This window comes from Citrobacter sp. Cpo090 (genome assembly GCF_030332665.1).
Classification (GTDB): domain Bacteria; phylum Pseudomonadota; class Gammaproteobacteria; order Enterobacterales; family Enterobacteriaceae; genus Citrobacter; species Citrobacter portucalensis.
This window is the reverse complement of record NZ_JAOWHK010000028.1, coordinates 1-115,343: the sequence shown is the minus strand read 5'-3', so window position 1 is coordinate 115,343 and position 115,343 is coordinate 1. Positions and strand designations below refer to the sequence as shown.

At 53.1% G+C, this 115,343-nt stretch carries 95 protein-coding genes; 37 read left to right on the top strand and 58 right to left on the bottom strand.

What is annotated here, in order from left to right; translation table 11 throughout:
• Positions 1-84: 84 nt before the first annotated feature.
• The 3 genes from ppk1 to OGY83_RS12125 all read left to right on the top strand — a co-directional run bounded on the left by ppk1 (position 85) and on the right by OGY83_RS12125 (position 9,418).
• Positions 85-2,151, top strand: coding sequence for a polyphosphate kinase 1 (ppk1, locus tag OGY83_RS12135; RefSeq protein WP_003835119.1), 2,067 nt, complete (start codon positions 85-87; stop codon positions 2,149-2,151).
• Between the two features lie 4 nt (positions 2,152-2,155).
• On the top strand, positions 2,156-3,697 hold the full coding sequence (gene ppx / locus OGY83_RS12130; RefSeq protein ID WP_079939179.1) for an exopolyphosphatase: 1,542 nt from the start codon (positions 2,156-2,158) through the stop codon (positions 3,695-3,697).
• 303 nt (positions 3,698-4,000) lie between these two features.
• Positions 4,001-9,418: an autotransporter outer membrane beta-barrel domain-containing protein gene (locus tag OGY83_RS12125; protein WP_286635957.1), complete on the top strand. Its 5,418-nt coding sequence runs from the start codon at positions 4,001-4,003 to the stop codon at positions 9,416-9,418.
• Positions 9,419-9,464: 46 nt separating this feature from the next.
• Here the strand turns inward: OGY83_RS12125 and OGY83_RS12120 are convergent, their stop codons facing one another.
• Positions 9,465-11,684 carry a bifunctional diguanylate cyclase/phosphodiesterase gene (locus OGY83_RS12120; RefSeq protein WP_286635956.1) on the bottom strand — a complete coding sequence of 740 codons (2,220 nt, stop codon included), beginning with the start codon at positions 11,682-11,684 and terminating at the stop codon, positions 9,465-9,467.
• Positions 11,685-12,035: 351 nt separating this feature from the next.
• Here OGY83_RS12120 and OGY83_RS12115 point away from each other — a divergent pair, with 351 nt between their 5' ends.
• On the top strand, positions 12,036-12,239 hold the full coding sequence (locus OGY83_RS12115) for a YfgG family protein (protein WP_286635955.1): 204 nt from the start codon (positions 12,036-12,038) through the stop codon (positions 12,237-12,239).
• A gap of 367 nt (positions 12,240-12,606) precedes the next feature.
• The gene (gene mscS, locus OGY83_RS12110) at positions 12,607-13,485 is read left to right on the top strand and encodes a small-conductance mechanosensitive channel MscS (RefSeq protein WP_286635954.1); all 879 of its coding nucleotides are present in this window, start codon (positions 12,607-12,609) and stop codon (positions 13,483-13,485) included.
• 122 nt (positions 13,486-13,607) lie between these two features.
• Here the strand turns inward: mscS and guaA are convergent, their stop codons facing one another.
• Together guaA and guaB are read right to left on the bottom strand one after the other, a co-directional pair.
• Positions 13,608-15,185 (bottom strand): glutamine-hydrolyzing GMP synthase, encoded by a 1,578-nt coding sequence (gene guaA / locus OGY83_RS12105; RefSeq protein WP_123267800.1) that lies wholly within the window; start codon positions 15,183-15,185, stop codon positions 13,608-13,610.
• Positions 15,186-15,248: 63 nt separating this feature from the next.
• A complete protein-coding gene (gene guaB, locus OGY83_RS12100; RefSeq protein WP_003037756.1) occupies positions 15,249-16,715 on the bottom strand; it encodes an IMP dehydrogenase in 1,467 nt (488 codons plus the stop codon).
• 160 nt (positions 16,716-16,875) lie between these two features.
• On the opposite strand from guaB, the gene xseA reads away from it, so the two are divergent.
• The gene (gene xseA, locus OGY83_RS12095) at positions 16,876-18,249 is read left to right on the top strand and encodes an exodeoxyribonuclease VII large subunit (RefSeq protein WP_286635953.1); all 1,374 of its coding nucleotides are present in this window, start codon (positions 16,876-16,878) and stop codon (positions 18,247-18,249) included.
• Here the strand turns inward: xseA and OGY83_RS12090 are convergent.
• The 13 genes from OGY83_RS12090 to OGY83_RS12030 form a co-directional block, all read right to left on the bottom strand.
• Positions 18,246-18,461, bottom strand: a complete 216-nt coding sequence (locus OGY83_RS12090) for a zinc ribbon domain-containing protein (protein ID WP_286635952.1) — start codon at positions 18,459-18,461, stop codon at positions 18,246-18,248. The two genes, xseA and OGY83_RS12090, sit on opposite strands and share 4 nt — an antisense overlap.
• Positions 18,462-18,513: 52 nt before the next feature.
• Positions 18,514-19,596 carry a Gfo/Idh/MocA family oxidoreductase gene (locus OGY83_RS12085; RefSeq protein WP_286635951.1) on the bottom strand — a complete coding sequence of 361 codons (1,083 nt, stop codon included), beginning with the start codon at positions 19,594-19,596 and terminating at the stop codon, positions 18,514-18,516.
• 63 nt (positions 19,597-19,659) lie between these two features.
• Positions 19,660-21,201 carry a peptide MFS transporter gene (locus tag OGY83_RS12080; RefSeq protein WP_267441987.1) on the bottom strand — a complete coding sequence of 514 codons (1,542 nt, stop codon included), beginning with the start codon at positions 21,199-21,201 and terminating at the stop codon, positions 19,660-19,662.
• Positions 21,202-21,501: 300 nt separating this feature from the next.
• The gene (der, locus tag OGY83_RS12075) at positions 21,502-22,974 is read right to left on the bottom strand and encodes a ribosome biogenesis GTPase Der (RefSeq protein ID WP_079939511.1); all 1,473 of its coding nucleotides are present in this window, start codon (positions 22,972-22,974) and stop codon (positions 21,502-21,504) included.
• Positions 22,975-23,091: 117 nt separating this feature from the next.
• Entirely contained in the window at positions 23,092-24,270 is a 1,179-nt protein-coding gene (gene bamB, locus OGY83_RS12070) for an outer membrane protein assembly factor BamB (protein ID WP_286635950.1), read from the bottom strand.
• A 10-nt stretch (positions 24,271-24,280) separates the two neighbouring features.
• Positions 24,281-24,901, bottom strand: a complete 621-nt coding sequence (locus tag OGY83_RS12065) for a YfgM family protein (protein ID WP_079939510.1) — start codon at positions 24,899-24,901, stop codon at positions 24,281-24,283.
• A gap of 13 nt (positions 24,902-24,914) precedes the next feature.
• Entirely contained in the window at positions 24,915-26,189 is a 1,275-nt protein-coding gene (gene hisS / locus OGY83_RS12060; RefSeq protein ID WP_286635949.1) for a histidine--tRNA ligase, read from the bottom strand.
• Between the two features lie 110 nt (positions 26,190-26,299).
• The gene (gene ispG / locus OGY83_RS12055) at positions 26,300-27,418 is read right to left on the bottom strand and encodes a flavodoxin-dependent (E)-4-hydroxy-3-methylbut-2-enyl-diphosphate synthase (protein WP_286635948.1); all 1,119 of its coding nucleotides are present in this window, start codon (positions 27,416-27,418) and stop codon (positions 26,300-26,302) included.
• Positions 27,419-27,444: 26 nt separating this feature from the next.
• Positions 27,445-28,443 carry a cytoskeleton protein RodZ gene (gene rodZ, locus OGY83_RS12050; RefSeq protein WP_123267717.1) on the bottom strand — a complete coding sequence of 333 codons (999 nt, stop codon included), beginning with the start codon at positions 28,441-28,443 and terminating at the stop codon, positions 27,445-27,447.
• Between the two features lie 283 nt (positions 28,444-28,726).
• Positions 28,727-29,893, bottom strand: a complete 1,167-nt coding sequence (gene rlmN / locus OGY83_RS12045) for a dual-specificity RNA methyltransferase RlmN (protein ID WP_003037713.1) — start codon at positions 29,891-29,893, stop codon at positions 28,727-28,729.
• A gap of 290 nt (positions 29,894-30,183) precedes the next feature.
• Positions 30,184-30,615, bottom strand: coding sequence for a nucleoside-diphosphate kinase (gene ndk, locus OGY83_RS12040; RefSeq protein ID WP_003037710.1), 432 nt, complete (start codon positions 30,613-30,615; stop codon positions 30,184-30,186).
• Positions 30,616-30,763: 148 nt separating this feature from the next.
• On the bottom strand, positions 30,764-33,076 hold the full coding sequence (gene pbpC / locus OGY83_RS12035) for a peptidoglycan glycosyltransferase PbpC (protein ID WP_286635947.1): 2,313 nt from the start codon (positions 33,074-33,076) through the stop codon (positions 30,764-30,766).
• Positions 33,077-38,011: an alpha-2-macroglobulin family protein gene (locus tag OGY83_RS12030; protein ID WP_286635946.1), complete on the bottom strand. Its 4,935-nt coding sequence runs from the start codon at positions 38,009-38,011 to the stop codon at positions 33,077-33,079. It abuts the gene before it with no gap.
• A 206-nt stretch (positions 38,012-38,217) separates the two neighbouring features.
• Between OGY83_RS12030 and sseA the strand changes: the two genes are divergently transcribed.
• Positions 38,218-39,063 (top strand): 3-mercaptopyruvate sulfurtransferase, encoded by an 846-nt coding sequence (sseA, locus tag OGY83_RS12025; protein WP_079939505.1) that lies wholly within the window; start codon positions 38,218-38,220, stop codon positions 39,061-39,063.
• 43 nt (positions 39,064-39,106) lie between these two features.
• Here the strand turns inward: sseA and sseB are convergent, their stop codons facing one another.
• The 11 genes from sseB to trmJ all read right to left on the bottom strand — a co-directional run bounded on the left by sseB (position 39,107) and on the right by trmJ (position 47,883).
• Entirely contained in the window at positions 39,107-39,883 is a 777-nt protein-coding gene (gene sseB / locus OGY83_RS12020; RefSeq protein ID WP_286635945.1) for an enhanced serine sensitivity protein SseB, read from the bottom strand.
• 70 nt (positions 39,884-39,953) lie between these two features.
• A complete protein-coding gene (pepB, locus tag OGY83_RS12015; RefSeq protein WP_005120412.1) occupies positions 39,954-41,237 on the bottom strand; it encodes an aminopeptidase PepB in 1,284 nt (427 codons plus the stop codon).
• A 61-nt stretch (positions 41,238-41,298) separates the two neighbouring features.
• Positions 41,299-41,499, bottom strand: coding sequence for a Fe-S cluster assembly protein IscX (gene iscX / locus OGY83_RS12010; RefSeq protein ID WP_003037694.1), 201 nt, complete (start codon positions 41,497-41,499; stop codon positions 41,299-41,301).
• Between the two features lie 11 nt (positions 41,500-41,510).
• Positions 41,511-41,846, bottom strand: coding sequence for an ISC system 2Fe-2S type ferredoxin (fdx, locus tag OGY83_RS12005; protein ID WP_003037690.1), 336 nt, complete (start codon positions 41,844-41,846; stop codon positions 41,511-41,513).
• A 1-nt stretch (position 41,847) separates the two neighbouring features.
• Positions 41,848-43,698, bottom strand: coding sequence for a Fe-S protein assembly chaperone HscA (gene hscA / locus OGY83_RS12000; RefSeq protein ID WP_286635944.1), 1,851 nt, complete (start codon positions 43,696-43,698; stop codon positions 41,848-41,850).
• A 15-nt stretch (positions 43,699-43,713) separates the two neighbouring features.
• The gene (gene hscB / locus OGY83_RS11995) at positions 43,714-44,229 is read right to left on the bottom strand and encodes a co-chaperone HscB (RefSeq protein WP_286635943.1); all 516 of its coding nucleotides are present in this window, start codon (positions 44,227-44,229) and stop codon (positions 43,714-43,716) included.
• A 108-nt stretch (positions 44,230-44,337) separates the two neighbouring features.
• On the bottom strand, positions 44,338-44,661 hold the full coding sequence (gene iscA, locus OGY83_RS11990; protein WP_003835203.1) for an iron-sulfur cluster assembly protein IscA: 324 nt from the start codon (positions 44,659-44,661) through the stop codon (positions 44,338-44,340).
• 20 nt (positions 44,662-44,681) lie between these two features.
• Positions 44,682-45,068 (bottom strand): Fe-S cluster assembly scaffold IscU, encoded by a 387-nt coding sequence (gene iscU, locus OGY83_RS11985; protein ID WP_002913991.1) that lies wholly within the window; start codon positions 45,066-45,068, stop codon positions 44,682-44,684.
• A 25-nt stretch (positions 45,069-45,093) separates the two neighbouring features.
• Positions 45,094-46,308 (bottom strand): cysteine desulfurase, encoded by a 1,215-nt coding sequence (gene iscS / locus OGY83_RS11980; RefSeq protein WP_003835233.1) that lies wholly within the window; start codon positions 46,306-46,308, stop codon positions 45,094-45,096.
• A gap of 112 nt (positions 46,309-46,420) precedes the next feature.
• Positions 46,421-46,912, bottom strand: coding sequence for a Fe-S cluster assembly transcriptional regulator IscR (iscR, locus tag OGY83_RS11975; RefSeq protein WP_003037674.1), 492 nt, complete (start codon positions 46,910-46,912; stop codon positions 46,421-46,423).
• Between the two features lie 239 nt (positions 46,913-47,151).
• On the bottom strand, positions 47,152-47,883 hold the full coding sequence (trmJ, locus tag OGY83_RS11970; RefSeq protein WP_079939502.1) for a tRNA (cytosine(32)/uridine(32)-2'-O)-methyltransferase TrmJ: 732 nt from the start codon (positions 47,881-47,883) through the stop codon (positions 47,152-47,154).
• Positions 47,884-48,001: 118 nt separating this feature from the next.
• On the opposite strand from trmJ, the gene suhB reads away from it, so the two are divergent.
• Positions 48,002-48,805: an inositol-1-monophosphatase gene (gene suhB, locus OGY83_RS11965; protein ID WP_003037670.1), complete on the top strand. Its 804-nt coding sequence runs from the start codon at positions 48,002-48,004 to the stop codon at positions 48,803-48,805.
• Between the two features lie 72 nt (positions 48,806-48,877).
• On the opposite strand, the gene OGY83_RS11960 is transcribed toward suhB, so the two are convergent.
• Both OGY83_RS11960 and OGY83_RS11955 read right to left on the bottom strand, forming a co-directional pair.
• The gene (locus tag OGY83_RS11960) at positions 48,878-49,858 is read right to left on the bottom strand and encodes a nickel/cobalt transporter (protein WP_286635942.1); all 981 of its coding nucleotides are present in this window, start codon (positions 49,856-49,858) and stop codon (positions 48,878-48,880) included.
• Positions 49,849-50,487, bottom strand: coding sequence for a DUF1007 family protein (locus tag OGY83_RS11955; RefSeq protein ID WP_194212442.1), 639 nt, complete (start codon positions 50,485-50,487; stop codon positions 49,849-49,851). The genes OGY83_RS11960 and OGY83_RS11955 overlap by 10 nt, the downstream gene beginning before the upstream one ends.
• 420 nt (positions 50,488-50,907) lie before the next feature.
• Between OGY83_RS11955 and OGY83_RS11950 the strand changes: the two genes are divergently transcribed.
• The 7 genes from OGY83_RS11950 to csiE all read left to right on the top strand — a co-directional run bounded on the left by OGY83_RS11950 (position 50,908) and on the right by csiE (position 59,929).
• The gene (locus OGY83_RS11950; RefSeq protein WP_003037665.1) at positions 50,908-51,891 is read left to right on the top strand and encodes an autoinducer 2 ABC transporter substrate-binding protein; all 984 of its coding nucleotides are present in this window, start codon (positions 50,908-50,910) and stop codon (positions 51,889-51,891) included.
• 103 nt (positions 51,892-51,994) lie between these two features.
• Positions 51,995-53,503, top strand: coding sequence for a sugar ABC transporter ATP-binding protein (locus OGY83_RS11945; RefSeq protein ID WP_286635941.1), 1,509 nt, complete (start codon positions 51,995-51,997; stop codon positions 53,501-53,503).
• Positions 53,496-54,485, top strand: a complete 990-nt coding sequence (locus OGY83_RS11940) for an ABC transporter permease (protein ID WP_079939498.1) — start codon at positions 53,496-53,498, stop codon at positions 54,483-54,485. Before OGY83_RS11945 ends, OGY83_RS11940 begins: the two co-directional genes overlap by 8 nt.
• A 1-nt stretch (position 54,486) precedes the next feature.
• Entirely contained in the window at positions 54,487-55,440 is a 954-nt protein-coding gene (locus tag OGY83_RS11935; RefSeq protein ID WP_003037658.1) for an ABC transporter permease, read from the top strand.
• Between the two features lie 17 nt (positions 55,441-55,457).
• Entirely contained in the window at positions 55,458-57,095 is a 1,638-nt protein-coding gene (locus tag OGY83_RS11930; RefSeq protein ID WP_079939497.1) for an FGGY-family carbohydrate kinase, read from the top strand.
• Positions 57,092-57,691 carry a KpsF/GutQ family sugar-phosphate isomerase gene (locus OGY83_RS11925; protein WP_191234883.1) on the top strand — a complete coding sequence of 200 codons (600 nt, stop codon included), beginning with the start codon at positions 57,092-57,094 and terminating at the stop codon, positions 57,689-57,691. Before OGY83_RS11930 ends, OGY83_RS11925 begins: the two co-directional genes overlap by 4 nt.
• A gap of 960 nt (positions 57,692-58,651) precedes the next feature.
• The gene (gene csiE, locus OGY83_RS11920) at positions 58,652-59,929 is read left to right on the top strand and encodes a stationary phase inducible protein CsiE (RefSeq protein ID WP_286635940.1); all 1,278 of its coding nucleotides are present in this window, start codon (positions 58,652-58,654) and stop codon (positions 59,927-59,929) included.
• Here the strand turns inward: csiE and OGY83_RS11915 are convergent.
• Positions 59,924-61,072, bottom strand: a complete 1,149-nt coding sequence (locus tag OGY83_RS11915; protein WP_079939493.1) for a 3-phenylpropionate MFS transporter — start codon at positions 61,070-61,072, stop codon at positions 59,924-59,926. The two genes, csiE and OGY83_RS11915, sit on opposite strands and share 6 nt — an antisense overlap.
• A 492-nt stretch (positions 61,073-61,564) precedes the next feature.
• Here OGY83_RS11915 and OGY83_RS11910 point away from each other — a divergent pair, with 492 nt between their 5' ends.
• The 4 genes from OGY83_RS11910 to OGY83_RS11895 all read left to right on the top strand — a co-directional run bounded on the left by OGY83_RS11910 (position 61,565) and on the right by OGY83_RS11895 (position 66,520).
• Entirely contained in the window at positions 61,565-62,137 is a 573-nt protein-coding gene (locus OGY83_RS11910; RefSeq protein WP_079939492.1) for a fimbrial protein, read from the top strand.
• A gap of 75 nt (positions 62,138-62,212) precedes the next feature.
• On the top strand, positions 62,213-62,905 hold the full coding sequence (locus tag OGY83_RS11905) for a fimbrial biogenesis chaperone (RefSeq protein WP_286635939.1): 693 nt from the start codon (positions 62,213-62,215) through the stop codon (positions 62,903-62,905).
• A 46-nt stretch (positions 62,906-62,951) separates the two neighbouring features.
• On the top strand, positions 62,952-65,447 hold the full coding sequence (locus tag OGY83_RS11900) for a fimbria/pilus outer membrane usher protein (protein WP_079939490.1): 2,496 nt from the start codon (positions 62,952-62,954) through the stop codon (positions 65,445-65,447).
• On the top strand, positions 65,438-66,520 hold the full coding sequence (locus OGY83_RS11895; RefSeq protein ID WP_079939489.1) for a fimbrial protein: 1,083 nt from the start codon (positions 65,438-65,440) through the stop codon (positions 66,518-66,520). The genes OGY83_RS11900 and OGY83_RS11895 overlap by 10 nt, the downstream gene beginning before the upstream one ends.
• 4 nt (positions 66,521-66,524) lie before the next feature.
• On the opposite strand, the gene hcaR is transcribed toward OGY83_RS11895, so the two are convergent.
• Positions 66,525-67,406, bottom strand: coding sequence for a DNA-binding transcriptional regulator HcaR (gene hcaR / locus OGY83_RS11890; protein WP_079939488.1), 882 nt, complete (start codon positions 67,404-67,406; stop codon positions 66,525-66,527).
• A gap of 135 nt (positions 67,407-67,541) precedes the next feature.
• Between hcaR and hcaE the strand changes: the two genes are divergently transcribed.
• From hcaE to hcaD, 5 genes are read left to right on the top strand one after another with little or no spacing between them, the layout of a single operon-like run.
• Positions 67,542-68,903 (top strand): 3-phenylpropionate/cinnamic acid dioxygenase subunit alpha, encoded by a 1,362-nt coding sequence (gene hcaE, locus OGY83_RS11885; RefSeq protein ID WP_032944240.1) that lies wholly within the window; start codon positions 67,542-67,544, stop codon positions 68,901-68,903.
• Positions 68,900-69,418, top strand: coding sequence for a 3-phenylpropionate/cinnamic acid dioxygenase subunit beta (gene hcaF, locus OGY83_RS11880; protein ID WP_286635938.1), 519 nt, complete (start codon positions 68,900-68,902; stop codon positions 69,416-69,418). Before hcaE ends, hcaF begins: the two co-directional genes overlap by 4 nt.
• Positions 69,418-69,738, top strand: a complete 321-nt coding sequence (gene hcaC / locus OGY83_RS11875) for a 3-phenylpropionate/cinnamic acid dioxygenase ferredoxin subunit (protein WP_003037633.1) — start codon at positions 69,418-69,420, stop codon at positions 69,736-69,738. Before hcaF ends, hcaC begins: the two co-directional genes overlap by 1 nt.
• Complete coding sequence (hcaB, locus tag OGY83_RS11870; RefSeq protein ID WP_286635937.1) at positions 69,735-70,547, top strand: 3-phenylpropionate-dihydrodiol/cinnamic acid-dihydrodiol dehydrogenase; 813 nt, start codon at positions 69,735-69,737, stop codon at positions 70,545-70,547. The genes hcaC and hcaB overlap by 4 nt, the downstream gene beginning before the upstream one ends.
• Before the next feature lie 9 nt (positions 70,548-70,556).
• Positions 70,557-71,759 carry a phenylpropionate dioxygenase ferredoxin reductase subunit gene (hcaD, locus tag OGY83_RS11865; RefSeq protein ID WP_286635936.1) on the top strand — a complete coding sequence of 401 codons (1,203 nt, stop codon included), beginning with the start codon at positions 70,557-70,559 and terminating at the stop codon, positions 71,757-71,759.
• A 92-nt stretch (positions 71,760-71,851) separates the two neighbouring features.
• Here the strand turns inward: hcaD and glyA are convergent, their stop codons facing one another.
• Positions 71,852-73,105, bottom strand: a complete 1,254-nt coding sequence (glyA, locus tag OGY83_RS11860) for a serine hydroxymethyltransferase (RefSeq protein WP_003835277.1) — start codon at positions 73,103-73,105, stop codon at positions 71,852-71,854.
• Positions 73,106-73,431: 326 nt separating this feature from the next.
• Here glyA and hmpA point away from each other — a divergent pair, with 326 nt between their 5' ends.
• Entirely contained in the window at positions 73,432-74,622 is a 1,191-nt protein-coding gene (gene hmpA, locus OGY83_RS11855) for an NO-inducible flavohemoprotein (protein ID WP_003037624.1), read from the top strand.
• 101 nt (positions 74,623-74,723) lie between these two features.
• On the opposite strand, the gene glnB is transcribed toward hmpA, so the two are convergent.
• The 5 genes from glnB to purL all read right to left on the bottom strand — a co-directional run bounded on the left by glnB (position 74,724) and on the right by purL (position 83,140).
• Complete coding sequence (gene glnB, locus OGY83_RS11850; protein ID WP_002914032.1) at positions 74,724-75,062, bottom strand: nitrogen regulatory protein P-II; 339 nt, start codon at positions 75,060-75,062, stop codon at positions 74,724-74,726.
• A gap of 60 nt (positions 75,063-75,122) precedes the next feature.
• Positions 75,123-76,457 carry a two-component system response regulator GlrR gene (gene glrR, locus OGY83_RS11845; RefSeq protein ID WP_304502732.1) on the bottom strand — a complete coding sequence of 445 codons (1,335 nt, stop codon included), beginning with the start codon at positions 76,455-76,457 and terminating at the stop codon, positions 75,123-75,125.
• Entirely contained in the window at positions 76,457-77,200 is a 744-nt protein-coding gene (qseG, locus tag OGY83_RS11840) for a two-component system QseEF-associated lipoprotein QseG (RefSeq protein WP_079939482.1), read from the bottom strand. Before qseG ends, glrR begins: the two co-directional genes overlap by 1 nt.
• A 22-nt stretch (positions 77,201-77,222) precedes the next feature.
• Positions 77,223-78,653, bottom strand: a complete 1,431-nt coding sequence (qseE, locus tag OGY83_RS11835) for a two component system sensor histidine kinase QseE/GlrK (protein WP_139762642.1) — start codon at positions 78,651-78,653, stop codon at positions 77,223-77,225.
• Between the two features lie 599 nt (positions 78,654-79,252).
• A complete protein-coding gene (gene purL, locus OGY83_RS11830; protein WP_286635935.1) occupies positions 79,253-83,140 on the bottom strand; it encodes a phosphoribosylformylglycinamidine synthase in 3,888 nt (1,295 codons plus the stop codon).
• A 257-nt stretch (positions 83,141-83,397) separates the two neighbouring features.
• On the opposite strand from purL, the gene mltF reads away from it, so the two are divergent.
• Positions 83,398-84,948, top strand: coding sequence for a membrane-bound lytic murein transglycosylase MltF (mltF, locus tag OGY83_RS11825; protein ID WP_286635934.1), 1,551 nt, complete (start codon positions 83,398-83,400; stop codon positions 84,946-84,948).
• A 41-nt stretch (positions 84,949-84,989) separates the two neighbouring features.
• Here the strand turns inward: mltF and tadA are convergent, their stop codons facing one another.
• Genes tadA through murQ form a run of 4 tightly spaced genes read right to left on the bottom strand, consistent with a single transcriptional unit; the run spans position 84,990 to position 88,461 of the window.
• Complete coding sequence (gene tadA, locus OGY83_RS11820; RefSeq protein WP_071845284.1) at positions 84,990-85,526, bottom strand: tRNA adenosine(34) deaminase TadA; 537 nt, start codon at positions 85,524-85,526, stop codon at positions 84,990-84,992.
• A gap of 28 nt (positions 85,527-85,554) precedes the next feature.
• Complete coding sequence (gene yfhb / locus OGY83_RS11815) at positions 85,555-86,190, bottom strand: phosphatidylglycerophosphatase C (protein ID WP_191214117.1); 636 nt, start codon at positions 86,188-86,190, stop codon at positions 85,555-85,557.
• 3 nt (positions 86,191-86,193) lie between these two features.
• Positions 86,194-87,558, bottom strand: coding sequence for a PTS transporter subunit EIIC (locus OGY83_RS11810; protein WP_079939477.1), 1,365 nt, complete (start codon positions 87,556-87,558; stop codon positions 86,194-86,196).
• A gap of 9 nt (positions 87,559-87,567) precedes the next feature.
• Complete coding sequence (gene murQ / locus OGY83_RS11805) at positions 87,568-88,461, bottom strand: N-acetylmuramic acid 6-phosphate etherase (RefSeq protein ID WP_191228317.1); 894 nt, start codon at positions 88,459-88,461, stop codon at positions 87,568-87,570.
• A 117-nt stretch (positions 88,462-88,578) separates the two neighbouring features.
• On the opposite strand from murQ, the gene OGY83_RS11800 reads away from it, so the two are divergent.
• Together OGY83_RS11800 and OGY83_RS11795 are read left to right on the top strand one after the other, a co-directional pair.
• Complete coding sequence (locus OGY83_RS11800) at positions 88,579-89,427, top strand: MurR/RpiR family transcriptional regulator (protein ID WP_032944256.1); 849 nt, start codon at positions 88,579-88,581, stop codon at positions 89,425-89,427.
• A gap of 55 nt (positions 89,428-89,482) precedes the next feature.
• On the top strand, positions 89,483-89,743 hold the full coding sequence (locus OGY83_RS11795; protein ID WP_286635932.1) for a YfhL family 4Fe-4S dicluster ferredoxin: 261 nt from the start codon (positions 89,483-89,485) through the stop codon (positions 89,741-89,743).
• A 106-nt stretch (positions 89,744-89,849) separates the two neighbouring features.
• On the opposite strand, the gene acpS is transcribed toward OGY83_RS11795, so the two are convergent.
• From acpS to rseD, 12 genes are all read right to left on the bottom strand, one after another.
• The gene (acpS, locus tag OGY83_RS11790; protein WP_003037588.1) at positions 89,850-90,230 is read right to left on the bottom strand and encodes a holo-ACP synthase; all 381 of its coding nucleotides are present in this window, start codon (positions 90,228-90,230) and stop codon (positions 89,850-89,852) included.
• Positions 90,230-90,961, bottom strand: a complete 732-nt coding sequence (gene pdxJ, locus OGY83_RS11785) for a pyridoxine 5'-phosphate synthase (protein WP_079939474.1) — start codon at positions 90,959-90,961, stop codon at positions 90,230-90,232. The genes acpS and pdxJ overlap by 1 nt, the downstream gene beginning before the upstream one ends.
• Before the next feature lie 15 nt (positions 90,962-90,976).
• Entirely contained in the window at positions 90,977-91,687 is a 711-nt protein-coding gene (recO, locus tag OGY83_RS11780) for a DNA repair protein RecO (protein ID WP_079939473.1), read from the bottom strand.
• Positions 91,688-91,714: 27 nt separating this feature from the next.
• A complete protein-coding gene (gene era / locus OGY83_RS11775) occupies positions 91,715-92,620 on the bottom strand; it encodes a GTPase Era (protein ID WP_003037581.1) in 906 nt (301 codons plus the stop codon).
• Positions 92,617-93,297 carry a ribonuclease III gene (gene rnc, locus OGY83_RS11770; protein WP_003037579.1) on the bottom strand — a complete coding sequence of 227 codons (681 nt, stop codon included), beginning with the start codon at positions 93,295-93,297 and terminating at the stop codon, positions 92,617-92,619. The genes era and rnc overlap by 4 nt, the downstream gene beginning before the upstream one ends.
• 269 nt (positions 93,298-93,566) lie before the next feature.
• Positions 93,567-94,541 (bottom strand): signal peptidase I, encoded by a 975-nt coding sequence (gene lepB / locus OGY83_RS11765; protein ID WP_079939471.1) that lies wholly within the window; start codon positions 94,539-94,541, stop codon positions 93,567-93,569.
• Between the two features lie 15 nt (positions 94,542-94,556).
• Positions 94,557-96,356, bottom strand: coding sequence for a translation elongation factor 4 (gene lepA / locus OGY83_RS11760; RefSeq protein ID WP_003037577.1), 1,800 nt, complete (start codon positions 96,354-96,356; stop codon positions 94,557-94,559).
• A 270-nt stretch (positions 96,357-96,626) separates the two neighbouring features.
• The gene (gene rseC, locus OGY83_RS11755; protein WP_003037576.1) at positions 96,627-97,091 is read right to left on the bottom strand and encodes a SoxR-reducing system protein RseC; all 465 of its coding nucleotides are present in this window, start codon (positions 97,089-97,091) and stop codon (positions 96,627-96,629) included.
• Positions 97,088-98,044: a sigma-E factor regulatory protein RseB gene (gene rseB / locus OGY83_RS11750; protein WP_003037575.1), complete on the bottom strand. Its 957-nt coding sequence runs from the start codon at positions 98,042-98,044 to the stop codon at positions 97,088-97,090. The genes rseC and rseB overlap by 4 nt, the downstream gene beginning before the upstream one ends.
• The gene (rseA, locus tag OGY83_RS11745; protein WP_008785497.1) at positions 98,044-98,694 is read right to left on the bottom strand and encodes an anti-sigma-E factor RseA; all 651 of its coding nucleotides are present in this window, start codon (positions 98,692-98,694) and stop codon (positions 98,044-98,046) included. Before rseA ends, rseB begins: the two co-directional genes overlap by 1 nt.
• Positions 98,695-98,725: 31 nt before the next feature.
• Complete coding sequence (rpoE, locus tag OGY83_RS11740) at positions 98,726-99,301, bottom strand: RNA polymerase sigma factor RpoE (RefSeq protein ID WP_003037573.1); 576 nt, start codon at positions 99,299-99,301, stop codon at positions 98,726-98,728.
• Complete coding sequence (gene rseD / locus OGY83_RS11735) at positions 99,298-99,420, bottom strand: rpoE leader peptide RseD (RefSeq protein WP_223306697.1); 123 nt, start codon at positions 99,418-99,420, stop codon at positions 99,298-99,300. Before rseD ends, rpoE begins: the two co-directional genes overlap by 4 nt.
• Positions 99,421-99,725: 305 nt before the next feature.
• On the opposite strand from rseD, the gene nadB reads away from it, so the two are divergent.
• A complete protein-coding gene (nadB, locus tag OGY83_RS11730) occupies positions 99,726-101,348 on the top strand; it encodes an L-aspartate oxidase (RefSeq protein ID WP_286635931.1) in 1,623 nt (540 codons plus the stop codon).
• Here nadB and trmN read toward each other — a convergent pair.
• Positions 101,333-102,070, bottom strand: a complete 738-nt coding sequence (gene trmN, locus OGY83_RS11725; RefSeq protein WP_048215761.1) for a tRNA(1)(Val) (adenine(37)-N(6))-methyltransferase TrmN — start codon at positions 102,068-102,070, stop codon at positions 101,333-101,335. The genes nadB and trmN overlap by 16 nt on opposite strands.
• Positions 102,071-102,200: 130 nt before the next feature.
• Here trmN and srmB point away from each other — a divergent pair, with 130 nt between their 5' ends.
• Complete coding sequence (gene srmB / locus OGY83_RS11720) at positions 102,201-103,529, top strand: ATP-dependent RNA helicase SrmB (RefSeq protein ID WP_079939469.1); 1,329 nt, start codon at positions 102,201-102,203, stop codon at positions 103,527-103,529.
• Between the two features lie 17 nt (positions 103,530-103,546).
• Here the strand turns inward: srmB and OGY83_RS11715 are convergent, their stop codons facing one another.
• Positions 103,547-104,443: a LysR family transcriptional regulator gene (locus OGY83_RS11715; RefSeq protein WP_286635987.1), complete on the bottom strand. Its 897-nt coding sequence runs from the start codon at positions 104,441-104,443 to the stop codon at positions 103,547-103,549.
• A gap of 102 nt (positions 104,444-104,545) precedes the next feature.
• Between OGY83_RS11715 and eamB the strand changes: the two genes are divergently transcribed.
• Positions 104,546-105,133: a cysteine/O-acetylserine transporter gene (eamB, locus tag OGY83_RS11710; RefSeq protein ID WP_123267746.1), complete on the top strand. Its 588-nt coding sequence runs from the start codon at positions 104,546-104,548 to the stop codon at positions 105,131-105,133.
• A 79-nt stretch (positions 105,134-105,212) separates the two neighbouring features.
• Here eamB and grcA read toward each other — a convergent pair whose 3' ends face one another.
• Positions 105,213-105,596: an autonomous glycyl radical cofactor GrcA gene (grcA, locus tag OGY83_RS11705; protein ID WP_003037563.1), complete on the bottom strand. Its 384-nt coding sequence runs from the start codon at positions 105,594-105,596 to the stop codon at positions 105,213-105,215.
• Between the two features lie 317 nt (positions 105,597-105,913).
• Between grcA and ung the strand changes: the two genes are divergently transcribed.
• Positions 105,914-106,603, top strand: a complete 690-nt coding sequence (gene ung / locus OGY83_RS11700) for a uracil-DNA glycosylase (RefSeq protein ID WP_079939466.1) — start codon at positions 105,914-105,916, stop codon at positions 106,601-106,603.
• A gap of 33 nt (positions 106,604-106,636) precedes the next feature.
• On the opposite strand, the gene OGY83_RS11695 is transcribed toward ung, so the two are convergent.
• Entirely contained in the window at positions 106,637-107,716 is a 1,080-nt protein-coding gene (locus tag OGY83_RS11695) for a tRNA/rRNA methyltransferase (RefSeq protein WP_048234691.1), read from the bottom strand.
• A gap of 207 nt (positions 107,717-107,923) precedes the next feature.
• On the opposite strand from OGY83_RS11695, the gene trxC reads away from it, so the two are divergent.
• The 5 genes from trxC to OGY83_RS11665 all read left to right on the top strand — a co-directional run bounded on the left by trxC (position 107,924) and on the right by OGY83_RS11665 (position 113,646).
• Positions 107,924-108,343: a thioredoxin TrxC gene (gene trxC / locus OGY83_RS11690; RefSeq protein ID WP_003037559.1), complete on the top strand. Its 420-nt coding sequence runs from the start codon at positions 107,924-107,926 to the stop codon at positions 108,341-108,343.
• A gap of 69 nt (positions 108,344-108,412) precedes the next feature.
• Positions 108,413-109,111 (top strand): tRNA-uridine aminocarboxypropyltransferase, encoded by a 699-nt coding sequence (tapT, locus tag OGY83_RS11685; protein WP_191214112.1) that lies wholly within the window; start codon positions 108,413-108,415, stop codon positions 109,109-109,111.
• A gap of 36 nt (positions 109,112-109,147) precedes the next feature.
• Positions 109,148-111,808: a bifunctional acetate--CoA ligase family protein/GNAT family N-acetyltransferase gene (locus OGY83_RS11680; protein WP_079939464.1), complete on the top strand. Its 2,661-nt coding sequence runs from the start codon at positions 109,148-109,150 to the stop codon at positions 111,806-111,808.
• A 114-nt stretch (positions 111,809-111,922) separates the two neighbouring features.
• Positions 111,923-113,278 carry a CDP-diacylglycerol--serine O-phosphatidyltransferase gene (gene pssA, locus OGY83_RS11670; protein ID WP_123267748.1) on the top strand — a complete coding sequence of 452 codons (1,356 nt, stop codon included), beginning with the start codon at positions 111,923-111,925 and terminating at the stop codon, positions 113,276-113,278.
• A gap of 32 nt (positions 113,279-113,310) precedes the next feature.
• Complete coding sequence (locus OGY83_RS11665; protein ID WP_370615625.1) at positions 113,311-113,646, top strand: YfiM family lipoprotein; 336 nt, start codon at positions 113,311-113,313, stop codon at positions 113,644-113,646.
• Here the strand turns inward: OGY83_RS11665 and OGY83_RS11660 are convergent.
• Positions 113,643-114,941, bottom strand: coding sequence for an MFS transporter (locus OGY83_RS11660; RefSeq protein WP_079939462.1), 1,299 nt, complete (start codon positions 114,939-114,941; stop codon positions 113,643-113,645). The two genes, OGY83_RS11665 and OGY83_RS11660, sit on opposite strands and share 4 nt — an antisense overlap.
• Between the last annotated feature and the right edge of the window lie 402 nt (positions 114,942-115,343).

The window sequence follows — 115,343 nt, the reverse complement described above, 5'->3', positions numbered from 1 at the left end:
TTCTGGCACAGTTGGACATCTGAGAGCAATGCTCGCCATAATAAATCGGTAGTGTCCCGTGAATGAAACGGAGTAAAAGTGGTAATGGGTCAGGAAAAGCTATACATCGAGAAAGAACTCAGCTGGTTAGCGTTCAACGAACGTGTACTCCAGGAAGCTGCTGATAAGTCAAACCCGTTGATCGAACGGATGCGTTTCTTAGGCATCTATTCCAATAACCTCGACGAGTTTTATAAGGTTCGTTTTGCCGAACTGAAGCGCCGAATCATTATTAGCGAAGAACAGGGTTCAAACTCTCACTCCCGCCATTTGTTAGGCAAAATCCAGGCCCGCGTATTAAAAGCCGATCAGGAATTTGACGGCCTGTACAACGAGTTGCTGTTGGAAATGGCGCGTAATCAGATTTTCTTAATCAACGAACGCCAGTTGTCGGTCAATCAGCAGAGCTGGTTGCGTCATTACTTCAAGCAATATCTTCGCCAGCACATCACGCCGATCCTGATTAACCGCGAGACGGATTTAGTCCAGTTTTTGAAAGATGACTACACCTATCTGGCGGTAGAAATTATCCGTGGTGATACGATCCGCTACGCGCTGCTGGAAATCCCTTCCGACAAGGTTCCCCGTTTTGTGAATCTACCGCCGGAAACCCCGCGCCGTCGCAAACCGATGATCCTGCTGGACAACATCTTACGTTACTGCCTTGACGACATTTTCAAAGGGTTCTTTGACTACGACGCACTGAACGCCTATTCGATGAAAATGACCCGTGACGCCGAATACGATTTGGTGCACGAGATGGAATCGAGCCTGATGGAGCTGATGTCATCCAGCCTGAAACAGCGTCTGACCGCAGAACCTGTACGTTTTGTCTATCAGCGTGACATGCCCAATGCACTGGTCGAAGTACTGCGTGAAAAACTGACGATTTCTCGCTACGACTCGATTGTTCCCGGCGGGCGTTACCATAACTTCAAAGACTTTATTAACTTCCCCAACGTTGGCAAAGCTAACCTGGTGAACAAACCGCTGCCGCGTCTGCGTCATATCTGGTTCGACAACGAGAAGTTTCGTAACGGCTTTGACGCCGTTCGTGAACGCGACGTGCTGCTGTATTACCCCTATCACACCTTTGAACACGTTCTTGAACTGTTGCGTCAGGCCTCTTTCGATCCGAGCGTGCTGGCAATAAAGATCAACATCTACCGTGTGGCAAAAGATTCACGCATCATAGATTCAATGATCCATGCCGCGCACAACGGTAAGAAAGTCACCGTGGTGGTAGAACTGCAGGCCCGCTTCGATGAAGAAGCCAACATCCATTGGGCCAAGCGTCTGACCGAAGCAGGCGTTCACGTTATCTTCTCCGCGCCTGGCCTGAAAATTCACGCCAAACTGTTCCTTATCTCGCGCAAAGAAGGTGATGAAGTCGTGCGCTATGCGCATATCGGGACGGGGAACTTCAACGAAAAAACGGCGCGCCTGTATACCGACTACTCGTTGCTGACCGCCGATTCGCGCATTACCAACGAAGTGCGTCGGGTGTTTAACTTCATCGAGAACCCGTATCGCCCGGTGACGTTCGATTATCTGCTGGTTTCCCCGCAGAACTCGCGACGTCTGCTGTACGCGATGATCGACAAAGAAATCGCCAACGCGCAGCAAGGGCAGCCTTCTGGTATCACGTTAAAACTGAATAACCTGGTCGATAAAGGTCTGGTTGACCGCCTCTATGCGGCCTCAAGCTCAGGCGTACCAGTCAATTTGTTGATTCGCGGAATGTGCTCACTCATCCCGAATCTGGAAGGTATTAGCGACAACATTCGCGTTATCAGCATCGTTGACCGCTATCTTGAACATGACCGGGTTTACATCTTCGAGAACGGGGGCGATAAGCAGGTGTATCTCTCCTCCGCTGACTGGATGACACGAAACATCGACTATCGTATCGAAGTTGCCACACCGCTTCTTGACCCACGCCTTAAGCAACGCGTGCTGGATATTATCGATATCCTGTTCAGCGACACGGTGAAAGCCCGCTTTATTGATAAAGAACTGAGTAATCGCTACGTACCGCGCGGAAACCGCCGTAAGGTTCAGTCACAATTGGCGATTTACGACTACATCAAATCACTCGAGCAACCTGACTAAAGATATGCCAATACACGACAAGACTCCACGGCCGCAGGAATTTGCTGCGGTCGACCTTGGTTCAAACAGTTTCCATATGGTCATTGCCCGCGTGGTTGATGGCGCAATGCAAATTATTGGGCGACTGAAACAACGCGTACATCTGGCGGATGGCCTCGGCGAAGATAACAAGCTGAGCGAAGAAGCAATGGAGCGCGGGCTAAGCTGTTTATCACTGTTCGCCGAACGTCTGCAGGGCTTTCCTCCATCAAGCGTATGCATCGTGGGAACCCATACTTTACGTCAGGCACTGAATGCGACTGATTTTCTCAAGCGAGCGGAAAAAGTCATCCCCTACCCGATTGAGATTATTTCCGGCAACGAAGAAGCCCGACTGATCTTTATGGGCGTGGAACACACTCAGCCGGAAAAAGGTCGCAAGCTGGTTATCGATATTGGCGGCGGCTCAACCGAATTAGTGATCGGCGAGGATTTCGAGCCTAAACTGGTCGAAAGTCGCCGTATGGGCTGCGTCAGTTTTGCTCAGATGTATTTCCCGGGCGGCGCGATCAGCCGGGAAAACTTCCAGCGTGCCCGCATGGCAGCAGCGCAAAAACTCGAAACCCTAACCTGGCAGTTTCGCATTCAGGGCTGGAACGTTGCGCTTGGCGCGTCGGGCACCATTAAAGCGGCACACGAAGTGCTGCTGGAGATGGGTGAAAAAGACGGTTTTATCACCCCCGAACGTCTGAACAAGCTGACATCTGAGGTGCTGAAACACGCGTCATTCGACGCGCTCAGCTTACCGGGGCTGTCAGAAGAACGAAAAGCGGTGTTTGTACCCGGACTCGCGATTCTGTGCGGCGTTTTTGACGCGTTGGCTATCCGCGAACTTCGCCTTTCTGATGGTGCACTACGTGAAGGCGTACTGTACGAGATGGAAGGACGTTTTCGCCACCAGGACGTTCGCAGCCGTACCGCCAGCAGTCTGGCGAATCAGTACAATATCGACAGCGAGCAGGCCCGGCGCGTGCTGGAAACAACGATGCAAATGTACGACCAGTGGCATACGCAGCAGCCAAAGCTGGCGAATCCCCAACTGGAAGCGTTACTGCGCTGGGCGGCGATGCTGCATGAGGTTGGGCTGAACATCAACCACAGCGGTTTACATCGCCACTCTGCATATATTCTGCAAAACAGCGATTTGCCGGGCTTCAATCAGGAACAACAGCTGATGATGGCAACCCTGGTTCGCTATCATCGTAAAGCGGTGAAACTGGACGACTTGCCCCGCTTTACGCTGTTCAAGAAAAAGCAGTTTCTGCCGTTAATTCAGCTGTTGCGCCTGGGTGTGCTGCTGAATAATCAGCGTCAGGCGACCACCACGCCGCCGACGCTGACCCTGATTACCGACGACAACCACTGGACTTTACGCTTCCCGCATGACTGGTTTAGCCAGAATGCGCTGGTACTGCTCGATCTGGAAAAAGAGCAGCAATACTGGGAAGCCGTAACCGGCTGGCGACTCAAAATTGAAGAAGAGAGCTCACCCGATATCGCCGCATAAGATCTCAGTAGGTGTCAGTTCGTCTGACGAACTGACACCTGTACTGAATCATTCCTGAACACCACCACGTATAAATACTCATTAAATTAAGTCTATCTTAAAATGCCTTGTAAAATAAATAATATAATGAATATTATATTGTTCTTTTGTTTTATATAAAATTCATACTGATTATTTACTTTATTATTTTCAAGCACGTCAATAATCGTTATTAACATTCATTCCAACAATAATCCCATAACAAATAAATCGCAAATATCCATACAACAAATCAATGGAACTCATCAAAAAGGAAATTTAAAATTGAATAAAACGTATAGCATTGTCTGGAGCACCGTACGCAACATGTACGTTGTAGCTTCAGAATTAGCGCGCAGTGGATGCAGAATTAAAACATCATCCATCATTAACACAGTGAATGATTTAAATAGTAAAGCAACACACAATGCTGCACTGTCTGGAATAAAAGCAATACCGACTCAGATAGCTTGCGCCGTCATCGCTGCCTTGATTTTTGCCAGCCCGGCCGCGCAGGCAGGTACCGACACCTATAATTCATTAACCAACTATACCCTTGGTTATATTGATGAACTCTCTCATGATATGACCACGGATGGTTCACCAGACTCTCTTATTTACTCTGATCCATTAAAAGGCTCTGCACTATACGTCGCAGGTGATCATTCGAACAAAACATCTGTAACAGGAGACCACCTGACCATTGAAACAACAGGGGGATTAGACGGAAATAGTCTTGGTAACGCTATCTTTGTAGAAAATAATGCAACCCTTCAGCTAACCAATTCAAGCATTTTATCAACTGGCATCTATAGCTCAGCAATTACTGCTCAAAATGATGGACATATATCACTAACAGACAGCACAGTGAGCATTGACGGGAGCAATTACGGTACGATCATCGCGGATAAAAATTCCGATATTTCACTAACCAACACGACGGTGAACGCAACTGGAGATAACGATGTCGTTGCGCAAAATACTAGCTCACTCACGGTAAATAGTGAGAGTACGATAACACTTGCAGAAGGTCAGGTACGCATCGTTAATATCGGCACGTTAAATATGTCCGATAGCACGGTAAGTTCCACAGGCATAGACAGTACCGTTCGGGGTTACAGAGAATCCACCCTGAAGCTGCAAAACTCAGCTATTACACATACCAATACCAAAGGGGCGGCAATTGAAGCTAGCAATGCCACAACGCTCGATATTACGGGCGATAAGGCTTCAATGGTGGTTAACTCTGCTGGTATCGGCGTTTATGGTATTGGCTCCGCCGTTAATATTGATGGCGCAACCATTAATGCAGAGAACGACGGTATTAAAATGACGAGCGTAGGCCAAAGCCCATTTTATGCCGATTTAACCTCTCTGAGCGTAAAAAATGCCACAGTGACGTCAGACACTGCGGCATTACATGTCGACAGCAATACCAAAATCACATCCCCCATCACGCTGACAGACGTCACGCTGACGGGTCCAACCGCCATCATGCTGGACAGCAAAACCACCGTTGAAGCCACAGACTCTACGCTTAACGGCGATGTTACGGCGGGAATGACATCTTCAACGCTGTCACTTAAAAATTCGACGCTAAATGGCAAAACAGATGCTGCTTTCGCCACACTATCGCTCGACGAAAACAGTCAGTGGAATCTGAACAACAAATCCTATCTGGGTACCCTAACCAGTAATGGAAAGATTGACCTGATCCAGAAGGAAGGTTCCACAGGGTCGATTTTGAACGTTGACAGTACCCTGACGTTGCAAGACCAGAGCCAACTGGCTATCACCATGGGTAACGCTTCCACAACACCGGTGATTAAAACCAGTAAGACGACGCTGGCAGGCGATCTGACGGTCAATGCAACGGCGACATTTGCTCCTGTAGATTCCGACAAAAACTTTAGCTCATTTGTTCTCATCGACTCCAGCAGCGCAATTAACGGCGATTTTGACAGTCTGACACTCAATGTTGGTACCCCTAGCCTTCCGGACTACCTCACGCTGAACGCCGGTATTGATGCGAAAGACAACACCAATTACGTTTTGAGTGAAGGATTAAGCTGGAATGCAGGCGCAAATTCTGCAAGTGAAGCTCATGGTACTTTCACTATTGCAGGCGATGACAGATTTGAAGTTGTGAGCGAACTGAGTGGCGTCAATGCCACAACCAACTGGGACGGTGAAACACTGACCAAAGAAGGTGACGGTACACTGATACTGAGTAATACCAACAACAATTATGGCGCGACTCAAATCAATGCCGGAACACTGGCCTCAAAAAATGCGGCAACGCTTGGTCGCGGTGATGTAACGATTAGCCAGGGTGCAACTTTACAGCTTAGCGCCGGTACGCTGGATAACACGCTTGTAGGTGAAGGCGTACTGAAAAAAGACGGTTCTGACAGCCTGACACTCACCGCTGATAACAGCGATTACAGTGGTGACATCGTTATCGCTGACGGTACGCTCATCGCTAATGAAACCAAATCGCTGGGAACAAGTAGCATTACCGATAACGGCGTACTTCAATTAGATTCAGGAACACTTAACAATCAGATCACGGGCACAGGCTCTCTGCTCAAAGACGGCAGTGGTTCGCTGGTAATGTCCAGTGACAACAGCTATAGCGGCGGCACGGTAATTAAAGATGGTGAAGTCACCGCAACCCATGTTAACGCACTCGGTAGTGGTGATGTTGATAACAGCGGTACGTTGTTACTAAATGCCGATGGTAAATTTGATATGGGAGGCGCACAGTTCGTCACTCATTCTGACGCCACAACAACGCTGGCTGCCGGTAGTACGCTAAATGTAAAAACATTCACACAGGAAACAGACAGCACTCTGAACATCGAGCTGGATGATTCAAGCAGTGAAGCTATTATCACCGCAGATGACGTTGCATTAGGGGGTTCACTCAATATCTCTGGTATCGGCAACATCAAAGACCCGTTAACCAATGATCCTTATACCTTTACGCTGATAGACGCGAATAATGATATCCAGGGTGATTTTGATGAACTCACCATTGCGGGTATGGAGCAAAAATCGGTCGATTTCCTCACCGTTGACGGCAAAATCAACGAGAACGATCAAAGCCAATATCTGCTGGCAACCTCCTTATCCTGGTATGCAGACCGCGATAATGCTGCAACTGATGCTCACGGAACCTTCACGCTAAGCGATCCTGACGGTAGCTTCACTCTCGGCACCGATCTTACTGATGTCAATGACACACTCAACGCATCAAGCACCACTGGCTGGGATGGTAAAACACTCACCAAAGAAGGCGGCGGTGAACTGATTCTTTCCGGTAATAACAGCTACAGCGGCGGCACTTTTATCAACGAAGGAACCCTTACCGCAACCAGTGAAAATGCGCTTGGCACGGGTCTGGTGGATAACAACTCCATTTTAGTTCTGGATACAGACGGTACGATAAACGCAACGGGGGGTATTACAACCCGAACCGATAGCACAACGGTACTGACCGCCGGAACGTCACTGAATCTTGGCCAGGGTAGTTTGATACAGGAAAGCGGTAGTACGCTCGATGTAGAACTTAACAGCAATTCAATCCAACCTTTAATTACGGGAAGCAATGCCGAGCTGGATGGTACGCTGCATGTGAATGATGTCACTCTGCAAGACCATGCCTCAGATAAAGACCTTAAGAGCTTTACTCTGATGGATATGGATAACGACATTAGTGGAAACTTTGCCCACCTGTCGATGAACATTATCGATAAACCCGACTACCTGACGGTAAGCGGAATGGTAAATCCTGACGACGCCTCACAGTACCTGCTTGCTGAAGATTTGAGTTGGAATGCAGGCGCAACCTCCGCGACAGCAGCGCATGGCAACTTTACCCTGGACTCCGGTAAAACCTTCGAAGTCACCAGCAGCCTGGCAGACCGGACCGGCAACAGCGACTGGGATGGTCAGTCATTAACCAAAATGGGCGCAGGAGAGCTAATCCTTAGCGGTAATAACACTTATAGTGGCACAACCGACATCCAGGAAGGAACTCTTTGGTTAGCGGGAACAGGCACTATTGGTGCTGTAGGCAGCCAACAAACCGTGAATATTGCCGCTGGAGCAACCTTCGGTGGCAGCAATGAAGCCGTAGTAAATGGCAATGTCGATAACAAAGGGACGCTTAATTTTGGTGATAGCGAAGAAACGAACGCCACGTTTTTCATTAATGGCGATCTCACCAACTCCGGCACCCTTGTTAGCGGAAGCAGCACCTACTTACCGGGCAATACATTGCACGTTGAGGGTAATTACATCGGTAACGAGGGTAGCCTCTATCTGAACACTGAATTGGGTGACGACAGTTCCGCCACCGATAAATTAGTTGTCACTGGCGATACATCCGGAAACACCACGCTGTATATACATGGTATTGGCAACCAAGGCGCACAAACCACCACCGGTATTGAAGTTGTCGATATTGGAGGCGAGTCCAATGGTGTCTTTAAGCAAGGCAACCAGGTTCAAGCTGGCCTGTATGAGTACCGATTATATAAAAATGAAAGTAATGGCGACTGGTATCTCAGTTCCCAAACTATTGCGCCCGTTGACCCGGATGATGGTAGCGATGTGACGCCTGTCGATCCGGATGATGGTAGCGACGTGACGCCTGTCGATCCGGATGATGGTAGCGACGTGACGCCTGTCGATCCGGATGATGGTAGCGACGTGACGCCGATCAATCCTGACAACGGCGGCAACACTACGCCACAATATCGCGCCGATATCGGTGCTTACCTGGGCAACCAGTGGATGGCACGCAGCCTACAAATGCAAACGCTGTATGACCGCGAAGGCAGTCAGTACCGTAGCGCGGATGGCAGCGTTTGGGCACATTTCAAAGCGGGTCAATCCGACTCACAGGCAGTAAGCGGCAATCTTGATTTAGACAGCAACTACTCCGAGTTCCAGTTAGGTGGGGATATTCTGGCATGGGATAATGGTCAACAAAGTCTGACCATTGGGGTGATGGCCAGCTATATCAACGCAGATACTGACAGTACAGGTAATCGCGGCGCAGATGGCAGCCAGTTCACCGCCAGCGGTAATGTTGATGGTTATAATCTCGGTGTGTATGCAACCTGGTTTGCCGATGCGCAAACCCACCGCGGTCTGTATATGGACAGTTGGTATCAGTACGGTATTTATAACAACAGCGTAGAAAACGGTGATGTCGGCTCCGAAGAGTATGATTCAACCGCCAATGCCATCTCACTGGAAACGGGTTACCGCTACGATATTTCCCTGAACAATGGTAATACCGTCAGTCTGACGCCACAGGCGCAAATTATCTGGCAGAACTATGATGCCGATAGCGTAACCGATAACAATGGCACCCGTATAGACGGTCAGAGCAGTGATAGCTGGACGACAAGAATGGGTCTTCGGGTTGACGGCAAGCTATATAAAGATAAATCGACTGTGATCCAGCCGTTTATGGAAGCAAACTGGCTACACACCAATGACGAAACCTCGGTGTCGTTTGACGGTACAGACGTGCAGCAAGATCTTCCGGCTAATAGAGCAGAGCTAAAAGTCGGTATTCAGGCAGATATAAACAAACAATGGAATGTTCGTGCTCAGATTAGCGGGCAGAAAGGCAGCAATGATTTCGGCGACATCAATGGTAGTCTGAATCTACGCTATAACTGGTAACATAAACCAACTGCCGGGTAGCGTCCTCCCTACCCGGCATTCTTCATCATGACCAAATTATTTCAGATAGCGGCTTTGGCTCGCCAATCAAATAGCCCTGTAAATAATCAATCCCCAGCGAAATCACCGCACTGCGTATTTCTTCGCTTTCGACGTACTCCGCAACCACCAGCATTCTTTTCATTCGCGCCAGATGGCAAATTGAGGCCACAATTTGGTAGTCGAGGCTGTTCGAAACGATATTGCGAATAAAGCTGCCATCAATTTTCAGGATATCGGCATTCACATTCTTCAGCCGCGCATAGCTGGCATATCCGGTACCAAAATCGTCAATCGCAATCTGACAGCCCAATGATTGCAGCTGCAACAACGTTGTCTGTGCCTGTTCCGCATTGGTCAAGGCATTGCTTTCCGTTACTTCAAAGATAAGTTGCCATGCTTCAACCTTGTACTTATTCAGTAACTGGTTGATGTCATTAGGAAGTCTGGCACGACATACCGATGTGGGTGACAAATTAATAGCAAACCGGTGAGCGGGAATTTTTTCCCGATTCTGTGCCATAAATTTCAGCGTATTTTCAATCACCCACAGATCGATACGGGATGCCAAACCAAACTCATGAGCTACCGGCAAGAAGCTATCAGGGGCGATAGTTTCACCGTCATCCCCCTCAAGCCGCAGCAGAATTTCGTGATAAACGTCGCCACGCACGCCAAAAATCGGCTGCGCCATCAGAAAAAAGCGATTGTTCTCCAGCGCCTGCTGAATACGGTTCATCATCGCAACCTTATCTTTCAGGTCGCGTTGCAGGTGCATCACACCACGCCGCTGCAGATTCTCTGGCGAATTGGTTGCCAGCGATAACTCAGCAATAGTACTTAACTCCCCCAGCAACAAATAGATGTGGTTAACAGGAGAACGGACATAGCAAAAGCTGATCCCAACCTGCGGTTGCAAAGGCATACCGTCCCAGATAAAACGAAACTGCTTAATATGCCTGTCCAGAGCTTCGATACGTTCCTGGTGCTGCTCAGTGTTAAGACGCAGGATTAAATCATTACCTGACAATTGATAGACATGCTCATCCTGTTCAAGCAACGGCGTTATCCACTGAGCCAGTTTTTGCTTGTACTGGATACGCAGCATAATGCCGTAATTTTTCACCAGCAACTCCATGCCCGGAACACCCAAAAAACAGAGCACTGACCATGGTGCTTTTTTCAAATCCCGGTTCAAAGCGCGCAAATTCGGAATATGCACCATGGGGTCAAAGAAGGCCAGACGATGGTTGCGCCGGGTAACAAACCGTTGACGTGTTGCCAGTACGGCAATGAAATTCACGATGAAGGAGAAAACCAGGTAACTCGACGAAGTAATGGCAAGCTGGGTATCGTAACCTGAATACCAGGGCATATAGCGCTGATAATAATGAATTGAGGTAATTAGTACGACAGACCATATCAGCGAAATAAATCTATAACCGTAACGCATTGCTCCCCAAAGCATGACTGGCAGCAACAGTGACAAGGTATAATTCGTACTGAATATTGAGCTTTGTTCATTTAGCGGCATACACAGCATTGCCATAAGCACGGTCAATATAATCAACCAGATCGCAAACTCTGTTTTAGTTACTTTGGTATCAAATTGCTGCTTTAATTGAGAAAAAAAACCTCTCACATGCAAGGGGTTGCGAATCGTTCGAATAATAAAATAGCACAGCGGTACACCTACAAGATTTCCAGCGAGTATGGCCTGATAGTTGATTAATGTGCCTGTGTTGAAGGGCATAACGCCCACCATGCCGGACTTGCTTTCATAAACACCCACAAATGCAGCAAACTGGAAGAGTATCAGAAACAGCGTAGCCGGACAGAACACCTGCCAGAACATACGTTGAAACATCAGGTGAGAATCCCCGTGGGAAACATTGTTTCGTCGGGGTGAAAATACTTTATATCCCCCCCAGCTAAGCACGATTGTAACTATAAAGTGCGAAATTATAGAGAGTGTTTCAAATAGCCCAACCTGCGGATATTTGTACCAGACAATGGAAATGATAATTCCTGGCAATGCTGCCCAGCCAAAAAAAAGCATCAGGCTAATCATCAGCGCTAACGGCAGGTAGAAAAGAATTACGGTCCCCGTACTAATATGGGCATAGGTGGTGGCAGTGCTCAATATAGGCAACAATAAAGAAGGCAAAATGAGAGGTAACGCCCACCATCTGTCTCTAATACCAATATAGTTTTTATTGAGTTTCATAGATGCTCAGTAGAATCCCACACATCCTGTAGGGGGGTATTCAGACAGGCATCCCACCTGACTTCAAAACGATAAAGTAAAATACATCACAATGATTCATCGATTTTAGTTGGCAGCAAAGGATGGTGCTTGATACATATCAAAAAAAACGCCCCTCATTCATCAATTATTACGCTTTTCATTATTTTTTATCGTTAATACATTATTCATGCAAATATTAATATTAATTTCCATAACATAAGGAGATAAAACAACTGAAGCAATTTTACATAAGGAAGAATTGACCATTCCCTCTCAGTGTGCCTTAATGTGAGTATCGCCCTCAGTTGGGTACACTACAAGGAACCTTTTGTGAGCCAGGTTACCAGCCTACGCAAACGACACCGATTTAACAGTCGCATGATCCGGATCGTACTGCTTATCAGCTTTATCTTCTTCTTCGGACGCTTCGTCTACTCCGCCATTGGTGCGTGGCATCACCACCAGGACAAAAAAGAATCTCAGCAGATCACTCAGCCGCAACAGACATCTCCAGCACAAACCGACGTACATTGATCGCTCGCGCCTGTGATATCCCCAGCATTAAGATTCCTTACCGGATGGCTAATCGCCTGACATTTAACCATCCGGTAAGGGATTTGAGTGACGAAACTTTACACACCTCTCCCACCACTCTCGCTGAATTATCGGATAATCGACCGTATTTTTCGCACAAATACACAATCTTTTCATTCCACTTCACCGCACCATTCGCGCTGATTTTTACGTTTCGGTTTAACGAACATAAAAAAGACAAACAGTGCTCAAATAAACGCTAATTAATATCATCAGCAAATATCACAGACGAAAATATTTATATTTCGCATGAAAATTAAAGAGTTATTTGAATTGTTACCATTTTTAAATACTACAGGGTAATACTATGAGTGGTTTTTTATTATTCCCGAAAATAAGAAGCGGCCTTGAGTGGATCGCCGGGCACAGCGATGCTGTCATTCAATTCGGCTGGAATATCGTTGCCGCCGTAATCTTATTGTTTGTCGGTAAATTTATCGCTCGTCTGCTCTCTCGTGGGCTGGAAAAGTTACTGCTTAAACGTAAAGTCGATAGAACCATCATTCAGTTCTTCACCGCGCTGGTACGTTACATCACCCTCGCCTTTTCCGTCGTTGCCGCATTAGGTCGCATCGGTATTGAAACATCCTCCATTATTGCTGTCATCGGTGCCGCCGGACTCGCTATTGGCCTCGCGCTACAAGGCTCGCTTTCCAACTTTGCCGCTGGTGTATTACTGGTTTCCCTGCGGCCTTTTCGCGCAGGGGAAGTGGTACAGATTGGTGCAGTTACCGGAACAGTAGAAAAGGTGCACATATTCTCCACCACCTTACTCACCGCGGATAGTAAAGAAGTTGTGATTCCAAACGGTAAGATCATCGCTGACAACATCATTAACTATTCCCGTCACCCTTTCCGCCGTATCGATCTGGTGATTGGCGTGGGCTACCAGAGCCGAATAGCAGACGTTAAGCGCGTGATTAACCATATTATCGAGCAGGACAGCCGCATAGATAAGCAACGTGGGGTAACCGTTCGTCTGGGCGAACTGGGCGCTTCAGCGCTGAATTTTTACGTCCGCGTGTGGGTGCCTAACGTTGAATACTGGAACACCTATTACGATCTGCTGGAAAATATCAAAGAGGCGCTGGACGCCAACCATATCGACCTACCCTATCCGCAGATGGATATTCGCGTTGAGAATGTCACATCTCCGCAGCAGCCTCAACTTCAACTGGTCGATTAGCGTACTTTCCTGCAGAGCATGCACCTGAAGTATTTACTGAAATGCGTGCAATAAAAAGCCCTCTGTAAATAGAGGGCTTTTTTTCATATTACCGGTTCAGAAACCGCTAACAGAAAGGGATATTATTCCCACTCAATCGTCGCTGGCGGCTTACCGCTGATGTCATACACCACGCGGGAAATACCGTTCACTTCGTTGATGATGCGGTTAGATACGCGGCCTAAGAAGTCATACGGCAGGTGCGCCCAGTGCGCAGTCATAAAGTCGATGGTTTCTACTGCACGCAGGGAAACAACCCAGTCGTACTTACGGCCATCGCCCATAACGCCAACGGAACGTACCGGCAGGAACACGGTGAACGCCTGGCTTACCTTGTTGTACAGGTCAGCTTTGTGCAGTTCTTCAATGAAGATAGCATCCGCGCGACGCAGCAGGTCGCAGTACTCTTTCTTCACTTCGCCAAGCACACGTACGCCCAGACCCGGTCCCGGGAACGGGTGACGGTACAGCATGTCGTACGGCAGGCCCAGCTCCAGACCAATCTTACGCACTTCGTCTTTGAACAGCTCACGCAGCGGCTCAACCAGACCCATCTTCATCTCTTTCGGCAAACCGCCCACGTTGTGGTGAGATTTGATAACGTGCGCTTTACCGGTGGCAGAAGCCGCGGATTCGATCACGTCAGGGTAAATGGTGCCCTGCGCCAGCCACTTAACGTCTTCCAGCTTCAGCGCTTCTTCATCAAATACTTCCACGAATACGCGGCCGATGATTTTACGTTTAGCTTCTGGATCGTTCTCGCCTTTCAGCGCGTCCAGGAAACGCTTTTCGCCTTCCACGTGAATGATGTTCAGGCCAAAGTGGTCGCCGAACATATCCATAACCTGCTGAGCTTCGTTGAGACGCAGCAGACCATTGTCAACGAACACACAGGTCAGGTTTTTGCCGATAGCACGGTGCAGCAACATCGCGGTGACGGAGGAGTCAACGCCGCCGGACAGACCGAGGATAACTTTATCATTGCCAACCTGCTCGCGAATGCGGGCAACGGCGTCATCGATAATTTTTGCCGGCGTCCACAGCGCTTCACACTGGCAGATGTCGCGCACAAAGCGCTCCAGCATGCGCATGCCCTGACGGGTGTGGGTAACTTCCGGGTGGAACTGCACGCCGTAGAAGCGTTTTTCTTCGTGCGCCATGATAGCGAACGGGCAGCTGTCGGTGCTGGCAACGGTCACGAAACCTTCCGGAATCGCAGTCACTTTGTCGCCGTGGCTCATCCACACGTCCAGCAGCGGTTTGCCGTCTGCGGTCAGAGAGTCTTCAATACCGCGGACAAGCGCGCTGTCGGTCTGAACTTCAACCTGCGCATAGCCGAATTCACGTTCGTTAGAACCTTCAACATGACCACCGAGCTGCATTGCCATGGTCTGCATGCCGTAGCACACGCCGAACACCGGTACGCCCGCATTGAAAACGTATTCCGGCGCACGCGGGCTGTTTTCTTCAGTGGTACTTTCCGGACCACCGGAAAGAATGATACCGCTTGGGTTGAATTCGCGAATTTGTGCTTCCGTAACATCCCATGCCCACAGTTCACAGTAGACGCCCAGTTCACGTACGCGACGTGCAACCAGCTGAGTGTACTGCGAGCCGAAATCGAGGATGAGAATGCGATGTTTATGAATATTGTCTGTCATTGACGCTAATTCCGAGGCAAGTGAAACAAATTCGCCCGGCATATAGCCGGGCGCGGAAACTTATCAGGAGCCCATGCGGTAGTTAGGGGACTCTTTGGTGATGGTCACATCGTGAACGTGACTTTCCTGAATACCCGCACCGCTGATGCGTACAAACTCTGCTTTCGTTCGCAGCGCGTCGATAGTACCACAGCCGGTCAGACCCATACAGGAGCGCAGGCCGCCCATCTGCTGGTGAATGATCTCTTTCAGGCGACCTTTATAGGCAACGCGACCTTCAATACCTTCCGGGACCAGTTTGTCAGCGGCGTTATCGCTCTGGAAGTAACGGTCAGAAGACCCTTTGGACATCGCGCCCAGAGAACCCATACCGCGGTAAGATTTGTAAGAACGGCCCTGGTACAGTTCGATTTCGCCCGGGGATTCTTCAGTACCCGCCAGCATGGAGCCAACCATCACTGCGGCAGCACCAGCAGCAATCGCTTTGGCGATGTCGCCGGAGAAACGAATACCGCCATCGGCGATAACCGGGATACCGGTGCCTTCCAGCGCTTCAACGGCATCAGAAACGGCGGTGATCTGCGGAACACCGACACCGGTAACGATACGGGTAGTACAGATGGAGCCAGGGCCGATACCCACTTTAACAGCGCTGCAGCCGGCTTCAGCCAGCGCGCGAGCACCTGCGCCCGTAGCAACGTTACCGCCGATGATCTGCAGGTCAGGATATTTAGCACGCGTTTCACGAATACGCTGCAGAACGCCTTCAGAGTGGCCGTGAGAGGAGTCAATCAGCAGGACGTCTACGCCAGCGGCAACCAGCGCGTCAACACGCTCTTCGTTACCTGCGCCAGCACCGACAGCTGCACCAACGCGCAGACGACCATGCTCGTCTTTACAGGCGTTAGGTTTACGTTCTGCTTTCTGGAAATCTTTAACGGTGATCATACCGAGCAGATGGAAGCTGTCATCAACAACCAGCGCTTTCTCAACGCGTTTTTCGTGCATTTTGGCAAAAACAACATCACGCGCTTCGCCTTCACGAACGGTCACCAGACGCTCTTTCGGGGTCATGTAGACGCTAACCGGCTGATTCAGGTCAGTCACAAAACGCACGTCACGACCAGTGATGATGCCGACCAGTTCATTATCTTCTGTCACCACCGGGTAGCCTGCAAAGCCGTTACGCTCGGTCAGTTCTTTCACTTCGCGCAGAGTAGTGGTTGGCAGTACGGTCTGTGGGTCAGTTACCACACCAGATTCGTGTTTCTTCACGCGGCGAACTTCTTCAGCCTGGCGCTCGATAGACATGTTTTTGTGGATAAAACCGATGCCGCCTTCCTGGGCCAGGGCAATCGCCAGGCGCGCTTCCGTCACGGTGTCCATTGCTGCGGAGAGCATAGGAATGTTCAGGCGAATGGTTTTCGTCAACTGCGTGCTGAGGTCAGCTGTATTCGGCAGAACGGTAGAATGAGCGGGAACGAGGAGGACGTCGTCAAACGTCAGGGCTTCTTTTGCGATACGTAGCATGGGCAATATCTCACCTGGGAGGTTATTAAATATTGCCGCGGCATTATACAGAGCGTAACCGATTGCATCCACACTTTTTTGCAAAAAAAACTTGCGCTCCTCTGTGAGCATGTTACTTTCGACTGAATAACTTGCTGATTTAGAATTTGATCCCGCTCACATGTTATCCTCTCAAACCACCTCAATTTTTACCGTAAGCCGCCTAAATCAGACGGTTCGTTTGCTGCTTGAGCAGGAAATGGGACAAGTTTGGATCAGCGGTGAAATCTCGAATTTCACTCAGCCGTCCTCTGGTCACTGGTATTTTACGCTCAAAGATGACACCGCCCAGGTACGCTGCGCGATGTTTCGCAATAGCAATCGTCGGGTAACGTTCCGCCCACAGCACGGTCAGCAGGTTCTGGTACGCGCCAACATTACGTTGTACGAACCGCGCGGCGACTACCAGATTATTGTTGAGAGCATGCAGCCAGCTGGCGAAGGCTTGTTGCAGCAAAAATATGAGCAACTCAAAACCAAACTGCAGGCTGAAGGGTTATTCGATCAGCAATACAAGCAACCGCTACCTTCACCAGCCCACTGCGTTGGGGTCATTACCTCGAAAACCGGGGCTGCGCTGCACGATATTCTCAACGTTCTGAAGCGTCGTGACCCATCCCTGCCCGTTATTATCTACCCGACCGCGGTCCAGGGCGACGATGCGCCAGGACAGATCGTTCGCGCCATTGAGCTGGCGAATGCGCGGGGCGAGTGCGATGTGCTTATCGTCGGGCGCGGCGGTGGTTCTCTGGAAGATTTGTGGAGTTTTAACGACGAACGCGTAGCGCGGGCAATCTTTGCCAGCCGCATTCCGGTAGTAAGCGCCGTCGGCCACGAAACAGATGTCACGATTGCCGATTTTATTGCAGATTTACGGGCGCCTACGCCATCAGCTGCAGCGGAAATTGTCAGCCGCAATCAACTGGAACTACTGCGTCAAATTCAGCATGGCCAGCAACGTCTGGAAATGGCGATGGACTACTGCATCGCCAACCGTACTCGTCGATTTACCCAACTTCATCACCGTTTGCAACAGCAACATCCGCAACTGCGTCTGGCCCGTCAGCAGACCGTGCTGGAACGACTGCGCCAGCGGATGAATTTCGCACTTGAGAATAAGATTAAGCAGGCCAATCAGCGCCAACAGCGCGTAAGCCAACGCCTGAGCCAGCAAAACCCACAGCCACGCATTTATCGGGCGCAAACCCGTATTCAGCAACTGGAGTACCGTCTGGCAGAGAATATCCGCGCGCGTTTAGGCGCACAGCGAGAACGCTTCGGTAATGTGGTGACGCATCTTGAAGCGGTGAGTCCTCTCTCTACACTCGCTCGTGGTTATAGCGTCACTACCGCGACGGACGGCAAAGTGCTGAAGCAGACCAAACAGGTAAAAACCGGGGATGTGCTCACTACCCGCCTGTCAGACGGTTGGGTAGAGAGCGAAGTGAAAAGCGTAACGGCGGCAAAGAAAACGCGTAAAAAAAAGCCGGATTAAACCGGCACAAATTCCACACGTTTCTTCGAAATCAGACCATGACCATTCTGACAGAAGTAATCCACCGCTCCGCAGGCTTTTAACACCTGGAGCGGCTGATGGCACTCCGGACAGCGCGCTTCTAACGGAATATCTTTTTTACAGTTTTCACAGTGTGCCACACCGTTTTGTAGTTCCAGTTCTGCGTGACAATCCGGGCAGGTCATCGACATGGTGACTCCTTTAAATAGCGTTCAATTCTGCGCTAATTTTACCATGATACGCCTAGTGTGAACCACGCAACTGTTGCTGTAGGATCAGTAATCGTTCGACCTCCTCCAGCCTGCGCTGCGTCGTGCGACTCACCTCCTGCGGGCTGCGCTCAAACAGACTTTGCGCCCCCAGAATATGTTCCGCCAGACAATGGGCATAAATCGTACCTGGCAGACACCAGCGTTGCACAACATCACCGTCAATCAATTCGAGCACATCCCCGGCACCCCGCCGGTCGTAATTGATGATGCGCCCATCACGCAGATAAAGGCGCAGACCTTTTTGTCCACCAGCCGGCCCCGCGTATTTATTCAGCCAGATATCCAGCGGTACACCGCTAATCAGTCCTTGCAGATGCGCCTCTCCTTCAGCCGTGTTCAGGTCCCCCTGGATGATGTTATGTCCCAGACGGTCTTTAGCGCTCTTCACCTGCAAGGTCATGCTGTCATTACCGCCCAGGTAACGCACCGTTTCACGCAGCATAGCCAGTACATGTGTGCCAATATCCAGAATCACACCATCCGGGTGGCGAAGCTCACGCGTGTCCGGCTCACCGGTGGCAAAGTTGAGCGCGATAGGCTCTCCTGAAGCGTTATATCCGCTCGGTTCCTGCAAAAAACCGTCAATTTTAACAACGTCTGAAAAGTGAGAAACCAGTGCCTGCTGCGGGTTATCGCCCTGCCACTGCTCACCGAGTTTTCCCAATGCCAGCTGCATTGCGCCATTGCGCGCCATCCAGTGGTCTAGTGCCAGCACGCGGTCGGCAGCGTCGGGTTGTTCCAGCAACGTTTTCAGTTTTTCAATTTGGGAAAGCGTGGCGACAATCGGTTTTTCGACCACGATACGTGCGATGGGAGCGGCCAGCGCCTGCTCAAGCACATCGAGATGATGCAGTGATGCGGTGGTGATAAATAGGGTATCAAGCGGTGTTGCAAGAAGTTCAGCGAGCGATGCACAGCATGTCACATCAGCAGGCTGTTTTACGGTTTGCACGTCAAATCCCACACAGCACAGGGAATCACCGTAAAGGTTACGTAATGCAGGCATGTATGCCGTTTCAACAACTGCGCCAAGCCCAACAAACCCTAACAGCATGTTCTCACCTCGTAAATTGAATGGCCGGGACATCACGTCTGCCCCGGCACAATCGAGGTGTTATCAGGCGCTGGTTACCGGTTTAGTTTGCGTATTCTCCAGCATGCGACGAATCGGCACAATGAGGACGATCAGTACCGCGGCGCAGATCAGCAACGCAATCGAGCAGCGAGCGAAGAGATCCGGCAGCATATCCAGTTGGTCGGCCTTCACATGACCACCAATCAGACCTGCGGCCAGGTTACCCAGCGCACTGGCGCAGAACCACAGGCCCATCATCTGCCCGCGCATTCTTTCCGGGGCCAGCAGCGTCATGGTCGCCAGACCGATCGGGCTCAGGCACAGTTCACCAAGCGTCAGCATCAGGATGCTGCCCACCAGCCAGAATGGAGAAACGCCAGCACCGCCGTTACTGAGAACGTTTTGCGCAGCCAGCATCATCAGACCAAAGCCTGCAGCGGCACAGAGAATACCGATAACGAACTTGGTGATGCTGCTCGGGCGAATGTTCATGCTCGCCAGCTTCGGCCACGCCCAGCTGAATACCGGTGCCAGCAAAATGATAAACAGCGCGTTTATCGACTGGAACCACACTGCCGGGATTTCAAAATCACCGATCATACGGTTAGTGTAGTCGTTAGCGAACAGGTTGAACGAGGTTGGTTTCTGCTCAAACGCGGACCAGAAGAACGCGGCGGAAACCAGCAGGATAAAGCAGACCAGCAGTCTGGCGCGCTCTTTGCGGTTCAGACCGGCAAAGACAAACAGGTAGATAAAATAGAGCGCGACGGAAGCGGCAATCACGTACACCAGCATACTGGCAACCGCGACCGGATTAATCACAATCACGCCCTGCGCAATCAGCGTAACGATAACGGCTACGCCGACAGCCAGCGCCAGCAGCCACGCGCCCACACCGTTACGTTTCACTACCGGGCTGTTCCAGGTAGAGTCCAGACCTACTTCGCTGTCATAACGTTTCATCGATGGAACGGCAAACACGCGGAAGATGATCAACGCTACCAGCATCCCGATACCACCGATGCCAAAGCCCCAGTGCCAACCGTGAGATTTAATCAGCCAGCCGGAGATCAACGGCGCGATAAACGACCCCATATTGATACCCATGTAGAACAGCGAGAAACCGCCGTCGCGACGCGCATCGCCCTTTTTATACAGCGTGCCAACCATCACTGAGATACAGGTCTTAAACAGACCGGACCCAAGCACGATAAACATCAGGCCGATAAAGAACAGGTTGTTCCCCATAATGGCCGAGAGCGCAATCGACAGGTGACCGAGCGCAATCAAAATGGAACCGTACCACACCGCTTTCTGTTGGCCGAGCCAGTTATCTGCCAGCCAACCACCCGGCAGTGCGGCAAGGTACATCGTACCGGCAAAGATCCCCACAATGGCCGAGGCGTTTTCACGCGCCAGTCCCATGCCGCCGTCATAAACAGTAGCAGCCATAAACAGGATCAGTAACGGGCGAATGCCGTAAAACGAAAAACGCTCCCACATCTCTGTGAAGAACAGCGAGCCGAGCGGATAAGGATGACCGAAGAAAGTTCGGCTTTCTTTTTGATTAACAGAGGATTGCATAATTCTCCCGAAAGTTATGTCGTCGTGCGTGTAAACACCGCGATGTACGCCAGCCAGTTACGTATCTGACCGATTTTTTACATGCGGCGAAAAGTTATTTAACCATTTGATAACCTAAGGCTAGTTTTGTCTAGTACCAGCCCCTGGACTTTAAGATGAAAACTCGACAAATGTCTACTTTCTTAGATTTAAACTTGGCAAAAAACGAATAGTGATTGACATCGCACGGGCTGAGGTTGGCGTTGGAATAACGAAAAAAAACCCGCGACAAGCGCGGGTTTTCATCTGCATCAGCAACGATTACTTGCTTTTTTTGATGTGCTTAATCAAACGCTTACGTTTACGCATCTGAGTCGGAGTCAGCGTATTGCGTTTGTTTGCAAACGGGTTTTCCCCTTCTTTGAACTGAATACGGATCGGCGTCCCCATTACGTTCAGAGATTTGCGGAAATAGTTCATCAGATAGCGCTTGTATGAATCCGGCAGGTCTTTGACCTGGTTGCCGTGAATCACCACGATTGGCGGGTTATAACCACCGGCATGGGCATATTTCAGCTTCACACGACGACCACGCACCAGCGGTGGCTGATGATCTTCTACTGCCATGGTCATGATGCGCGTCAGCATTGCGGTACTCACGCGACGTGTGGAGCTATCGTATGCTTCACGGACCGATTCAAACAGATTGCCCACGCCGCTACCGTGCAGCGCCGAGATAAAGTGTACGCGCGCAAAATCAATAAAGCCCAGACGGAAGTCCAGCGTCTCTTTGACCTGCTCTTTTACTTCCTGCGTCAGGCCATCCCACTTGTTCACAACGATAACAAGTGAGCGCCCACTATTGAGGATAAAGCCCAGCAGCGACAGGTCCTGATCGGAAATCCCTTCACGCGCATCAATCACCAGCATCACCACGTTGGCATCTTCAATTGCCTGCAGCGTTTTGATTACTGAGAATTTTTCTACCGCTTCGGTAATTTTGCCGCGCTTACGCACGCCCGCGGTATCGATGAGCACATATTCGCGCTCATCGCGCTGCATCGGAATATAAATACTGTCACGCGTGGTTCCCGGCATGTCGTAAACCACTACGCGGTCTTCGCCGAGAATACGGTTAGTAAGTGTGGACTTACCTACGTTCGGACGACCAACAATCGCCAGTTTGATCGGCAGGTCCTGCGGGTTGAAATCGTCCTCAGGCTCTTCTTCGCCGTTTTCTTTGGCTTCCAGCTGCGCCCAGTATTCTGCGTCTTCATCCACTTCTTCCTGAGGAGCAACGTCATCCATCCACGGCAGCAGAACATGCTCCAGCAGGCTGAGGACGCCACGACCATGGGACGCCGCGATCGGATAAATTTCACCCAGACCCAGCGAGTAGAAATCAACAACCGCCTGATCAGGATCGAGTCCGTCAGTTTTGTTAGCGACCAGGAACGTCGGTTTCTGGCGCGAACGCAGATGTTTCGCAATAGCTTCATCCGCAGGCATCAGGCCTGCACGCGCGTCCACCATGAACAGCACAACGTCTGCTTCTTCGATAGCCAGCAGCGACTGTTCTGCCATACGGGTTTCAACACCGTCTTCGGTGCCATCAATACCGCCGGTATCAATACAGATAAACTCACGGCCTTCAATTTCCGCACGACCGTACTTACGGTCACGAGTCAGACCCGGGAAATCCGCAACCAGCGCATCTCGGGTGCGAGTTAGACGGTTAAATAACGTGGATTTGCCAACGTTAGGGCGCCCGACAAGCGCGACCACAGGTACCATGTTTAAAGCCTCATTTAAAAAATCATCAGACAACGGGCACATTTTTGCCCCGTTGTTAAAAACAGTAAAACGGCCCCTGCACCAGGAGCCGTTTTTCAAAGCGAGCGGCCGCGACGATTAACGCGTAATAGAGTACAGCGTACCGTCTTTCGCCTGGATCAGCAGTTTACCATCAGCAGAGACCGGCTCGGTCAGGAAACCGGAGCTGTCGACTTTCTGCTGGGCAACAAAACGACCATCGTCAACGTTAATCCAGTGCAGGTAGCCTTCACTATCACCGACGACCAGATTGCCATTATACAATACCGGGGACGTCAGCAGACGGTGCAGCAGATCGCTTTGCGTCCACAGCGTCACGCCGCCATCGGTGGTCAGCGCCAGCACACGGTCGTTCTGGTCAACCAGGTAGATACGGTTACCATCGACGATGAAATCATTCACCGAGCCTAGTTCGCGTTTCCACATAATCTGACCGCTGCGCAGATCCAGCGCCGTCAGGTTACCATTATAAGCCAGCGCGTAAACAACGCCATTGACGATAACCGGCGTGGTATCAACGTCGCTCAGACGATCGATTTCCGTTGGGCCTGTCGCCTGAGAGATACGCTGCTGCCAAATCATCTGGCCTTGCTGCATCAGCACGGCGCTCACGCGACCGTTATCACCGCCGACAATAGCTGCGCCAAAGGCGGTTGCCGGAGCGGATTCACCACGCAGAGACAGAGAAGGCATGTCGAGGTTAACGGTCCATTTGATGACGCCGTCAGCTTCGTTTAATGCCTGCAACTGACCGTTGCTGGTGTGGATCAATACTACGCCATCGCTCACAACAGGACGAGACAGCGCTTCACCGGCGACTTTCGTCTGCCATGCGGTGGTACCATCGCTGGTATTCAACGCATAAACCTGTGCTTTTTCGCTGCCAATGTAAACATGTCCGCCGGACACGGTTACACCGCCAGAAAGCTGTGCAGATGCACGGGAGAACCAGCCGTCTTTCTCACCCAGATTAACAGACCAGACTTCTTTGCCGTCGTCCGCATTCAACGCCTTAACGACACCGGCGCGATCGGCTGCATAGACAACGTTATCCGCCAGCGCAGGATGAAGATTGGAATAGAAATCACCAATACCGTTACCTACGGAGGTGCTCCAGTCCGTAGACGGAGTAAACTGGTTCTCAACCACCGGTAATGGGGACATCTTAACGACATCTTCTTCGCCACTAAACAGTGAACAGCCGCTCAATAGGGTAACGGAAAGCAGCCCTGGCAGAAGTAATTTACGCAATTGCATCGGGTCCCTCTCAGATGGACAAATTATTGATTTTCATCTGCATCATTTCGCTCAGAGCAGGAGAGGCATCGCTTTTCACACCCGCTTCCCATGCGCTACGCGCACCTTGTTTGTCGCCTTTGCTCAGCAACGCTTCACCACGCAGATCGGCAACAATGGCCGTCCACCCTTCACCTTTAATGGTGTCGAGTGTTTTCAGCGCGGTATCAGCCTGTTTAAGCTGAACCTGAACACGCGCCAGACGCAGGTTAATCACCGCTTTGAGATTTTCATCGCTGGTTGCAGCCAGGCCCTGTTGCAGCTGAGTTGCGGCTTTCTCAAGTTCATTTTGGTCAACAAACTGCTGCGCAAGTTCCAGTGAAGCCAGCGCGCCATAGGTATTTTTATTCTCTGCAGCAAATTTCTCTGCAGCAGGAATGCTGTCCGGTTTACCCGCGCTAACCGCAGACACCGTATTTTGATACGCCAGAGAAGCAGAGCGTGCGGACTCCGTCTGATGGCTGGTCCAGTAACGCCAACCAACCAGCGCGCCAACCCCTAAAATGATCCCAACAGCCAGCGCTTTGCCGTTTTCAGCAAAGAAGCGTTTTACCGCATCAACCTGGTCGTGTTCGTTCTCGTAAATTTCCACGCTGTCCTTCTCCTTAGCCCAGTAGAGTGTGCAAATGCGCGGCAACGCTATCCTGCGCTACTGCCGTTTGCTCACCAGAGCGCAAATCCTTCACTACAACAGTACCGTCAGCCACTTCGGACTCGCCCAGTACCAGTGCAACGCGGGCGCCCCACTTATCGGCGCGGGCAAATTGTTTCTTAAAGTTGCCGCCGCCGTGGTTTGTCATCAGTTTCACCCCAGGAACGTCATCGCGCAGACGTTCTGCAAGCGTCATTGCCGCCGACTGCGTGTCCGCCCCTGAAGCAACCAGGTATATATCGACAACAGGATCTGCGTTAAATTCCGGATTAACTGCCTGAACTAACAAAACAAGTCGTTCCAGACCCATGGCAAAGCCCACGGCAGGCGTTGCACGACCGCCAAGTTGCTCTACCAGACCGTCGTAACGACCACCGGCACACACGGTACCCTGAGAGCCCAGGCTGCTGGTGACCCACTCAAATACGGTGCGGTTGTAGTAATCAAGACCACGAACCAGACGCTGATTGACGGTATAGGCTATGCCTGCGGACTCCAGCAGTTTGCACAAGCCCGCGAAGTGCTCGCGAGAGTCGTCATCAAGATAGTCGCCCAGCGCAGGCGCGTCGTTGAGCAGCGCCTGTACTTCCGGGTTTTTGGAGTCGAGAACGCGCAGCGGGTTGGTGTACATACGACGCTTGCAGTCTTCGTCCAGTTTCTCTTTGTGCAGTTCCAGGTAGGCGACCAGCGCATCACGGTAGTTAGCGCGGGCTTCAAGTGAACCGATTGAGTTCAGCTCAAGGCTGACATGCTGAGAAATACCCAGCGCGCGCCACCAGCGAGCGGTCAGCATAATCAGTTCCGCATCGATATCCGGGCCTTGCAGGCCAAACACTTCGACACCCAGCTGATGGAATTGACGATAGCGTCCTTTCTGCGGACGTTCGTGGCGGAACATCGGCCCGATATACCACAGACGCTGTTCCTGATTGTACAGGAGACCATGTTCGATGCCGGCGCGTACGCAGCCCGCAGTCCCTTCAGGACGCAACGTCAGGCTGTCGCCATTACGGTCCTCAAAGGTATACATCTCTTTTTCAACCACGTCGGTGACTTCACCGATCGCGCGTTTGAATAACGGGGTCTGCTCTACAATCGGCAAGCGGATTTCACTGTAACCGTAGCTACCGAGCACGTTTTTGAGAGTGCCTTCAATGCGCTGCCAGATGGCGGTTTCGCCAGGCAGATAATCGTTCATGCCGCGAATGGCTTGAATGTTTTTTGCCACGTTTATTCTCTTTATGAATATAAAAATGAACCCTCAGCGCTAACCCGAACAATGCGGGCGCCATGCGGGTTCAATCATACACGGGAAGCACGCCGCTTCCCATCACGTTGTTATTTTTCAAGCTGCTGCACGTCGATACGACGCGCTTCGTCCAGAATACTCGCTTTAGCGCGGATGCGGGCTTCAAGCTGCGTAATCATGTCGTCGTTATCGAGTCTGTCCTTACGCACGCCGTCTTCATACAGGCCGCTTTTCTTGTTACCGCCCGTCACGCCCAGCGTAGAAACCAGCGCTTCACCAGGACCGTTTACCACGCAGCCGATGATCGAAACGTCCATTGGCGTAATGATATCTTCCAGGCGTTGCTCCAGCGCGTTAACCGTACCAATAACGTCAAACTCCTGACGCGAACAGGTTGGGCAAGCGATGAAGTTGATCCCGCGCGCGCGAATGCGCAGCGATTTCAGGATATCGAAACCAACTTTGATCTCTTCCACCGGATCGGCCGCCAGAGAAACACGCAGCGTATCGCCGATCCCTTCAGATAACAGCAGGCCAAGGCCGATCGCCGACTTCACCGAACCACTACGCAGGCCACCGGCTTCGGTGATCCCCAGATGCAGCGGTTGATCGATCTGTTTCGCCAGCAGGCGATAGGATTCTACGGCGAGGAACACATCAGACGCTTTAACACTGACTTTGAATTGATCGAAGTTCAGACGTTCGAGGTGATCCACGTGGCGCATAGCGGATTCCAGCAGCGCCTGCGGCGTCGGTTCACCGTATTTTTCCTGCAGATCTTTTTCCAGCGATCCGGCGTTGACGCCGATTCGGATAGGAATATTTTTATCACGAGCGCAATCCACCACCATGCGAATACGCTCTTCACTGCCAATATTACCTGGGTTAATACGCAGGCAATCAACACCGTATTCCGCCACCTTCAGCGCGATACGATAGTCGAAGTGAATATCGGCAACCAGCGGGACGTTAACCTGCTGTTTGATAAGCTTGAACGCTTCTGCGGCATCCATTGTCGGTACAGAGACACGAACAATGTCTGCGCCTACGCGTTCCAGCGCTTTAATCTGATTAACCGTCGCTTCCACATCCGTGGTGCGTGTATTGGTCATAGACTGTACGGCGATGGGCGCACCATCGCCGATCGGCACGTTCCCAACGTAAATGCGTGTCGATTTTCTACGTTGAATTGGAGCCTGGTTATGCATTAAAAAATCTCCCGCATTGCCGTCTGTTACTGAGCCGGTGATTGTTCGGCATTAACGGTCAGACGCGCAACCTGGTTAGTTCTGATAAAACGACTCAGATCGACAGGTTTACCCTGGAACTGAATCTGCACTGCCGCCGGGGCGCCAATTTTCAGTTTGTACGGCGCTTGACCGGTCAGATTTAGATTGCCGTCTTTACGCTGCATCCCGCTGAACAGTTTTTTACCGGTTGCATCGGTTACTTCCAGCCAGCAATCGGCGGTAAAGTTCATCACCAGCGCGTTAGGATCGGCTGCAGGTGTAGTCACACCAGCCTGATCGGTCGGCAGAGGAGCCGCAGTAGCTGGCGCTGTTGGCGCTGTAGCTGCGGTATCGACGTTAGCCTGAGAAGGGGCAACAACGGCGTTCTGCTGCGCATCAGCGGCGGGTGCCGGGGTCGCCGCAACGTCTGACGTTGGCGCCGCGTCCGCTACCGCACTATCGTCAGGAGCCGGAGGGGTATCCTGCCCCGCTGCGGCGCTGGTATCTAACGGTACGTTCTGCGCACCCTCTTTACCGGCATTCAGCTCAGCAGAGGATTGATCGGCCATGGTGGTGATCTCTTCCTGCTGTGCTTTATGGTTCTGCCACCACCAGGCGCCTGTCAGTCCGACAACGACAAACAGCACAAGCCAGGTAAAGGTCATTAACCAGCCGTCACGTTTCTTACGACGCTTACCAAGCGAGAAGCTCTGCATCGGTGCGACTTTAGCTGGTCGAATCGGAGCCTGTTTTTCCAGCCCTGGCAACAGTTCTTCTTCAGGAATATGCACCAGACGCGCATAAGAACGGATATACCCGCGCAGGAATGTTGAAGCAAGATCGGCTGGCGCCTTGTCTTCTTCAATATCGCGTACCGTGGAAACCTTCAGGCAAAGTCGCTCCGCGACTGCCTGCTGGCTGAATCCGAGTTGTTCACGGGCATTGCGCAGACGAACGCCGGTGGATAGTGTTTCATTTTTGTCGTGCGTGGCTTCAGTATTCATTCGCTACAGCTGCGTAAATTTGGGTTCTGATGCCGGCGAGCCACAATGCTCACCCACACCGCGAAACATCTGGTCAGTTAACCTTCGTCAGACAGTATAAAACGGTCAGACTATCAATGACAAAACGGCGTAAACCTGAGGGCTAAACACTTGTTACGCCGTTACATACTGCCTTAAAGTCGACAAAAACGCACCGTTATTATTGACCTGACGACGACAACAAAAAACCTCATATGGCTTACGTTGCACTACGGTACAGGAATTATACCGTAGTGCGCCAACATCAAACGGTCTTAATGTCGATAGCGTCGCCCTGCATACGCTTACGCAGAGTACGCTTGGTACGGTCAATAACGTCGCCCGCCAGCTGACCACAGGCTGCATCGATGTCATCGCCACGTGTTTTACGCACAATGGTGGTGAAACCATAGCTCATCAACACTTTGGAGAAACGATCGATACGGCTGTTAGAACTACGGCCATACGGCGCGCCCGGGAACGGATTCCACGGGATCAGGTTGATCTTACACGGCGTATCTTTCAGCAGTTCTGCCAGCTGATGCGCGTGTTCAGTGCCATCATTGATGTGATCTAACATCACATACTCAATGGTTACACGACCCTGGTTAGCGTTGGATTTCTCCAGATAACGACGAACCGCGCCAAGGAATGTTTCGATATTGTACTTCTTGTTGATCGGTACAATTTCGTCACGAATTTCATCGTTCGGTGCATGCAGAGAAATCGCCAGCGCGACGTCAATCATATCACCCAGTTTATCCAGCGCAGGAACAACGCCTGAGGTGGAGAGCGTGACGCGACGCTTGGACAGCCCAAAACCGAAGTCATCGAGCATGATTTCCATCGCCGGAACCACGTTGGTCAGGTTGAGCAGCGGCTCGCCCATCCCCATCATCACCACGTTGGTAATAGGACGCACGCCCGTAGCCTTAACCGCACCGACGATCTTCGCCGCGCGCCAGACCTGACCAATGATCTCCGATACCCGCAGGTTACGGTTAAAGCCCTGTTGCGCCGTAGAGCAGAATTTACACTCTAATGCACAACCGACCTGTGAAGAAACACACAGGGTTGCACGATCGTCTTCCGGGATATACACGGTTTCGACACGCTGATCGCCAACCGCGATGGCCCATTTGATCGTACCGTCAGAAGAACGCTGCTCTTCCACCACTTCCGGGGCGCGAATTTCAGCCACTTCTTTCAGCTTGTTACGCAGCACCTTATTGATGTCAGTCATGTCATCAAAGTTGTCGCTGCAATAGTGGTACATCCACTTCATGACCTGATCGGCACGAAACGGTTTTTCGCCCATCTCTTTGAAGAATTCGCGCATTTGCTGACGGTTCAGATCCAGCAGGTTAATTTTTCCATTTTTATTTGGAACCGCAGGAATGACGACTTCAGAGGTGTTAACTAATTCAGACATAATTTTTTCCGGCCTCGTTGTTACACGTTGTGGCCCGTGGAGGGTTAAAAAGAAACGCCCCGGCAAGCGATCTGCTCTTCCGGGGCGTTGCATTGTACAAAGTCTGGCGCAGGGATGCCACGTTTGCACGAAGCATTAGCGAAAATAATATGTAAATCGCTAATTCATCTCCAAAGGATTTCGCGTCGCAGGAAGGCGGCAAGTTCGAGCATCCCCGGAAGCATAGAAAACTATGTGACCGGGGTAAACGAACGCTGCCAACGCATCTGCGACGTGAAAGACGCAGGAGATTAGCGAGTGCGCGGGCAAACCTCACCTTCACCAAAGAAATAGGCGATTTCGCGCGCCGCTGACTCAACGGAGTCGGAACCGTGAGTACCGTTCTCGGTGAAGCTGTCAGCATAGTCTGCACGCAGAGTACCAGCCAGCGCATTCGCCGGATTGGTTGCGCCCAACAGATCGCGATGACGCTGTACGGCATTTTCGCTTTCCAGAACAGAAACAACGATCGGACCGGAGGTCATGAATTCAACCAGACCGTCAAAGAACGGTTTGCCATCGTGCTCAGCATAGAAGCCACGCGCCTGCTCAACGGTCAGGTGCAGCATTTTAGTGCCGACAATTTTGAACCCTGCTGCTTCAAAGCGCGCAAAGATGCTCCCAATAACGTTTTTTGCCACCGCGTTTGGTTTAATGATGGAAAAAGTACGTTCAATAGCCATGATAACCTCTGTAATGTGTTCTGTTGTTGTCTATATAGATGTACGACCTGGCGCGGATTATAAAGAGCATCCCGGCAATTGACTATTGATGAAGGTAACATTTCTTTAAAATAAGATGAATTTTAGCAACAAACAGCCACCAACTGGTCTACTGCATCGAAAATCTCACCGTCGCGACCTGACCAGCGTCATCCATCACCAGCAGTTGATATTCCCCTTGAGTCGCCAGCCGTAGCGTAAGACGACGTCCGCGTTCATCCAGCCTTTCACCGTTAAGAAACCACCAGCGTTCATCGCTCCCACCGCTGGTTTGCACCGGCAATGAGGCTTGAGCAGAACCGGGTAAACGCTTCACAATCGCGCCATCACGAATGCCTGTCAACTGCAACGGCTGCGAAGCGTCTTGTCCCAGCGGCGGACACGTGGCAGAAACTGGCGGTAATCTCGCCCCACGGCGTTCTGATTCCGGTAGCCATGGCTCCAACGGCAACGGCCAGACGATTAACGTTTGTTGGTGCGCCTGCGGGCAATCCGCCGCCACACGTTTGCCTTCATCATCCAGCCAGACAGGAAAACGAATGCCATTAACGCCTTCCTGCTCGGGCAATAATAACGTTGGCGGCTGACTGCCATCCAGTAACCAGGTTGCCAGACGGCGACGGCAGTTGCTGTCTCCGGGGGCAAGGGATTGCCCGCCCGGCCAGCACACCACACCGCGACTTACGGATTCAGGGCGTGGATCTTCCGGCTGATTTGTCCCGCGAGAGAGCAAAAGATTGTTGACCTGATTGACTAGCGGCACGGCGCTGGCAAATCCAAACTGACCCACCACCGGCGTTCCGTCTGGTCTGCCAGTCCAGATACCGATCACATAACGGGCGTTAACACCAATCGCCCAGGCATCGCGATAGCCATAGCTGGTGCCCGTTTTCCACGCCAGAGGGACCACTCTGCTCAGCGCGTTATCCGGCAGCGGTTGCGCTTCGTCGGCCATAATGCGGCGAATAATCCACGCCGCGCCCGCCGACATCAACGGACGTTCAAGCAGTGGGTCACCCGGCTGCAGACGCAGTTTTCCCGCTTTTCCCTGGCGGGCAAAGGCGCTGTACGCTGCGGCCATATCTTCCAGCCTTGCCCCCGCGCCACCTAAAATCAGCGACAGATTCGGCGCAGCCCCTGCGGGCAGATACAGCGGTAAGCCGACGTTACGTAACGATGCGGCAAAACGCTTCGGGCCATAGGCTTCGAGTACCTGCACGGCGGGTAAATTCAACGACCTTACCAGCGCTTCGCTCATGCTCACCGGGCCATGAAAACCGCTGTCAAAATTTCCCGGTCGATAGTCCCCGGTTCGCCGCGGGACATCCTGCAACAACGAAGCGGGATGAATGAGTCCGTCATCCAGCGCCAGGCCATAAACAAACGGCTTCAGCACCGAGCCGGGCGAACGGATCGCATTCACCATATCCACATGACCAAAGCGAGAGTCGTCATTCATATCTACCGATCCCACCCAACCACGCACGCTCATATCGGTGTGATCGACCACAATCATTGCCAGCGAACTGCGAGCAGGTAAGCGCCCTTTCCAGTTTTGCGCCAGCTCTTCCAGTTGGCGCTGCAATCCGGCATCAAGGGTAGTTACGATTTTATCGCTCCGGCTTTTCCCCAGCATCATGCGCGAGAATAATGGCGCTAACTGCGGCATTTGCCGGGGTGCCAGCCAGATCGGCTCTTCACGCGACTCCTGTACCTGTCTGGCAGGCCAAATACCCTGAGTCGCCATACGTTCGAGCACTTTATTACGCGCCGCTTCAGCACGGTCCGGCCAGCGATCCGGACGCAGGCGACTCGGTGCCTGTGGCAACACAGCCAGCAATGCGGCATCGGAGTAACTCAATTGCGCGGGTGATTTACCAAGATAGGCCCAGCTTGCCGCCCCCACGCCCTGCAGCGTACCGCCAAACGGCGCACGGTTGAGATACAGTGTCAGGATGTCACGTTTGGAGAGATGCCATTCCAGCTGCAATGCGCGCCAGAGCTGGCGAAACTTGCCGCCGAAGGTTCGCGGATGGGGATCGAGTAATCGTGCGACCTGCATGGTGAGCGTACTGCCGCCCGAAACCACACGCCCAGAGGAGAGGTCCTGCCATGCTGCGCGCAGTACTGAAAACGGATTGACGCCGGGATGCTTCCAGAACCAGCGGTCTTCGTAGTTAATTAGCGCCTCAAGGTAGCGGGGCGACACTTCATCAATCGTTACCGGATACCGCCAGATACCATCCGCATCGGCAAAGCGCCAGAGTGGCGTACCATCATGGGCCACCACGACCCGTGCCGGATCGACTTCGTGCAACGGCAGCGGCCAGATTTTATCTGCCGCCCATACTGCCGCCACAATCAATAGCGCAACGGCTGCCAGCCAGAGCCAGCAGCCACGTTTACCCAACCCACGCATCATTTACGGTCTGACAATCAAAAGTCCCTCTGTCGCACCGGTCGCGCGCCACTGCGGAACATACATTGATTCCACCTGTGGGACGGGAACCTGGTAGGTTCCCGGCGTTACCGCTCGCGCCAGATACACCAGCGTAACCGGTTGTCCTTCGTTGACCGCCACCGCGGCGACAAAGCGATCGTCACGGAACTCAACGTGCTGTATATCTGCCTGCTGCATCTGATTAAGCAGATTCGCCACTTCGCTGCCGCTATCCTGCAGGCTGGCGCTACCGTTGGCCAGATTCTGGTTTTCCAGCTCCAGTCCTGCTGGCAGTAAGTCAACCACCAGCGCATCCGGCACGTTCTGGCTGGCTTTCACCTCCAGCCAGACCAGCACCAGCTCGCCGCTACGCAAAGAATCCAGCGATTTGCTGTTCCCGTCGAGCCCCAGAATTTGACGCTCAATATTCAGAACGTTGCTGGCAGGCGTCGGTGAGGTTTGCGGATAACCGCTCACATCCAGACGCAACCACAGCGGTAGATTACCGGTATTGGTGACGCTCAGCGTAGACAGTGTGTCGGCATCCAAATTGCGGGTTAGCGATTTATCCCCTGCCAATGGTTGCTCCGAGAGTGACGTTTGCGCCTGCCACGTACCAGGCAAATCCTGTAACGTACGCGCGGCAAGGAACAACGCATTATTTTCCTGAGTCGAGAGCCAGCGCTGTCCAAAGGCCTGTTCTGACAACGTGTTCAGCAGCGTATTCTGCACGTCAGGTTTGAGCTTGTTCTCTTCGAGCAAAGCCAGCATCAACGCGTTATCCCGTAACGCACTGCCGTAATCCGCCATCCACTGTTGCGTATCGCGGCGCGGCGTATTCAGCGCCAGCGTCAACGCCTGTTCACTGCGGTTGGCATCACCCATATTTTTCAGCGCGATCCCCAGTTGTAACAGCGGTAAACCAGAAGCCGCCTGAGCACGGCGATCCCAGATCTCACGCAATGCGCCAAGCGGGGCTTTTTGCTGACGCGCCAGTACCAACGCGGCGTAGGCTTGCACGGCAAACCGGCTTGCTGATGCGTCGTCGGTATAGCGAATCGACAACATTCCTGGATCCTGCAAATAGCGCAGCAGCCGCTCGTTGCCCCGGTTAATCGCCTCTGTCGGGACGCTGTAGCCCTGTTCATTCGCCCGAACGAGGAAATCCATGACATACGCGGTCAGCCAGTACTCTTCCGACCCGTTTTTATCCCACAGCGCGAAACCGCCGTTATCACGCTGCATCTGCACTAAACGAGAAATCCCAATATCGACTGCCGCACGGCGTTTTTCATCGCTGTCGCCCACAATACCTAACGCCTTCAATTGCGCAGCGTTGGTGTATAAGGATGGGAACAACCCGCTCGCCGTTTGCTCCAGGCAGCCGTAAGGGTAAGCCTTCAGTTCGCGGATATAACGCGCCAGATTTAGCGGCGGCTTACCGCTGAACAGCAATTGCCCCTGCATCGTTGCAGGGGAGAAATTGGTCAGTTCTTCGCCCGGAAGCTGCCAGGTTTCGCCTGGCTGCAGTGCGACACCGTTATTAACGGTTTGCGCCGGGAACGCCGGACGCACGCCAATCTTCCACTGTTTATGCTGAACAGGCAGCGTTTCACCCGGTAAAGTCAGACCGCTAATTTCTGCCTGAATTTCGCCATCACCAAAGCCCTCCCGCGCACGCACCGGAATAAACAGCGTAGTTCGTACGCCTGGCGCCAGATTTACCGGTGCGGGATCTTGCCCCATCAGCTCCAGTAAACCGCTGGCCACGAGCTTAATATTCAGCGTTTGCGGTTTGTCAGTCAGATTGGTCACATCCAGCGTCAGGCGCGAGGTATCGCCCCCCGCCAGGAAGCGCGGCATGTTCAGTTCAGCAATCACCGGTGCCGCAACAATCACTTTGCTTTCGCTGCTGCCAAAGTCATCCGCAGTCCAGGCCTGCGCCATTACCCGCAGTTCACCATTGAAATCACCAATTGGTAACGTCACCGTACCTTCGCCCTGCTCGTTGAGCGTGACCGGCAACGCCTGTTGCGCCACGATATTGACGTGATTGACCGGTGGCTTACCGCCGCGTTTTAATTCATCGCCATCACCACCAAAGCGCAGCGCTGCCAGACGCCCCTGCCCTTCGATTACCTGGCCGTAAATATCATAAATATCCGCGCCATAGCGTTTTTGCCCGAAAAACGCCTGCCACGGGTCCGGCGTGGCGTAATCGGTAATGTTCAACACCCCGCTATCAACGGCAGAGACCAGCACGTTAACCTGTTTTGGTACGTCGCCATTTTTGACGCTGGCTTTAATCTTGACGGTCAACGGCTGGTTTGGACGTATTTTCGCCGGGTTTTCCAGCGCCAACGCCAGACGACGGTTTTCATCGCCTAACGGCAAATGCAGTAAGCCGACCGCCCGTTTTGGCGTTGCCGAACGGGACTTGTCGCCAGGGCGAATCACCAGCGCGCTGAGATACAAATCGTGGCGATTCCAGCTTTTATCGATCGGGATAGAGATATCGAGACCATCCGCCGGTACGTCTATTTCTTGCCACCACAGCGGGCCTTCGCTGGATTCCACCATCGCATAACCTTTGCCAGCAGCAGGAGCGGCAACGTGCAGGTTCATGGTATCGCCAGGACGATAGCTGGGTTTATCCAGTTTCAGCGTCACGCGATCGGGACGCGCGGCCCCGCTGCCGTCGCTGTTATCCTGCCAGCTATAACCGGCCCAGAAGCGTACGCTGCTCACTGCATCATTCGGGGCTTTTACTTCCAGACGATAAGCGCCCCACTCAACCGGGAAGCTAACTTTACCGGTCTCATCGGCCTTAAGATCCAGGGTCTGCTCACCCTCAACCAGATCCTTTTGATCGAACTGTGATTGCCAGCCCTCGCCTTCAGACCAGTTCCAGTAATAATCTCGTCGCTCGCGGATCAAACGTACCTGCAAACCGGACACCGCTTTTTTCTCGCCTTGCGCATCGGCATACACAATGTCGAAAACGGCGTTGCTGTTTTCATCAACGATAGGCTGATTCACGGTGGTATCAGTACGGTAGTCATAGACAGCTTTTGCCGCAAACTGCGGACGAATACCCGGCAGCGTGTCCGCAGGCCAGATGGCTTGTTCAGCCCGACGCGTTACCGGACGGCCACCAGACTCCAGCAGGCTGGCTTGCAGGATCACCTGTAACGGAGAATGCGTCTCCTGCCATTGGCTGTTGGTGGTCACTTCGCCGCGACCGTGTTCATCCAGCGTAAGCTGAACTTCATCGAGGCTGCGGGACAGATTTTCTTCGGCAATATTACCAAACTGGAACCCCGGCAATGCCTGCACCGCTTCGCGCAGCGGGCGCAGGAAAAGCTGCCCTTGCAGAGCATTGCCGTTAGCGGGTGCGCCGTACAGGTAGTAGCCCACTACCGAGAACTTCACTTCATCAGCCGGAGCTACCGGAATCTTATTGGCGGAGAGATTGAGCGCCATCCGCTCAGGCATAAAATCTTCGACGTGGAAATCCCACATCCGCGACTGGTTGTCGCCCGTATTAGCACGAATATGCCACATACCGGTTGGTGCGTTGGTGTCCAGCGGCCAACTAAAGCGGTACAGACCGTTCTCTGGCTGGCTAACCACCGAGCGTAACACTTGTCCGTCGGGCTTCACGACCTCCAGCTTCACCGGCTGGTCGGGCAACGTTTTTCCATCGCTGTCACGCAGTAACCCGTTGAGGATCACCGTTTCGCCAGGGCGGTAGAGGTCACGGGGACCAAACATAAAGAACTGTTTGCTGTATCCCGGTGCGCCAGCAATATCAAATTCAGCCAGATCCAACGCCGGGAGCTTCAGATCCAGCAGCGTGGTTTGCCCGTCTTTGCGGGCCAGCAATAAGGCCGCGTCTTTATCAGTCTCCAGTTTGACATGACCCTGCGCATCGCTGGTAGCCTGCGCCAGCGTCTGTCCTTTTTCGTTGAGTAACGTAACCTCAATACCCTGCTGCGCGGCGCCGTTTTCCAGACTCTGCGTAAAGACATCCAGTTGATTGTGGTAACGGTGAGCAGACACACCAATATCGCTGAGCGTGAACAGCGTAGCGGCATTACTGTAGTTGTATTGTCCAGCCTGATTCATCACCGCGATGTAAACACCTGCTTGCTGCAACGGTTTGATATCGCTCAGCGGCAGCAGCAGCTTCTCACGGGTGTTACGCGCAGGATTGAGGTCAAAGCGTCCGGTATACACCAGTTCCGCCATTTTCAGCAGATTGTCAGATTCCCAGTTCGTCAATGAATTGCGGTATTCCCACTGGCTGACAAATGCGCCGAGCGATTCAGGCTTCACGCGAAAGAAGTTCACATCCACGCTGTTAACGTTGAGGGCCATTACCGGCAGGCCTTCAATTACTTTTCCCGGCAGCAGCGAGCCACGACTGGCAAACCCTACGCTTGGCTGGACGTCGCGAGTGGTAATGTTTTTTTCATAATCAATAGCGAACGTTGCTTTATTCAGCGCCAGCAAATCACGCTCAATGGTCACCACCAGTTCCCGGTTAGGTTCGAGATGGCGTAAGCGTAGCTCTTTCAGATTTGGCGCCAGCTCCCAGGCACCGTCCACTTTGCCGCTTTTTTTGTCAACAACGTGTACGACACGGGAAAAATCTTGTTCTGGATCGAGGGGAATGGAGAAGGTCAACACGAGCGTTGCCGCACCGTCGAGCTGGACCTCTGAGGCATCCAGCAGCGTCAGCGACTTGCCCTGACTTTGCTGCATCAGCTTTTGTAATTGCGCTTTATCTTTTGCTGGCGCAGTCTGCGGCGCAGGCGCATCAGGTTTCGCAGCCGTCGGTGATTTTTCGTTATTATTATCGCACCCGACCAGTGCCAGCATTAGCATGCAGGCCGCTACGCGTAAATGTTTCATTTTTCATCCCTGGCCGTAGTGGCCCGTTAGCTACGTAGAACAACTATTATGCGTCAGATTTCCAGCTGTGGAAGTCAGTAACTGAACAACGTTGTCCTAATTTTCATGATTAATGTGGATTCGCCTGACAAATCAGCCTCTTTTACTTGTCGCTTTGCACTAAACGTCCGACAATTTGCCAAAACCTGGTAAAAATGGAGATGCCTATGACCACCGCCTTCTTTGTCGCTGCCGACTGGCTTGCCGAACATATTGACGACCCGGAAATACAAATTCTTGATGCCCGGATGGCACCTCCAGGACAGGAAGATCGCGATGTTGGCGAGGAGTATCGCGCGGGCCATATTCCTGGAGCAGTCTTTTTTGATATTGAAGCGCTTTCCGATCATACCTCACCGCTACCGCATATGATGCCGCGCCCGGAAGCCTTTGCCGTTGCGATGCGCGAGCTGGGTGTTGATCAGGATAAGCATCTGGTTATCTACGATGACGGTAATCTGTTTTCCGCGCCACGCGCATGGTGGATGCTGCGGACATTTGGCGTCGAAAATGTCTCCATTCTGGCGGGCGGTCTGGCAGGCTGGAAGCGCGATGAGCTAATGCTCAAGGAAGGCGATGAGGATTTACCTGAAGGTGAATTTAATGTGGCCTTTACGCCTGACGCAGTTGTGCGCGTTACCGATGTACTGCTGGCCAGTCATGAAAAAACGGCGCAGATCGTCGATGCCCGTCCGGCTGCGCGTTTTAATGGCGAAGTTGACGAACCGCGTCCAGGTCTGAAACGTGGCCATGTGCCGGGTGCGCTTAACGTACCGTGGACAGAACTGGTTCGTGACGGCGAACTGAAAACCACCGATGAACTGGATGCTATTTTCTTCAGCCACGGCGTGAGCTTTGACCGCCCTATTATCGCCAGCTGCGGCTCCGGCGTAACGGCTGCCGTTGTGGTGCTGGCACTTGCCACCCTGGGCGTTTCTGACGTCGCATTGTATGACGGCGCATGGAGCGAATGGGGAGCGCGCAACGATTTACCGGTAGAACCGAAATTATAAAGCAGGAAATGCCGGATAGCGCTTCGCTTATCCGGCCTACCATTTAGATAATCCGGTTCTGTTTAAAGTCTCGCAGGAAACCGCCCCAGCGGCGTTCGTAGAACGGTGCGATGTGCTCAGTGATAAAGTGGCTCACGCCCTTCTCACCTTTCCTCACTTGGCAGATATCAATGGGTTCATCACCCGGCAGCGTATCGGTCGCGACGCTGCCCGCAGCGTGGATGATCTCTTCAATATCCCCTTCCGCTTCAATACCAATCAGCAGATTCGGCTGGGCTTCCGCACTTTCTTTGATTGAGCAGATAAACGCGCGTTTTACCGGCTTAATGGTTTTAAACAGCGTAGTCAGCGAGTCAATCATCTGCGCCGGAGGTTCAGCGACTTCAGAGAGGATCAGCGATTCACCGCCTTCCAGTACTTCCTGGGTACTGAGCGGATTCCCCTCTTCCCCCATCAGCAGGCTGATTTCACGCGGCATAAATTCTTTGCCGGTCGGCAGTTTCGCGTTGAGAAACAGCGTTTCGCCGAGCGTCATTTCAAACAACGTACGCACCGGCATAACGACGAACGCTTGCTCATCTTCCACCGCCTGCTGCAGGGCTTCCAGAGAGGTGAAGAACGGGATCACGGTCGTGCCGTCTTCTTTTTCCCAGTGCTGCAGATCGAGAGCGCTGTCTTCAACCACCGCCTCGCCTTCTGCGGCAGTACCCGGCACCCAGACCGTGGATTCCAGTAAAGTACGGAAAAATGCCGGACGATGCGCAGGCTCTGTCGCCGCCTGTTCCAGCAATGTTTCTAATTCGTTTTTTGTTTCGGACATAAGTATCACAAATTGGATGAATACATGTAGGCCGGATAAGCGTAGCGCCATCCGGCAATACAGTAATAAATTATGCGGTCAGCAGATTCGCAATCGTGCGCACACCCAGACCGGTTGCGCCCGCAGACCACTGCTCAACCGGCGCTTTGCGATAGGTTGCGGAGCAGTCGATGTGCAGCCAGCCCTGCTGGTAGTTTTCCACGAAATGGGACAGGAATCCCGCCGCGGTGCTTGCGCCAGCCGGGTAAGCCGCGCTGCCGGTGTTATTCAGCTCGGCAAAGTTCGACGGCAGCTGGCTACGGTGGAACTCTGCCAGCGGCAAACGCCAGAACGGTTCGTTTTCCTGCGCTGCACTTGCCAGCAGGCGAGCAGCCAGTTGATCATCAAAGCTAAACAGTGCGTGGTAATCGTTGCCCAGCGCGGTTTTCGCCGCGCCGGTCAGCGTGGCAGCATCAATAATCAGCTCCGGTTTCTGCGCGCTGGCGTCGATCAGACCATCGGCCAGCACCAGGCGCCCTTCGGCATCGGTATTCATCACTTCAACTTTTTTACCGTTGCGATAGTGAATGATGTCGCCGAGCTTAAAGGCGTTGCCGCTGATCAGGTTATCCGCGCAGCACAGATACAGCTTCACGCGCTTGTTCAGACCACGGGTGATGGCAAATGCCAGCGCGCCGGTGACCGTTGCCGCACCGCCCATGTCAGACTTCATTGAGTCCATGAATGCGCTTTGTTTGATGCTGTAACCACCGGAGTCAAAGGTGATACCTTTGCCAACCAGGCAGGCATAAACCGGGGCTTCTTTGTCGCCTGTTGGGTTGTAGTCCAGCGCCAGCAGCACCGGTGGACGTTCAGAGCCGCGACCTACGGTATGCAGTCCCATGTAGTTCTGCTCGCGCAGATCTTCGCCTTTGGTGATACGGTAAGAGACGTTATCGCACGCGACGGAGCACAGCAGATCAACAGCACGCTGCGCCAGCTGTTCCGGGCCCAGCTCTTCTGCCGGGGCGTTAATGGTATCGCGCACCCAGTCGATAATTTTCAGACGGTTATCCAGCTCTTTGCGCTGCGCTTCGTCCAGAGCGGCCCACTCAACTTTGCGGGTGCCTTTTGGTCCCTTGTAGCCTTGCCAGAACGCCCAGCTACGTTCGGTATCCCAGCCTTCACCGTCCAGTTGAACGTGTTTAATGCCCAGGCCGTCGATTTTACGCGCGGCACGCTGGATAAGGCCGAGGTCATCTTTTCCGTTCAGGTGCAGGGTAATGCCGTCATTATTAATGCTGTATGTCGCCTTTTCACCCCAGCGGGCATCGGCGGGTTGCGTGGAAAGCGTTATTTTCATGGCTTCTGTCATTTTATTTATCCTTATTTTCGCGCATACAGGAAAACGGGCCACCCGAGGGCAGCCCGTTGACTTATTCGGCTTCGTCCAGCCAGACCAGCAAAATGGCCTCAAGGATTTTTTCGTTCGATGCCTGAGGATCATCATCGAACTCTTCCAGGTCACAGATCCACTGGTGCAGATCGGTGAAACGAACGGTCTTGGGATCGAGATCGGGGAACGCGTCATACAGCGCCTCGCCGATTTCGCGGCTATCGGTCCACTTCAGTCCCATACTACCCTCTGTTAATGCTCACGCGCATGATTGATTGTGTAACGTGGGATTTCGACCACTAAATCGTCCTCGGTTACCCGTGCCTGACAGCTTAAACGGCTCTCCGGCTCCAGTCCCCAGGCTTTATCCAGCATGTCGTCTTCTTCTTCTGTGCTTTCCGGCAAAGAATCAAAACCTTCACGCACGATGCAGTGGCAGGTAGTGCAGGCACAGGATTTTTCACAGGCGTGTTCAATCTCGATCCCGTTACGCAGGGCAACGTCGAGAATAGTTTCGCCGGTCTCAGCTTCCAGAACTGCGCCATCGGGACAGAGATCCTGATGAGGCAAAATAACAATCTTTGGCATATTAAACCTCGTCCACGGAATGGCCTTTCAGCGCGCTACGGACGGATTTGTCCATGCGGCGAGCAGCGAATTCCTGGGTTTGTTTGTCTACGTTTTTAATGGCTTGTTCTATCGCGTCAACATCGTCACCCTGTGCAACCTCGCTCAAGTGCGCGGCGGCGGTGTCGATAGCCTGACGTTCTGCGGCGCTTAACAGCGCGGCATCAGCGTTCAACGCACCGGATAAACTCTCCAGTACGCGTGCCGCTTCGACTTTCTGTTCTGCCAGCATACGGGCTTTAACGTCCTGCTCGGCAAAACTCATCGAATCCTGAATCATGGAGGCGATTTCACTGTCGGTCAGACCGTAGGACGGTTTAACCTGGATTGAGGACTCAACGCCGGTGGATTTCTCCATGGCGGTGACGCTCAGCAGCCCATCGGCATCCACCTGGAAGGTCACGCGGATATGCGCGCCGCCTGCTGGCAATGCCGGGATGCCGCGCAGCGCAAAACGCGCCAGGGAACGGCAGTCCTGCACCAGTTCACGCTCGCCTTGCATCACGTGAATGGACATCGCGGTTTGGCCATCTTTAAAGGTGGTAAAGTCCTGCGCGCGCGCCACCGGGATAGTGGTGTTACGCGGGATCACTTTCTCCACCAGACCGCCCATGGTTTCCAGTCCCAGGGACAGCGGTATAACGTCCAGCAGCAGCATTTCGCTGTCCGGCTTATTCCCGACCAGAATATCCGCCTGAATTGCCGCACCGATAGCGACCACTTTGTCCGGATCGATAGAGGTCAGCGGCGTACGGCCAAAAAATTCACCGACGCGTTCACGTACCAATGGCACGCGCGTTGAACCACCCACCATCACCACTTCCAGCACATCTTGCGGCTCCACGCCCGCATCTTTCAGCGCGCGGCGGCAGGCCAGCAGCGTACGCTTGACCAGTGTGGAAATGAGTTCATTAAAGGTTTCACGGGTGATTTCACCCTGCCATCCCACCACGTTAACCGTTACAGAATCAGCGTCGCTAAGCGCGATTTTCGCTGCAATCGCGGCATCCAGCAGTTCGCGCTGTACGCGGTTATCGCTACGATCGGCCACGCCTGCCTGCTCACGAATGTAATCGGCCAGCAGATGGTCAAAATCGTCGCCGCCGAGCGCGGAATCACCGCCGGTCGCCAGCACTTCGAACACGCCGCGACTCAGGCGCAGAATAGAAATATCAAACGTACCGCCGCCAAGGTCGTAGACCGCAATTACGCCTTCCTGACCGGAGTCCAGGCCATACGCGATCGCCGCTGCGGTCGGTTCGTTCAGCAGACGCAATACGTGCAGGCCCGCCAGACGCGCGGCGTCTTTGGTTCCCTGACGCTGTGCGTCGTCAAAGTAAGCCGGAACGGTGATTACTACGCCGTCCAGTTCGCCGGACAGCGATTCGGTTGCCCGCGCGGCCAGCGCTTTCAGAATATCAGCGGAGACACGCACCGGATTCAGCAAACCGGCTGCGGTTTCAATCATTGGCAGGCCGTTTTCGCTCGCCTGGAACGTATATGGCAGATGCGGGTAACGCGCCTGGATATCCGCCAGAGAGCGGCCCATCATGCGTTTTACCGAGCTGACGGTGTTTGCCGTATCCAGCGCGGCATTGGCGCGGGCATCGTAACCGACAGAGTAGCCCTGCTGCTGATAGTGAACCACTGACGGCAACAGGTGGCGACCTTCATGGTCTGCCAGCGTTTCGGCCTGGCCGCTGCGTACAGTCGCAACCAGGGAGTTGGTGGTGCCTAAATCGATACCTACCGCCAGACGACGCTGGTGCGGCGCGGCGCTCAGACCAGGCTCACTAATTTGTAATAAGGCCATTTTCGCTTCCGGAAATTAAAAATCGAGCAGTTTTTCTTCGAGTTGTTCTGCACTGCTTCGCAGTTTATCGAGAAAACGCAGCTTACGCACGGTATCTGCCGCTGCGTCCCACGTCTCGCTATCCAGCTGTTCCACCATCAGTTGATGGCGAACGTTATACATTTCGCTGACGCGTTGCATAAACGCATCTAAACGTTGACTGTCTTTTGCCTGTTCAATCTCGTCCAGCTCTTCACGCAGCTCAAGTTGCTCCATCAGGAACGCGGTATCGCGCACCGTGTGCTGCTCGTTGCGGATATCAAAGCCGTGTAAAGACAATAAGTATTCGGCGCGCATCAAAGGATGACGCAGCGTTTGCCAGGCCTGGTTGATAGTGGCGGACTGCGAAACCGCAGCAAGTTGTTCCGCCTGGGAACCGCTGGCGAATTTATCAGGATGATACTGACGTTGTAGATCCTGAAAACGTAGGCTCAGCGCCTGATTATCGAGCTGATAACGGGCCGGTAAGCCAAAGAGGGTGAAGTAGTCCATAACATTCTCAGGGCATCGATTCTCTGTTGTTCGATGAGGCAAAACCAGAGAGTCAGGTAAAACAAACCCCACGCGCAGGCGACCACGGTGGGGTTATCAGTAAGCGCGTTACACGTGGAAGCTTTCGCCGCATCCACATTCGTCTTTCACGTTCGGGTTAGTGAACTTAAACCCTTCGTTCAGACCTTCTTTGACGAAGTCTAACTGCGTACCGTCGAGGAATTGCAGGCTCTTACCGTCGATCACGACTTTTACGCCTTTGTCTTCAAACACGGTATCTTCAGCCGCCGGCTCGTCAACAAATTCCAGTACATAGGCCATACCTGAGCAGCCGGAGGTTCTCACGCCCAGACGCAGACCAAACCCTTTACCGCGGTTTGCCAGGAAGGTATTTACACGCGCTGCTGCACTGTCGCTTAAGGTAATCGACATAATAAAACCTCAACTCTTAATTATTTTGCTTCACGTTTGCTTTTGTAATCCGCAATCGCGGCTTTAATCGCGTCTTCAGCCAGAATAGAGCAGTGAATTTTCACCGGTGGCAGTTCAAGCTCATCAGCGATATCGGTGTTTTTAATCGCCTGTGCTTCGTCCAGAGATTTCCCTTTTACCCATTCGGTAACCAGAGAGCTGGAAGCAATAGCGGAACCGCAGCCGTAAGTCTTGAAACGCGCGTCTTCAATGATACCCTCATTGTTGACTTTGATCTGCAACTTCATCACGTCGCCACAGGCCGGTGCACCCACCATGCCACTGCCCACGTTCTCGTCGCTGTTGTCAAAAGAGCCCACGTTACGTGGATTCTCGTAATGATCGATTACTTTTTCGCTGTAAGCCATGCTGAATTCTCCTTATCGGTACCGATTAGTGATGTGACCATTCAATGCTGTTCAGATCCACGCCCTGTTTGAACATTTCCCACAGCGGAGAAAGGTCACGCAGGCGGCCGATGGAGTTGCGAACCAGATTAATGGCGTAGTCAATCTCTTCTTCGGTAGTGAAACGACCTAAAGAGAAACGAATTGAGCTGTGTGCCAGCTCGTCGGTCATCCCCAGCGCGCGCAGCACGTAGGATGGCTCCAGGCTTGCAGAAGTACATGCAGAACCGGAGGATACCGCCAGGTCTTTCAGCGCCATAATCAGCGACTCGCCTTCAACAAAGTTGAAGCTGACGTTGAGAATGTTCGGTGCGCCCTGCTCGAGGTCACCGTTGAGGTACACCTCTTCCATATCTTTCACGCCGTTCCACAGACGGTTACGCAGACTGCGCAGGCGCGCCATCTCGGTTTCCATCTCTTCTTTAGCGATACGGTAAGCTTCACCCATGCCGACGATCTGGTGCACAGGCAGCGTACCGGAACGCATACCGCGCTCGTGACCGCCGCCGTGCATCTGCGCTTCAATACGAATACGCGGTTTACGACGAACGTACAGCGCGCCGATACCTTTAGGGCCATAGATTTTGTGGCCGGAGAAGGACATCAGGTCAACTTTCAGTTGGCTCAGATCGATAGGCAGTTTACCCACGCTCTGGGTCGCATCAACGTGATAGATGATGCCGCGCGCACGGCACATTTCGCCGATAGTCGCGATATCCTGCACCACGCCGATTTCGTTGTTCACGTGCATGATGGACACGAGGATGGTGTCGTCACGCATTGCCGCTTCAAGTTCTTTCAGGTCGATAATGCCGTTACGCTGCGGGGCGAGGTAGGTGACTTCGAACCCTTCGCGCTCCAGCTGACGACAGGTGTCCAGCACGGCTTTGTGTTCGGTTTTGCTGGTGATGATGTGCTTGCCTTTTTTCTGATAAAAGTTGGCTGCACCTTTAATCGCCAGGTTATCGGATTCAGTCGCACCGGAAGTAAATACGATTTCACGCGGGTCAGCGCCCACGAGGTCGGCAATCTGGTTACGGGCGATATCTACCGCCTCTTCAGCCTGCCAGCCGAAACGGTGTGAACGAGACGCTGGGTTACCAAAGTTTCCGTCCAGGGTCAGACACTGCATCATTTTCTCGGCAACACGCGGGTCCACCGGCGTGGTTGCGGAGTAGTCGAGATAGATCGGTAATTTCATTGCTCTATAAACTCCGTACATCGCTTCAATGCAAGGAATCAGGCAACCGGCTGGATGTACGACCGAGTTAACGGGGTGTGTAGCACCCCGGCCTGATTCTAAAATACTTTTATTATGCGCGTAACTTAACGTCGATCGCGTCTTGAGCACGATTAGTGCGTGGAGCGTCATGGGTATGCTGGCGACCAGACACATCCAGGACTTCCTGATTATTCACCAGTTCGCCCAACGTAATGTTGTTGAGGAAACCGGTCAGACGATCGCTCAGATCGCGCCACAGTGCGTGGGTCAGGCATTTATCGCCGCCCTGACAACCGCCTTTGCCCTGGCAACGGGTCGCATCTACAGACTCGTCAACAGCGCTAATCACTTCACCTACTGCGATGCTGCCGGCATCTTTACCCAGCAGATACCCGCCGCCTGGTCCACGTACGCTGGAAACCAGACCGTTTTTACGCAAACGGGAAAACAGCTGCTCCAGATATGACAGGGAAATTCCCTGACGTTCAGAAATATCAGCCAACGGTACCGGGCCCGTTTCGGAGTTGAGCGCAACGTCCAACATTGCGGTCACGGCATAACGCCCTTTTGATGTCAGTCTCATGTCTTACTTAGCCTCAAACTCGCCCCTGCCCGGGGTTTTTTATTGTAAAATGGGGGTATTGCATAGCAGGGGCAAGTCTGACATTCCCGACTAAATCAGTCAACTATTTACTTGACTAATTTAGTCAGGTATTTAACCTTCAGTGCCATTTTCACTTGCCGGATGCGCTTCGCTTATCCGGCCTACGAATCGTGCGGCCTGTAGGCCGGATAAGCGAAACGCATCCGGCATTAGTACAGTTACTTGCTTTTATTCTGCTGCTCGATTGAAGCTAAAATCCCGCGCAGGATGTTCAGCTCCTGGCTCTCTGGACGCGCGCGCGTGAACAAACGGCGCAGCTTATTCATCACCTGTCCCGGGTGCCCTTCACGGATAAACCCGGTCGACAGCAGCGTTTGCTCCAGATGACCGTAAAAACGTTCTAAATCATCGACCAGCGGATACTCAGCTTCTTCGTATTCTGCTGCCTTGTCGCTTTCCTGCGTTGCCAGCCAGGCCATGCGCACTTCATAAGAGATAACCTGCACCGCCATTGCCAGGTTGAGCGAACTGTATTCCGGGTTCGCGGCAATGGCGACGTGATAATGGCACTTCTGCAGCTCTTCGTTGGTCAGGCCAACGCGTTCGCGGCCAAACACCAGCGCCACCGGCGAGTTCGTCGCCTCAGAAACGCTTTTTAAACCGCATTCACGCGGATCCAGCATCGGCCACGGCAGCGTACGGGAACGCGCGCTGGTGCCTACCACCAGGCTACAGCCCGCCAGCGCTTCATCGAGCGTATCGACGATCTGCGCGCTACCGATCACATCACTGGCACCCGCTGCCAGGGCGATGGCCTGGGAGTCCGGTTTAACCAATGGATTTACCAGCCACAGATTAGTTAAACCCATGGTTTTCATTGCGCGGGCTACAGAGCCCATGTTGCCAGTGTGAGAGGTTTCCACCAGCACGATTCGAATATTTTGCAGCATTGTATTTCTTCGGCTAAAGATTATTCGGGCATATTACCATAAAACGAAGACATATTCCGAACTCGCTGCTATACTCTGCGCCGTTTTCCCGTTCTTTAACATCCAGTGAGAGAGACCGATGCATCCGATGCTGACCATCGCCGTGCGCGCAGCGCGCAAGGCGGGTAATGTAATTGCCAAACACTACGAAACACCAGACTCTGTAGAAACCAGCCAGAAAGGCAGCAATGATTTCGTGACTAACGTCGATAAAGCCGCCGAAGCGATTATTATCGAAACAATTCGCAAATCTTACCCACAGCACACCATCATCACCGAAGAAAGCGGTGAACACGCTGGTGAAGATCAGGATGTTCAATGGGTTATCGATCCACTGGATGGCACCACCAACTTCGTAAAACGTCTGCCGCACTTCGCGGTTTCCATCGCAGTACGCATTAAAGGCCGTACTGAAGTCGCCGTTGTTTACGATCCAATGCGTAACGAACTGTTCACCGCAACTCGCGGTCAGGGCGCACAGCTGAACGGCTACCGTCTGCGTGGCAGCACCGCCCGCGATCTGGACGGCACCATCATCGCCACCGGTTTCCCGTTCAAAGCCAAACAGCACGCCGCTTCTTACATGAAGATTCTTGGCAAGATGTTCACCGAGTGTGCTGACTTCCGCCGTACCGGTTCTGCTGCGCTGGATCTGGCATACGTTGCCGCTGCGCGCGTTGACGGTTACTTCGAAATCGGTCTGAAACCATGGGATTTCGCAGCGGGCGAGTTGATTGCTCGTGAAGCTGGCGCACTGGTTTGCGACTTCACCGGCGGCCATAACTACCTGGCGACCGGCAACATCGTTGCAGGTAACCCGCGCGTAGTGAAAGCCATGCTGGCGAACATGCGTGACGAACTGAGCGACGCGCTGAAGCGTTAATCTGCTGTGGTGCCGGATGCGACGCTTTCGCGTCTTATCCGGCCTACAAGTCATACCATACCGCCCACTAACCTAAAACGGCCTTATCCCTCGTCCTACCGGCACCGCGCTCATCCACATCACTACCGCAGCAGCAATCAGCACCGCACCACCGGCTAATGCCAGCGTCGTCCAGCCAATCTGTCGCCACAGCACCGGCGCTTTATGCCCGCTAAGTTTCACCGCCAGCGAGCGGAAACTGTGCACCAGCAGAGCCAGTGACGTAATCGTCAAAGAGGTTCCTGCCGCCATCGCCAGCGCTGACGCCATACCCCAGCTAAAAACGCCAATCACTTTGCTAAACAGTAAGACCATGATTGCCCCCGAGCACGGACGCATCCCCATAGACAAAACGATCATCAGCCGGGCGCGCCAGTCATCCCCGCTTTGCAACTGTTCAGGATCGGGCAAATGCTGATGCCCACAGTCGCAACCCTCGTGATGCACATGGTGCGGCGTGAAGGCGGTGAATTTGGGGCGACGCAACAGCTGGCGCAATTTCTTCAGCGCACGGACGCACAATAAAACGCCCAACACACCAACCAGCGCATAACTCCCTTTCTCCAGCCAGAAGCTACTCATATGTAACTGTCGTGCAGGCAACTGCAAAACGGTGAGCACCACAACCACCAGCCCGATGGCGACCAGCCCCTGCAATAAAGATGAGGCCAGCGTCAGACCAATACTCGACTTCAGCTTCGAGGGATGCGTTGCCAGCCAGGTAGTAATGACGATTTTTCCATGTCCCGGCCCCAGCGCATGAAGAACGCCGTAGAGAAAACTAAACAACAACAGCGATCCCCCGGCCTGGGTCGGACTGGCGGCAACCGCTTTCAGCAATCCACTCATCTGTTGATTAACATCGCGCTGCCAGACGACACTTTTCATCATCACCTGTGGCCAGGCCTGCCATAACCACAGTATGCCGCCTGCCGCCAGCAGCAAAAAGACCGCCAGCGGCCATAGCGTCAGCCAGCGACGTCTGGCTGCGCGTTGTTGATAAACTACTGACATTGCAGCGTCACCGTCTGTGCAAATTGTTTACCCAACTCCATATCCTCCGGCGGGGCGTCTTCTTTATCCAGCGACTGCGCAAAGCTCAGAGTTTGTTCATTCGGCGTCGGCGTATGTACTGAAATACGGCATTTCTGGCTTATGGCCTGCCCCAGCCTGGCGTCGCTGTCTTTGTCATAGCTCATATCAACGTAGTAGGTCGGGTCGAAGGTTGAAAGGGTATATTTTTGACCACTCAGCGGCTGAGCTTCGGCCAGAGGTAGAATGAACGTCAGCACCGCCTGATGTTCCTCACGCTCCATGCCATATTCCGTCGGTCTGTTTTTAAACTTTACCTTTTGCCCGTCGTGCCACACTTCGGTGAAATAGTGCTGCCCGAGAACGTTGGCCATCACTTCCGCCGCCAGTTTCTTCCAGATCTCATCACCAGGTTTGGCATTCCCCGCATCGTAAAGCAGATCCGCCGAGGTAATTTCATCCATCGTCCAGCGCATTTTCAGCGCGACGAACTGGTCATTCTCGCTCACTATCTCAGTTTTCAGATGGATAAAGCTGTGGGGATGCGCGCCTGCGCCAAAGGACAGGACAGCGAGAAACAACGTGATAATGATACGTTTAACGCCTTGCATGAGTTCTCCACGATGAAAATCCACACCGCCACAAATAATGATGCCGGGTTTGGCGAAAGAGTGCTGAGGATACCATTGAACGAAAAAATATTGAGCACCCTTTTCCGGTATCGATTCAGTTCTCAATTTCGATAATTTCTTCTTCGGGAAATTCCACCCAAACACCTTTTCAGCGTCACAACTTAAGTCAAATGATAATAAAATGTTAATTCATAGTTTCATTTTAATATTTAATTAACACTTAACTTGAACGCTTGAATGTAAAACCATGCAAATTTAACCAATTATTAACTATTTTATTTCCATGAATTCACAATAATGGACATGGATCACATTCATAAAACTTATGATTCATTCCCTCTTCCATTCATTGTTAACTTCACGCCGTGACATATCCTGCCCCCTACGAAAGGTACAACTATGAAATTCAAACTCGCATTACTCAGTGCAACCCTGGTTTCTGCATGCATGTTGTCCGGCACGTCTTTTGCGGCGGAAAAATATGAAATTGCTGTGGTTGCCAAAGTCACCGGGATCCCATGGTTTAACCGGATGGAAACCGGCGTAAATGAAGCAGCAAAAAAACTGGATGTGAATGCTTACCAGACCGGGCCTTCAACGCCGGACCCGGCGCAGCAGGTGAAAGTGATTGAGGATCTGATCGCCAAAAACGTTAATGCGATCATCGTGGTGCCGAATGATGCCAAGGTCCTTGAGCCGGTACTGAAAAAAGCGCGCGATAAAGGCATCGTGGTGCTGACGCACGAATCCCCGGATGAGCAAATTGGCCAGTGGGATATCGAAACCATCGACAGTGAAAAATACGCCCAGGCCAACGTCGATGAGTTAGCGAAAAATATGGGCGGCAAAGGCGGGTATGCCATCTATGTTGGTTCGCTGACGGTCCCACTGCATAACGCGTGGGCGGATTATGCAATTAAGTACCAGAAAGAAAAATATCCGGAAATGTTCGAAGTCACTTCACGCCTGCCGGTCGCGGAAAGCATCGATAAATCCTACGCCACAACGCTGGATCTGATGAAAACCTACCCGCAGATGAAGGGCATTATCGGCTTCGGCTCACTGGGTCCAATCGGTGCAGGTCAGGCTGTGCAGAAAAAACGCGCCAAAGATAAGATCGCCGTCGTCGGGATCGCCATGCCAGCTCAAGCTGCGCCTTATCTGATGCGCGGTGATATCAAAAAAGCGCTGCTGTGGGATCCAAAAGATGCGGGCTACGCGCTGGTAACAGTTGCCGATCAGCTGTTGCAGGGCAAAGAAGTGAACGCCGATCTGAGTATCGATGGTTTAGGGAAAGCCGATATCGACACGGAGAAGAAAGTGATCCGCTTTAACAAGATCCTCGAAGTCACCAAAGACAACGCACAATCACTTGGTTTCTAAGGCTTTAGCCAACACCAGGGAACCTTAACGCCGACCGTCTGGTCGGCGCTATCAACCAAACTAACACTCAGCGTCCCCCCGGACGCGCGCAGGGGTATTGTCCATGGCAGACACCACCGCATTTATCACTCTTGAGAATATCAGCAAACAATTCCCGGGCGTGCTGGCGCTGGATAACGTGAATCTGACGCTAAGAAAAGGCGAAGTTCACTGTCTGGCGGGTCAAAACGGCTGTGGTAAAAGTACCATTATTAAAGTGATCTCCGGGGTTTATCACCCGGAAAAAGGCGCGCAAATTTTACTCGACGGAAAACTGTTCCATCACCTGACGCCGCAGCTCTCTTCCCATTATGGCATTCAGGTTATTTATCAGGACCTGTCGTTGTTCCCCAATTTTAGCGTCGCAGAAAATATCGCGGTCAACCGCTATCTGCCCGGTGGCGATATCTGGGTGCGTCGTGGCGCCATGAAACAGCAGGCGCTGGCAGCCATGAAACGTATCGGGGTAAATATCGATCCCGATAAAAAAGTTGAAAAACTCTCAATTGCTGATCGACAGCTGGTCGCCATTTGCCGGGCGATAGCCGCCGACGCGCGTCTGGTGATTATGGACGAGCCCACCGCCTCGCTAACCCGCCAGGAGGTTAATGGCCTGCTGCGGGTAGTTAATGAACTGAAAGCGGCCGGAATTTGCGTCGTGTTTGTCAGCCATCGTCTGGATGAGGTAATGGAAGTGGCGGACCGCATCAGCGTAATGCGCGACGGCAAACTGGTGGGCACATACCCTGCCAGCGAACTCGACAGCCACGAGCTGGCCTTCCTGATGACTGGGCAACGCTTCCACTACAGCCCACTGCCGGAAAGGCCCGCTATTGAGCAAGAGCCTCTGCTTGAGCTGCGCAACCTCAGCCGCAGAGGTAAATACCAGAACATTAATCTGTCGCTGCACGGCGGCGAGATTGTCTCCATTGTCGGACTGCTGGGGGCCGGACGCACTGAGCTTTGTCTGAGCCTGTTTGGCATGACGCACCCGGAAAGCGGCGAGATTCGCATTAACGGCCAGCCGGTTACTCTGCGCAATAACCATGACGCCATCAAACACGGGATCGGCTATGTCTCAGAAGATCGCCTGACGCAGGGGCTGATCATGGAACAGTCGATCTACGACAACACCATCGTCACGGTGTTTGATCAACTGCACACCGGTAGCGGCCTGCTCGATCATCGTAAAGCGCAAAAGCTGGTCGCCGATTTAATCTGCGAACTAAATATCAAAGTGTCCGATCCGCACCTGCCGGTCAAAACCCTTTCCGGTGGTAATGCCCAGCGTATCGCCATTGCCAAATGGGTGGCGACCAATCCCCGCATCCTGATCCTCGACTCGCCTACCGTCGGCGTGGATATCGCCAACAAAGAGGGCATTTACCAGATAGCCCGCGATTTGGCGGAACAGGGTATGGCGGTGCTGATGATTTGCGATGAAATCCCGGAAGCGTATTACAACAGCCACCGCGTGCTGGTAATGCGTCGCGGCAGGCTGGTGGCGGAATTTAATCCTCATCAATGCCGTGAAGAGGAGATTGCTGAAGTGGTCGAGGTAATCAATGAGTAAGATGCATCTCTCCCGTTTAATCGGGCAACATGAGTTCTGGCTGGGCCTGCTGGTTGTAGCCCTTGCCGTTGGGCTGAGCATCAGCACCGACGAGTTCTTGTCTTTGGGGAACCTGACGGATGTGGCCACCAGCTACGCGATTCTCGGCATCCTGGCCTGTGGGCTGTTTGTGGTGCTAATTTCCGGCGGGATCGACATCTCATTTCCGGCGATGACTGCCATTGCCCAGTATGCAATGGCCAGTTGGGTTATCGGCCACGGTGGCAACTTCGCGCTGGCGTTAATTATCGCCATTGCGGTGGGTCTGCTGCTTGGGCTGATTAATGGCTTCCTGGTCTACTGGCTGCGCGTTCCGGCAATCATCATTACCATCGCCACGCTGAACGTCTACTACGGCCTGCTGGTTTACACCACTAAAGGCACCTGGTTGTACGGCTTCCCGGACTGGTTTATGAACGGCATTAACTGGTTCTCGTTCACCGCAGCGGATGGCTACGACTACGGTTTGACCCTGCCCCTGCTGTGCCTGGCGGCGGTGATCATCTTTACCGCCGTGCTGATGAACTATACCCGTCTTGGTCGTCAGGTTTACGCCATGGGCGGCAACCGCGACGCGGCCTCGCGCCTGGGGCTGAATCTGCTGAAGCTGCATTTCTACGTCTATGGCTACATGGGTATTCTGGCTGGCGTTGCCGCCGTGGTTCAGGCGCAAATCACCCAGTCAGTTGCGCCCAATTCGCTGCTCGGCTTTGAGCTGACGGTGCTGGCGGCGGTAGTACTCGGCGGAACCAGCATGAGCGGCGGGCGCGGTACATTGACCGGGACCCTGCTCGGCGTGGTTCTGCTGGCCTTCTTACAAAATGGTCTGACGCTGCTCAGCGTCTCCTCTTACTGGCACACCGTGTTCAGCGGCGCCATTATCCTGGTCAGCATCAGCGCCACGGCCTGGAACGAAAAACGCAAACTGGCAAGGGAGCTTTGAGATGAAAACAATCGCCAGATTTTTACCCGGTGATGCCATCATTCGTCTGCAATGCGTGATTATTGTGGTCGTCGCCCTGGTTTTCTCGGCCCTGCTCGGCAGTCGTTTCTTCAGCGTCGCTAACTTCCAGTCGATTGGCTCACAGCTGCCAATCCTCGGCATGCTGGCCCTCGGGATGGGCATGACCATGCTGACCGGCGGCATTAACCTGTCGATTATTGCCGGGGCGAACGCCTGCTCGCTGGTGATGGCGGCGATTATCGTCACCCATCCGGATAACCCGCTGTTTCTGGTACTGGCGCTGCTGGCAGGCGCTGCCGTGGCGGTGGCCATCGGCACGCTCAACGGCGCGCTGATTGCCTGGGTCGGGGTCTCGCCTATTCTCGCCACGCTCGGCACGATGACGCTTATCTCCGGGCTGAATATTCTGCTTTCCAACGGGACGGTGATTTCCGGTTTCCCGACAGCCATTCAGTACCTTGGTAACGCCACGATTGCCGGTATTCCGGTGGCGCTGCTGCTCTTTTTCCTGGTGGCAATCCTGCTGTGGGTACTGCTGGAACACACCACGCTTGGGCGCAGCCTGTATCTCGTTGGTTCCAATGAACAGGCTACCCGCTACAGCGGCGTGAATACCGTACGGGTACAAATTTCGGTGTACGTGATTTCGGCCCTGCTCGGCTGGGTCGCCGCCATTTTGATGATGGCGAAATTCAACTCGGCTAAAGCCGGATACGGTGAGTCCTACCTGCTGGTCACCATCCTTGCCTCCGTCCTCGGCGGTATCAACCCGGATGGCGGCTTCGGGCGCATTATCGGCCTGGTGCTGGCACTGATTGTGCTGCAAATGCTGGAAAGCGGCCTTAACTTGCTGGGGGTCAGCAGCTATCTGACGATGGCGCTGTGGGGCGCGGTGCTGATCCTCTTTATCGCATTACAGAATCGTAAAGCCTGATTTCAGGAGAAAAAATTATGGCAAGTTACTTTATTGGTGTGGATGTCGGAACCGGAAGCGCCCGTGCTGGCGTGTTTGATCTCAACGGCAGAATGGTCGGTCAGGCCAGTCGGGCCATCGAGATTTACCGCCCGCAGGCCGATTTTGTTGAGCAGTCTTCCGATAACATCTGGCAGGCAGTGTGTAACGCGGTTCGCGATGCGATTAACCAGTCGGATATCAACCCTATCCAGGTGAAAGGTCTGGGCTTTGACGCGACCTGTTCACTGGTGGTGCTGGACAAAGAAGGTAAACCGCTGACCATCAGCCCGTCCGGGCGCAGCGAACAGAACATCATTGTGTGGATGGATCACCGCGCCATTACCCAGGCCGAACGCATCAACGCTCTGCATCATCGGGTGCTGGACTACGTTGGCGGTATTATCTCCCCGGAAATGCAGACGCCAAAACTGCTGTGGCTGAAGCAACATATGCCCAACACCTGGGCCAATGCGGGCTACTACTTTGACCTGCCCGATTTCCTGACCTGGCGCGCAACGGGCGATGACACGCGCTCATTGTGTTCGACGGTGTGTAAATGGACCTATATGGGCCATGAAGACAAATGGGATGCCAGCTATTTCCGCCAGATTGGGCTGGAAGATTTGCTGGAGCATGATGCTGCCAAAATTGGTCGCTACGTGAAAACCATGGGGGAACCGCTCGGTCACGGGCTGTCTGCGCGCGCCGCCAGCGAAATGGGGCTGATTCCGGGGACCGCGGTCAGCGTCTCGATCATCGATGCCCACGCCGGTACCCTCGGCACGCTCGGGGCAAGCGGTGTTTCCGGCGAGGTGGCGGATTTTGACCGTCGTATCGCGCTGATTGGCGGCACCTCCACCGGACACATGGCGATTTCCAAAGAGCCGCGTTTTATCGGCGGCGTCTGGGGTCCTTACTACTCAGCCGTGCTGCCGGAATATTGGCTTAACGAAGGTGGACAGTCGGCAACCGGGGCGTTAATCGACCACGTTATTCAGTCGCATCCTTGCTACGAAACCCTGCTGACGCAGGCTAAATCTCAGGGGCAAACCATTTACGAAGTGCTGAATGCGCTGTTGCGTAAAATGGCCGGTGAGCCGGAAGATATCGCATTTTTAACCCGCGATATGCACATCCTGCCCTATTTCCACGGCAACCGCTCGCCGCGAGCTAACCCAACGCTCACGGGCGCAATCACCGGACTGAAGCTGTCACGTACGCCGGAAGATATGGCGCTACAGTACCTTGCGACCATCCAGGCCATTGCGCTGGGAACCCGCCATATCATTGAAACGATGAATCAAAGCGGCTACACCATCGATACGATAATGGCCAGCGGCGGCGGGACGAAAAACCCGATCTTCGTTCAGGAACATGCCAACGCCACCGGCTGCGCCATGCTGCTGCCTGAAGAGAGCGAAGCCATGCTGCTGGGTGGCGCCATGATGGGAACTATCGCCGCGGGCGTATTCGAAACCTTCCCGGAAGCGATGTCGGCGATGAGCCGGATTGGGAAAACGGTCACCCCGCAGACTAATCGCATTAAGCAGTACTACGATCGCAAATATCGGGTATTCCACGAGATGTATCAGGATCATATGAAATATCGCCAGTTGATGCAGGAGGACGCATGAGCAACTCCTGGTCTCAGGCTACCGGCGTATTTCAGCTCTATAGCGATGCCCTGGCGGGTCTGGGGCAGCATCTGACTGAACCTCTCTGGCAGTCGCTGATGGCGGAGCTGCGCGGCTGTCAGGGGAAAATCGTTGTCACCGGCGTCGGTACCTCCGGCATTGCGGCGCGTAAAGTGGCGCATATGCTTGCGTGCGTTGAACGTCCGGCGATCTACCTCAACGCGACGGACGCGGCACATGGCGATCTCGGTTTTTTACGTGCCGACGACCTGGTGATTATGCTGTCGCGTGGGGGCAATTCGGATGAACTCACTCGGTTGCTGCCCGGACTGGCTGCGCGAAATGTGTCGATTCTGAGCGTGACTGAAAACGCCGATTCAGCCATTGCTAAAGCGTCGAGGCTGGTGATTTCCACTGGCGTCCAGCGTGAGGCCGACCCGCTGAATATGTTGGCCACCACATCTATTTTACTGGTGCTGGCTATCTTTGACGCCGCCTGCGCCTGCCTGATGAGCGAAAGCGGTTACTCGAAGGAGACGCTGTTGTCTGTGCATCCAGGCGGTGATGTGGGATTAACGCTGAGCCGTGGTAAGTAACGCCAGACAGCGCTCTTTTTACCCCCCCCCTATTTGCAAGTGTAATGGCGGTCAGTTAAACATGTAGGGAGAACGTTTTACTCTGAATAAGTTTCCGTTCACCTTATGTGCATCGCTTCTCTGATATCGCTATACCCGTGAACGTGCAAGGGAGGCTCACCGCCGCCTCCCTTGCATCCCAGGCTCCCGGCGGGAAAATCGTCGCTGCGCGAGCTATTCGTCTTATTCCGCCTGCCTGTCGGGTCGGGGCCGAGCCTGCATCCATGCAGGCCGTCCCCTCTGCCCGCATCCCTGCGGGCAGTCCCGGTCAGCCGTCAACGCCTCATCGATTTTCAGCCGGGCCGGGGTCATCGCTTCAACGCTCTGACTTTCAGTTAAATCTGTTTTGCTGTTTTAACAAAAAACGCAGAAGGTGGGGTGTGAGCTGGTCCGGCTGAAAATTGCCGACTTGTTTCCGTAAGGCCGGGAGAGCCAGCATGGATGCTGGCTCAGGGCGCGCTTTACAGGGACGTTACATCGCGCCCGGCCCTGTAGCCAGGAGGAATAAGCGGAGGGAACCGCGGAGCGGCAATTTTCCCGCCGGGAGCCGGGATTGTTAAGGGTGCGGCGATAGCACCCTTAACACGTTCACTGCCGTTCAGTGTACAGAGAAGCGATGAACATAAGGTGAACGGAACCTTTTCTCGGAGAAAACATATTCATTATGCTCCGCCAACATATGTTGATACAGGAGCATTAACAGTACGTCATTGCGCAATCTGCCGATTTTTTTATATCTAACCAAAAGATAAAACAGTGAAAAAGCGGATTAACGCGCTGCGTTCCACTACCGCTATCTGTTCCGCACGTTAAAAATTCTGTGACGCTCCCCTGCATTCCTGGTGGAAAGCATTCCATTCTCAAAATCTATGAGCAAACTTTAGCTATTCTTATCAAACATACTCACGGGAGATCCTACAGATGATGTCAACGCTTGCCCCACCATCTGTACTTTCCGCTCCCCAGCGCCGTTGCCAGGTGCTGCTGACGCTTTTCCTGCCAGGGCAAATCACGACTGCGCAAACTTTCAGCAGTCTTAATGGCGTGGATGATGCCACGGTTCAGGAAGATATTATTGGCGCAGGGCTCGAAATCCAGCGCTATCACCGACTCGCGATAGCCACCGCGCAGAATGGTGGCTATACGATCGAAGGAACCCCACTAAATCAACGTCTGTGTCTGTTGCAATGGCTGCGCCGTGGTCTGCGGATTTGCCCTGCCTTTATCGCCCAGCAGTTTACCCCGGCGTTAAAAGCGGAACTTAAACAACGGGGTATCGCACGTACGCTGTATGACGACACCAACCTACATGCGCTCATTAATCTGTGTTCCCGGCGCTTGCAGAAGCCGTTTGAGTGCCGTGACATCCAGTTCCTGCGCCTGTATTTACAGTATTGCCTGCTACAGCACCACGCGGGGATCACCCCGGAATTTAACCCACTCCAGCAACGCTGGGCGCAATCCTGTGCGGAATATCCGCTTGCCGAGGAAATTGGCCGTCACTGGCAGCGCCACGTCATGCAAAGTGCGCCGCCAGGCGAATCACTGTTTATGGCGTTGCTGTTCTCAATGCTCCGCATCCCCGACCCGATTCGCGATAATCACCAGCAGGATCGCCGCCTGCGTCTTGCTATTGCGCGGCTGGTGCTGCGTTTTCGCGAGTATGGCAACGTGCGCTTCAGCGATGAGCAAGGGCTGAATGACCAGCTGTATATCCACCTGGCTCAGGCACTGAACCGCAGCGTGTTTGCCATCGGCATTGATAACACGCTGCCGGAGGAGTTCAGCCGACTTTACCCCCGGCTGGTTCGTACTACCCGCGAGGCGATTCACGGCTTTGAAGCGGAATACGATGTACAGTTTTCAGAAGAAGAGATTGGGCTGGTGGCCGTAATTTTCGGTGCCTGGCTGATGCAGGAGAAGGATTTGCACGAAAAGCAGATCATCCTGCTGACCGGTAGTAACGAACAACTTGAAGTGCATATAGAGCAACAGCTGCGCGAACTGACGCTGCTGCCGCTCAACGTAAAACATATGCCGATGCAGGACTTTCAAAAAGAGGGGGCTCCGCGCGGTGTAACGCTGATTATTACGCCGTACACCACGCCGCTACCGCTGTTTTCACCCCCGTTGATTCATGCGGATCTGGCGCTTACGCCGCATCAGCAGCAGCAGATCCGCAAAATCCTCGAATCATAACGTTGCAGGCTGCGCCACCACCTTCGGACGCAGAACGATTGCCGGGAGCGCCACCAGCGCCATCACCCAAAACACGCCGCTGCCCAGATTCTGGTACAGATAGCCGGCGAATACGGTCATGATGGCGATACTGCCGCCCATCGCCACCGCGGAATACACCGCCTGCAAACGAATAACTTCACTCCCCTGGCGTGCCGCGATATAACGCATTGCCGCCAGGTGGCAGACGGTAAAGGTTCCGCAATGGAGAATTTGCACCACGATCAGCCACGGCAGCTCGGTGCTCCAGCCCATCAATCCCCAACGCGCCACCCCGCAAACGGCGGAAAGCAGCAGCAGATCGCGGGCGCTGAAGCGACGGAACAGCTTGTGGCTAAGCGCGAAAATAATCACCTCCGCCACCACGCCTAATGACCATAAATAGCCCACCGCAGAAGCGGAATATCCGGCAGACTGCCAATAGATGGCGCTGAAACCGTAATACGCAGCATGCGCACCCTGTAGCAGACTCACGCAGGCAAGAAAACGCCAGCTCTGGGTTATCAGCGCTCGCCAGGCGGGCCATCCAGCGCTCTCTTGCTGACGGTTTTCACCCGCTGGCTGCACGCTCGGGCGAATCATCATGCCCAGCAACATCGAGGCGACGCCAAGCGATAGCAGGACCAGGATCACCCGATAGTCAAACAGGCTCACCAGCTTGCCGGTTAACGCAGAGCCGATCACAAAAGCCACGGATCCCCACAGTCGCACCCGACCGTAATCCATGGTGATTTGTTTCTGCCAGGTGTTGGCCAGCGCGTCGGTCAGCGGTACCAGCGGTGAGAAAAACAGGTTAAAGCCGACCATCACCACCATCAGCCACGCCACGTTGGTTCCTGCCCAGAAGGCCAGCGCAAACACCAGCGTCAACAGAGCCAGAATACGTAACGCTGAGATCAGCCGAGAGGGATCGCTCACACGCGGCGCAATCAGCAAACTACCGAGAAAACGGGCAATCAGCCCCGCCCCCAGCAGTAAACCGATGGTTTCCGGCGTCAGCCCCAGCCCTTCGAGCCAGACGCTCCAGAAAGGCAGAAAGATACCGTAGCTAAAGAAGTAGGTGAAATAACCGAGCGCCAGCCAGCGCGTGGAATGCAAAGCCATGGGTCCTCCCGTTTTGGAAGCCCTAGTCTAATGACTCAAACCACATTCTGAAGAGTACTACCGTTCACATTTACGAGATAATTGTGACAAACATCACCTTTAATCAACACAGCTTGCCATATGCATCCGCAATCGTTTATATCTGTATGATTTTTAAGCAGAAAATATAATGGGATGAAAAACAGTAATACAATGAAGGGAATGGGTTTTAGAAAATAACACTCAACTGAATATCAAAACATTTAATATCATCACAAGTATATACTTGTGCAGCCAACATTCGTGCTTACAATACTTCGTTCTCTCAATAATTTAATGTTATTTAACAACACAACAGATAATTCTTTTATTATTAATAAATATAATCTGAAAATTTCACTCCGTAATATGACTACCAGCGTATATCGAATACCATTACCCCGTAATTAAATTTAATCTGCGTATTTTCAAAAATTTAATTACCGATACTATTATCAGATAAGAGGGAATTTAATGAACAAAATCACAAAATCTATAACAGCTAGTCTGCTAATACTTTCTGCGGGAAGCGCATGGGCGACGGACGGTACCATTGAATTTACGGGTGAAATTCTAACCAACACCTGTGAATTCGCCAATGGTGATGTCATCAACGTGGAACTGGGCCATTACGCCGCTAACCAGTTTAAGGAAGTCGGTGATCGTTCCCCGGCAATTCCGGTTGATATTCCGTTAAAAAACTGCCCGACCACTCCGTGGGAGCACGTTGATGGCACTACGGACAACTCGTTCCAACTATGGCTGGAAACGCGCGCTGGCGGTACCGTGGTTGGCTTCGACAATCTGGTCGCCCCTACCAGCCTGGATACCGCCGCAACCGGCGTGGGTATTCGTATCGACAGAGCCAGCGACGGCAAGCAAATGTCGCTGAATAAGCTCACCGGACCAAAAATCAGCTTCACACCTGAAGCAGACGGCACGGCGACGGTAGGGCTGCAAGCTTACTATGTGTCTACCGTCACCTCTCCACAGATCACACCAGGGGAAGCCAACGCCAGCGTTGACGTCACCATCGACTACCGCTAATCCCCACACGCCGTCTCTTTTCTCCCCACAAGGATGAAAAGGGACGCTTTCTGATACTGGTTAAGAGTGACTGTGATGAAAAAACACACTATTCTCGTATTATCGATGCTGCTGGGCGGCTGGGTTAGTCAGTGCCTGGCTGGCGGGATTGTGCTGGAGAGAACTCGCGTCATCTACGATGCTGGGAAAAAAGAAGCCGCACTGCCGGTGGCAAACCGCAGCGAGAATCTGCCTTATTTATTGCAGTCGTGGGTCGACAATGCACAGGGAACTGAGCGCGGCTCTTTCATTATTACGCCGCCACTTTTCCGCCTCGATGCCAACAGCGATTCATCATTGCGAATAATAAAATCACCTAAAAATATCATTAATGATAAAGAGTCACTATTTTTTATTAACGTTCGCGCCATTCCGGCCAAAAAACAATCAGACGACACAAATAATAATATGCTGACACTGGTATTTAAAACGCGAATAAAACTATTCTATCGCCCTACGAATTTAGTCGGCAAGCCCTACGATGCTTATAAATCTCTCGAATATAAATATAGCAATAATGAGTTAGATATATATAACCCATCGGCTTATCACATCGTATTTGCCGGTCTGGCGTTAGGGAAAACCGATCTCACTAATAAAATCGACTATATCGCTCCCGGCGAGCATAAGCGGCTTGCGGTCCCCGCTGCCGCAGGGAAAACGGTGCAGTGGGCTGCCATCAACGACTACGGCGGCGCCACTAAGACGGAAATCCGGACACTACAATAAGCTGCGCCTCACGAAAAATAATAGCTCTCAGGGAATGACAAGCAAAATGGTGCAAAGAACGCCGCATTTATCAGCCGTGAAGCCGCTCGCCTTCTGGCTGCACTGTGTAATCATCAACGGATGTCTGGCCTCCGGCCATGTCTGGGCCGGTGATTTCTACTTTGATCCTGCCCTGTTGGAAACGGAGAAGAGCGGTCAGCAGGCGGTAGATCTGGCGGTGTTTTCGCAAAATAACGCCCAACTTCCAGGCGAGTATATTGTTGATGTGTATATAAACAACAAGAAAACCGTCCAGCGTAAGCTTCCGTTCATTGCCGGTAAAAACCGACAACTGATCCCTCAGTTCACCCTCGGGCAACTTCGTGAACTGGGCTTTAAAATCGACAACTATCCGCAACTGGAGGAGCAGGACAACGCCACGATAATTGCCAATCTGGCGCAAGTGATTCCCGGCAGCGTCTCGCAATTTGATATCAACCATAGTCGACTGAATCTCAGCGTGCCGCAGATTGCCCTTTACCGTGACGCCCGCGGCTATGTTGATCCCGCGCGCTGGGACAACGGGACGCCGGTTCTGTTCACCAACTACAACTTTAGCGGTTCACAAAACCAGTACGACAACGATAACAACCAGCGGCAGTATTTGAATATGCAGAATGGCGCCAATATAGGTCCATGGCGGCTACGTAACTATTCCACTTGGACGCATAACAATAACGACGCCCACTGGGATAGCATTAATAGCTGGCTGCAACGAGATATCAAAAGTCTGAAATCCCAGTTAGTGATAGGACAAAGCGCGACAGAAGGCTCAGTGTTCTCCAGCTATCAGTTTACCGGCGCACGAATCTACTCCGATGAAACCATGCTGCCCAACAGCCAGCGCGGTTTTGCGCCGACCATTCGCGGCATTGCGAACTCCAGCGCTATCGTCACGGTACGGCAAAACGGTTACACCCTGTATCAAAGCAGCGTTCCGGCGGGAGCTTTTGAAATCGACGATCTCTACCCTTCTGCGTTCAGCGGTGACTTAGACGTTACTATCGAAGAAGCCGACGGCAGCATACGCCATTTCGTCCAACCATTCTCCGCACTGCCGCAGATGCAAAGACCAGGGTATTTAAAATACAGCATCACCGCCGGACGGTTTCGCGCCGCCAGTTCGCAGGATAGCAACGAGCCTGAGTTCCTTGAAAGCACCGCCAGCTATGGCCTGAACAACGCGTTCACGCTATACGGTGGTCTGAACGTCTCGCAGGATTACCGGGGCCTGGCGCTAGGAATCGGCTCTACGCTCGGTGTACTGGGGGCAGTGTCGATGGACGTCAGCCGCGCGGACGCCCGGCTTGATAACAATGAAAACTATCGCGGCTACAGCTGGCGCACCCAGTACATCAAAGATCTACCAGAAAGCGGCACCAGCGTGTCACTAAGCTACTACCGCTACACCAACAGCGGTTATTTCAACTTCTCCGATGCCAACCAGAAGGATATCAATGCCGGTGACCGCCTGCGCAATGAAGCTCAGTTCACCGTCAACCAGTCGCTATTTGCCGACATCAGCTTCTACGCCTCCGGCTCGCAGCAGGAGTACTGGGATCGCGGGCGACAGGATAAAAACCTGTCCATCGGTCTGAACGGTAATTTGTGGGGCGTGAGCTATAACCTCAGCGGCCAGTTTACCGATTCGCAGGACAGAGACAATGACCGTACGCTTTCGCTCAGCCTGAGCGTACCGTTGGATCGCTGGCTGTCACATGCACAGGCAACATGGCGTACCACCGTTCAGCGAGATCGCGCAACTCAGCACGAAGTGGGCATCAACGGTTCGCTGTTGGAGGACCGTCGGCTGACCTATAACCTGAAGCAACGGCAGAACGAAGGTGGTGGTGAAGATAGCAGCAGCCTGTACGGCAGCTATCGTTCTGCCTATGGCACCATGAGTGCCGGCTACGACTATAGCAGCGATAGCCGTCAGATGAGCTACGGCCTCTCTGGCGGTATTGTCGCCCATAGCCACGGCGTGACCCTGTCGCAGTCGCTGGGTAATGCCTTTGCGCTAATTGACGCCAACGGCGCGGCAGGTATCCGGGTGAAAAACTACCCCGGCATTGCCACCGACTATTTTGGCTATGCCGTGATCCCCTATCTGACTGCGTATCAGGAAAACGCCATCTCTCTTGATACCACTATGATGCCGGATAACGTCGACGTCACCGAAACGGTGCGCACCGTGGTGCCTAATCGCGGTGCTGCCGTAACGGCGCACTTTATTGCTCAGACCGGCTACCGCGTGCTGCTAAAACTCGTCGATGCACGAGGAAAAGCGCTGCCCTTCGGCGCAGTAGCCAGCAGCCAGACGCAACAAAGCATCGTCGATGAAGGCGGTGTGCTGTATATCACTGGCGTGAACAATCAACCACAGAACTGGGCCGTGCGCTGGGGTAATCAGCCTGATCAACAGTGCCATTTCACCTTCAGTCTGCCGGATAATGCCGATCGCAGCGCCGCAATACAAAACGGGAACGCACTATGTCAATAAAGAATCCGTGGATAAAAAATGGAATTGCCACCGCGCTGCTGGCGCTATCTATCGCCCCGGTTTACGCAGCGACCGGGACCTGCTCCGCAACGGGCAGCTTTAACGCCAATGTAACCAGCGACTGGACGCAAGCACAGAATGTCGCGGGAATCTCGCTGGATCTGCCGACGCCGCTCTCAGGTAATGCTTATCAAATAGATTGCAACTGTGACGCGGGTGGCAAAGTGGCATTGTTCTATACGGTCACCAGCACGTTATCTGGAAACGATAAACTCAGCGAGTTTTACCATCTGAATGATAATCTGGATATTAAAGTCGAAGTTGATGATATTCCCGGTGCTACGGCCATCACACCGCAGAACGCTAAGCCCATCAAGGAAAGTGGCTCTTACAGCACCAGCAGCAGCAAAGGCAGCGTGTGTACCGCCGATCCGGCGGAGACCCGCGCTGCACCGGTGACGATTGGCGCAAGTACTCGTTTTACGCTGTACGTCACCAAACCCTTCTTAGGTGAATTGGTGATTCCGAACACGCTAGTCGCCTCAGTACAGGCCGGATGGAGCAATTCGTCCAGCACCCCGCCAATAAGCAGCATGGAAGAAATCGCCGAGTTGCGCATCCAGGGAAGCATCACCGTGCCTCAGAGCTGTAAAATAAACCAAGGGGACGTGATTCAGGTCGATCTTGGTTTTATCAACGCCAGCCGTTTCACTACCAAAAACCAAATGCCGGACGGCTATACGCCGGTCAGTTTTGACATTCAGTATGACTGCGGCGATACCTCAAGTATTAAAAATGACATGGAAATGAGGATTGATGGCGATGATGTGATTGATCAGTACACATTAGTCGCCCGCCGTCGGGAAGCCGATAACACCCCGGACATCGGCGTGAGAATGGCTCGTATCAACGGTGTCAACATCAGTATTCCGTTCACAAGTGGGTTTATCGGTATCGATGCTTCCGGTCGGGGTACCATCAACCTGGAGGCTTGGCCGATTAATCTGCTCGGCGGCACGCCAGCCCCCGGTAAAATTAGCGGTACTGCGACCATCACCGTTTTAGTGAAATAACAGCTCATATCATCGGTTGGTGCTGAACCAGTTCGATAAAATGTTGCAGGGCGGGCTTCAGCTTGCCTTTTTTCCACGCCATCAACAGCGCAATGGTCGGAACATCGCCAACAATAGGACGGAAAACAACCTGCCCGGTATTAAAATTATTCATATAACCGGGTATCAAAGTCACCCCCAGCCCCATACCGACCAGGTTCATGGTCACCAGAATGTTGGTTGCCACCTGCACAATGTTGGGCTGGCTTTTTTGCTGCTGAAACCAGTTTTTGACAATCATCGCTAACGCGCCGGAGTAGGCCGGATCGGTGCTGACAAAATTCACGCCGTGTAGTTGTTCTGCGGAGATTACTTGCTCATTAGCTAACGGATGGTTCACCGGTAAAACCACTACTAACGGTTCATGAATCAGCTCCAGATAATCGAGATCCGGGCTGTACACCGGGTGGCGCATTAAGCCCACATCCAGCTCTCCGCAGAGGATCTTCTCTTCCTGCTCGGTGGTGATCAGACTCACCAGCTCAATGTGTGTATCAGGCTGTTTTAAACGAAACAGAGGCAGCACCTTCGGTAGCAGATTCACCTCTGCGGAAGGGACAAAACCGATGGCGAAATGATTATCTTCCTGCACCGTTTTACGGGCACGAACTTTGGCGTTTTCCGCCTGTTCGAGGATCGCCAGTGCATCTTGTAAAAAGCACTCTCCCGCCGCCGTCAGCGCAACTTTTCGTTTATCCCGCACCAGCAACGGAACGCCCACGCACGTTTCCAGATCGCGGATCTGGCTGCTTAACGACGGCTGAGAGGTATGCAGCTTTTCTGCCGCTCGGGTGAAATTCAGCGCCTGCGCCACCGCTACGAAATAGCGTAAGTGCCTCAGTTCCATGCCCTTCTCCTTGTTATCGAAAAAATGTATCAACTGGTAGAAATTTACTATTTCACAGATTGATAACTAACCAGCAACATCCTTAGTGTACAAAAAAAGAAGGTCAATACATCTTAGCTTTCAGGATTAAAAAATATGACCACACCCTCAAATTTAGACATCTACCAACTGATCGACACGCAAAACGGTCGCGTAACCCCACGAATTTATACCGACCCTGAAATTTACCAACTGGAACTGGAACGCATCTTCGGACGCTGCTGGTTATTTCTCGCCCACGAAAGCCAAATCCCCAAACCCGGTGATTTTTTTAACACCTACATGGGCGAAGATGCGGTTGTGGTGGTTCGCCAGAAGGACGGCAGCATCAAAGCGTTTCTCAACCAGTGTCGCCACCGCGCAATGCGCGTCAGCTACGCCGACTGCGGAAACACACGCGCCTTCACCTGCCCGTATCACGGCTGGTCGTACGGTATTAACGGCGAGCTGATCGACGTCCCGCTGGAACCGCGCGCCTACCCGCAAGGACTGTGCAAATCGCACTGGGGGCTGAACGAAGTTCCTGGCGTCGAGAGCTACAAGGGACTGATTTTCGGTAACTGGGATACCTCCGCGCCTGCGCTGCGCGATTATCTCGGTGACATCGCCTGGTATCTCGACGGCGTACTCGATCGTCGTGAAGGCGGCACCGAAATCGTCGGTGGCGTACAGAAGTGGACCATCGATTGTAACTGGAAATTCCCCGCCGAACAGTTTGCCAGCGATCAGTATCACGCGCTGTTCAGCCATGCCTCGGCCGTACAGGTGCTGGGGGCAAAAGACGACGGCAGCGACAAGCGCCTGGGCGACGGGCAAACCGCCCGCCCGGTGTGGGAAACCGCCAAAGATGCGCTGCAGTTCGGGCAGGACGGGCACGGCAGCGGATTTTTCTTTACCGAGAATCCCGATGCCAACGTCTGGGTCGACGGTGAAGTCTCCAGCTACTACCGCGATACCTACGCGGAAGCCGAGCAGCGTCTGGGTAAGGTTCGCGCCCTGCGTCTGGCCGGTCACAACAACATTTTCCCAACGCTTTCCTGGCTCAACGGTACTGCCACCTTAAGGGTCTGGCATCCGCGCGGGCCGGATCAGGTTGAAGTATGGGCATTCTGTATTACCGATAAAGCCGCCTCTGATGAAGTGAAAGCCGCGTTTGAAAACAGCGCCACGCGGGCTTTTGGCCCCGCCGGATTCCTGGAGCAGGACGACTCGGAAAACTGGTGTGAAATTCAAAAACTGCTGAAGGGTCATCGCGCACGCAACACCAAATTGTGTCTGGAAATGGGGCTGGGCCAGGAGAAACGTCGTGAAGACGGCATTCCGGGGATCACCAACTACATCTTTTCGGAAACCGCCGCGCGCGGCATGTATCAGCGCTGGGCCGATTTACTCAGCAGCGAAAGCTGGCAGGAAGTACAGGAAAAAACCGCCGCTTACCAGCAGGAGGTGATGAAATGAGCACCTTAGTTTCTCAGGAACTACACCACCGTATTACGCAGTTTCTCTACCATGAAGCCAGCCTGCTGGATGACTGGAGGTTTCGCGACTGGCTGGCTCAGCTGGATGAAGACATTCGCTACACCATGCGTACGACGGTCAATGCCCAGACGCGCGACCGTCGCAAAGGCGTGCAGCCGCCGACCACCTGGATTTTCAACGACAACAAAGACCAGCTCGAACGCCGTATCGCACGGCTGGAAACCGGCATGGCCTGGGCGGAAGAGCCGCCGTCGCGTACCCGGCACCTGATCAGCAACTGCCAGGTCAGTGAAACTGGAGTTCCCGACGTCTTTGCCGTGCGCCTTAATTATCTGCTGTATCGCGCGCAAAAAGAGCGCGATGAAACCTTTTACGTCGGCATGCGCATAGACAAAGTGCGCCGTTTGCCGGGCGATGAGTGGCGCTTACTGGAGCGTGAGATCGTGCTGGATCAAGCGGTGATCACCTCCCATAACCTGAGTGTACTGTTCTGATGAGTCGTGTTTATGCCTGCCCTGTAGGGGATTTGCCGGAGGGTGAAGCGCTCCGGCTTGATACCTCGCCCGTCATCGCACTGTTCAACGTTGGCGGCGAGTTCTATGCCATTAACGATCGCTGTAGCCACGGTAACGCCTCGATGTCGGAAGGCTATCTGGAAGACGACGCTACGGTGGAATGCCCGCTGCATGCCGCCAGCTTCTGCCTGAAAACCGGCAAGGCGTTGTGCTTACCCGCCACCGATCCGCTAACCACTTACGCAGTATATGTAGACGGTAGCGATGTGTTTGTTGATATTCCAGAGGACGCAAGATGAGCGATTTACGCAATAACGTGGTCTTTATCACCGGCGGCGGCTCCGGTCTTGGTCTGGCACTGGTCGAGCGTTTCATCGAAGAAGGTGCGCGGGTCGCCACGCTGGAACTGTCGCCAGCTAAAGTTGCCAGCCTGCGTCAGCGCTTTGGCGAACATGTACTGGCAATCGAAGGCAACGTCACCTGCTACGCCGACTATCAGCGCGCGGTAGATCAAATCCTGACGCATTACGGTACGCTGGACTGTTTTATCGGAAATGCGGGGATATGGGATCACAACGCCTCGTTGGTCAATACGCCTGCGGATGCGCTGGAGAGCGGCTTTCATGAGCTGTTTAACGTCAACGTGCTGGGCTATCTGCTGGGCGCGAAAGCCTGTGCCCCTGCACTTATCGCCAGCGAAGGCAGCATCATCTTTACCCTGTCCAATGCGTCGTGGTATCCCGGCGGCGGCGGCCCGCTGTATACCGCCAGCAAACATGCGGCTACCGGGCTGATTCGCCAGCTGGCATACGAGCTGGCACCAAAGGTTCGTGTTAACGGTGTCGGTCCGTGCGGTATGGCGACAGATCTACGCGGCCCGCAGGCGCTGGGACAAAACGATACATCGATTATGCAGTCGCTGACGCCGGAAAAAATCGCCGCTATTTTGCCACTACAATTTTTCCCGGAGCCTGCGGATTTTACCGGCCCGTATGTGATGCTGGCGTCAAAACGCAACAACCGCACATTAAGTGGCGTAATGATCAATGCCGACGCCGGTCTGGGTATTCGCGGTATTCGTCACGTTGCCGCCGGACTGGATCTCTGAGGAGGCGTTATGATCCAAAAAACTATCGCTATCGTCGGCGGCGGCCAGGCTGCGGCTATGGCTGCCGCTGCACTTCGCCAACAAGGATTTGACGGCGAATTACACCTGTTTTCCGATGAGCAGCATCTGCCCTATGAACGCCCACCGCTCTCCAAAGCGATGCTGCTGGACGACAATCCGCAACTTCAGTCGATACTCCCCGCTGACTGGTGGCGGGAACACAACGTACAGCTGCATCTGGGCGTCACGCTGCGTCACATTGACCGCACAACTCACACGCTGATGCTCGCCGATGGCCAGACCTACCGCTGGTCGCAGTTGCTGCTGGCAACGGGCGCTGCGGCACGCCCCCTTCCGCTGTTGGATAAGCTGGGGGATCGTTGCTTCACCCTGCGCCACGCGGGCGATGCCGAGCGCCTGCGCGACATTTTTTTACCGGGCAAGTCGATTGTCATTGTCGGTGCGGGCACCATTGGTCTGGAACTGGCGGCCAGCGCGACTCAACGCGGCTGTCAGGTGACGGTGGTGGAGCTGGCGCCAACGGTCATGGGCCGCAACGCGCCTGCTCCGGTGCGCGACTACCTGCTAGCCCGCCACCAACTTGCGGGCGTGCGGGTACTGCTTAACAGCGCTATTGAGCATGCCGAAGCGGGAGAGTGTCTCTCGCTCACCCTGCAAAACGGCGAAACTCTCACCGCTGATGCGGTGATCTATGGTATCGGTATCGTGGCGAACGATATGCTGGCCCGTGAAGCGGGGCTGGAGACAGCGAACGGCATTATTGTTGACAGCGCCTGCACCACCTCCGATCCCGCGATTTTCGCCGCCGGTGATGTAGCGATAACGCACCTGGCTGACGGTTCGTTAGTACGCGTGGAAAGCTGGGAAAACGCCAATTTTCAGGCACAGACTGCTGCCGCAGCAATGCTCAACCTGCCGTTGCCCCAAAAGACGCTTGGTTGGTTCTGGACCGACCAATATCGCGATAATTTGCAGTTTATTGGCGAAATGCAGGGAGACAGCTGGCTCGTACGCGGCAATTCAGATGCGCAGAAAGCAATATGGTTTAACTTACAGGACGGCGTGATTGTCGGGGCAGTAACGTTGAATCAGGGCCGAGAAATACGTTTATTGAGAAAATGGATCCAGGCAAAGAAAAAGCCGCCAGTGGCGGCTTTAATCGATGAAACAATCTTGCTTAAGTCAATATAACTACCGGATGGCACTTCGTTTATTCGGCCTACACATGAGTGACCTGTAGGCCGGATAAGGTGTTTACGCCACCATCCGGCAATCCGTATTACTTACGCGTAAACCGGGAAACGTGCGCAGATATCCAGCACTTTACCTTTGACGCGCTCGATAACGGCTTCGTCATTGATGTTGTCCAGAACGTCACACATCCAGCCAGCCAGCTCTTTCACTTCCGCTTCTTTAAAGCCACGGCGAGTCACAGCCGGAGAACCGATACGGATACCGGAAGTCACAAACGGGCTCTTCGGATCGTTCGGTACGCTGTTTTTGTTAACGGTGATGTTAGCACGGCCCAGCGCGGCGTCAGCTTCTTTACCGGTCAGGTTTTTATCAACCAGATCCAGCAGGAACAGGTGGTTTTCAGTACCGCCAGAAACCACTTTGTAGCCACGATTCAGGAACACTTCCACCATCGCTTTGGCGTTTTTGGCAACCTGCTGCTGGTAAACCTTGAACTCAGGCTCCATTGCTTCTTTCAGCGCCACAGCTTTCGCCGCGATCACGTGCATCAGCGGGCCGCCCTGCGCGCTTGGGAACACTGCGGAGTTCAGTTTTTTATACAGCTCTTCGTCACCGCCTTTCGCCAGGATCAGGCCACCGCGTGGACCTGCCAGGGTTTTGTGGGTGGTGGTGGTTACAACGTGTGCGTGTGGAACCGGGTTCGGATAAACGCCTGCGGCAATCAGACCCGCAACGTGCGCCATATCGACGAACAGGTATGCGCCGATGCTGTCGGCGATTTCGCGCATTTTTGCCCAGTCAACAACGCCGGAGTAAGCAGAGAAACCACCGATGATCATCTTCGGTTTGTGCTCTTTGGCCTGCTTCGCCATGTCTTCGTAGTCAATTTTGCCGGACTCATCAATACCGTAAGGGATGATGTTGTACAGTTTGCCGGAGAAGTTAACCGGGGAGCCGTGAGTCAGGTGGCCGCCTTGTGCCAGGTTCATACCCAGAACGGTATCGCCCGGTTGCAGCAAAGCGGTGTAAACAGCGAAGTTAGCCTGAGAACCAGAGTGCGGCTGTACGTTAGCGTAGTCAGCGCCAAACAGCTCTTTTGCACGATCGATAGCCAGTTGCTCAACGATATCAACGTACTCGCAACCGCCGTAGTAGCGCTTGCCCGGATAACCTTCAGCGTATTTGTTGGTCAGCTGAGAACCCTGCGCCTGCATAACACGCGGGCTGGTGTAGTTTTCGGAGGCGATCAGTTCGATGTGCTCTTCCTGACGTACTTTTTCCTGCTCCATAGCCTGCCACAGTTCGGCATCATAATCGGCAATGTTCATTTCACGCTTTAACATCCGCATCTCCTGACTCAGCTAACAATAGAATTTCGGCCTAAAAAGGCAGTCCCGTTGGACGACGGCCAACAGTATAACCGAATCATTCTTCGATAACAGGTCTTGACAAAGGATTTTACGCAAACGATTACCTTCACGGTACGCAAGGCTTTGGAGAACAAAGGTCTGCTGAATTTCAACGGATTTCTTTTCAGGTTTGTGATGCAGATTTTTCACGATGTAACCTTTACAACGCAAAGTTACAAAGAACCATTTACAATGCAGGGGTATTTTTTATAAGATGTATTTGACATACATCATTAAAGTCTCAGATAAAGGAAGACCGTATGCTTGACGCACAAACCATCGCTACAGTGAAAGCCACCATTCCCCTGCTGGTTGAAACAGGCCCGAAACTGACCGCTCATTTCTACGATCGCATGTTTACGCATAACCCAGAGCTGAAAGAAATTTTCAACATGAGTAACCAGCGTAATGGCGATCAGCGTGAAGCGCTGTTTAACGCTATTGCCGCGTATGCCAGCAATATCGAAAACCTGGCAGCGCTGTTGCCAGCCGTTGAGAAAATCGCGCAGAAGCATACCAGCTTCCAGATTAAACCCGAGCAGTACAACATCGTGGGTGGCCATTTACTGGCAACGCTGGACGAAATGTTCAGCCCAGGCCAGGAAGTTCTGGATGCGTGGGGCAAAGCATACGGCGTGCTGGCGAACGTTTTCATCAACCGTGAAGCGCAGATCTACAGCGAAAATGCCAATAAAAATGGCGGCTGGGAAGGTACCCGTCCTTTCCGCATCGTGGCAAAAACCCCACGCAGTGCACTTATCACCAGCTTTGAATTTGAACCTGTCGACGGTGGCGCAGTAGCTGAATATCATCCGGGGCAATACCTGGGCGTCTGGCTGAAGCCGGAAGGTTTCCCGCATCAGGAAATTCGTCAGTACTCACTGACCCGTAAACCCGATGGCAAAGGCTACCGAATTGCGGTTAAGCGTGAAGACGGTGGTCAGGTTTCAACCTGGCTGCACAACCATGCGAATGTTGGCGACGTTGTTCACCTGGCCGCACCTGCGGGCGATTTCTTTATGGACGTCGCGACCGATACCCCGGTATCTCTGATCTCCGCGGGCGTGGGACAAACCCCAATGCTGGCGATGCTGGATACGCTGGCAAAAGCGAAGCATACGGCGCAAGTTAACTGGTTCCACGCGGCAGAAAATGGTGACGTGCATGCCTTCGCTGATGAAGTAAATGAACTCGGCAAAACGCTGCCACGCTTTAGCGCACACACCTGGTATCGTGAGCCAACCGAAGCCGATCGTGCGAAAGGCGCGTTTGATAGCGTAGGTCTGATGGATTTGAACAAACTGGAAAGCGCAATCAGCGATCCGGCGATGCAGTTTTATCTGTGCGGTCCGGTTGGCTTCATGCAGTTCGCCGCGAAGCAGCTGGTCGGTTTGGGCGTGAAAAACGAGAACATTCATTACGAATGCTTCGGTCCGCACAAAGTCTTGTAATGTATTACGCGAGCAGGCCGGATAAGGCGTTTACGCCGCCATCCGGCAATCACTCTGCCTGATGCGCTACGCTTATCAGGCCAACAAATTAACGGCGCGGCTTAGATTGCCGCGTCGTCTTCTTCACCGGTACGAATACGAATAACGCGTGCCACGTCGAAGACAAAAATCTTACCGTCGCCGATCTTGCCGGTCTGGGCAGTACGAATAATGGTGTCGACGCAGGTATCAACGATGTCGTCAGTGACCACAATTTCAATTTTTACCTTCGGCAGAAAATCCACCATATATTCCGCGCCACGGTACAGCTCGGTATGGCCTTTCTGACGGCCAAAGCCTTTCACTTCCGTTACCGTCATCCCGGTGATACCGACTTCTGCCAGCGCTTCGCGGACGTCGTCCAGCTTGAAGGGTTTAATAATCGCATCAATCTTTTTCATGCTATTCCTTGAAAAGGTCGCCTGTCTTTTGATCGAATAAAGCTAACATATTCCGCAGATTTATTCTTTGAAATCGTTTGCATCCAGCTCGTGTCGAGAAAGCAATTTATAGAATTCAGTGCGGTTGCGCCCTGCCATTCTTGCCGCGTGGGTCACATTGCCCTTGGTGATTTGCAGCAGCTTACGCAGATAGTTGAGTTCAAACTGGTTACGCGCCTCAACAAAGGTCGGTAGCGCGGTGTTTTCCCCTTCCAGCGCCTGCTCCACCAGCGCGTCGCTGATCACCGGCGAAGAGGTCAACGCCACGCACTGCTCAATTACGTTGACCAACTGACGCACGTTGCCCGGCCAACTGGCAGTCATTAACCGCTTCATGGCATCGGTTGAAAAGGCGCGTACAAACGGTTTGTGCCGTTCAGCAGACTGGCGCAGCAGATGGTTTGCCAGCAGCGGAATATCTTCCGTACGCTCGGCCAGCGCCGGGATCTTCAGGCTCACCACGTTGAGGCGATAGTACAAATCCTCGCGAAATTCGCCCCGAGCCATCGCTTTGGGTAAATCGCGGTGGGTCGCAGAAACGATCCGCACATCAATGTCGATATCGCGGTTACTGCCTAACGGTCTGACTTTTCGTTCCTGCAATACGCGCAGCAGTTTCACCTGTAACGGCGCAGGCATATCGCCAATCTCATCGAGAAACAGCGTGCCGCCTTCCGCGGCCTGAAACAGCCCTTCACGATTGCTCACCGCACCGGTAAAAGCACCGCGCGCATGACCAAACAGTTCTGATTCCAGCAGTTGTTCCGGCAACGCGCCGCAGTTAATGGCAATGAAAGGTTTTTGGCTGCGCGGGCTGGCGTTGTGAATAGCCTGAGCGAAAACTTCTTTCCCGGTTCCGCTTTGGCCGTTGATCAAGACGCTAACGTCCGATTGCGCCACCATCCGCGCCTGTTCCAGCAGGCGTAGCATCAGCGGGCTGCGGGTAACGATAGATTCGCGCCAGCTATCATCGGTGGCGGGCGCAGACTGTTCCAGCGCCCCGTCGATCGCGTGATACAACGCGTCCTTGTCGACTGGTTTAGTGAGAAAACTGAACACCCCTTGCTGGGTCGCCGCAACGGCGTCCGGGATGGAGCCGTGAGCGGTCAGGATAATCACCGGCATTCCAGGCTGCACTTTCTGGATTTCAGTAAACAGCTGCATGCCGTCCATTTCATCCATGCGCAGATCGCTAATAACCAGATCCACTTTTTCACGGTTCAGCACCCGTAACCCTTCCTGCCCACTTTCCGCGGTCACGACGCTGTAGCCTTCGCTGGTCAGTCGCATTCCAAGTAATTTTAACAGGCCCGGATCGTCATCCACCAACAGCAAATGCGCGGGCTTACGGCTTATCATGGCGTAACCTCATCGGCAGACGGCGCTGCGCCTTCTTCGTTATCAGGCGTCGTGAGTTTATCGTTCCCGTGCGGCGCATCAGGGTTGTAGCTACCGGCAGGTTTGCGCGTAGAAAGCTGGCGCTCAATATCGGTCAGATTCTCCAGCTTGCGGGTCGTGAGATCGAGCTGGGATTGCAAATGCTGTTGCTGTTGACGCAGCGTATCAAGATCGCTGTCGGACGCCTGCTGGAGTTTACTGTAGCGCATACGCTCTTCGGCAAGCTGCAGCTGCAACGTCTGGCTGCTGCGCCAGAGCTGGTAAAGCGGGCGCACCTGTGGCGGAATTTGCGGGCTTAACGCATCGAGGCGCGTAACAGTCTCCCGCCTTTCAGGCGGCGTAATGTTGGCATTATCGAGCAAAATTCCACGTCTGAAAGCGCCCTGCCAGGTATCTGTCATCAGGGTACTTGCTTCACTACGCGCCTGCACCGGCATCAGGCGATTAGCACAATCCATCGCCCGCAGCCAATACAACGGATTGGTTTCTGTAGACTGGCCAGACAGCGACCAGATATCCGTACAGTCGGTTGCAAGGTAGTCCGCCAGTTGATTAGGCGGAATTTTCTCCTGCGAGGGATCGCCAATGATATGATTTACCGCATTCGGGACGCAGCCAACCAGCGCCAGGCACGGCAGGCTTGCGAGGATGACGCGACGGAAAAAATGTCGTTTAAGCATTCGGACAACAACGTATGGCATACTCACCAGACTTAAGTTTATTTTAGTGATTTTTCGCAGTGGCTAGCGGCAGTTCTATGCGAAAACAAACGTTTTGCGCATGATCATCAACCAGATACAGTTTGCCACGCATACGGCGGATGCAATCTCTGGCAATGCTCAGCCCCAACCCGCTTCCTTTTACCGCCCCTTTTCGCTGATGGCTACCCTGGAAAAAAGGCTCGAAGATCATGGTCTGTTCTGCTTCTGGGATCGGTGTGCCGGTATTCATTACATCGATGTATACCGTTGAGCCATGCAAACTGCTGCGGATCCAAATGTTACCGGATTCAGCACCATAGTGCACCGCATTGGAATAAAGATTGTCCAGCACGCTCATCAACAGCATCGGTTCTGCCAGGCAGGTGTTCACCGCAAGCGCAACATCAGTATGTATCATTTTGGCGCGAGCGGGCAGGCTATGCGCAGAAACAACGCTTTCCACCAGCGGCGCGATTTCCACACTGTCAAGTTCCACCTCGTCATCAGCCAGCTTGCGGTTGTAATCGAGAAGTTGCTCAATCAGTTTTTGCAGGTTTCGGCTACTGTCATCCAGAATACCGACCACCTCTTTTTGCTCCGGTGTTAACGGGCCAACCACCTGATCGGCCAACAATTCGGTACCTTCACGCATGCTCGCCAGCGGCGTTTTCAACTCATGGGAAAGATGGCGTAAAAACTGATGCCTTTGCGACTCAAGCCAGGAGAGGCGTTCGCTTAACCAGATGATACGCTGCCCCACGGATCTCAGCTCCCGTGGCCCGGTAAATAATACGCTATCCCCCAGCGAGCGCCCTTCACCCAGACAGTTGATCATCCGTTCAATGCCCTTCACCGGACCGATAATCATGCGGGTAAACAGCAGGACCATCGCCAGGCTGAGGAGAAACAGTACCAGCGCCTGCCAGCCAAAAAACTGCCCGCGTTCGGCTATTTCCTGCTGTAACTGCTGCCCACGAGAAAAGACCACGGTACGCGTTGCTTGCACCATCTCGGTATTGGCATTGGCGAACGCTTCCAGCCGTGCAGCCGACACGCTGTCAGGACCGCTGTTTTTACACTGCAACTGCGCGAGATCGTTAAGATCCTGACGCAACGCCTGGTAGAGCTTGGTATCTGGCAACACCCCCGCATGCGCATCCAGCATATCACTGTAGCGTTTACGCTGACTTTGGTAGACCCTGGCCAACGTTGGATCATCAAGCACACAGTATTGCCGATAGCTGCGCTCCATCTCCAGCGCGACGTTGGTCATCGCCTCGCTGCGTCTGGCGTCAATCAGCGTGGTGCGGTTGGTCAGCGCCGCCTGCGCGCTCAAGGCATTCAGACTTTGCCACGCCTGCCAGGCCAGAACTAACAACGGCAGCAGGATAAGCAAGAAGGCCAACATCACCAATTGACGTAAAGATCGGGGGAAAACTGACCAGCGCTTCAAGGCGTTACTCTCAATGGACAGGAATAAGATGATGCTAACTGAGGGGAGCGCCAGATACAACAAAGCCGGGATTAACCCGGCTTTGTTGTGGAATAAGGCGGTGCCTAACTCGACGTTTCGCCCGGAGGTTGATATGAGCAACGCTAATATCAGATGTTGGACGGCAGGCACCTTGTTGTGCGTCATTCGAAGTTTATGTAGCACGTCCCGAAGGGGCTGACATAAGAAGGTGAATGAGCCACTGGTTAATATTATGCAGCATCTGTGCCAATATTCAAAACACTTTATTAACACAATGATAAATATGAAAAATATCATTACTTCCACAAATAATGATTCTGGCTATTTTTTGCTCTCTCTGTCGCCAATCAGCAACACCCGCAGCACTTAAAAACAAATTCATTTTAAATCAAATAATTAAATGTCTCCTTTTGGAGACAACGTACCCCTACCCATGTCGGCATTTCCCGACACTTTAGTTTTGCGGCATAAGCGCTGAGTTTATTGCCGGATGGCGGCGTAAACGCCTTATCCGGCCTACAAAGTGACAGGCAAAAAAAAGCCCCTCGCAAAGAGGGGCTTGATGACTATTGAGCGAATTAACCGAGCTGTTTACGCGCGTTGCGGAAAATACGCATCCATGGGCTGTCCTCGCCCCAGTTTTCCGGGTGCCAGGAGTTGCTCACGGTACGGAACACACGTTCCGGGTGCGGCATCATAATGGTGACGCGACCATTTTCAGTGGTCACGGCAGTAATACCGTTCGGTGAACCGTTCGGGTTAGCCGGATAGGTTTCGGTCACCTTACCGAAGTTATCGACATAACGCAGCGCCACCAGACCTTTGCTCTCAAGCTGAGCCAGATGCGCACCGTCACGCACTTCCACACGACCTTCACCGTGAGAAACGGCAATCGGCATCATCGACCCCACCATGTCGGCAAGCAGCAAAGACGGGCTTTGCGTGACTTCGACCAGGCTGAAGCGGGCTTCAAAGCGGTCGGAGTGGTTACGCACAAAGCGCGGCCACAGGTCGCTTCCCGGGATCAGCTCACGCAGGTTAGACATCATCTGACAACCGTTACACACGCCGAGCGCCAGCGTTTGCGGGCGATGGAAGAAGGTTTCGAACTCATCACGGACGCGGTTGTTGAACAGAATCGACTTAGCCCAACCTTCCCCAGCGCCAAGCACATCGCCGTAAGAGAAGCCACCGCAGGCCACCAGCGCCTGGAAGTTACCCAGGCCGATACGTCCGCCCAGCAGGTCGCTCATATGCACATCGATGGCGTCGAAACCCGCACGGTGGAAGGCGGCTGCCATCTCAACGTGGGAGTTCACACCCTGCTCACGCAGTACGGCCACTTTGGGACGCGCACCGGTGGCGATGTACGGAGCGGCAACATCTTCGTTGATATCAAACGACAGTTTAACGTTGAGACCAGGGTCCGCATCGTTGGTTTTAGCGTCGTGTTCTTGATCGGCGCATTCCGGGTTGTCACGCAGACGCTGCATCTGCCAGGTGGTTTCCGCCCACCACATACGCAGGGTAGTACGGCTTTCGCTAAAAACCGGCTGGCCGTTAGCGGTCAGGGTAAAGCGGTCGCCTTCAACGGCTTTACCGAGGAAGTGCACGCAGTCTGCCAGACCGTGAGCAGCCAGAATCGCTTCCACCGCCTCACGCTCAGCAGCACGAACCTGAATCACTGCGCCCAGTTCTTCGTTAAACAGCGCCGCCAGACGATCGTCACCCAGTGGGTGGATATCAGCGTCAATACCGCAGTGACCGGCGAAGGCCATTTCCGCCAGCGTAACCAGCAGACCACCGTCAGAACGGTCATGGTAGGCCAGCAGCTTACGCGCAGCGACCAGCGCCTGAATTGCGTCGTAGAAGCCTTTCAGTTGCTCAACGTTACGCACGTCGGCAGGCTTATCACCCAGTTGACGGTAAACCTGCGCCAGCGACGTAGCGCCCAGCGCATTGTGACCAAGACCGAGGTCAATCAGCAGCAGGGCGTTGTCTTCAGTAGACAGCTGCGGGGTAATAGTGTGGCGCACATCTTCCACGCGGGCAAAGGCGGTGATCACCAGCGACAGTGGCGAAGTCATTTCACGCTGCTCGTTACCTTCCTGCCAGCGGGTTTTCATCGACATAGAGTCTTTGCCCACTGGAATAGTCAGGCCGAGCGCCGGACATAGCTCTTCCCCAACGGCTTTTACTGCTTCGTACAGGCCAGCATCTTCACCAGGGTGACCCGCAGCCGCCATCCAGTTTGCCGATAGCTTAATGCGTTTGATGTCGCCAATCTGCGTTGCCGCAATGTTGGTCAGCGCTTCACCGACCGCCAGACGCGCAGAGGCAGAGAAGTCCAGTAGCGCAACCGGCGCGCGTTCGCCGATAGACATCGCTTCGCCGTAGTAGCTATCGAGGCTTGCGGTAGTGACCGCGCAGTTGGCGACCGGGATCTGCCACGGGCCAACCATCTGGTCACGCGCAACCATACCGGTAACGGTACGGTCACCGATAGTCACGAGGAACGTTTTCTCCGCGACAGTCGGCAGATGCAACACGCGGTTAACCGCATCTGCAATCGAGATTTCACCACGATTCAGGGCATCGCCTTTAGCTTTCAGCGTCTGCACATCGCGGGTCATTTTCGGTGTTTTACCCAGCAGCACATCGAGCGGCATGTCGATCGGCTGGTTGTCGAAGTGGCTGTCGCTCAAGGTCAGGTGCTGTTCTTCGGTAGCTTCACCGATCACCGCATATGGCGCGCGCTCGCGCTTACACAGTTCGTCAAATAGCGGCAATTGATCGGCAGCAACCGCCAGCACGTAGCGTTCCTGGGATTCGTTACACCAGATTTCCAGCGGGCTCATACCCGGCTCGTCGCTGAGGATATCACGCAACTGGAACTTACCGCCGCGACCGCCATCGCTTACCAGCTCCGGCATGGCGTTAGACAGACCACCCGCGCCAACGTCATGGATAAACAGAATCGGGTTCGCATCACCCATCTGCCAGCAACGGTCGATAACTTCCTGGCAACGACGTTCCATTTCCGGGTTGTCACGCTGTACGGAAGCGAAATCAAGATCGGCATCAGACTGGCCGGAAGCCATAGAGGAGGCTGCCCCGCCGCCAAGACCGATGTTCATCGCCGGGCCGCCGAGGACGATCAGCTTGGCACCAACGACGATCTCGCCCTTCTGCACGTGATCGGCACGGATGTTACCGATCCCGCCTGCCAGCATGATCGGCTTATGGTAACCGCGCAGCTCTTCGCCGTTGTGGCTGTTGACCTTTTCTTCATAGGTACGGAAGTATCCGGTCAGCGCCGGACGACCAAATTCGTTGTTAAACGCCGCGCCGCCCAGCGGGCCTTCGGTCATGATATCAAGCGCGGTAACAATACGGTCCGGCTTACCGAAGTCTTCTTCCCACGGCTGTTCAAAGCCAGGAATACGCAGGTTGGAAACGGAGAAACCCACCAGCCCGGCTTTCGGTTTTGCACCGCGACCGGTTGCGCCTTCATCGCGGATTTCGCCGCCGGAGCCGGTTGCCGCACCCGGCCACGGAGAGATAGCCGTCGGGTGGTTATGAGTTTCTACCTTCATCAGGATGTGGGCTGGCTCCTGATGGAAATCGTAGCGGCCGGTTTTGTGGTCGGCAAAATAGCGGCCCACTTCAGAACCTTCCATTACCGCGGCGTTGTCTTTATAGGCAGACAGCACGTGGTCCGGCGTGGTTTCGAAGGTATTCTTGATCATCTTGAACAGCGACTTAGGCTGCTGTTTACCGTCGATAACCCAGTCGGCGTTAAAAATCTTGTGGCGGCAGTGCTCAGAGTTGGCCTGCGCAAACATGTACAGTTCAATATCGTTCGGGTTACGTCCCAGTTTGGTGAACGCATCCTGCAGATAGTCAATTTCGTCTTCCGCCAGCGCCAGACCCAGACGCAGGTTAGCGTCGATCAGCGCCTGACGTCCCTCACCCAGCAGATCAACGCTGGAAACCGGCGCTGGTTGATGATGAGCAAACAGTTTTTCGGCATCGTTCAGCGCAGGGAAAACCGTTTCCATCATGCGGTCGTGCAGTTCGTCGGCCACCATCTGCCATTGCTCAGCGGTCAGCGTAGAGGCTTCTACATACCAGGCAATGCCACGTTCCAGACGGCTAATCTGGTACAGACCGCAGTTGCGGGCAATATCAGTCGCTTTAGAAGACCACGGGGAGATGGTGCCAGGGCGAGGCGTAACCAGCAACAGTTTGCCTTCCGGGGCGTGGCTTTGCAGAGCAGGACCATATTTCAGCAGGCGTGCAAGCTGCGCGTGCTCATCTTCATTTAACGGTGCATTCAGATCGGCAAAATGGACGTACTCGGCGTAAATATTGTGGACCTGGAGGTTGGCAGCCTGAAAACGTGCCAGCAGTTTGTTAATACGGAATGCAGACAGTGCAGGTGAACCACGCAGAATTTCCATCATAAGTCTCTCGTCTTCTAAGCTTTCGGTGTGCCCAAGTGGGGGAAACGGGCGTCATTATAAAGAATCTACCGCGCCGACGAAACCGTTTGCGTCGAAATAAAATCACGACCTTCACTTATCATCAAATGCGGTCAGATTTCTGAATAAGTTGCCAACTGACGCAAGTTTAAGCAAAATGCCGTTCATTAATGACGACTTCACTTCTTAATCAACACCACAGCAGACAGAGACAACGTACGGTTCAGAGAATTAACTAATTGAAAAAATTAAAGATTAATTATCTGTTCATCGGCATATTGACGCTGTTGTTGGCAGCGGCCCTTTGGCCATCTATTCCCTGGTTCGGTAAAGCCGAAAATCGTATCGCCGCCATTCAGTCGCGGGGAGAGCTGCGCGTCAGTACCATTGATTCGCCATTAACTTACGCGACCCTCAACGGCAAAAAATTCGGTCTGGATTATGAACTGGCCCAGGAGTTTGCCGACTACTTAGGCGTGAAGTTAAAAGTCACCGTACGCCAGAACATCAGCCAGCTTTTTGATGACCTGGATAACGGCAATGCCGACCTGTTAGCTGCAGGCCTGGTCTATAACAGCGAGCGGGTGAAAAATTACCAGCCAGGCCCGACCTATTATTCGGTTTCACAACAGCTGGTATACCGGGTTGGGCAATACCGCCCGCGTACGCTTGCCACCGTGAACGAAAACCAACTGACTATCGCCCCAGGGCACGTGGTGGTTAATGACCTCCAGCAGCTAAAAGAGAAAAAATTTCCCGAGCTGAGCTGGAAGGTTGATGACAAAAAGGGCACCACCGAACTGCTCGATGATGTAATCGCCGGAAAACTGGATTACACCATAGCCGATTCTGTCGCCATCAGCTTATATCAACGCGTGCATCCTGAGCTGGCCGTGGCACTGGACGTCTCTGACGAACAGCCGGTGACCTGGTTTAGTCGCCTGGACGATGACAACACGCTGTCTGCCGCCCTACTGGATTTCTTCAACACCATGAATGAAGACGGTTCTCTGGCTCGGCTGGAAGAGAAATATCTCGGGCATGGCGATGATTTTGACTATGTCGATACCCGCACCTTTTTGCGCGCAGTAGACAGCGTGTTGCCGGACCTCAAGCCGCTGTTTGAGAAATATGCGCAAGAGATAGACTGGCGACTGCTGGCCGCTATCTCGTATCAGGAATCACACTGGGATGCGCAGGCCACATCCCCGACCGGCGTACGCGGACTGATGATGCTGACCAAAAATACTGCTCAAAGTCTCGGGCTGACCGACCGTACAGATGCTGAACAAAGCATTAGCGGCGGCGCGCGATATTTGCAGGACATGATGAGTAAAGTGCCGGATACCGTCCCCGAAGGAGAACGCATCTGGTTTGCCCTTGCAGCCTATAACATGGGTTATGCGCACATGCTGGATGCACGAGCGCTGACGGTGAAAACCAAAGGCAATCCGAACAGTTGGTCCGACGTAAAACAGCGACTACCGCTGCTCAGCCAAAAGCCATATTACAATAAGTTGACCTATGGTTATGCGCGCGGCCACGAAGCCTACGCCTATGTGGAAAACATCCGTAAATACCAGATTAGCCTGGTGGGGTATCTGCAGGAGAAAGAAAAACAGGCACTAGAAACGCAGCAACTGGCGCAGGATTACCCGGCGGTGACGCCAGCAGAACTAATAGGTAAAGATGAGTTCCCGCTTTCGGCGTTTCTGTCTCAGACGTCGTCAAACTACCTGTCGCACTCGCCTTCCCTGCTGTTTTCACCGCAGAAAAAAGAGGGTAAGTAGTCCTGGTAGCGCTGATAAGCGCAGCACCATCAGGCTGAGAGTTACTGATTAGCGGATTTTTTCAGGGCCTTAATTTCCTGCCGGCGCATGCGGAAGAAATCACTGAGCAGCGTGGCGCATTCATCCCGCAGTACCCCTTCGGTCACTTCAACCCGATGATTCATTCCAGGGTGATGCAGCACATCCATTAATGACCCGGCAGCCCCGGTTTTCGCATCGCGCGCGCCAAAAACGACCCGACCGATACGGCTGTGCACCATCGCGCCAGCGCACATCACGCACGGTTCCAGAGTGACATACAGCGTGGCATCTAACAGGCGGTAGTTTTGCAGCACCAGGCCGCCCTGACGCAGCGCCATAATCTCAGCGTGGGCAGTCGGATCATGATGGCCTATCGGGCGGTTCCAGCCTTCGCCAATCACTCGGTTGTTATGTACCAATACCGCACCCACCGGGACTTCACGCTCATCCCAGGCGCGCTTAGCCAGCGTTAACGCATGACGCATCCAGTATTCGTGGCTAAATTCAACATCTGACAAAGGGGTAACTCCAGTAATCAAAGCGGGCGCATTATACACGTCATACTTCAAATTGCATGTGCGTTGGCTATTCGAGTTGCTGAAGCTCTCCGCGCGGCGTGACGCGCCAGCGATGCTGGCAAAAAGAGAGCAGCGGATTATCCTGATTACTGTCACTATAGCCACTGTAAAGCTGTAGCGGCGCGCCAATGTGGCGTTCCAGTTGCGTCACTTTCTCATGGCCCAGACAGCGCAAAGTCAGTACCCATCCGCCGTATCCCCGCGCCATTTTGCTGGCGATCAGATTGACTCGCGGTAGCCACGGAGTATCAAAGTAAACCTGCTCGACCAGTGACTGCGGAGAACCTGTGATAAGCCAGATATCAGCGTCAGAGCTTAACAGGTAGGTTGTCAACCGCTGCTGCACGATCGGAAACGCCGTCACGTTATTGCGAAACCAGCGCACAAAGTCGGCCTGATGCGCTTTCAGACGCGCTTCGCTGCGACCAAAAGTGCATCCCCATAACAGCAGGCTCATTGGCCAGCGGGCGGCACGCCCTTTTATCAGCAACGCCAGCGCAATCACCGGTAACAGAGGCAGCACAAGCAACGCGTTCAGCGGCTGGCGACGTAGCAGATAACGAATAAAACTACCGAACATATCCTGCTGGTGTAACGTGCCATCCAAATCAAAAAAGACAACGCGGCGCTGGTGATTGGTCAAACCTTATTCCTCTGGATCAGTGAATCCCAATAGCCAGGTAAACAGGAACCCGGCGATAACGGCTACCAGATAGCCTAACAGATAGAACATCACTTTTCCGGCAACAATCGTCAGTGCCAGCGGTAATCCGGAGATGCCAAAGGTGATGACCGTTGCCACCTTCCAGTAGCTAATCAGCGCCCCACCTACCGCGCCGCCAAGACAGGCACCGATAAACGGCTTACCCAACGGCAGCGTAACGCCAAAAATCAGCGGCTCGCCAATCCCCAGCAGTCCGACCGGTAGCGCCCCTTTGATCACTTTCTTTAGCCGCGCATTGCGGGTTTTCATCAAAACCGCAATCGCAGCACCTATTTGCCCAACGCCCGCCATCGCCAGGATTGGAAAGAGCGCGTTATAACCGTGCGCCTGGACCAGTTCAACATGGATGGGCACCAATCCCTGATGAAGCCCGGTAAGTACCAACGGCAAGAAGGTTCCTGCCAGCACGGCACCGACCAGAAAACCGCCGCGATCGATAGCCCAGGATGCGCCGTGAGCGATAGATTCAGAAATCCATCCGCCAAGCGGTTGCAGCGCCACAATCGCGATTACACCGGTAATGATGGTGGTCAGCAGCGGGTTAAGGATAAGCTCCAGTGATTCTGGCAACAACGTGCGGAATTTACGTTCGATCCAGCACATCAGCGCGACCACCAGCAATACCGCGATCACCCCGCCGCGCCCCGGCTGCAACGCTTCGCCAAACAGGGTAATTTGCGCCAGTTGAGGGCTGGAAAGGATCCCCGCCATCACCCCGCCCATTGCCAGGGAGCCACCGAAAACTTTGGCGGTATTCACCCCGACCAGAATATTCATAATGGCAAATACGGCGCTGCCAAATATGCCCATCAGCCCCAGCATATTCGGATAGTGGGTCGCAAAATCCCCCACAATATCCGGGCGCTTAAGGATGTTAATAATGCCGGTAATCAAACCGGAGGCGATAAACGCCGGAATAAGAGGGATAAAGACGTTCGCCAGCTTACGCAGCGCATCGCTCATAGGCGCTTTGTACTTCGCTTTGACCTCTGACTTGGTGCGCTCAATATCATTTGCATCTGCATGCTCACCGCCATCGGCAATCAGGGAACGCATAGCATCCACCACTTTGGCCGCTTTACCGGGGCCGACAATAATCTGGTGCTGTGCGCCCTGCTTCACGTAGCCGCTAACGCCGGGCAGTTGCCTGAGACGGGGAATATCGATCTGCCCGTCATCCTGAACTTCCACCCTGACACGGGTCATACAGTTTTCCAGACGCAGAATATTGTTCTCTCCGCCAACGCCCAGCAGGATGTCGCTGGCCAGCAACGCCGTCTTATCCATATACACCTCTTAGTGTTCTAACGCCGCGCGTAAAAAACCCTGGTGAGCGGCAAGCTTTTCGCGGGCGGCAGCGGCATCCAGGCCGGTGAGCGCCATTAAAATAGCCGGCTTAACATCATAATCCGTCTGCTTCAGCAGCGTTTCAGCTTGAGCACGCGCAATGCCGGTGGCTTCAACCACCATACGGCACGCCCGATCGACCAGTTTGACGTTGGTTGCCTGCATATCCACCATCAGGTTCTGGTACACCTTGCCAAATTTCACCATCGCGCCGGTGGAGATCATATTGAGTACCAGCTTTTGCGCGGTGCCGGATTTCAGTCGTGTTGACCCGGTCAGCGCCTCTGGCCCCACTACCGGAGAAATGGCAATATCCGCTTCATGCGCGATAGGGGAATCTGGATTGCAAGAAATAGCCGCCGTCGTACAGCCCACCGAACGCGCATATTTCAACCCACCAATGACATACGGCGTACGACCAGAAGCTGCCAGCCCCACCACCAGATCCTGTGCGGTAAGATTAAGCTCACGCAGATCGGTTTCGCCTAGCTGCGGGTTATCTTCCGCGCCTTCTACCGCCTTCAGTAAAGCGCCCGGTCCCCCGGCAATCAGCCCAACCACCAGACCGTGCGGGACGCCGAAGGTCGGCGGGCATTCAGACGCGTCCAGCACCCCAAGACGCCCGCTGGTACCGGCTCCCATGTAAATAATGCGTCCACCTGCTTTTAGCGCGTCAGCTGCTGCATCGACCGCACGCGCAACTTCAGGAAGAGTTGCTTTTACTGCTTCAGCTACCAGCGTATCCTGTTGATTAAAACGATGAACCAACTCCAGAGTAGAGAGCGCATCCAGATCCATAGTCTGAGGATTGCGGGTTTCTGAAACTAACGCACCGAGATTCATTTTTTGTTCCTTAGGAATTTTTAATTCATAATAATCTGTCATAATGGAATATTATATTCACTAAGGCGAGTGATATTTTGTTTTGTAATCGCCATCACATTTTCGCCAGGAGAAAGCATGAACTGTTTAATTCGCATTCGTCAGCGTTATCCGGATCTCGCGCAAAGCGATAAAAAACTTGCGGATTATCTTCTTGCTCAGCCGGATACTGCGCGTCATCTCAGCTCACAACAGCTGGCTTTTGAAGCGGGCGTCAGCCAGTCCAGCGTAGTGAAATTCGCGCAAAAGATGGGCTTTAAAGGATTCCCGGCACTCAAACTGGCGATTAGCGAAGCGTTGGCCAGCAATCCCAATCCCCATTCCATTCCGGTACATAATCAGATTCGCGGTGACGACCCTATGCGGATGGTGGGCGAGAAACTGATTAAAGAGAACGTGGCGGCAATGCATGCGACGCTGGACGTCAACAGCGAAGAGAAACTGATGGAGAGCGTCACGATGCTGCGTTCAGCCCGCCGCATTATCGTGACCGGGATTGGCGCATCGGGTCTGGTAGCGCAGAATTTTGCCTGGAAGCTGCTGAAGATTGGTTTTAATGCGGTGGTGGAACGCGATATGCACGCCCTGCTGGCGACAGTGCAGGCGCTTTCGCCCAACGATCTGCTGCTGGCTATTTCATATACTGGGGAGCGTCGCGAACTCAACCTGGCTGCGGATGAAACGTTGCGCACCGGCGCGAAAATCCTCGCCATCACCGGATTTACACCGAACGCCCTGCAGCAACGGGCAAGTCATTGCCTGTACACGATTGCCGAGGAGCAGGCCACACGCAGCGCAGCGATTTCCTCCACCCATGCGCAAATGATGCTCACTGATTTACTGTTTATGGCGCTGGTGCAACAGGATCTGGAGCATGCCCCGGAACGTATTCGCCACAGCGAAGCACTGGTAAAAAAACTGGTCTGAGCAAAGAATGCGCGTATAATGCCCGCCCGATTTGTGATGTTTTGAGAGTTTCCTGATGGCCCTGTTAATCACTAAAAAGTGTATCAATTGCGATATGTGCGAGCCCGAATGCCCGAATGAGGCGATTTCGATGGGTGATAGCATTTACGAGATTAACAGCGACAAGTGTACGGAATGCGTAGGTCATTACGACACGCCAACCTGCCAGAAGGTGTGCCCGATTCCCAATACTATTTTGAAAGATCCGGCGCATGTCGAATCAGAAGAGCAGCTGTGGGATAAGTTTGTGCTGATGCACCACGCCGATAAACTTTAACCGCGTCGCCATCTGGCGATGAAGCCTCTGCCCTGCCCCTGCAACAAACGCATAACCCGTAGGCCGGATAAGACGCTACGCGTCGCCATCCGGCAACGTCCTGAATCTAACTTTCGATAATCACCGTGGCGCAGGCGTAGTGACGCTCATCGGCCAGCGTCACATGCATATGCGCGACGCCGAGTTTTTCCGCCAGTTTTAACGCCTCTCCCCATAATCGCAGACGCGGCTTACCGAGTTCGTCGTTAAAGACTTCAAACTGATTAAACGCCAGCCCATTGCGAATACCCGTGCCAAAGGCTTTTGCTGCCGCCTCTTTGACTGCAAAACGCTTCGCCAGAAAACGCACCGGCTGCTGATGCGTTTCCCAGATTGCCCATTCGTTGTCGCTGAGCACACGTCTTGCCAGGCGGTCGCCGGAACGGGAGATCACCGCTTCGATGCGGGCAATCTCCACGATATCCGTACCTAATCCCAGAATCGCCATTAGCCACGAGCTTCCAGCATCAGGCGCTTCATTTCGACTACGGCCTCTTTCAGGCCGCTCATCACCGCACGTCCGATAATGGCATGGCCAATGTTCAGCTCGTGCATTTCCGGGATCCGTGCGATAGCTTTAACGTTGTGATACGTCAGACCGTGACCCGCATTCACCTTCAGGCCAAGACTTGCAGCATAGGTTGCCGCTTTGGCGATCCGCGCCAGTTCGCTGGCCTGTTCTGCGTCGGTTTTCGCATCGGCGTAACAGCCGGTGTGAATTTCAATAAACGGTGCGCCAACTTCCGCAGCGGCCTTAATCTGCTCTTCATCGGCATCGATAAACAGCGAAACCAGAATGCCTGCGTCCGCCAGGCGTTTGCAGGCATCGCGCATCTTGTCACGCTGACCGGCGACGTCCAGACCACCTTCAGTGGTAACTTCCTGACGTTTTTCCGGCACCAGGCAGCAAAAGTGTGGCTTAGTCTCAACGGCAATCGCCAGCATCTCTTCGGTGACCGCCATTTCCAGATTCATGCGCGTATCCAGCGTCTGGCGCAGAATACGTACGTCACGGTCGGTGATATGGCGACGGTCTTCACGCAGGTGTACGGTAATACCGTCCGCGCCCGCCTGTTCAACGATAAACGCTGCCTGAACCGGGTCCGGATATGCGGTACCGCGTGCATTACGTAAAGTGGCAATGTGGTCAATGTTGACGCCTAACAGTAATTCGGCCATGACAATCCTCGTTTTTTATTTTCGCTTCGGCATAAACTGCCGGAATAATTCGCGGCTCTTTAAGGGCTTACCACCAAGATACGGCTTTAACGCCATGCGGGTAAAGCGTTTCGCGGCGCGAAGCGTATCAGCATCAGGAAATTCCCGCGATTCGAGCGCTTTCAGATGGCGTCCGGTAAAGGTGGCGTTATCAATCACTACGCTTGCGATAAACCCTTTTTCTTCCCGGTAGCGATAGGTCATGGTGTCGTCTACCGGCTCGCCGCTACCCGCACAGTGGGTAAAATCGACGCCATACCCCAGATGACCAAGTAAGGCCAGCTCAAAGCGACGTAACGCAGGTTCTGGCGAACCCGTCGCGCCAGCCAGCGCCTGAATACAGTTCAGATAGTCGAAAAAGAGTGCAGAAAAGCGGGTTTCGTACTCGAGTACACGCGAGACAAGCTCGTTGATATATAAGCCGCTGTACAGCGTGATACCGCTAAGAGGGAGTGCCAAAGAAACAGCTTCGGCGCTACGCAAGGTTTTGACTTCACCACGTCCACCAAAGCGAAGCAGTAACGGAGTAAAAGGCTGGAGTGCGCCTTTGAGATTGGAACGTTTGGAACGCGCGCCTTTGGCTACAAGGCGCACGCGGCCTGACTCTTCCGTGAAGACGTCCAGCACGAGACTGGTTTCGCTCCACGGGCGGCTATGCAGGACAAAAGCGCGTTGCCATCCTTCCATATACTCGCCGCGTTTCAGAAGATGTGTTTAGACGTCGTCGCCGTAACCGAGGCTGCGCAGCGCTCGTTCGTCATCGGCCCAGCCGGATTTCACTTTCACCCACAGTTCGAGGTGAACAGGCGCTTCGAACATCTCCTGCATGTCTTTACGCGCTTCGATGCCGATGGTTTTTATTTTGGCCCCTTTGTTGCCAATAACCATCTTCTTCTGCCCTTCACGTTCAACGAGGATCAGACCGTTAATATCGTAACCACCGCGCTCGTTGGAGATAAAACGCTCAATCTCCACGGTAACGGAGTACGGCAGTTCAGCACCCAGAAAACGCATCAGCTTTTCACGGATGATTTCAGAGGCCATAAAGCGCTGAGAACGGTCGGTGATGTAATCTTCCGGGAAGTGATGAATAGCTTCCGGCAAATGCTTACGCACGATGCCCGCAACGGTATCGACATTCAAGCCGGTTTCGGCAGAAATCGGTACGATATCAAGGAAGTTCATCTGGCTTGCCAGGAACTGCAGGTGCGGCAGCAGATCGGCTTTTTCCTGAACGTTGTCTACTTTGTTCACAGCCAGAATAACCGGGGCTTTACCATCACGCAGCTTGTTGAGCACCATTTCGTCGTCCGGCGTCCAGCGGGTGCCTTCGACAACGAAAATAACCAATTCAACATCACCGATAGAGCTGCTCGCCGCTTTGTTCATCAGACGGTTGATCGCACGTTTTTCTTCCATATGCAGACCCGGGGTATCAACATAAATCGCCTGATACGCGCCTTCGGTATGGATGCCAACAATACGGTGACGTGTTGTCTGAGCCTTACGTGAGGTAATAGAAATCTTCTGCCCAAGCAGATTATTCAAAAGGGTGGATTTGCCGACGTTCGGGCGGCCGACGATGGCAATAAATCCGCAGTAAGTTTTCTCTTCGCTCATTCCAGCTCCAGTTTTTTCAACGCCTGTTCGGCGGCAGCCTGCTCAGCCTTACGACGGCTCGAACCTGTGCCAACCACCGGTTCACTCAGGCCGCTGACCTGGCAGTGGATAGTAAATTCTTGATCGTGTGCTTCACCACGCACCTGCACCACCAAATAAGACGGCAGAGGCAGGTGGCGACCCTGCAAATATTCCTGCAGGCGCGTTTTCGGATCTTTTTGTTTGTCGCCTGGGCTAATTTCATCCAGACGAGTTTGATACCAGTTCAGGATCAATTGCTCAACGGTTTGAATATCGCTGTCGAGGAAGACACCGCCAATTAAAGCTTCAACGGTATCCGCCAGAATCGATTCACGACGGAAGCCGCCGCTTTTCAGCTCGCCTGGCCCCAAACGTAAACATTCACCGAGGTCAAACTCACGGGCTAATTCAGCCAGCGTATTGCCGCGAACCAGCGTCGCGCGCATGCGGCTCATATCGCCTTCATCCACACGCGGGAAACGGTGATACAGCGCATTAGCGATAACAAAGCTCAAAATAGAGTCGCCTAAAAATTCTAAACGCTCGTTATGTTTGCTGCTGGCACTCCGGTGAGTTAACGCCTGCTGCAACAGCTCCTGATGATTAAAAGTGTAGCCCAGCTTCCGTTGAAGCCGATTAATTACGATGGGGTTCATGCGATACCAATAAATGAATGCGTCAACAATTCAGCACACGAAACAGACCTGATATACGCACTTCGCTTAGCCGTTTGGCTCCGGCTAAATGCATTTGTATACAAACCAACGCTGTTTCGTGTGCCGTGGCAACCTGTCGGTGCCAACCTAAAACTTCGGGGGAATATTCTATACACAACGACAAGGGATGTCGTTAGTCTGCGGGAATTTATCCGAGAAATAATTCACGCTGTCGCCATAATGACGACAACGTGAACGATTATCGGCAATTAATGAATGCCACCAATACGGCTTAAACGCACACCGGTCGGCCATTCGCCTTCTTGCTTATCGAAACTCATCCAGATAGCGGTCGCTTTACCAACCAGATTCGCTTCCGGTACAAATCCCCAGTAACGGCTGTCCGCGCTGTTATCACGGTTATCACCCATCATGAAGTAGTGCCCCGGCGGGACGATCCAGGTTGCCAACGGCTGACCAGGCTGACGGTAATACATCCCTACCTGATCCTGCGCAATCGGCACGGTCAGAATGCGGTGCGTAACCTCACCCAGCGTTTCTTTACGCTCGGAGAGGCGAATACCGTTATCTTTCGTTTCATTCAGCGGAACTTCAAAGAAGCCGCTGGTTGCTTCCCCGCCGTTACGGCGAGCAAAGGTCTGCACAAAATCACTTGGCTGAACATCAGAGTACGTTACCGGCAGCGCGTTTTCACACGCCTGGCCGGAACGGCATCCTGGCTGAATAGTCACCTCTTTCGCCACTGGATCGTACGTTACTTTATCTCCCGGTAAACCGACAGCACGTTTAATGTAGTCCAGACGCGGATCTTCCGGGTATTTAAACACCACGATATCACCGCGTTTCGGATGACCGGTTTCGATCAGCGTTTTCTGGTAAATCGGATCTTTAATCCCGTAGGCGAATTTCTCCACCAGGATAAAATCACCGATAAGCAGCGTCGGCATCATCGAACCTGACGGGATCTGGAACGGCTCATAAATAAATGAACGCACCACCAGCACAATCGCTAAAACCGGGAAAACGGACGCCCCGGTTTCCAGCCAGCCTGGCTTAGGTGCCACTTTTTTCAGCGTAGCTTTATCCAGTGAATCACCTGCAGCAGCTTGCGCTGCTGCCTGACGCTCCCGGCGTTTTGGCGCGAAGATGAATTTATCTACGCACCATAAAATGCCCGTCACCAGTGTGGCAATCACCAGAATCAGGGCAAACATGTTCGCCATGCCAACTCCTTAAGATTATTTGCTGTCTTTACCGACATGCAGAATGGCGAGGAACGCTTCCTGCGGCAGTTCGACGTTACCGATCTGCTTCATGCGCTTTTTACCCTCTTTCTGTTTTTGCAGCAGCTTTTTCTTACGGCTGATATCGCCACCGTAGCATTTCGCCAGAACGTTTTTACGCAGTTGCTTAACCGTTGAACGCGCGATGATGTGCGTGCCGATGGCCGCCTGAATCGCGATATCAAACTGCTGACGAGGGATCAGATCTTTCATCTTCTCGACCAGCTCACGACCACGGCTCTGGGAGTTGTCGCGGTGAGTGATCAGCGCCAGCGCATCGACACGCTCGTTGTTGATGAGGACATCAACACGCACCATGTCAGACGCCTGGAAGCGTTTGAAGTTATAGTCCAGCGACGCATAGCCACGAGAGGTCGACTTCAGACGGTCGAAGAAGTCGAGTACGACTTCTGCCATCGGAATCTCATAGGTCAGCGCCACCTGGTTACCGTGGTAAACCATGTTAGTCTGGACGCCACGCTTCTCGATACACAGGGTGATGACGTTGCCAAGGTAAGCCTGCGGCAGCAGCATGTGACACTCAGCGATCGGCTCACGCAGTTCGTAGATATTGTTCAGCGGCGGCAGCTTGGACGGGCTATCGACGTAGATAGTCTCTTTCGCCGTGGTTTCAACTTCGTAGACTACTGTCGGCGCGGTCGTGATCAGATCCAGATCGTATTCACGCTCAAGACGTTCCTGAATGATCTCCATATGAAGCAGACCAAGGAAGCCACAACGGAAGCCAAAGCCCAGCGCGGTAGAGCTTTCCGGTTCATAGAACAGGGAGGCGTCGTTCAGGCTCAGCTTGCCAAGCGCATCACGGAAGTTTTCGTAGTCGTCAGAGCTCACCGGGAACAGACCGGCGTAAACCTGCGGCTTCACTTTTTTAAAGCCTGGCAGCGGTTTGTCTGCCGGGTTACGCGCCTGCGTCAGGGTATCGCCAACCGGTGCGCCAAGAATGTCTTTAATCGCACAAACCAACCAACCTACCTCGCCGCATTTCAGCTCGGTACGGTCAACCTGTTTTGGCGTGAAGATACCCAGACGGTCGGCGTTATAGACCTGACCGGTGCTCATCACTTTAATTTTGTCGCCTTTACGCATGGTGCCGTTTTTAATACGCACCAGCGACACCACTCCAAGGTAGTTGTCGAACCAGGAGTCGATGATCAGCGCCTGCAATGGGCCTTCAGGGTCGCCTTCCGGCGGCGGAATGTCGCGTACCAGACGTTCAAGAACGTCAGTGACGCCAACGCCGGTTTTCGCCGAGCAGCGAACTGCGTCAGTTGCATCAATACCGACGATATCTTCGATCTCTTCCGCTACGCGTTCAGGATCGGCGGCTGGCAGGTCAATTTTGTTCAGTACCGGCACCACTTCCAGATCCATTTCCATGGCGGTATAGCAGTTAGCCAGGGTCTGCGCTTCAACACCCTGCCCGGCATCAACCACCAGCAGTGCACCTTCACAGGCGGCAAGCGAGCGGGAAACTTCATACGAGAAGTCAACGTGACCCGGAGTGTCGATAAAGTTAAGCTGATAGGTTTCACCATCAGATGCTTTGAAATCGAGCGTCACGCTCTGCGCTTTGATAGTAATACCGCGCTCACGCTCAAGATCCATCGAGTCGAGAACCTGCGCTTCCATTTCACGGTCAGACAGGCCACCGCAGATCTGGATAATACGGTCAGACAGCGTCGATTTACCGTGGTCGATGTGAGCTATGATTGAAAAGTTACGTATGTTCTTCATATAGTGTAATTATTGTGCCTTACGCCCGCCGGAGCAGGCTCTGAGAAGTCGCTGATCTGAGCTTAACGTCTGTTTAAGTGAAACGCCGCATTCTACACTACAACGCTGAGGCGAGGAAATGTTCATAGAGCAAGGATAGCGGGAACTGGAAACAACTTTGCAAAGTCGGTGAAACTTTTGCCGGATGGCGGCATAAACGTCTTATCCGGCCTACGTCTGCATCTGAGCACGCTGTAGGCCTGATAAGCGCAACGCCATCAGGCAAAGATATCACTGCTGGGTTTCGACGCGAATAAGATCGGGTGGGAGAGCAACGTTCAGAATGACCGGCTGCCAGGCTTCGCGTTCAGCAAGCTTACGAGAGTATCCACGAGCAATCAGGAAGCCGCCCACGCCCCCCAGCACTGCGCCGCTTAATGCCGCAAGATCGGAACCAAACAGCACCTGGAACAGCGCCGCGAAAAGAAACAGTCCTGCCAACGGAGACATGTAGACCAGCATCGCCGATCCCAGCAGGCTACCTTCGGCAATGCCCAGTTCAACTTTTTGACCAGGGGTCAAGGGTTCGTCGCAGGGCACCACGATGGTATGCGTGGTCTGTGGCCCCAGTTTGTTCAGCACGCGGCTCCCGCATCCGGCCCGGGAAGCACAGCTGCTACATGATGCTTTAACATCACAGCTGACCGTCGCCAGTCCATTTTGCCAGGAGACGACCGTCGCCCACTCTTTAATCATTGTGCTGCCCTGAACTTGATATTGTCCGCGATACGCTTCGCCGTTTGCGGTGGAAGCTCGCCCACAATCGTAATTTCCGCGTTATCACGCACGCTGGTGCTGACCGTTCTACGGCCGGTACGCAGCAGTTGATCGGCGCTATTCTGCGTCGCACGGTTCACGTTCACGGAGAAACTAAACAGGCCATCAGAATAAAGGCGTGATTCAATTGGCATGTTATCCATCGTCGGCAGCGGACGTCGACTGCTTGAGACCTCACTGAAACCTTGCGGCAACCACGACGGACTCCAGTTGAAGTTGGTTTTCTCCCCCGCAGGAACCGACAGCAACGGTGGTAAATTCGCTTTTGCTAACGTCTGCATGCTGTCGCTAACACCGTTATTCACGGTAAAGGCGATGACGCGGAACTGTTCCAGCGTTTCGCCATCACGATCGAGGAGATCGACACGCATTGGCAGCTTGGTCTCCGTGTCCATCCAAACGATATAGCTGTAACGGGTGCCGTCACGCGCCACAACGCGGATCACTTCACAGAGCCGATCGGCAATACGGGTGCGGCCTACTGAGATAAAATCATAGTAGGGAGCAAGGCGTTTGAAATCGGTGTAAATCAGGGATGGCAGAGAATCAACGATATAATCGCCGTTCAGCGTGAACGGTTCGAGACCAGGCTCAAAATAGCTAATTTCGTTGCCGCGTTGCACCACTTCCCGGCGCGGTCCATCCATTTGTAATAGTTGCGCGAGTGGACGGTTATCCTGGCGGGCATGACGATAACGTAGGGATTCAACACCCTGCTTATTGATGCTGACAAATGACAGCTCATAGGTTAGCGACTGGCTGGCCAGATTCATCTGCTGCAACAACGCCCCGGACGCAGGATTGGCCGAGGCGTTTACAGAGAAGAACAGGCTACCAGCCACAAGTGACATGGCAAACCAAAGTTGCTTCATTACTGCGATTGCGTTCCTAAAGTTTGAATTCCTGGCACCTGCACAGCGGCTTGCTGTGTTTGCGCCTGCTCAAACTGAAGCTGTTCAGAGTGCAGTCGACGTTGCAGTTCGTAATCTTGCAACATGGCATTAATACGACGACGCTGCTCCTGTACCTGCTGTTGCTGACCGCCACTTGCCGTCGCGTCAGAAGGTACACCCAGGCTTACCGGACTGGCTTTACCCATCATCGGTAATGTATTAAATACCGGTGTTTCGGGCTGCTGGGACGTTTCAGATTGCCCATTATAGTGCTGGACGCCAACGATAACTGCAAGTGATACGCACGCGGCCACACCCATTTGGGTAAGCTGCGCGGCCCACGGACGCATTTTCTTCCAGAATGGCATTTTCTGCCACTGGTGCGGTGCTGGCTGGGCCTCAGGAATCAATGGCGCCGTCTGACGTACTGGCTCATCCTGGATGGCGGCCATTACGCGGGCGGAAATATCGAAATGGAGAACGTCGGCGGTATCACCTCGCATGGAATCGCGAATCAGGTGATAACTCTCCCAGGTTTTTTGCATTTCCGGGTCGTGAGTTAGCTCTTTGAGTAACTCAGTATCCAGCGTTTCGCCATCCATTAAAGCGGAAAGTTTCTCTTTCTGCATGCCTAATACCTTTTCCAGTATCCCGCTATCGTCAACGCCTGATAAGCGGTTGAACTTTATTATCAATAGCTTCCCTCGCTCGGAAGATACGTGAACGCACCGTACCTACCGGACAATCCATGATAGCGGCTATCTCTTCATAGCTCAGGCCATCCAGCTCCCGCAAGGTTATTGCCATGCGTAAATCTTCCGGGAGGGACTCAATAGTTCGGAAAACTATCTGTCTCAGTTCTTCTGACAACATTAAGTTCTCAGGGTTCGAAATTTCTTTCAGCGCACCGCCACTTTCGTAATTTTCTGCTTCAATCGCATCAATATCACTTGAAGGTGGACGACGCCCCTGAGCGACCAGGTAATTCTTCGCTGTATTGACTGCAATACGATACAGCCAGGTATAAAAAGCACTATCTCCCCGGAACGAGTCCAGCGCACGATAGGCTTTGATAAATGCTTCTTGTACTACATCGGGTACATCACCCGACGGTACATAGCGAGAAACCAGACTCGCCACCTTATGCTGATAGCGCACTACCAGTAGGTTAAAGGCTTTCTGATCTCCCTTCTGGACCCGTTCTACCAGGACCTGGTCCGTTAACTGCTCGCTCATCCGAGGTAAAGTCTCCCCAAACCAAATTTCCACGCGCCTTCGAAACGCCACTCCATCAGCTTCACTATGAGCAAGCAAATGCTTAGAGTGCTCAAGTTTCGTAAAGTTCCGTTACGCATTGTTTTTTGTTTGTCATGTTGTAGACAGGTCTTATCTCTCATTATAAGTCTACATAACCCGATCAACGCACTATCTGTACAGAAATGCCCATTTCACCGCTTGCAGAGTAACCCAACGGGCACTTTATTTCATCACATAATCTGATGCTAACGGCCTGCTTCACAAAATATTTTTGCCTATTTAGCCCTCATCATGCTTTTCTTTCATGTTTAGTCATTGCAACACATTTAAAAATAAAACGTGCAGTATCGCACAATGTGGTGCTATGGTGACCAAACACTGTTTAGTAAATTAAACAAAAATCATGAATACGACTCCTGAATTATCCTGTGACGTGCTGATCATTGGCAGCGGGGCTGCCGGACTCTCACTGGCGCTGCGCCTGGCTGAAAAACATCAGGTTATTGTGCTGAGCAAAGGGCCGGTCAGCGAAGGCTCGACATTTTATGCCCAGGGCGGTATTGCCGCTGTTTTCGATGAAACCGACAGTATCGACTCCCACGTTGAAGATACGCTGATTGCCGGGGCCGGGCTGTGCGATCGCCATGCGGTTGAATTTGTCGCCAGCAATGCCCGCACCTGCGTTCAATGGCTTATCGATCAGGGCGTCTTATTTGATACGCAGGTTCAGCCTAACGGCGAAGAGAGTTATCACCTGGCCCGTGAAGGCGGTCACAGCCATCGACGCATCCTGCACGCTGCGGATGCTACCGGCAAAGAAGTCGAAACCACCCTCGTCAGCCAGGCACAAAATCATCCCAATATCCGGGTTCTTGAGCGCAGTAATGCTGTCGACCTGATTGTCTCCGATAAAATCGGTCTGCCGGGAACGCGTCGGGTTGTCGGCGCATGGATCTGGAATCGTAATAAAGAAGCCGTCGAAACCTGCCATGCGAAGTCGGTAGTGTTGGCCACCGGCGGTGCGTCAAAGGTGTATCAATACACCACCAATCCGGATATTTCATCGGGTGACGGAATTGCAATGGCCTGGCGCGCGGGATGTCGCGTCGCCAACCTGGAGTTTAACCAGTTTCACCCGACAGCGCTGTATCATCCGCAGGCGCGCAATTTTCTGCTGACCGAAGCGTTGCGCGGCGAAGGCGCACACCTGAAGCGCCCTGACGGTTCACGCTTTATGCCCGATTTTGACGAGCGTGGCGAACTGGCTCCCCGCGATATTGTCGCCCGCGCCATTGACCATGAAATGAAGCGTCTGGGTGCCGATTGCATGTTCCTCGATATCAGCCATAAGCCGGAAGAATTTGTTCGTCAGCATTTCCCGATGATTTATGAAAAGTTGCTGGGACTGGGCATTGATTTAACCAAAGAGCCGGTTCCCATCGTGCCTGCCGCGCACTATACCTGCGGCGGCGTGATGGTTGATGACTTTGGCCGTACCGATGTCGACGGGCTGTATGCGATCGGCGAAGTAAGTTACACCGGCCTGCATGGCGCCAACCGGATGGCATCAAACTCATTGCTGGAGTGTCTGGTTTACGGCTGGTCCGCGGCTGAAGATATCGACAGGCGCATGCCTTATGCTCGCGGCGTTAGCACGCTCCCGGGCTGGGATGAAAGCCGGGTAGAAAATCCGGATGAGTTGGTTGTTATCCAGCATAACTGGCATGAGCTACGGCTGTTTATGTGGGATTACGTCGGTATTGTGCGTACGACCAAGCGCCTGGAGCGCGCCCTGCGCCGTATCACCATGCTGCAACAGGAAATCGACGAGTATTATGCCCATTTTCGCGTGTCGAACAATTTGCTGGAACTGCGTAACCTGGTGCAGGTTGCCGAGCTGATTGTCCGCTGCGCAATGATGCGCAAAGAGAGTCGGGGCCTGCACTACACGCTGGATTATCCAGAGCAGCTTCCAGAAGCCGGCCCGTCCATTCTCTCGCCGCTAAGTCATCACATAAACAGGTAAAATGCCTGGGTCAGCGCCGTGTAACCTTCAGAGTAACGTTGGTCTGGCCCACGAATCACCAGCCTGTCGCTAAAGCACTCCCCGGCCTGCGGGGAGAATGCCAGCAATACCCGATGCGGTAGTCGAGCTTCCGTTTCTGCTACATCCGTACGTAATCGCAGATGCCAGCCCATACTTAATGCCTGCTGGGTAAACGCGTTCCCAATCTGTTCCGGCAGCACGACACAAAAAAAACCTTCTTCCGTAATACTGTCCGCCGCCAGCGTAAGCAACGCCTGGTGATCGAGCGTGGTGGTATAGCGCGCCTGCTCGCGTTGCGGTGTAGCACATTCCACGCCCTGTTCATAATAGGGAGGGTTGCTGATTATCAAATCAAAACGCACGGTCTGACGCGGTATCCACTGCTGCGCATCTTCTGTATGAACACTCACGCGATGCATCCACGGAGATTGCGCGATGTTCTCCTGCGCCTGCTGCGCGGCGTCGACATCAAGCTCCACGGCGTCAATGATGACGTTTTCATCAGTGCGCTGGGCCAGCATCAGCGCCAACAGGCCGCTCCCGGTACCAATATCCAGGATCCGCTTTACGCCCGCAACGGGAGCCCAGGCCCCCAATAAAATACCGTCTGTTCCGACTTTCATTGCACAGCGATCGTGTGCCACAAAAAACTGCTTAAAAGTAAATCCATTACGTCTCAGTACGGATGTAGACTGGGGCATGAAGAACAACCTTCCTGGAAAAAAAACGATAACATAGGATAAAAACAATACCTGAGAAGGTATATCCATACAAACAGATGAAGATTGCAGCCGTAACGTCTATAATCAGCGCCCCACTCAGAGGTAGAACATGACTGTAACGACTTTTTCCGAACTTGAACTCGATGAAAGCCTTCTGGATGCCCTCCAGGAAAAAGGTTTCACTCGCCCGACCGCCATTCAGGCTGCCGCCATTCCGCCTGCGCTCGATGGCCGTGATGTACTCGGTTCTGCGCCGACAGGCACCGGTAAAACGGCGGCATATTTGCTGCCAGCGTTGCAGCACCTGCTCGACTTCCCGCGCAAGAAATCTGGTCCGCCGCGCATTTTAATCCTGACGCCAACGCGCGAACTGGCGATGCAGGTTGCCGAACACGCTCGTGAACTGGCGAAGAATACGCATCTGGATATCGCTACGATTACCGGCGGCGTGGCTTACATGAACCACATGGAAGTCTTTAGCGCAAACCAGGACATCGTGGTTGCCACCACGGGTCGTCTGCTGCAATACATTAAAGAAGAAAACTTCGACTGCCATGCGGTTGAGACGCTAATTCTCGATGAAGCTGACCGTATGCTGGACATGGGCTTTGCCCAGGACATCGAGCATATCGCCGGTGAAACCCGCTGGCGTAAGCAAACCATGCTGTTCTCTGCCACGCTGGAAGGCGATGCGATTAAAGATTTTGCCGAGCGTCTGTTGGAAGATCCGGTTGAAGTCTCTGCGGATCCGTCCACCCGCGAACGCAAGAAGATCCATCAGTTTTACTACCGTGCCGATGACATCGAGCACAAAACTGCCATGCTGATCCACCTGTTAAAACAGCCGGAAGCGACTCGCTCGATTGTCTTTGTACGCAAACGCGAGCGTGTGCACGAACTGGCAGGCTGGCTGCGCCAGGCGGGCATTAATAACTGCTATCTCGAAGGCGAGATGGTGCAGAACAAACGTAACGAAGCGATCAAACGCCTGACCGATGGCCGAGTGAACGTGCTGGTAGCAACCGACGTTGCCGCTCGCGGGATCGATATTCCTGACGTCAGCCACGTGTTTAACTTCGACATGCCGCGCAGTGGCGATGCCTATCTGCACCGTATTGGCCGTACCGGTCGTGCTGGCCGTAAAGGCACTGCGATCTCTTTGGTTGAAGCGCACGACCATCTGCTGCTCGGCAAAGCGAGCCGCTATATTGACGAGCCGCTGAAAGCACGCGTCATCGACGAACTGCGTCCAACCACGCGCGCGCCAAGTGAGAAATCTAACGGTAAGCCATCCAAGAAAGTGCTGGCGAAGCGCGCTGAGAAAAAGGCGAAAGAGAAAGAGAAGCCGCGGGTGAAAAAACGTCACCGCGACGCCAAAAATATCGGCAAACGTCGTAAGCCGAGCGGAGCTGCTACCCAGCAGTCCGACAAAGAGTAAACCGAATGCCGGGCGATTTAGCCCGGCATTTTTTCACTTAATGTAAAACTCTCTTCAATACACTCAAGAAACACCCGCATCGCCGGGCTAACGACTTTTCCGGCATGATAACCGCACAATGCTGTAATGAGCTCAGGCTTTTCACTGAACGGTAATTCAATCAATTCCCCTGAACGTAGCTCCTTCTCGACGGCAAAACGCGGCAAAAAGCTGACCCCAAGATTTGCCGATACGCACTGCTTAATGCTTTCAATGCTCCATAACTCAATGGTGTTTTCCAACGTAATCTGTCGTTTACGCAGTAGCCCCTCGAAGCGTTGTCTGAAAATACATTGCGGCTCATTAATGATAAAACTGCAGGGAATGTGCTGGTTATGCTGGGTAAAATCAACGTGCTGAAGCAGTGGCGAAGCAACTAATGCCAGTGACTGATCGCCAAGCGGCATCAACTCCAGGGCATCGTCATTACCCACACGATAAAACACCCCCAGATCGACCTCATCACTGAGCAACGCGTCACGAATGACATAACAATTGAGCGACTGTAAAGACAACCGCACATGAGGCGCACGTTGTTTAAAACGCTGTAAAACCTGTGGCATTTTATACGCCAGCAGCGTTTCGCCTGTCGCGACACGTAGATCGCCGCCCGGCTGCGCATCCTGTTGTGCCGACTGTCGAATCGATGCCATCACGCGCGTCAGGTCATGGATATGCGGCATAAGCCGTTTCCCCTCACTGGTGAGACACATCCGGCGACCAATTTTTTCAAACAACTGCACCGAAAGCTCTTGCTCAAGCTGTTGAATATGAAAGGTAACTGTTGATTGTGTACAGCACAGTTTTTGTGATGCACGCAGAAACGAGCCCTCTTCCACCACCGTTTTTAGCGTAATAAACCGACGTAAATCCATCCACACCAACCCATCGAAAATATCGAACTCAGAATGCAAAAACATTCATTTTTTTTAATGTTTTTCCTCGGGTACTGTCTATCAAAACAGAGGAGATAACAAGTGACCCCCACGCTTTTAAGTGCATTCTGGACCTATACATTGATTACCGCGCTAACCCCCGGACCAAACAACATCCTCGCGCTCAGTGCCGCGACGTCACACGGTTTTCGTCAGAGTACACGCGTACTGGCCGGAATGAGTCTGGGCTTTTTATTCGTCATGCTAATGTGCGCCGGGATTTCATTTTCACTGGCGGTCATGGATCCAGCCATCATCCATTGGCTCAGTTGGGCGGGAGCTGCTTATATCCTGTGGCTGGCGCTGAAGATCGCCACCAGCCCGACATCAAACGATAGATTGCAGTCAGAGCCCATTAGCTTCTGGGCAAGTTTTGGCTTGCAGTTTGTTAACGTGAAAATCATTTTGTACGGCATTACCGCGTTATCCACGTTTGTATTACCGTACACTCAGGACGCACACTGGCTGATTGGGGTAAGTATTCTGTTGGCGCTGATCGGCACCTTCGGGAATGCATGCTGGGCGCTGGCAGGCCATCTTTTTCAGCGCGTTTTTCGCCGTTACGGTCGACAGTTGAATATCATTCTGGCGCTGCTGTTGGTGTATTGTGCGGTGAGGATCTTTTACTAACGGACGTAAAAAAGCGGAAGACACGCTGGCATCTTCCGCTTTCAGATTCTCTGCTAAACGGGGTTATTCCCCGTGAGCCTTACAGGCTCTCAGTAAAGGTACGAGCAATAACGTCGCGCTGCTGTTCTGGGGTCAGAGAGTTGAAACGCACTGCATAACCAGAAACACGGATGGTCAGCTGCGGATATTTTTCCGGATGCTTAACTGCATCTTCCAGCGTTTCGCGACGCAGAACGTTTACGTTCAGGTGCTGACCACCTTCCACGCGGACTTCCGGCTGTACGTCTACCGGTACTTCACGGTATTCGATTTCGCCCAGTTTGCTGACTGCAACGACTTCATCAGCATTGAAACCTGCTTTCGCAACGATGCAGCGTGCTTCGCCTTTTTCGCTGTCCAGCAGCCAGAAAGAGTTCAGCAGGTCGTCGTTTGCAGCTTTAGTAATCTGGATACCTGTAATCATTTGATGCCTCCCCGGCAAAATTATTTGATCTCGGTTGGCCGTCATCCGGCCAATTGGTAAAACCATTGTTGCTTGAGTGTATATATACCCCTCACACACCCTTGATTCTTTGATTTAAATCAATAAAAACCACACATGAAAAGTGGTGATAGGTGGATTTTATTGTTTTACATCAACTTACGCCATGTACGCAGCTAAACTTTTTACATAAATTTTCAACTATCTTTAAGGGGTAGACCATTGAGAAACGTACAGAATTTTGCGACGTCGAAAGAAGCAGTTAAGCTAGGGGGATTGAAAATTCGCAGGAGAGCGAGATGGCCACCGAATTAACCTGGCACGATGTGCTGGCTGAAGAGAAACAGCAGCCTTATTTTGTTAACACACTGCATACTGTTGCCGGCGAGCGTCAGTCGGGTATGACAATTTATCCGCCGCAAAAAGATGTGTTTAACGCTTTTCGCTTTACCGAGCTTGGCGACGTAAAAGTTGTCATCCTGGGTCAGGATCCTTACCACGGTCCAGGCCAGGCACACGGTCTCGCGTTCTCTGTCCGCCCAGGTATTGCCACTCCACCCTCGTTGCTGAACATGTACAAAGAGCTGGAGGCAACGATTCCAGGCTTCACGCGCCCAGCGCACGGATATCTGGAAAGCTGGGCACGCCAGGGGGTACTGTTACTCAACACCGTACTCACCGTCCGCGCCGGTCAGGCACATTCTCACGCCAGCCTTGGGTGGGAAACATTTACCGATAAAGTCATCAGCCTGATTAACCAACATCGGGAAGGCGTGGTTTTCCTGCTCTGGGGTTCTCACGCACAGAAGAAAGGCGCGATTATTGATACGCAGCGTCACCATGTGTTGAAAGCGCCCCACCCATCACCGCTCTCTGCGCATCGCGGTTTCTTTGGCTGCAATCACTTTGTTCTGGCGAATGAGTGGCTGGAACAACGAGGTGAAAAGCCGATTGACTGGATGCCGGTATTACCCGCAGAAAGTGAGTAAAAAAATGCCAGCGATTCGCTGGCATTTTTGTTATCAGGCTTTGTTCTGACGCCACCACTCCGCGAGCAGCACGCCTGTTGCCACAGAAACGTTGAGCGTTTCTACCTTGCCAGTGCCGTCAATTGCAACGCACAGGTCGTCGGCTGAACATGCTGCTTCTGGCAGAGCTTCACGCTCACGCCCTAATACCAGCACCATTTTTTCCGGCAGCGTGGTAGTAAACAGCGGTTTGCCTTTCGCGCTTGAGGTCATCACAACCGTGTAACCCGCCTGGCGGAAGTCGTCCAGTACATCAACGATGCTGTCACCGGTGATAGGTTGAACGTGCTCAGCCCCGCCCTCAGCGGTACGGATAGCCGCACCTGATTCCAGCAGCGCCGCATCCTGAACCACTACGCCTTTCACACCGAAGTGCGCGCAGCTACGCATCATGCCGCCCAGGTTATGCGGGTTAGCGATATCTTCCAGTGCCAGCACGCAATCCTGCGCCCCTGCCTGTCCGACCCACTGCTTAACGGTAGTACCGTTACGTTTTTTGATCAGGAAACAGACGCCACCGTGATGTTCTGTGCCAGAGGCTTTCGCCAGCTCGGCTTCGTCAACCACGTGATAGGCTTTGCGGTTTGCCGCCATCCAGCGTAATGCTTCTTTAAAGCGTGGGGTTACGCTCTGAACAAACCAGGCGCGGACGATGGCGTCCGGACGACTCTGGAACAGAGCCTGACAGGCATTCTCACCGTAAACGCGGGTTTCTTCCGCGCGCTGACGGCGTAATACTTCAGGATCGATAAAGCTCTTACCGCTAATACCGCCGTGATCGGCTTTATCCGCTGCGTCATCATTCGGTGCGCGGGACACGGTACGCCACGGTGAATCTTCACGTCTGCGGTCACGTTCTACATCGCGGTCACGACCACGTTCACGACCGCGTTCGCTGTTCGGACCCTTTCGGTCATCACGGGCAGGGCGACGACCGCCTTCGGCTCGGGAAGTACCGGGGCGACCGCCGCCTTTGCCAGTACGTGGATTTTGGGTGCGTTTATCCGAGTCATCGTCACTGCGGACGTACATCACTTTGACCTTGCCGTTTTTGTTCTTCAGTTCGTCGCTCATGTTTTTCTCCACCTGCTCTGCGCGAAGCGCGCAGATTACCCGATGTGCACGTCGTTAGCCATTATTTCATTTAAAAGCTAAGGACTATTGTACTCATTGAATAAAACGCATTGTTGTTTAGAACAGACTCCCCGATAATATGTAACATAATAGAAACATACTGGCGTTCCTGCCGTGAAGTCCACTCCACTCATCCAGAGGTTAGTTATGAATACCGTTTGTACCAGCTGCCAGGCTATCAACCGCATCCCCGACGATCGTGTCCAGGAAGCGGCTAAATGCGGACGCTGTGGTCACGACCTGTTTGATGGGGAGGTGATCAATGCGACCGGTGAAACACTGGATAAACTGTTAAAAGACGATCTCCCGGTGGTCGTTGACTTTTGGGCCCCCTGGTGTGGTCCATGTCGTAACTTCGCCCCAATTTTTGAAGATGTCGCGGAAGAGCGTAGCGGTAAAGTGCGTTTCGTTAAAGTGAATACGGAAGCCGAGCGTGAACTCAGCGCCCGTTTCGGTATCCGCAGCATTCCGACCATCATGATCTTCAGAAAAGGTGAAATCGTCGACATGCTTAACGGCGCTGTACCAAAAGCCCCGTTTGATAGCTGGCTTAACGAATCATTATAATCTCTACGGGGCGCATCTTGTGCCCCGTTTTCACCTCTGCGACAATAGCGTTTTTCAACGTGTTTCCCCATGACCGATAACGCTGTTCTTCAGTTACGCGCAGAGCGCCTCGCGCGCGCCACGCGTCCTTTCCTTGCCCGAGGTAATCGCGTTCGCCGCTGTCAGCGCTGCCTGCTGCCGCAGAAACTCTGCTTGTGCGCAACGCTGGTGCCCTCTGAGGCAAAAAGTCGCTTTTGTCTGGTGATGTTTGATACCGAGCCAATGAAGCCCAGCAACACGGGGCGTTTAATTGCTGATATTCTGCCCGATACCACGGCTTTTCAGTGGTCACGCACCGAGCCGCCGCAGGCGCTACTGGAACTGGTGAAAAATCCGGATTACCAGCCGATGGTTGTATTCCCGGCCTCCTATGCGGGCGAAGAGCGTGAAGTGATTTTCACGCCACCAGCCGGTAAGCCTCCATTGTTTATCATGCTCGACGGCACCTGGCCTGAGGCGCGTAAAATGTTCCGCAAAAGCCCGTACCTTGATAACCTGCCGGTGATCTCCGTTGATTTATCACGCCTTTCTGCTTACCACCTGCGTGGCGTTCACGCCGAAGGGCAATATTGCACTGCCGAAGTGGCCATCGCCTTGTTGGATCTGGCGGGAGATACGCAAGCCGCAGAAGGGTTAAGCGATCATTTTACTCGCTTTAAAACCCGCTACCTGGCAGGAAAAACTCAACATCAGGGAAGCATCACAGCAGATTCATCAGAAAACGTTTAAAATCATTCGGTCACTGGTGTCATTAAGGAAGCCGATATGAGTCAGCGTGGTCTGGAAGCACTACTGCGACCGAAATCTATTGCGGTGATTGGGGCATCAATGAAGCCTAATCGCGCGGGTTACCTGATGATGCGTAACCTGCTTGCCGGCGGTTTCAATGGACCTGTTTTACCGGTGACGCCCGCATGGAAAGCGGTGTTGGGCGTACTGGCGTGGCCCAATATCAACAGCCTGCCTTTTAGCCCGGATCTCGCCGTGTTGTGTACCAATGCCAGCCGTAACCTGGCGTTACTCGAAGCGCTTGGCGAGAAAGGCTGTAAAACCTGCATTATTCTCTCAGCTCCCACGGCGCAGCACGCAGAACTGCTGGCCTGCGCATCACGCTACAACATACGTTTGCTGGGCCCCAACAGCCTGGGGCTTCTCGCGCCCTGGCAGGGACTTAACGCCAGCTTTTCCCCCGTCCCGATTAAGCGCGGCAAGCTGGCTTTTATCTCTCAATCCGCCGCCGTATCCAATACCATACTCGACTGGGCACAGCAGAGAGAAATGGGCTTTTCTTACTTTATCGCACTGGGTGATAGCCTGGATATCGACGTTGATGAGTTGCTGGATTACCTCGCGCGCGACAGCAAAACCAGCGCGATATTGCTGTATCTCGAACATTTAAGTGATGCCCGGCGCTTTGTTTCCGCCGCCCGCAGCGCCTCGCGCAATAAACCTATTCTGGTGATTAAGAGCGGCCGCAGCCCTGCAGCGCAACGTTTACTGCATACCAGCGCCGGGATGGATCCTGCGTGGGATGCAGCTATTCAGCGCGCCGGTTTATTACGCGTGCAAGACACTCACGAGTTGTTTTCGGCGGTCGAAACCTTAAGCCACATGCGTCCACTACGTGGCGACAGGCTGATGATCATCAGCAATGGGGCCGCGCCTGCCGCACTGGCACTAGATGAACTGTGGTCAAAAAATGGCAAGTTGGCAACGTTGAGTGAAGACACTTGCCAGAAATTACGCGATGCATTGCCTGAACATGTTGATATCGCCAACCCGCTGGATCTGCGTGATGACGCCAGCAGCGAACACTACGTTAAGACGCTGGATATTTTGCTCGCCAGCCAGGATTTCGACGCGTTGATGGTGATTCATTCACCCAGCGCAGCCGCTCCCGGAACCGAAAGCGCACAGGCATTGATTGAAGCGGTAAAGCATCATCCGCGAGGAAAATTCGTCTCGTTGCTGACCAACTGGTGCGGAGAGTTTTCCTCTCAGGAAGCCCGCAGACTGTTTAGCGAAGCCGGACTGCCTACCTACCGTACGCCAGAAGGGACTATCACCGCATTTATGCATATGGTGGAGTATCGGCGTAACCAGAAGCAGCTACGAGAAACGCCTGCGCTGCCTGACAGCCTGACCTCCAACACCGCCGAAGCGCATAATCTGTTACAGCGGGCGATTGCTGAAGGCGCAACATCGCTTGATACCCATGAAGTGCAGCCGATTTTACAGGCTTATGGCTTACACACGCTGCCAACGTGGATCGCCAGCGACAGCGCGGAAGCCGTACACATCGCGGAGCAAATCGGCTACCCGGTGGCGCTCAAGCTGCGCTCTCCTGATATCCCGCATAAGTCGGAAGTTCAGGGGGTAATGCTCTACCTGCGTACAGCAACAGAAGTGCAGCAGGCTGCCAATGCCATTTTCGATCGGGTAAAAATGGCCTGGCCACAAGCACGCATTCACGGTTTATTAGTACAAAGTATGGCGAATCGCGCTGGTGCTCAGGAACTTCGCGTCGTCGTTGAACACGACCCGGTATTTGGCCCGTTGATTATGCTGGGTGAAGGTGGTGTTGAGTGGCGACCGGAAGATCAAGCCGTGGTGGCATTGCCGCCATTAAATATGAATCTGGCGCGTTATCTGGTGATCCAGGGGATCAAAAATAAAAAGATCCGCGCACGTAGCGCACTGCGCCCATTGGATATCGCCGGGTTGAGCCAACTTCTGGTGCAGGTCTCCAACCTGATCGTCGACTGTCCGGAAATTCAGCGTCTGGATATTCATCCGCTGCTGGCCTCCGCCGGTGAATTTACCGCACTGGATGTCACACTGGACATTGCCCCTTTCACGGGAGATAACGAAAGCAGATTGGCTGTACGTCCCTACCCCCATCAGCTTGAAGAGTGGGTGGAGTTGAAAAACGGCGAGCGCTGTCTGTTCCGCCCCATTTTGCCGGAGGATGAACCTCATCTACAGCAGTTCATTTCTCAAGTGACAAAAGAAGATCTTTATTATCGCTATTTCAGTGAGATCAACGAATTTACCCACGAAGATTTAGCCAATATGACGCAGATCGACTACGATCGGGAAATGGCCTTTGTTGCGGTGCGTTGTAAAGATAATCATGAAGAGATCCTCGGCGTAACGCGAGCGATCTCGGATCCTGATAACGTTGACGCCGAGTTTGCCGTACTGGTTCGTTCCGATCTCAAAGGACTTGGACTGGGTCGCCGATTGATGGAAAAATTAATTGCCTATACTCGAGATCACGGACTTATACGTTTGAATGGTATTACGATGCCGAACAATCGTGGGATGGTCGCCCTGGCCCGAAAACTCGGGTTTGTTGTTGACGTCCAGCTCGAAGAGGGAATTGTTGGGCTAACGCTTAATCTGGCCCAATGTGAGGAATCGTGAGTAAGGTACTGGAAATGTTGACCACATTAATGGGCACTGGTGGTATCATTGCCCGCTTATGTCGTCTGCATAGCACAGAGGACCCTTCAATGAACAGAGAAGAAATGCACTGTGATGTTGTCAAAATTTAAGCGTAATAAACATCAACAACACCTTGCCCAACTACCCAAGATTTCTCAGTCAGTTGATGATGTAGATTTCTTTTATGCTCCCGCTAATTTCAGGGAGACTCTGCTGGAAAAAATAGCCAGCGCGACGCGACGGATCTGCATTATTGCGCTGTACCTGGAACAGGATGACGGTGGTAAAGGCATACTTGACGCTCTCTATGCGGCAAAACGGCAGCGTCCTGAACTGGATGTCCGAGTGCTTGTCGACTGGCACCGAGCCCAGCGCGGTCGTATTGGGGCTGCGGCATCCAATACCAATGCTGACTGGTATTGCCGAATGGCGCAAGAAAACCCTGGTATCGATATTCCTGTCTATGGCGTTCCGATTAACACCCGTGAAGCGCTTGGCGTCCTGCATTTCAAAGGCTTTATTATCGATGACAGCGTCCTGTACAGCGGGGCAAGTCTGAACGATGTTTACCTGCATCAGCATGATAAATATCGCTATGACCGTTATCAGTTGATTCGCAATGCGCAAATGGCCGATATCATGTTCGATTGGGTAGCGCAGAACCTGATGAAAGGTCGCGGCGTTAACCGCCTTGATGATGTTAATCGCCCGAAAAGCCCGGAAATTAAAAACGACATCCGCTTGTACCGTCAGGAACTGCGCGATGCGTCATTCCATTTTCAGGGTGATGCTGATAACGAACAGCTTTCGGTGACGCCTCTGGTGGGCCTTGGGAAATCCAGTCTGTTAAATAAGACCATTTTCCATCTTATGCCCTGCGCGGAGCACAAGCTCACAATCTGTACCCCTTATTTCAACCTGCCCGCCATACTCGTGCGCAATATCATTCAACTGCTGCGTGAAGGGAAAAAGGTTGAAATCATTGTCGGTGATAAAACTGCCAACGACTTTTTCATTCCGGAAGATGAGCCATTCAAGATCATCGGCGCGCTGCCTTATCTGTATGAAATAAATCTGCGCCGCTTCCTGAGCAGATTGCAGTATTATGTGAATACCGACCAGCTGGTCGTACGCCTATGGAAAGATGATGACAACACCTATCATCTGAAAGGTATGTGGGTTGATGATAAATGGATGCTGCTCACCGGCAACAACCTTAACCCTCGCGCCTGGCGTCTGGATCTGGAAAACGCCATCCTTATCCACGATCCTAAGCAAGAGCTCACCCCTCAGCGCGATAAAGAGCTGGAGCTTATCCGTACGCATACGACAGTGGTTAAGCACTATCGCGACCTGCAGAGCATTGCCGACTATCCGGTAAAAGTACGCAAGCTCATCCGTCGACTACGCCGTATTCGTATCGACAGATTGATTAGCCGAATTCTGTAATCAAGACCCCGTCCAGTGACGGGGTTTTTCATATGGGGGAAACGGTGCGCCTGTTCATTCTTACCAGTATCCTGGTCATTTCTGGCTGCAGCCACATGGCTAACGACCAGTGGAGCGGGCAAGACAAAGCTCAACACTTCATCGCCTCTGCCATGCTTGCCGCAGCCGGCAATGAATATGCCCAACATCAGGGCAACAGCCGCGATCGCAGTGCGGCTATTGGCCTGATGTTCTCAGTCAGCCTGGGTGCGTCAAAAGAGCTGTGGGACAGCCGTCCCGCTGGGAGCGGCTGGAGCTGGAAGGACTTCGCCTGGGATGTTGCAGGAGCGTCTACCGGCTATGCTGTCTGGCAACTGGCACATTACTAGAGGCGCAGACCTTTCCCCTTCCCATGCAGCATTAGCGATACTAAAAACGCAACTACTGCCAGCGCAGTGACGTACCAGAAGAATGTCGTTTCCATACCAACAGACTTCAGGGACAACGCCACATATTCAGCTGAACCGCCAAACAGCGCATTGGCCACCGCATAAGATAAGCCAACTCCCAGAGCGCGCACCTGCGCCGGGAACATTTCGGCCTTCAAAATACCGCTGATTGACGTATAGAAACTCACGATTAACAGGGCACACATCACCAGAGCAAACGCCATGTAAGGGGATGTCACGCTTTGCAATGCTGTCAGAATGGGAACGGTGAAAATCGCGGCCAACGCGCCAAAACACAGCATTGAAGTACGTCGACCTATTTTATCTGACAAGGCACCAAACAGCGGTTGTACCAGCATGAACACACACAGTGCCGCCGTCATAATCCCGCTGGCTACGTTGGCATGCATACCGGCTGTGTTAACCAAGTACTTCTGCATATAGGTTGTGAAGGTGTAAAAACACAACGAACCCGCGGCGGTAAAGCCAAGCACCATGACAAAGGCTTTGCGATTACGCCACAGACCTTTCAGAGAGCCCGCTTCTTTCAGCGCGCGAACGTCCTGTTTCGAGGTTTCATCCAACTGGCGACGCAGCCATAGCGCAACAATAGCCAGCACGGCGCCCAACGCAAATGGAATACGCCAACCCCACTCTCTGAGCGCTGAGTCTTCTAACGTTTGCTGTAATATGACCACAACCAGCAATGCCAGTAACTGTCCGCCGATTAACGTTACATACTGGAATGAAGCATAAAAACCTTTCTTACCTTCAACAGCTACTTCACTCATATAGGTCGCGCTGGTTCCGTATTCACCACCGACAGATAACCCCTGGAATAGTCTGGCCAGCAGTAATAGCGCAGGGGCCCAGGTACCGATAGTTTCATACCCCGGTAGACAAGCGATCACCAACGATCCCATACACATCATACAAACGGACAGCAACATGGACTTTTTACGCCCGTGCTTATCTGCGATGCGACCAAACAGCCAGCCACCAATTGGTCGCATCAAGAAGCCTGCGGCAAACACGCCCGCGGTTTGTAAGAGTTGCGTGGTGGTATTTCCGGAGGGAAAAAAGATATGAGCAAAATAAAGAGAACAGAATGAATAGATATAGAAATCAAACCATTCGACCAGATTCCCTGAGGATGCTCCGACAATCGCCCATATACGACGACGGGTATCGCCGTCTGCCAGCGCCCCGTTCTCAGTTACACTACTATCAGCCATTAGAATTGTACCCCTGCCAACGATCGCGTGAATTTATCAATGATGGTTGTGTGTTTTTTAGTGAATTAAATGTTATATAATTGTTATATCTTATTGTGCGGGAAAGATCACGATTTTAATTAGCAGAGAAAGGATTCAGATATTTTCGAGGAAGAGATCCGTGTAATAGATTGAGGATGGTCGATTAAGGCGGTTACGTCGAATCCAGCAATGTACCGCCGGAATTGCCTGATGCGCTGCGCTTATCAGGCCTGCAGAATACGTTCAGTCCGGCGGTTTTTACCCCGCACAGACGCAAAAAAGCCCATCCGTCAGGATGGGCTTCTTCACTTTAATTAATGCCTGGCAGTTTATGGCGGGCGTCCTGCCCGCCACCCTCCGGGCCGTTGCTGCGCAACGTTC

What these genes read in the sequence shown, in the direction of transcription:
- grcA (WP_003037563.1), bottom strand. Translation starts at nt 105,596, where the DNA reads ATGATTACAGGTATCCAGATTACTAAAGCTGCAAACGACGACCTGCTG.
- OGY83_RS11680 (WP_079939464.1), top strand. Translation starts at nt 109,148, where the DNA reads ATGAGTCAGCGTGGTCTGGAAGCACTACTGCGACCGAAATCTATTGCG.
- trmN (WP_048215761.1), bottom strand. Translation starts at nt 102,070, where the DNA reads ATGCCCCAGTCTACATCCGTACTGAGACGTAATGGATTTACTTTTAAG.
- rodZ (WP_123267717.1), bottom strand. Translation starts at nt 28,443, where the DNA reads ATGAATACTGAAGCCACGCACGACAAAAATGAAACACTATCCACCGGC.
- OGY83_RS12080 (WP_267441987.1), bottom strand. Translation starts at nt 21,201, where the DNA reads ATGCAATCCTCTGTTAATCAAAAAGAAAGCCGAACTTTCTTCGGTCAT.
- hscB (WP_286635943.1), bottom strand. Translation starts at nt 44,229, where the DNA reads ATGGACTACTTCACCCTCTTTGGCTTACCGGCCCGTTATCAGCTCGAT.
- srmB (WP_079939469.1), top strand. Translation starts at nt 102,201, where the DNA reads ATGACTGTAACGACTTTTTCCGAACTTGAACTCGATGAAAGCCTTCTG.
- hmpA (WP_003037624.1), top strand. Translation starts at nt 73,432, where the DNA reads ATGCTTGACGCACAAACCATCGCTACAGTGAAAGCCACCATTCCCCTG.
- trxC (WP_003037559.1), top strand. Translation starts at nt 107,924, where the DNA reads ATGAATACCGTTTGTACCAGCTGCCAGGCTATCAACCGCATCCCCGAC.
- glyA (WP_003835277.1), bottom strand. Translation starts at nt 73,105, where the DNA reads ATGTTAAAGCGTGAAATGAACATTGCCGATTATGATGCCGAACTGTGG.
- iscA (WP_003835203.1), bottom strand. Translation starts at nt 44,661, where the DNA reads ATGTCGATTACCTTAAGCGACAGTGCAGCAGCGCGTGTAAATACCTTC.
- hcaC (WP_003037633.1), top strand. Translation starts at nt 69,418, where the DNA reads ATGAGTCGTGTTTATGCCTGCCCTGTAGGGGATTTGCCGGAGGGTGAA.
- rnc (WP_003037579.1), bottom strand. Translation starts at nt 93,297, where the DNA reads ATGAACCCCATCGTAATTAATCGGCTTCAACGGAAGCTGGGCTACACT.
- der (WP_079939511.1), bottom strand. Translation starts at nt 22,974, where the DNA reads ATGGTACCTGTGGTCGCGCTTGTCGGGCGCCCTAACGTTGGCAAATCC.
- era (WP_003037581.1), bottom strand. Translation starts at nt 92,620, where the DNA reads ATGAGCGAAGAGAAAACTTACTGCGGATTTATTGCCATCGTCGGCCGC.
- rpoE (WP_003037573.1), bottom strand. Translation starts at nt 99,301, where the DNA reads ATGAGCGAGCAGTTAACGGACCAGGTCCTGGTAGAACGGGTCCAGAAG.
- OGY83_RS12090 (WP_286635952.1), bottom strand. Translation starts at nt 18,461, where the DNA reads ATGTCGATGACCTGCCCGGATTGTCACGCAGAACTGGAACTACAAAAC.
- lepB (WP_079939471.1), bottom strand. Translation starts at nt 94,541, where the DNA reads ATGGCGAACATGTTTGCCCTGATTCTGGTGATTGCCACACTGGTGACG.
- rseC (WP_003037576.1), bottom strand. Translation starts at nt 97,091, where the DNA reads ATGATTAAAGAGTGGGCGACGGTCGTCTCCTGGCAAAATGGACTGGCG.
- glnB (WP_002914032.1), bottom strand. Translation starts at nt 75,062, where the DNA reads ATGAAAAAGATTGATGCGATTATTAAACCCTTCAAGCTGGACGACGTC.
- rseB (WP_003037575.1), bottom strand. Translation starts at nt 98,044, where the DNA reads ATGAAGCAACTTTGGTTTGCCATGTCACTTGTGGCTGGTAGCCTGTTC.
- OGY83_RS12085 (WP_286635951.1), bottom strand. Translation starts at nt 19,596, where the DNA reads ATGCTGTTAGGGTTTGTTGGGCTTGGCGCAGTTGTTGAAACGGCATAC.
- OGY83_RS11810 (WP_079939477.1), bottom strand. Translation starts at nt 87,558, where the DNA reads ATGGATAAGACGGCGTTGCTGGCCAGCGACATCCTGCTGGGCGTTGGC.
- OGY83_RS11940 (WP_079939498.1), top strand. Translation starts at nt 53,496, where the DNA reads ATGAGTAAGATGCATCTCTCCCGTTTAATCGGGCAACATGAGTTCTGG.
- OGY83_RS11945 (WP_286635941.1), top strand. Translation starts at nt 51,995, where the DNA reads ATGGCAGACACCACCGCATTTATCACTCTTGAGAATATCAGCAAACAA.
- ppx (WP_079939179.1), top strand. Translation starts at nt 2,156, where the DNA reads ATGCCAATACACGACAAGACTCCACGGCCGCAGGAATTTGCTGCGGTC.
- OGY83_RS11715 (WP_286635987.1), bottom strand. Translation starts at nt 104,443, where the DNA reads ATGGATTTACGTCGGTTTATTACGCTAAAAACGGTGGTGGAAGAGGGC.
- rlmN (WP_003037713.1), bottom strand. Translation starts at nt 29,893, where the DNA reads ATGTCTGAATTAGTTAACACCTCTGAAGTCGTCATTCCTGCGGTTCCA.
- pssA (WP_123267748.1), top strand. Translation starts at nt 111,923, where the DNA reads ATGTTGTCAAAATTTAAGCGTAATAAACATCAACAACACCTTGCCCAA.
- ispG (WP_286635948.1), bottom strand. Translation starts at nt 27,418, where the DNA reads ATGCATAACCAGGCTCCAATTCAACGTAGAAAATCGACACGCATTTAC.
- lepA (WP_003037577.1), bottom strand. Translation starts at nt 96,356, where the DNA reads ATGAAGAACATACGTAACTTTTCAATCATAGCTCACATCGACCACGGT.
- ndk (WP_003037710.1), bottom strand. Translation starts at nt 30,615, where the DNA reads ATGGCTATTGAACGTACTTTTTCCATCATTAAACCAAACGCGGTGGCA.
- ung (WP_079939466.1), top strand. Translation starts at nt 105,914, where the DNA reads ATGGCCACCGAATTAACCTGGCACGATGTGCTGGCTGAAGAGAAACAG.
- OGY83_RS11925 (WP_191234883.1), top strand. Translation starts at nt 57,092, where the DNA reads ATGAGCAACTCCTGGTCTCAGGCTACCGGCGTATTTCAGCTCTATAGC.
- OGY83_RS11950 (WP_003037665.1), top strand. Translation starts at nt 50,908, where the DNA reads ATGAAATTCAAACTCGCATTACTCAGTGCAACCCTGGTTTCTGCATGC.
- mscS (WP_286635954.1), top strand. Translation starts at nt 12,607, where the DNA reads ATGAGTGGTTTTTTATTATTCCCGAAAATAAGAAGCGGCCTTGAGTGG.
- suhB (WP_003037670.1), top strand. Translation starts at nt 48,002, where the DNA reads ATGCATCCGATGCTGACCATCGCCGTGCGCGCAGCGCGCAAGGCGGGT.
- guaA (WP_123267800.1), bottom strand. Translation starts at nt 15,185, where the DNA reads ATGACAGACAATATTCATAAACATCGCATTCTCATCCTCGATTTCGGC.
- OGY83_RS12120 (WP_286635956.1), bottom strand. Translation starts at nt 11,684, where the DNA reads ATGAAACTCAATAAAAACTATATTGGTATTAGAGACAGATGGTGGGCG.
- rseA (WP_008785497.1), bottom strand. Translation starts at nt 98,694, where the DNA reads ATGCAGAAAGAGAAACTTTCCGCTTTAATGGATGGCGAAACGCTGGAT.
- hcaD (WP_286635936.1), top strand. Translation starts at nt 70,557, where the DNA reads ATGATCCAAAAAACTATCGCTATCGTCGGCGGCGGCCAGGCTGCGGCT.
- OGY83_RS11955 (WP_194212442.1), bottom strand. Translation starts at nt 50,487, where the DNA reads ATGCAAGGCGTTAAACGTATCATTATCACGTTGTTTCTCGCTGTCCTG.
- OGY83_RS12030 (WP_286635946.1), bottom strand. Translation starts at nt 38,011, where the DNA reads ATGAAACATTTACGCGTAGCGGCCTGCATGCTAATGCTGGCACTGGTC.
- OGY83_RS11910 (WP_079939492.1), top strand. Translation starts at nt 61,565, where the DNA reads ATGAACAAAATCACAAAATCTATAACAGCTAGTCTGCTAATACTTTCT.
- hcaF (WP_286635938.1), top strand. Translation starts at nt 68,900, where the DNA reads ATGAGCACCTTAGTTTCTCAGGAACTACACCACCGTATTACGCAGTTT.
- OGY83_RS11935 (WP_003037658.1), top strand. Translation starts at nt 54,487, where the DNA reads ATGAAAACAATCGCCAGATTTTTACCCGGTGATGCCATCATTCGTCTG.
- guaB (WP_003037756.1), bottom strand. Translation starts at nt 16,715, where the DNA reads ATGCTACGTATCGCAAAAGAAGCCCTGACGTTTGACGACGTCCTCCTC.
- OGY83_RS11930 (WP_079939497.1), top strand. Translation starts at nt 55,458, where the DNA reads ATGGCAAGTTACTTTATTGGTGTGGATGTCGGAACCGGAAGCGCCCGT.
- OGY83_RS11960 (WP_286635942.1), bottom strand. Translation starts at nt 49,858, where the DNA reads ATGTCAGTAGTTTATCAACAACGCGCAGCCAGACGTCGCTGGCTGACG.
- nadB (WP_286635931.1), top strand. Translation starts at nt 99,726, where the DNA reads ATGAATACGACTCCTGAATTATCCTGTGACGTGCTGATCATTGGCAGC.
- OGY83_RS11905 (WP_286635939.1), top strand. Translation starts at nt 62,213, where the DNA reads ATGAAAAAACACACTATTCTCGTATTATCGATGCTGCTGGGCGGCTGG.
- iscS (WP_003835233.1), bottom strand. Translation starts at nt 46,308, where the DNA reads ATGAAATTACCGATCTATCTCGACTACTCCGCAACCACGCCGGTGGAC.
- trmJ (WP_079939502.1), bottom strand. Translation starts at nt 47,883, where the DNA reads ATGCTGCAAAATATTCGAATCGTGCTGGTGGAAACCTCTCACACTGGC.
- pdxJ (WP_079939474.1), bottom strand. Translation starts at nt 90,961, where the DNA reads ATGGCCGAATTACTGTTAGGCGTCAACATTGACCACATTGCCACTTTA.
- OGY83_RS11695 (WP_048234691.1), bottom strand. Translation starts at nt 107,716, where the DNA reads ATGAGCGACGAACTGAAGAACAAAAACGGCAAGGTCAAAGTGATGTAC.
- tapT (WP_191214112.1), top strand. Translation starts at nt 108,413, where the DNA reads ATGACCGATAACGCTGTTCTTCAGTTACGCGCAGAGCGCCTCGCGCGC.
- sseB (WP_286635945.1), bottom strand. Translation starts at nt 39,883, where the DNA reads ATGTCCGAAACAAAAAACGAATTAGAAACATTGCTGGAACAGGCGGCG.
- rseD (WP_223306697.1), bottom strand. Translation starts at nt 99,420, where the DNA reads ATGCGTAACGGAACTTTACGAAACTTGAGCACTCTAAGCATTTGCTTG.
- hscA (WP_286635944.1), bottom strand. Translation starts at nt 43,698, where the DNA reads ATGGCCTTATTACAAATTAGTGAGCCTGGTCTGAGCGCCGCGCCGCAC.
- OGY83_RS11795 (WP_286635932.1), top strand. Translation starts at nt 89,483, where the DNA reads ATGGCCCTGTTAATCACTAAAAAGTGTATCAATTGCGATATGTGCGAG.
- iscU (WP_002913991.1), bottom strand. Translation starts at nt 45,068, where the DNA reads ATGGCTTACAGCGAAAAAGTAATCGATCATTACGAGAATCCACGTAAC.
- OGY83_RS11660 (WP_079939462.1), bottom strand. Translation starts at nt 114,941, where the DNA reads ATGGCTGATAGTAGTGTAACTGAGAACGGGGCGCTGGCAGACGGCGAT.
- OGY83_RS11800 (WP_032944256.1), top strand. Translation starts at nt 88,579, where the DNA reads ATGAACTGTTTAATTCGCATTCGTCAGCGTTATCCGGATCTCGCGCAA.
- csiE (WP_286635940.1), top strand. Translation starts at nt 58,652, where the DNA reads ATGATGTCAACGCTTGCCCCACCATCTGTACTTTCCGCTCCCCAGCGC.
- bamB (WP_286635950.1), bottom strand. Translation starts at nt 24,270, where the DNA reads ATGCAATTGCGTAAATTACTTCTGCCAGGGCTGCTTTCCGTTACCCTA.
- OGY83_RS11895 (WP_079939489.1), top strand. Translation starts at nt 65,438, where the DNA reads ATGTCAATAAAGAATCCGTGGATAAAAAATGGAATTGCCACCGCGCTG.
- iscR (WP_003037674.1), bottom strand. Translation starts at nt 46,912, where the DNA reads ATGAGACTGACATCAAAAGGGCGTTATGCCGTGACCGCAATGTTGGAC.
- purL (WP_286635935.1), bottom strand. Translation starts at nt 83,140, where the DNA reads ATGATGGAAATTCTGCGTGGTTCACCTGCACTGTCTGCATTCCGTATT.
- fdx (WP_003037690.1), bottom strand. Translation starts at nt 41,846, where the DNA reads ATGCCAAAGATTGTTATTTTGCCTCATCAGGATCTCTGTCCCGATGGC.
- OGY83_RS11915 (WP_079939493.1), bottom strand. Translation starts at nt 61,072, where the DNA reads ATGGCTTTGCATTCCACGCGCTGGCTGGCGCTCGGTTATTTCACCTAC.
- qseG (WP_079939482.1), bottom strand. Translation starts at nt 77,200, where the DNA reads ATGCCATACGTTGTTGTCCGAATGCTTAAACGACATTTTTTCCGTCGC.
- hcaR (WP_079939488.1), bottom strand. Translation starts at nt 67,406, where the DNA reads ATGGAACTGAGGCACTTACGCTATTTCGTAGCGGTGGCGCAGGCGCTG.
- sseA (WP_079939505.1), top strand. Translation starts at nt 38,218, where the DNA reads ATGACCACCGCCTTCTTTGTCGCTGCCGACTGGCTTGCCGAACATATT.
- recO (WP_079939473.1), bottom strand. Translation starts at nt 91,687, where the DNA reads ATGGAAGGATGGCAACGCGCTTTTGTCCTGCATAGCCGCCCGTGGAGC.
- pbpC (WP_286635947.1), bottom strand. Translation starts at nt 33,076, where the DNA reads ATGATGCGTGGGTTGGGTAAACGTGGCTGCTGGCTCTGGCTGGCAGCC.
- iscX (WP_003037694.1), bottom strand. Translation starts at nt 41,499, where the DNA reads ATGGGACTGAAGTGGACCGATAGCCGCGAAATCGGCGAGGCGCTGTAT.
- murQ (WP_191228317.1), bottom strand. Translation starts at nt 88,461, where the DNA reads ATGAATCTCGGTGCGTTAGTTTCAGAAACCCGCAATCCTCAGACTATG.
- OGY83_RS11665 (WP_370615625.1), top strand. Translation starts at nt 113,311, where the DNA reads ATGGGGGAAACGGTGCGCCTGTTCATTCTTACCAGTATCCTGGTCATT.
- ppk1 (WP_003835119.1), top strand. Translation starts at nt 85, where the DNA reads ATGGGTCAGGAAAAGCTATACATCGAGAAAGAACTCAGCTGGTTAGCG.
- hcaB (WP_286635937.1), top strand. Translation starts at nt 69,735, where the DNA reads ATGAGCGATTTACGCAATAACGTGGTCTTTATCACCGGCGGCGGCTCC.
- hcaE (WP_032944240.1), top strand. Translation starts at nt 67,542, where the DNA reads ATGACCACACCCTCAAATTTAGACATCTACCAACTGATCGACACGCAA.
- xseA (WP_286635953.1), top strand. Translation starts at nt 16,876, where the DNA reads ATGTTATCCTCTCAAACCACCTCAATTTTTACCGTAAGCCGCCTAAAT.
- pepB (WP_005120412.1), bottom strand. Translation starts at nt 41,237, where the DNA reads ATGACAGAAGCCATGAAAATAACGCTTTCCACGCAACCCGCCGATGCC.
- acpS (WP_003037588.1), bottom strand. Translation starts at nt 90,230, where the DNA reads ATGGCGATTCTGGGATTAGGTACGGATATCGTGGAGATTGCCCGCATC.
- OGY83_RS11900 (WP_079939490.1), top strand. Translation starts at nt 62,952, where the DNA reads ATGGTGCAAAGAACGCCGCATTTATCAGCCGTGAAGCCGCTCGCCTTC.